The sequence below is a fragment of the Paenibacillus macquariensis genome, assembly GCF_900156375.1.
GTDB classification, from domain to species: domain Bacteria; phylum Bacillota; class Bacilli; order Paenibacillales; family Paenibacillaceae; genus Paenibacillus_AQ; species Paenibacillus_AQ macquariensis.
Map to the genome: position 1 here is coordinate 1 of NZ_FTNK01000009.1, position 115,343 is coordinate 115,343.

The following is a 115,343-nucleotide window of genomic DNA, read 5'->3' on the forward strand; positions in this document are numbered from 1 at the left end:
TGGCCAAGGTGTAGCTGACGGTAAACTGACAGCTCTAGGTGGTACATCCACGGGATATATCAATACGGTTGGATTATCACTTAACACGGTAGCCGTAACGCCGTCGTCCAATCTGAACAATGTGGATATGTTCCCTTACAGCCTTTCGGTTGTAAATGCAGTGGGTAAGATAAGCGAAGGTAAGGATGCATTGAATACAGTCATAACATACAACTTATCCAAAAATGGAGATTACGAAGCAGGTGCCTACGAGCACAAGCTTGTCTTGGAAATCATTGATCCGTATGGGCAAACGATGGAAAAGACTTTGACACTCGGGACTGATTTGCCAATGGGTAAATTAAAATCGTACTCAACTATGTTTAATAGTAACTTCGATACAAGATTAGGCGGAGGTAGCATTCGTATGAACCTGTACGATGAGTTCCAGAATCAAAGAGTATTGCTGGGTAGCCAATACTATCCACTTACTTACGAAAAAACTGTACCAAGCAATGAATAATCAACAAAGCCTTCGTGAACCGTTCACCCAGATGTCATTTTGCGTTTACCTTTCTTCCATGAAACAACAAACCCAGTACCGACATGGTACTGGGTCATATTCTATATAGATGCTGTATTCTTTTTGCGATGTCTTACATGATATTATAAAGTCTTATGGGCACACCAAGAAAGAGGGTGTCGAGACACCCTCTTCGCCTATATAAGAGAAGACCAAATCATCAAGTGAAGCTCATTCGTTAATATTGAACTCATTTACAATTTACTTGAGTAATGAAAGTGTCACTTTTATCGAATTATCAACAAAAGATCGATTTGGACGAGATTTCATGATTACGGTTAGTCCAATTAACGATACGATTAGCGCTTGTGATAGAGCCTTCGCGTCTATATGGGGCTCGAGTTCACCTGATTGGATACCTCGTTCAATGGTTTCTTGAAATATGACTGATAGGTACATTTGATGTTCCCTTGTAAGAATTTCAAATTTCTCATCATGAGGCGCAAGTTCGACCATCGTATTGATACAAAAGCAGCCTCGGCTGAGACCTTCTGTATATTCCTCAGCAACCACATCTTCAAAGAAAGTGGAAAATGCTTCTTTTACAGATGGATTGTTGTGAAGTTTGGTTCGGACATCAGAAGCACGAGACATCGTGTATTTGCGTAGCGCGGCTTCAAACAATCCTTTTTTATCTCCAAAGGCGGAGTATATACTGGGTCGTTGAATTCCCATTCTGGAAGTTAAGTCGCTTAATGAGGTAGCCTCATATCCCTTCTCCCAAAATAGTTGCATAGCTGCTTCTAACACTTTTTCTTCATCAAATTCGCGGATTCTTCCCATAATTAATACCTCTCGTTACTCTTCATTTTTTCTTAATTGCTCAATGATTCCGATCCTATATAACTGCGTTTATTTACGTACTAATCAGTACGATATAATTCTACAATTAGCCACTCGTATTGTCAAACGTAGGCTAGTGTATCCTTACCAAGAATTAGACATAACAATTTAAATCAAAATTATTTGTTGACAGCAATCGTTTCTGTGAGTTATGTTTACTGGGCCAAATAACATACTGATCAGTATGTAATAGACTCGGCATTTAAATTTAATATAGATAAGGTGTGTACAGAATGGAGAAGGTTAAAGAAAAAGTAGCAGTCAATGCCGATATTAAGGCGAATTCGTCACAAGGGATGCTAAATACATCTGATGCAGTTCATGCTTCTCCCATGTCTCACTATGTGACATTATTGTTTGCGGCTGTCTGTGGGATGTCTGTGGCCAACATCTACTTCGCACAACCGATACTTGATAATCTGTCGAGTGCGTTCGGTATTGATTATTCAACCATTGGCATTCTCATTACCATCACTCAGATTTGTTATGCAGTGGGACTGTTGCTGCTAGTGCCACTTGGAGATTTACTGAACCAGCGCCGTCTGATTATCGGTCAGATGCTATTATCCATAATAGCTCTGGTTATAGTTGGCACTGCCTCCTCCAGCATGGCACTATTCGCAGGTATGGGTTTGGTGGGATTGCTTGCCGTCGTGACGCAGACGCTTGTGGCGTTCGCGGCGACAATGGCTGTCCCTGCCGAACGAGGACGTGTCGTTGGCATGGTCACAAGTGGAATTGTGATTGGCATACTTCTTGCGCGAACCATTTCAGGGATATTAACAGATATTGCGGGTTGGCGTTCCGTATATTTGGTCTCTGCTGCGTTGATGCTTCTTATGGTGTGCGCATTATTTAGGGTGTTGCCAAATGTTGAGCGTGGGGTACAATCGCTGTCCTATCCCCAGTTGCTTAGGTCGGTGTTTATATTGTTCGCACAAGAAAGAATATTACGCATCCGTGCTATTCTGGCTCTGCTGATTTTTACTGCTTTCAGCATTTTGTGGACTTCACTAGTACTGCCTCTTAGCGCGCCGCCATTATCACTTTCGCACACTGCAATTGGGGCGTTTGGTCTAGTGGGAGTTGCCGGTGCGTTAGCTGCAACACGGGCGGGAAAACTAGCCGATCGAGGTTATGGACAGAGAACGACTGGCGTGGCTTTAATTCTATTATTGATATCATGGTTGTTCATCAGCTATACAGAACAGTCGCTGTTCGCATTGGTTATCGGTATTGTTCTTCTTGACTTGGCGGTGCAGGCCGTACATGTTACGAATCAAAGTATGATCTTTGCATTGCGTACGGAGGCTCGTAGTCGGCTTACTGCTGGGTACATGGTGTTCTATTCCATCGGCAGTGCTACGGGTTCAATTGCTTCGACCCATATATATGCAAGCTATGGCTGGGATGGCGTGTGCTTGCTCGGGGGTTCTGTTAGTGCTTTAGCTCTTCTGTTTTGGGCAATGACCAGACGCTATACGACTACCGCATTACAATAAAGCTCGTGTCCTACGATATACGAATATGTAGATTGAGCAGCTTAATCTGAGCTAGACATCAATCTACTTGTGAAGCACTGAATAATAGTTCTAAATTAAGAAATATAATATTAAGATTTTTGAATAGGAGAGATTGACCATGGAGATAGGGATTACTTCGTTTGTAGAAACAAAGCCGGATGTTAAGACAGGTGATGTGATAAGTCACGCACAGCGATTGCGTGAAGTGGTCGAGGAAATTGTACTCGCCGATCAAGTGGGACTTGATGTGTTTGGCGTAGGTGAGCATCATCGCAAGGATTATGCGGCATCTTCACCAGCAGTTGTATTGGCTGCGGCTGCAGCGCAGACGAAACGGATTCGGCTGACTAGCGCAGTGACGGTGCTTTCTTCCCTTGATCCGGTGCGTGTTTTTCAGGATTTTGCTACACTCGATGGCATTTCAAATGGACGTGCGGAGATCATGGCGGGCCGGGGTTCCTTTATCGAGTCTTTTCCACTGTTTGGTTATGACTTGAATGACTATGATGAGCTGTTTGAAGAACATTTGGAATTGCTTCTTAAAATACGGGAGTCCGAAAAAGTAACTTGGAAGGGTGGGCATCGGCCAGCGATTAACCATTTGGGCGTGTATCCACGGCCCGTTCAGAATTCCTTACCGATATGGGTTGGTAGCGGGGGCAGACAGGAGTCTGCTATCCGTGCAGGTCTGTTAGGACTGCCATTGATGCTGGCGATAATTGGTGGAAATCCAATGCAGTTTGAACCACTTGTGCAGCTGTATAAGAAAGCGGCAGCGCACGCTGGTCATGACGAATCACGGCTTAAGGTTGGGGCGCACTCGATAGGATTTGTTGGAGAGAATACTGAAACAGCTGCAGATACATTTTTTCCTTCTACCATGGCAGGGATGAATAGATTAGGCAAGGAGCGGGGGTGGGCTCATTATGACCGTTCTAGCTTCGATGCTGCGCGCAGCTTTGATGGCGCACTGTATGTCGGCGATCCCGAGACTGTTGCACAGAAGATCATTCACCTTCGCAAAAATGTCGGTGTTACACGCTTTATGCTGTATGTACCATTAAGCACGATGCCGCATGACCAAGTGATGAGAGCCATTGAGCTGCTAGGAACAGAGGTAGCACCCCGGGTTCGGGAGGAAATAAGTAAGTGGGAAGCTGAGATGGGAAATCGATCATAATTTAATTTTGATTAATAAATTTACAATGGTTTCGAGAGTACACTTAATAATAGGAGGAATTGAAATGGAGTTTGAAAGTAGAGTATTACCAGAATTAAGACCAGTATTAGCACTATTTCCTGGTTTTCAATTAGAGGAAAATCTAGAGTGGAGCAGGGGCTTGTTGTCGAGTCCTCCTATTGAGAAGTTGGAGCACGTAAGCACGACAAGCCGGATGATTCGGGGCGGAGCAGGCGAGATACTGGTCAAAATTTACGAACCCGCCGAACGAACTGGCGCTAAGCTTCCAGCCATTCTGTGGATTCACGGGGGAGGTTATGTAATGGGGCATCCTGATATGGACGACGCTTTGTGCGAACGCTTCGTGCAGACGGCTAAGTGCGTCGTCGTATCGGTCGATTATCGACTTGCTCCCGAGCATCCGTACCCAGCTGCCATCGATGATTGTTATGCCGGCTTGACGTGGATGACGGACGAAGCTGAGCTACTGGGCATCGACTTAGATCGGATCGCAATTGCCGGTGCAAGCGGGGGCGGTGGTCTGACCGCAGCACTTGCTTTAATGGCTCGAGACAAAGGTGGGCCAGCCCTCATCTTCCAAATGCCACTGTATCCGATGATCGATGACCGGAATATTACGGCGTCGAGTCATGAAATTACGGCCGACAACGCAACCTGGAACCGGACGAACAATTTGACAGCCTGGAACATGTACTTGGGCGATCGTACCGAAGACAGCGATGTATCCCCTCATGCAGTGCCGGCTAGAGCGGAAAGCTTGGTGGGATTACCGCCGACCTATACGTGCATAGGACAGCTCGATCTGTTCCGAGATGAGACGATCGAATATGTGGCGCGTCTTGCGCAAGCAGGCGTAGACGTAGAATTTCATCTGTATCCTGGCACCTTCCACAGCTTTGAAACGATTGTTCCGCAAGCGGAAGTGAGCAAGCGTGCCAGCCATAGTTATGTGGACGCGATTGCAAGAGCACTTAATCCTTAAACAATGAAAGGGGCTGTCTCCAAAGGTCAAAGATGACCTAAGAGACAGCTCTTTTGTATTAGATCATTAGCGACAATATAAAGGTCCAGATACAGACAAAAGCTAGTAATCCCACACTGTATTTTAAAGTCATCTTCGTGAGTTCCGATTCTTTACCTGTTTCACCAACAGCGGCTGTTGCAATGGCAATGGATTGTGGCGAAATAAGTTTGGCCATCACGCCCCCAACCGTGTTCGCAGAGACTAATAACGTTGGATTGGTTCCAATAATGTTAGCGGCTGTAGCTTGAATGGGTGCAAACAAGGTATTGTTATTTACGACGGATCCGGTCATGAATACGCCAACCCATCCTAATATGGGTGATAACAGTGGAAATATACTTCCTGTTGCAGCAACGGCTTCCCCTAATGCATTGGTTAATCCTGCGTAAGTCATTAATTTAGCTATACCTAGAATGGCACAGATCATCACAATGGGAATCCAGAATTCTTTAATGGTTTTTGCGAAGAGCTGAGAACCTTTTGTAACTCCTATAGATGGTGTTGTTAAGATGGTTGTTAAGCCTGCTAGCAATATAGCCGTACCTGTTGAGCTTATTAAATCAATGCTTGAACGTAAACTTGATCCAGGCAAACCAAACGTTAACTTGGTAAAAGCAAGAGCTCCACCTTGGATAAATAGATTCTTAAATACAGGCAAGCTCCAAATTAAAACAAATACACTCAATAAGTAAAACGGAGACCAAGCCTTGATCACGTCACGAACGGTATGTTTTTCAACTTTAACCTCTTGGTTGTTGAGTAAGAAGATATGTTTGGGTTTCCATTTTTTCAAGAATAAAGCCAAAGTGCCCATAGCTATTAAAGACGGAATGATATCAGCTAATTCGGGACCTAGAAATAGAGTGAAAACAACCTGAGTTGCTGTATAGGTTGTAGATACAACTAGAATAGCGGGAAATACTTCTTTGATCCCTTTGAATCCATTCATTATGAAAATAAGTAGGAATGGAATCGTGAAATTAATAAGAGGTAACGTGAGTGCAGTCATCATGGAGACATCCATGGAAGTTACATTACCTTTTAAATTCAATGTACCTAAGATGGCAACAGGGATACCAACGGCACCAAATGCTCCTGAAGCACCATTTGCAATGAGACAAAGCATAGCCGCTTGTAATGGTTTGAATCCTAATGACACTAATAGAACAGCACAGATTGCAATGGGAACACCGAAGCCGGCAGCACCTTCAAGAAACGCATTGAAACAAAAACCTATGAGTAAAAGTTGAATGCGCTGGTCTTGTGAAATACCTGTAATACTTGCACGTAATACGTCAAATTTCCCTGACTCAACAGATATTTTATACAACCAAACAGCCATAACGATAATATAACCAATGGGCCATATCGCTTGAAGGGTACCTTGGATGACACTTCCAACGGAATCGCCAAGAGGTAGATTAAATATAAACATTGCAATCACAAAGGTAATGACCAAGTTTAACAAGGCCGCATAAATACCTTTCATCTTAAATAGGGTCAGACATAACAGAAATAATATAATCGGAATAGCTGCAACCATGGAGGAGATCATTAGATTGTTAAATGGATTGAACGTGTCTACTAACATGGTTGGCTTACTCCTTTGTAAGTGGGAATCTTCTTACTCATAATCAACAATCAAATTATGTCCAAAATGAAGCTTGAATATCTTTTAGGACTTTCACGGATTTGGCGAACTTTTCTTGCTCATCCTCATTTAATGAAAGCTCTACGAGGTCTTTTCTACCGGCACGATGGATAACCGTAGGCACACCGATGTAAACATCGTTGTGACCATACTCTCCTTCTAACAGTGATCCCACAGGTAATACAACTTCTTCATTTTGTAAGATGGCTTTCGTTATTCTAGCTAGTCCCATAGCGATTCCATAATATGTAGCACCTTTGGACTCAATAATTTGATAAGCTGCATCACGAACTTGAACAAAAATTTCTTCTTTTCTGGCATCTGTTAAATCCGGTGCGATAAGTTTCCCTGAAATATTCGCTGTACTCCACACGGCGAGTTCTGAATCACCATGCTCACCGATGATATAAGCATGAACACTTGTGGGTGCTACATTATATTCTTCACTCAATAAATAACGGAACCTTGCAGTGTCTAGGATTGTACCTGAACCAATAACCCTCTCTTTAGGTAAACCAGAGAATTTCCAGGTTGCATAGGCTAAAATGTCTACTGGATTGGTAGCCACCAAAAATATGCCGTTAAATCCAGAATCCATAACACTTTTTATAATGGTTCGAAAGATGTTTAGGTTCTTGCTGACAAGGTCAAGTCGTGTTTCTCCAGGCTTTTGCGCTGCACCGGCACAAATCACAACGATTGCCGCATCTTTGCATGCTGCGTAAGTACCGCTTGTAATTTTTATTGGAGAAAGTGCATACACAAGTCCATGATTTAAATCCATAACTTCGCCTTCTGATTTCTCTTTATCTATATCCACAAGTACTAATTCATTACAGATCCCCTGATTTACCAACGCGTAGGCATAGCTAGACCCCACGTCACCTGTTCCAATTAGAACTACTTTATCTCCAGTTGTTATACTCATTATAAATACCTCCCGTTGAATGATTGATATGGATGAATTTCCGTATGTAATTGAATCCTATTTGACTCTGAACGTTATTATGTCATCCCTTAATTCGTAATATACTTGTGGCGGAAATTTATCACGGAAGATAGATTCACCCGCTAACACTAAGAATTTGGACTTTTGTTCTATTAGAATAACTCATGTCACAAAACGGCAGGTTCCGATTGTTATATAGGCAAAGAAACAAAGGAGGTGAGCATGTGAAGCCAACCATCCCCGGGGAAGTGGGAGAGAAAGGCCATGAGATAGAAGCGATCATTGATCGTGTCAAATTAGGAGACAAGCAGGCGTATGAAATGATTATTCATCAGTTTGAACGGCAAATGTACACCTACTGCTACTATATTTTGAAAAATCATGAAGAAACCGAAGATGCTGTCCAGGAGATTTTTATCCGAGCATACGAGAATCTTCATCGATACAGTAGGCAGGCGACCTTCTCAGCTTGGCTTTATAAGATGGCCTATCACCACATGATGAACATAAAGAAAAGGCAGGGTCGATGGTTCGAGCTGATTCATCAGTTCAAGGAGCAGCAACCCAAAATTGAAATTACACCTACACCCCAAGAGTCTGTTATTGAGGAACTGTTGACCTATCTGACTCCAGAAGAACGGCATATTTTGCTGCTCAAAGCAGTTGAACAGTACAGCTTTGACGAAATCGGAGACATTATGTGTATAAAACCGGCAACGATTCGCAAGAAATACGAACGGCTTCGCCGTAAGCTTTCGGATTACAGACGTAATAAAGGAGGGATCGTACATGGTACATTTGCCAAATCAAACTGAGTCGAAAGAAATGGACACGATCGAGCAATGGATTCGGAACTCGGAAATGCCAAGAGTAAGTATGAGCCATCAAATTATGAATAAGATAGGAGATCAAACTATGAGTAAAACGAAATCGAATTTTGTGAGAAAAACATTAGTTACCGTATCGGCTGCAGCAGTACTAGGCGTAGGTGTGATCGGCACGGGGTTCGTATCCCCTGCGATGGCGGATACTTTGAAACAAATTCCGGTGATTGGCAGTGTCTTCTCGGGAATCAGTGATGAGAGATTGCAGACAGCGATTGATCAAGGAATCGCTACCAGTCCTAACCTGAGCGTGACGCATGACGGTGTGACATTGAAAGTGACTGATCTATTGTATGACGGGACCGTTCTAAAATTTGAAGTGGAGCGTGAGGGTGTCGAATTGCCTTCGACATTTGGATCACATCAGGATCGGGATAAAGGCGAGGTCAAAGGATATATTCAGACGCCGACACTACTGGTTAATGGCAAGGAAATCAAATATACATCGGGAGGGTTTGGGGATATACCATACAAAGAGAATACCATTAAAGCTGAAATACGGGATGGAATGTCTCTTCCAGACCAATTCGAGTTGACCATTCAAGCCAAAGTGACACAAATTGAAGAGCCATTCGAATTCAAGATTCCGGTGAAAATTGAAAATAATATGCTTGTATTGAAGCCGAATGCAACCGAAACGGACGGGAAGTTTAGTTATACGGTGAAGCAATTGGAGATAACTCCGGCATCCACTAGACTGATTCTGGATAGCACGGGTGATGTTCCCAAGACACCTGAGCAGACCGGCGACTATAGTGCAACGATGGTTTACTATGATATCGTGGATGACCAAGGGAATGAAATTAATCAGGATAGAGTTGGATTCTTTAATAGCAAACCTGAGACCGAGTACCATGTAAATGAGCTGTATCAGGCTTTCGCGGCGACGCCTAAATCCATTACGATTAAACCTTATACCTTTACCGTGAACACCTCTGATTGGAAAATCGTTGGAGCAAGTAATGGGATTGCAGGTGACAAAACATATCTGGATGATCTGGAGCTAACCATTCCGGTTCAGCCTTAATATTAGCACCGCTTTATCTGTCAAATCCGTTGAGAATACAAAACAAGAGAAACCCTCTTCTTAGTGAAGGAGGGTTTCTCTTATTTGTACAACAATTGTAGTTAGTGTCCCAAGCCTAGGGTCAGTGTTCACTACATTAATTGATCAGGATCACTAAGGAATCAGGTTTGTGGGAAGTATTTATAGTGGCGTTATTTGATTGATAAGACAAAATTTCGATCAATTGTTCTGCCATATGTGTAGACGTATATTTGAACCCACTTTGTACCCATTCAATGATTAATCCAAAGAGGGCATAGGCATTATAGCTGGCAAATAAATCGGGATTTATGTTCTTATTATGATTAGATACTGCTTCTAAATGTTGTTGTACTAGTTGTTTTAATATGGCACAAATCTTATTCTGAAATCCAGGTAAAACATTAGAATTTACAATGATCGTATAAAACTTAGCGTAGGTAGCAACATGCTCAAAAATTCTTATGGTCGAAGTGGTAAGTTCACCAATAATAAATGTATCCGTATGAAGATAGGGTTCTTTAAAAGATGTAATCAAATCTTCCATAATGTCATCCATCAGTTCATTCAGAAGTTCTTCCTTCGTTTGATAGTGTTTATAGAATGTTCCACGGTTTAAATCAGCAAAAGTAACAATATCCGTGATCGTAATTTTTTTGAAATCTTTTGTCTCCATAAGATCAATTAATGCGTCTTTTAATTCTTTTTTTGATTTTCTAATTCTTCGATTGGTAGGTATCAACAGAACACCGCCTGAATGTCTATTTTACAATCCTATTTGAACAGATTCATAAGTTAATGTATATTCATCAACATTTAGCGTCCCAATTGCTTATTGATACTTAAATTATAGAGGATTAAACTGAGTTAGTACAAATTTTAAAAGGTTTCCAGAGAATAATATGGTATTGCTTACAACCAACTACAAGCACAAAGGAGACATTCACATGAAACTTCAAGAAAGAGTTGCCGTTGTTACGGGCGCAGCTTCAGGTATGGGGAAATCGATTGCAGAATTGTATGCTAAAGAGGGCGCAAAGGTCATTGTTGCTGATCTTAACTTTGAAGGTGCAGAACAAGTTGTAGCAGGGATTATTAGTAATGGTGGCGTAGCCAAAGCAATACAAGTAAATGTTGCGAAATTAGAAGATATCGAGAACATGATTGATACAGCAGTTAGTGAATATGGTACGTTAGATATTCTAGTGAATAATGCTGGTATTATGGATAGTTTTGAACCTGCAGGTGAAATTACAGATGAGAAATGGGATTTAATATTTGATATAAATACGAAAAGTGTGATGCGTTCTATACGTAAAGCGCTACCTATCTTCTTAGAAAAAGGAAAAGGCGTTATCGTTAATACGGCTTCTACCGGCGGATTGAACGGTGCTCATGCTGGTGCGGCGTATACTGCATCTAAACATGCTGTTGTAGGAATGACGAAGAATACTGGGTTTATGTATGCTAATAAAGGGATTCGTTGTAATGCAATCGCACCAGGTGCTACCGCAACTAATATTGGAGCTTCTATGAAAAATGTTAGCGAATTCGGTAGCAGTCGTCTTGGATTAGGACAAGCTGTGATTCCTCGCGTTGGTACACCAGAGGAAATTGCTCAAGTTGCCCTATTTCTAGCTTCTGATGATTCCAGTTTTATAAATGGAACAGTTATAACTGCAGATGCTGGTTGGACTTCTGCATTCTAATTGGTTATTAGGGATAATCAAGTGATTATTATAAAAAGGGTACCCACGTTGGGTGCCTTTTTTCGTATGTCCACACAAGACCAACGAGTACGAGCTAGCTGAAAGAGTTGGGATTACGATGGCTAACCTATCGATTCTCAAGAATGGTAGAGCCAAAGCGATAAGATTAAACACCTTAGAAGCCATATGCAAGGCGCTAGATTGCCAACCGGGAGATATATTAGAATACATGGAATTGGATAAAAGTTAAGATAAACAAGTAATGGATGATTCACTAATCATTAACTTGATATTTACATGGCGTCCCTTCAGAATAGAGAGAATACCTATTCATAAAGGGAGTTATATGAGATGAATGATATAATGGCACGTAATAATGTGAAAGTGATGGGTGAAGGAGATCGCACAATTATTTTTGCGCATGGCTTCGGGTGCGATCAGAGTATGTGGCAATATATCACACCATCTTTTGCAAACAATTATAGAATCGTTCTCTTTGATTATGTGGGTTCAGGTAGCTCAGATTTAAGCGCATATACGACAGAAAAGTATAGTCAATTTACTGGCTACGTACAGGATGTATTGGATATTATTGAGGTGCTCGAGCTTAGTAATGTTATATTTGTGGGTCATTCCGTTAGTTCTATGATAGGGATGCTGGCATCCATCGAGCGGCCTGATTATTTCGATAAATTGATTATGATTGGACCTTCTCCGCGTTATTTGAATGATGGTGATTATGTCGGTGGTTTCGAAGAGAGTGATATTACAGAACTACTAGACATGATGGAGATGAATTTCACAGGATGGGCTAGCTTTATGGCTCCCCTTGCCATGAATCATCCCGATCTTCCCAATCTAACGCAAGAGCTGGAACAAAGTTTTATTTCGACAGATCCTGTTATAGCTAGAGAATTTGCAGAAGTGACATTTCTATCAGATCATCGTAAAGCGTTATCGGAATCTACGGTTCCTACACTCATTATGCAATGCTCGGATGATAGTATCGTACCGATAGAGGTAGGCGAATATTTACATAGTCACTTGAAGAATAGTACGTTGCGATTAATGGAGGCCAAGGGTCATTATCCTCATATTAGCCATCCAGAGGAAACGATTGCTCTCATTAATGAATACCTGGAATAAAGTTATCTAGATCATGTGGCATTGAAAGGATATTAGAAAATGGATGAACGGTTGAAATATGCGCCATGTGGATATATCTCCATCACACACGAAGGAATCGTTACGGAAGTGAATCAAACATTCCTTGATATGATGGGGTATACTCCGGAAGATTTGGTGCATAAGCATATTGAATCTATCATGTCTACGGCAAATAAGCTTATTTTCCACTCATACTTTTACCCTTTTATCAATTTGGATGGGCATGTAGAAGAGTTGTATCTGAGATTGAAAGATCGTCAAGGAGAGTCGATTCCTTATATCCTAAATGGGCGACGGTATGAGATGGAAGGCGTAGAGATTATTGATTGTGTATTAGTGCAGATGGGTAAACGCATTGATTATGAACTCGAGCTTCGCTCTGCTAAGAAGCAAATGGAAGATGCCTATTGGGACAAGGATCAAGCTCTTGTGAAGTTGAAGCAAATTCATATGGAGATTGAACAGAAGCAACAAGAACTGATGGACATCAATGCTGTTTTAGTAGAACTGTCTTATACAGATAAGCTCACGGGATTAAAGAATCGAAGGTTTGTTCAAGAAAAGTTGGAGGAACAGCTTATCCAATATGGCAATACGCAAGAACCTTTTTCGATTTGTATCTTAGATATAGATTATTTCAAAAAGGTGAATGACACGTGGGGACATCAGACAGGCGATGAAGTATTAGAGAAACTAGCGGATGTTTTGATATCCCATTCTCGTCATAAGGACGTTGTTGCTAGGTATGGTGGGGAAGAGTTTGTGATGATCTTGCCTGATATGGATATACGTGAGTCGAAGATAAAAGCGGAGAATTTACGGCATGCCATAGAGAATATTGCGTGGGACAAGGGAAACATCACGGTGAGTATCGGTGTAGCTACGGTTACTCCACGGGATTCCGATACAACCATACTTAAACAGGCGGACCTAGCCCTTTATGCCTCCAAAGAAAATGGTAGAAATCGCGTGACACACATCATAGATTTGGATGAAGAGCCTCTTGGATAAGGGGGCTTTTTTTCAGTAGATACACAAGGGGGATTTGAACGGATGGATGAAATAAATCGAGCTTTTTCAGAAGGATGTGCAAGCACTCTAAATCGTTGGACTTCTTCTGACAGCATTCATAGTGACCTACTCGCCACAAAGGATCTTGTGTATAGCCCATGCAGATTTGATTGCTCTGAACCACTTCAAGAAGAACAAAATGCTGATTATGGGGCGTATGTATTTAACTTGAATGATCTCTCAATTAGATTTCGTGTTGCGAAGATTACGCCTACAAAGGTCGGGCAGTTCGTCACTTTGTGGGAGAGAATTGGGGATGGGCCGATACAACCCTATGATATATCAGATGCAGTTGATCTCTTTGTGATTAGTACACGTAAAGGCAGTCACTTTGGTCAGTTTGTATTTCCAAAAGCTGTTCTATGTAATCACGATATCGTATCTGATCAAGGTGAAGGTGGAAAAAGGGCTATACGCGTATACCCGCCCTGGGATAATCCCACCAGTCGGCAGGCGATGAGAACTCAGAAATGGCAGTTGGAATATTTCATGGAAATACCTGTGAATATCCCAATAGACGTTGTTCGTGTTCAAATGCTGTACGGTACTAAATCTGTTTCTCTCCTAGATTGAGCAAAATGAAATTCCGTGCCTATATCGTCTACTGCAGCATACGATTTGTAATTGTTGCTTCGAAAAAATAATGGTATGGTTAGTGATACTTTTTCAAAAGGGCGGTATAACCATTATGTCAGAAGAACATCAGTCATATAAGCAATCAGCGTACCCTTCTGGAGGGGATAAATCTAATCTTGGTATAAGAAACAAGAAACGGCATTCGGCAGGAACGATAGGTCCTTGGAAACAAATAATATACTTAATGATTCTTGCGGGAATCATAGCGCTAATATATGTGGTGACCAGAGAGTTATAAATTAGCGAAATCCGATGAAAAGTAGTTATACACATGTGTATAAAGATTTCGGTACAGCGTATCTCGGTCTAGAGGATGAGTTGAATTTCAGTACAGGGTCGGATTACAGGTGATCTCGTACGGTGTACTATCAAGATATATTAAAAAGGGGGACGGGATGGATATGAAATGGCATCGATACGTAACACGATTTGCAGTGTCAAGAGGATTAGGTGGGCGAGATATTGACTATCAATGGCCGTCTCCCTCATTTCCGGTTGTTAGTATTCGTAGTAATCTAGGAAGATACTCAGATAAAGGGTATGGGAACGGAAGTAGACCAGGGTTTAAGACAGCGGTAGGGTTAATTGCTATTGGAGATGTAGCTATTGGATTGATCTCCATAGGCGCTGTAAGTGTGGGATTACTATCTATAGGTGCGGTGTCGCTTGGTTTGTGGCTAGCTCTAGGAGCAATAGCGATGAGTTGGTATGGTTGGGCATTAGGTGCGGTTGCCATTGCAGGAGTAGCGGTCGGTGCAGTTGCTATCGGAGCTAAGGCACTTGGAGCGGTTGCCATAGGAGAGATTGCGGTGGGTGCAGTTGCTATTGGGCAATGGGCATATGGGGTCGTTGTGATCGGCGAGCATGGTATCGGATTAATCCCCATCACAGTTGACGTGATGAATTGGTTCCGGCGGTTGTTTGGTGCTGAAGGTTAAGGGTTTGAATGTAATAGTATTAATAATGAACTCATCTTCGTGCTATCTCAGCATGGGAGGAGTTTTTTTGTATTCATTATTGTGTAATCACGATAACGATAACAATAATAGTATAACGATTGATCCTCCTGTATAATTCGGTCTATCAAACGATAGAAAAGAGGCAGGAATATGTCAGCTGAAGCGGTTTTCCACGGTAATGTTAACCAAGCAATTTGCGCATTTACATTTGATGATGGTCCTACTCATCTTCCACTTGAATTATGGCTTGATGTTTTAGAGCAGGAAGACGCGGTAGGGACTTTTTTCTTCACTGGAGAGTGGATGAATCGGTACCCGGATAAAGCGAGAGATATCCTTTCCCGAGGTCATGTGCTTGCCCCTCATACCTATTATCATCGTCGGATGGCACAAGTGCCAAAATCCGTATTTATGGAGGAGTTACAATTAACTGAACTGGCTTACCAAGATGCAACGGGCCTTCCTTGTCCAAGCTTGATGCGCTTTCCTTATTTCTCGTTTGAACAGGAGAATTTGGAGTGGCTAGCAGAGTTGGGGTATCTTGATATTGAAGGATTCGATTCTGGCGATTGGGACGGTGGTTCTGCAGAAGGCATTATCGAAAAAGTAGCGCCGAAGCTTGATAACGGGGCTATCATTGTGATGCATAGCAATGATATTTCGAAGGGAACGCCTGAAGCATTAAAGGAACTTATTCGGATGGCTAAGGAAAAAGGGCTGAGAGCTGTAGGCATACCTGAGATACTAGATTCTGTTGGATTAGAAGTGGGTTACAGACCTTGGAAAATCACGGTGGACGTTCCAGCAGAGCTAGAGCATCCTATAGAGAATTGGGTTCCTGCGAAAGATGATCAAATGTTGTCCGAGCTTGCAAGTCAGACGGTAGAATGGAATATTCCACAGTATACGATGCAATTCACTTCTGAGAGCGAATGGCTTGAGCATTTGGAGACACCTCTTGAGGAATTCGGCATTACAGAAGATCGTGAGTTATTTGCGATTCAAGGTAATTACGGCTCGTATTGGGGTTATGTGCGCGCTGGGTACACAGAAGATACACTTGTATTGTTAGATTATGCCGCTAAGGAATCACAGGCAGATACATTAGTATACCTTCTTCGCTGGGCTGCGGAGACAGCAAATCGCCTTGGGTTAACTCGAATTGAGGCAAGACGGGATATTCGCCGAATGAGTGAGATGTGCAGACAACTAGGTTTGCAATCAGAGATTAAGGAAGATCAATAAATGCGATGAAATAATGAATTTTCAGCGAAATTCAGTTCCAAAGTATCAACGGCTCTAGTCATAGGATAAGAGGATATAATATCTTGTTTTTGTATATAGGTGCTAGGTAATAGAGATCATCCATCAGACAAATCAAAAACTAAGTTTGAGTACCTACATTAGATATGATCCCAATTATTCATGTAATGAAATGTAATGCATGATACTCTTTGTAATGTAATAAGGCAAACCTATAGAAATGTAGGGACGCAAAGCTAAAGGGACTAAGGTTCATGACTATGTCAGCCAGCTGCCAAAGAGTATTTCATGCTTTTTGTTTCTTAAGATTTAATAAAAATGGCGTCTGAATTTTTATACGAACTTATGAACAATCAAGCTACTCTTAGGGGTAGTTTTTTTTTGGCTTTTTAGATCATCGGTCATAATAATAATCCATCGGGGGTAGGCAGTATGAAAAAAATGATTGCAATCGCAACATCTGCAGCGATGTTGGTCAGTCTTTCAAGTGAGGCAGGTTATGCGCTAGCAAGTGAAATTCATAAGGTGAATGTAGTGAAAACCGTGCTAGAAAGCCGCGTAAGTACAGCAAGTAATGCATCCGTTGTTCCGTTTGATCTTTATGGTAAAGACGTTCTAAGTTCCTATAATGAAGTCTTTAAAATGAATAATACTAATATTACATCGATTACGAATAATGGCGGCAACTATTCCGGATCTCCGATTGGTAAGGCGATCGATGGAGATATGAATACGCATTGGGAAACAAATAAACCGAATACGTCAACATTCAGTAACGAGGTTGTAATTAATTTAAATGAAACGACAGAATTAAATAGAATCGTGTACGCAGCTAGACAATCCAGTGCGAAAGGTAAAGGATTTGCACAAGAGTTCGATATTTATAGCTCAACAACCGATGTAGGCGATAATTTCACGTTAGTATCTTCTGGCGAATATAAAGGCTCCACAGGAGATGTCGTTGAAATTCAATTTGCATCCACAGCATTCAAGCGCATCAAATTTGTATACAAAAAAGCAGATCAAGATTGGGCAAGCGCATCAGAGTTTGTTTTTTATAAAGAAGATACCGTATCGGATAAGATGAAGAACTTATTCACGGATAATACATATAGTCAAGTTAGTCCAGAGTTTAATACAGTAGAGAAATTAACAGCGTTAGAGAATGAAGTGAAGTCACATCCACTATACGCTCAATTCAAAGCAGATATAGAGAATGCAAGAATACTTCTGGATAATCACCAGATAGAGTCAGCTACAACAAAGGTCTCTAAATTAAAAGGGTATGGCACAGAATATGAAGCGGCCTATAGTGAAGTCTATCGTATGCCTAATTCAAATATATCAAAAGTAACGACAAACGGTGGAAGCTACCCAGGTACGAAACCAGAATATATGCTAGACGATAAAGCGAATACGCATTGGGAAACAAATAGAAACAATGATGCTAACTTCACGAATGAAGTTGTGTTCGAATTAACAAATCCTGAAGTGTTAGATAGAGTTGCCTTCCTAGCTAGAGATAATAGAAAAGGATTCCCAGAAGCCTTCGAAATCTATGCATCTGCAACGAGTAAAGGAGACACCTTCCAACTTGTATCTAGCGGAACTGCGACAAGTACGAACGATTTTCTGGAATTTAAGTTCGAACCTACTAATTTTAAAAGAGTAAAATTCAAGTTCACTCAAGCGAATATCAATCGACCGTTCGCAGCGGAATTTAGATTTTATAAAGAAGATCCAGTCAGTGACAAGGTGAATGGCATATTCACGGATGGAACGATGAGTGCAGTAGTTCCCGAGTATAACAGTGTAGCTTCAATCAATGCATTGGAGGCAGCAGCGAAAGTGCATCCGTTATATCCGATCCTCAAAGAGCAATTAGATTTAGCTAAGAGAATCGTGAATGGCGAAGTGCAAATCGAAGGTATGATCATCACAGCTGAGCAACGTGGAGATATGAAGAAGCATGCATCGCAGAATTTGAGAATTGGATTTGGTACGAATAACCAGGCTACGGGATTGGTTGCTATGCCAGGCGATCAAATCAACGTCTACGTGGATGTAAACGCTAATGGTAAAGTACCTTCGTTAATCTTTTCGCAACAAGAGGGTTCTTGGAACAGTTGGGCAAGAGGCGTTCAATTACGTCCAGGTAAAAACACGATCATCGTACCTGAATTCGAAAAAAATGGAAACTATGCGCATGATGTGACCAAAGGCGGAACTGTGTATATCGTCAATCCTTATACGGCTGAAGAGCAAGGAAAGGCACCTAGTATTCGATTTGAAGGGCTAGAGAAGATTCCTTTTATGACGAAGGACACGGACCCAGAACAATTCAAAGCTTTCTTAACCACATATAAGCAAAGATTAGATGAAGATAAAGCGGCACATCCTAATGTGTTAGATCGAGAATTGATCGACGTCGTAGAAATGGTTAGCGAGCACGTTATTTTTACAGGAACGGCTACTGAAGCGTACAACAAATTTATTACGCAAGGAAATAACCCTATGGATACCGTAACGGGTTATGATTCTTGGATGAAGACGATCTTTGACTTCTATGGTTTGGATGGCAGCAGTGAAATTCATGATGCTAAGCTAATCCGTGAGAATATTAGATTGATGCAGCCTTATGGCGCTATGTATGCGGCGGGTGACCATACAGGAATTCAAGGTGGAACCGTTGGAACGATGCTAGGTAATTTCAATGTGGCATATCCAGGCTGGGGATTGAATCATGAAATTGGGCATCGCTTGGCCATGGGAGAACGGGAATATGGCGAAGTAACCAATAACATGGTGTCCATGTTGATGTCTGTACATTCTGTTTCGATGGATACTCGTATACCATTCGAAGAAATTTATAAATATGTTATAGAAGAAAATAAAGTCGTGATGAATCAGCAGGGATTATTCGCACAACTTGGATCCTATTGGCAGTTGGAGTTAGCGCATCCGGGATATTGGACAGAATTGACTAGGATGTATCGAGATCGGAAGGTATCCCTAGTAAATGGCGATAATTCGAAGCAGCAGTATCTGGTTGAGTTTTCTTCTGAAGTGCTAGGTCTGGATTTAAGCAGCTTCTTTGCTAGACACGGCTTCACAGTCAATCCTGAGACAAAAGAGAAATTAGCGAAATATCCAGCTTCCGATAAACTATGGTATCTGAACAATACGTTAGTTAACTATGAAGGAACAGGTGTAGAAGATAAGAATGCTTCCATAAAGGTAAGTATAGCTTCGAATACCACAGCTAAGTCGAATACGTTAAGCTTCACTATGGATAAAGCTTATAAGAAAGATATGTTAGGTTATGAAATCTATCGAAACGATACGTTAGTAGGGTTTACAGGAACAGATCGATTCGTGGATCTAGCTGTAGATACAACTCAGAATTATACGTATAAGATTGTGGGTTACGATAAGAAATTGAATACATTGAAGCCAGTTGAGGTTAAGGCATTCAAGCCGACGTTATCGGTTGAAGACCATGTCACATTGAAGCTCAATCAAACATTCGATCCAATGGGTTATGTTAAAGCGACTAACTATCAAGGAAATGATATTTCGAGTGAAGTTGTGATTACAACGAATAACGTGGATGTAACACAAAAAGGAAGCTATAACATTGGTTATAAGATTACGAGTCAAGGGGTAACAGAATCTAAAACGGCTAACGTCACGGTAACAAGTGATTACGCGTATGTCTCGGATATGGAGGCTAAATCAGCAACAGTTGGCTCGGGGGTATTAAAGAAAGATAAAGCACCTGCGGGTGGAACGATAACACTCGTAAGACAAGGACTTACCGCAACCTATGCGAAAGGAATCGGCGCACATGCCAATTCTGAGGTTGTATATAATATTGAAGGTAAAGGGTATGACTTCTTTGAAAGTTATATCGGAATTGATCAAGCGGTGAAAGGAAATGCTGCTTCATCAGCAACTTTCGAAGTGTATGTGGACGGAGAGAAGATATTCGGAAGCGATGTGTTCGGATCGGGTACAGAACATGAATTTGTACAGATACCTGTTACAGGTGCACGGGAAATTAAGCTTGTTACAACAGATGCTAGCAATAATGGTAATAATGCAGACCACACGGTATGGGCAGATTCGAAGTTTACGAACAATTCAAGCAACCCAACCATCATTGTTCCTGAACAAACGGCATTCGTTATGCTAAACAGTGAGTTTGATGTTTTAAAAGATGTTACGGTGTTTGATACGGAAGATGGAAACTTAATCGACCAAGTTGAAGTGAAAACGAACGGTTTCACTACAAACAAGACCGGAACTTACCAAGTAGAACTTACGGTTAGCGATCGTGATGACAATACAACGTCGAAGACGAGAGAAATCGTTGTATACAGTGCAAGTAAATACTTGAGTGATGTGAACTGGGAATCTGCAAGAACGGATTATAATGTGGTCCGAAAGGATAAAGCGAGCTCCAACAATCCGATTAAGCTGCTAGTAAATGGTGAAACAAAAGAATTCGCCAAAGGAATCGGAACACATGCAAACTCTGAAATTGTATATAACCTTGCGAATACGAACTACGAATATTTCGAAACGGTTGTAGGTGTTGACCGAAATATACCAGAGCAAAACAACTCAAGTGTAATATTTAAACTTATCGCCGATGGGAAAGAAGTGTATAACAGCGGACTTATGAAATACGGTACGGAAGCGAAGATTGCTCGCATACCTCTTAAAGGTGTCAATGAATTAAAGCTCGTATTAGATAATGCGGGGAATGGAAATGCTTCCGATCATGGGGATTTCGGAGATGCGAAGTTCATCATCCTGAACAATACGCCAGAGCTTACGATCCCTAAATCTATCTCTACTAAAGTGGATCAAGAGATACCAGTCAATGGCGACTATTCAGCAACAGATGCAGAAGATGGGGGCGTAACTTCTAAAGTAGAAGTCACGGGAGAAGATCGCGTTAACTTCAACAGAGCCGGAGAATATCCGATTACGTATACCGTTACCAATAGCGATGGAAATACCATCACGAAGACGAGAACGATCGCGGTTGTGAACATGGAAGATTCCAAATATCTAACGGATTATGATTGGAATTCTACTCAGAACAGTTATACGGCTCCGGTGAAAGATATTTCAATTAGTGCTAAGGCTCTAAGATTAACGGGTGCCAACAATCAGGAAGTTGCCTATGCAAGAGGAATTGGTGCACATTCTAACTCCACAATTGTGTATGACCTGAGCGACAAGAACTATGATTACTTCACTTCATTTGTTGGTGTAGATCGACAAATGTACGGATCAGTCGGTTCTGTAAGCTTTGAGGTATTCGTGGATGGCGAGAAGAAGTTCGATAGTGGTGTCATGAATTCAAGAGATCCACAGAAATTCATTGAAGTGGATATTAACGGAGCGAAAGAACTGAAATTAGTCGTGACTGACGGTGGAAATGGGAACGGATCTGACCATGCAACATGGGGAGATACTAAATTACATTTCGCCAACGCGGATAGACTATTCACAGGAGATCTTACACAAGCGATTGAAAATGTTAAGGTAATAAATCTAGAAGGGTACACTTCTGAAAGTGTTGCGGCATTAAAAGCTAGAATAGCGAGAGCAGAGGTGGTTCTTGCTAACACGGAAGTTACTCAACAAGAAGTAGATGAAGCATTAACAGCACTGCAAACAGCAACTGAAGGTTTAGTAGACATAGACCTCACACAAGTCATTACTGTACAAGACAAGTATTTAAGTGCCTCCATTAAGCAAACTTTAGGAGTAACGGAGGATCTGACGCTTGGTGATATGTATCAACTTACAACGTTAACTAGTGAGACCGGGAGAGCTAGATCTCTTGAAGGTTTGCAGTATGCTAAGAACTTAGAGACACTAGATATCACTGGAAATGAAATTACGGATTTCTCTCCACTACAAGGTTTAACGAAACTGGATAACCTGATGGCGGATCCTCAAATGGTTGAAGTAGGAATTATACAAGGACCTATCGCTAAAGTGGAAAACCTTGTTAAAGGGTTAGACGGGAATAAAGTGATACCTAATTTAGTAGGGGTTAGAAATAATAAAACGATGAAAGAGATCGCGTTCGATGTTAATGCTTGGACGGAGAACCCTGATACGTTTACAATAGACCTTACGAATGAAGATAAGGGACTCTACACGTTAGCAATGACTTATCAAGTGGAAGGAAATACTGTTTACCTTATTTATATGATTGATAATAAGTAGTTCGTAGGATGATGGCACGGTTCGCACGTTAAACATTCTACCAAACCATTAAGGGCACCCGCAGGGGTGCCCTTAATTTTTATTTCCACGGAGGATTTGATATACATACTGACTTCTCACGGCTGTAAAGATAGGCCAAAGAAGAACAACATACTGACAACTGCGATGAAACAGAGGAGTAACCAAGATGCTAGTTTCATGTCCAGCTAACTCGAATTTTCCATGGTGATGCCTAAGTCGCGGATACTTGCTTTCCTGATTAAATCCATTACTTTGTCGGCTCCTCCGCCGTTCTCATTCTGTATCATTGTATCCCTGTAGTTATAACGGTTGTCATATAATTGCATAATCGCGTCAACAAAGCTTTGAGTTGTTATCTCTTCTTGAAGTAACATCTCAGCAAAGCCAGCTTGTTGAAAATACAGGGCCTGGGCAAGTTGACCGGATCGACTCCCGCCATTCGTATGCGGTATCAATAACATCGGTTTGTGCAAAGCAAGTAGCTCCATCATGGAGTTGGATCCGGCACGAGACACGACGACATCGGCCATTGCCAATAGATCCGGTAATTCGCTACTTTTGACGAATTCATAAGATTTGTAATCGTGCGTAGAGAGGGAATGATTTACTTTTCCTTCCCCACAGATATGAACGACTTGAAATGTATCAACTAACTCAGAGAGTACATTGTTCACAATTTGGTTTATGATGTGTGCACCTTGGCTCCCTCCCATAATAAGAAGAACAGGTTTAGCGTAAGTGAATCCGCAGTAGGTTAGTCCACCTTGTTTATCGGCTAATGTGAATCCATCTTTCAGGATGGGGCCCACATAAACAGCTTTTGAGGAAGGATATTTGTTTACCGTCTCCTGAAAAGTAGTACTCATATGGGTGGCAAAAGGAAGTGAGATCTTATTAGCTAGTCCGAGGTTCAGGTCTGGTTCATGAATAATAATGGGCACTTTATTGAGCTTTGCTCCAAGCACAACAGGTACAGAGACGAAACCACCCTTAGAGAAAATGACATCTGGTTTTATTGTTCGAATGAGTCTGTAGGATTGATAGATGCCCTTCATGACGTTGAACACGTCAGTCACATTCTTCCAAGCGAAGTATCGCCTTAGTTTACCTGTAGAAATGGCATGGTATGTCACTTCATTGTAGTCAGACACGAGCTTTCGCTCAATCCCTTTTTCGGAACCTATATAATGGACGTCCCAATTCTCTGCAATACACTTAGGGATCAATACAAGATTGCCTGATACGTGACCTGCGGAGCCCCCACCCGTGAACACGATTGTGGTCGTCATCCTAAGAACCCGCCTTTTTGTAACATTTCTCTTATGGCTGGTTTACTCATTAATTCATGATTAGAATCGTAACTATGGAAATCTACTGGAATCCGGGTGGCATAAGCTTCGTGTAACCCTTCAATTTAAAAAGGTGGGAGAATGACATAATAGTGCTCATCCAGATTGATGGAATGAACGCTTTCGAACTTGGAAATAAGTGCTTCATTTAGGCTTTCACCGGGGCGGATCCCTGTTTCGTTGATCTGAATTGCCCCCATTGATAGATCTTCAATTAATACTTCTGCCAGATCCTTAATGCTGCAGGCCGGCATCTTTGTCACATAAACTTCCCCGCCTATGCTCTCTTTTGTTGCTTTAAGGAGCAGTGTAATAGCATCATCTATGGTTAGGAAGAACCGAGTCATTCTGGAATCGGTTAGAGAAATGTCTAAACCATCCTCAATTCTTTGTTTGAAAATAGGAATTACACTACCAGTGGACCCGAGTACATTTCCACTTCTTACACATACGAACTGGGTCTTAGATTCTCTGAGATTGGCATGGACGACTAGTTTTTCTCCGAGTGCTTTGGTCATTCCGTAGGTGCTAGATGGATGCGTAGCTTTATCGGTTGATACATAAATCACTTTTTGAACGTCATGTTTAATAGCAGCTTGAATGACATGTTGTGTTCCCAACACGTTGGTTTTCATCGCGCTATCTGGCTGTTGTTCGCAGACGGGGACATGCTTTAAGGCAGCTAAGTGAAAGACATAATCAACCTGATGTGTTGCCTGCATAATCTCATATTTATCGCGAATATCACCAATGATAAACGTTAGTTTGGGGTTGTGATGAAACGCTTGGTTCATTTCTACTTGAAGGGACTCATTACGGGAAAATATGCGAATTTCCTTAGGATCTAGTTCTAGTAACCTTTGTACGAGTGCCTGTCCCCAAGAACCTGTTCCCCCGGTAATTAATATCGTTGTGTTCTGCAATCTTCGTTCCTCCCATGCAAATCTTCTACTCTTATCTCACACAATAATTGTAGTATTTGTATGTTACGCCAATATGGCAGAGTGAAAAATGGATACACAACATTAACAAATTTCCATTATATGGTGCACTCTCAGGAGCATCAATGCTATTATACTGAGGAGCTACATAAACAAGGGAGGTTAGGATAAGAATCATGATCAAGAAATCGTTAAAGTGGTTAGGTTGGATCGTAGTCACTATAGTTGCAATTGTCGCCATATTTCTTATCTATGTTACGGTTGTTGATTACAAGCCGACCGCGCAAATACAGCTCCAGACCGATAATAACAACGGTAGCGGGCTTAAGCAAGGTGAAGCATTCACAGTTACGACCTTCAATATTGGCTATGCAGGGCTTGATCAGGGACAGGATTTCTTTATGGATGGTGGAACGATGTCGCGTTCAAGTAGCAGACAGCAGACAGAAGAGAATCTATTGTCTATTGGTGCTATTTTAAAAGAAACCCAGTCAAATATGTATTTACTGCAGGAAGTCGACAAAAATGCCTCCCGTAGCAATCACATCAATGAAGTTGAAGAGCTAGGTAACTTACTACCAGAATACAGTCGTACATTTGCCCTCAATTATAAGGTGCCTTGGGTACCCGTTCCTGTGTTGCATCCGATGGGATCGGTAGTAAGTGGATTGCTCACGTTGTCTAAGTTCCAAAGTACATCTAATACACGATTCGGTCTGCCTGGGAAGGAAAGCTGGCCTGTGCAGCAGATGGAGCTAGACCGTGCATTTATTGCAAGTAGATTCCCAGTAGACAATGGTAAGGAGCTAGTGCTGATTAATCTGCACTTATCAGCGTTTGATAAGGGTGGTGTAATTCGCAAGCAACAACTGGACTTCCTATCGAATTATATTAGAAAGGAGATAGGGAAGGGGAGTTATCTCGTGATTGGCGGTGATTGGAATCATTCCCTCCCTGGAACAGAGCCGAAGAATTTCGCTTCACAGCAGGCGTGGCCGGAATGGCTACAATCTTTCCCCGAAACCTTCAGTGCGGATGGCTTCCAATGGGCCAATGATCCAACGACGCCGAGCGTGCGAACACTAGATATAGCCTATCAGAAAGGGGTTAATTTCCTCGCTGTTATTGATGGCTTTCTAGTATCACCGAATATCGAGATTGTAAGTGTGAAGGGCCACGATCTGAGCTTCAAGAACAGTGACCATAACCCGGTTACAGGGAGTTTTAGGTTGAAATAAGTATAAGGAATACACGAAAGGGCACCCAAATAGAGTGCCCTTTTTATTTATCATGTGGTTTGTGTCACCTTTTCGTCTAGAATATACTGATGTTGAACTACCGAATGAACGTAGGTGCCAAGAAATCAAACATCGGAATATTTCTGAGTAGTCCAAATCCAAAGGTCATGATTAACATGACAGCCATCATTCCATTGCTTAGATGCCGCATGTCGTTCTTTTTTGTAACGAAGTATATCACATACAATGGTAGTAGAATGAATACCAAGGAGTTATATCTAAATGCCTGAATATAATCTAGTCTTAACAATGAAATCACGGCCCTCGTTATTCCACATCCCGGACAATAAAGCCCTGTTAACGCATTAAAAACACAAGGAACGCCAATATGTGTTATCGGTAACCATACTTTTAGATAAAGTAGTCCACCTACGCCAAGAGAAACACCCCACAACAATCTGGGGTGTTTTTTTAGAAATAGGTTGAGCTTATGCAAGTTTATTGACTTCCAGTTGAGCCAAGGCATATACGATGATACCGAAACCGAAAATCGCAAGGACAAGGTAAAGGACCGAGTTATCCGTATCATATACGCCACGTTGTTTCTGTGCTTCTGCGAGCTGTTTACCTACTTGATAGGCCCAGACTAAACTCCATATTCCACATGTAATCAATGTTAGAAGGAAATGCTTCCCTCCTGTAAAAGAAGAGTCTCTGCTCAACCTTCCGATATCATCCGTTAAAACAATAAACCAATAGATGCCATAGATACCACATGTAAGTACAGATAAAATAATTGCTGTTGCGACACTCCTTTGGTTAACCATTACACACCGCCCCATTAATATATGTATGTCAGTTCGTAATCATAAATCACTTTCGAATGTATTCAGCGTAAATATTGTAAATTACAAAAAATGAAAGAATTCGACAATATCATCATAAATAAATAAACAAATATACACAAGGTAATATTTTACACAAATCAAGCTCCATTAACCTTCTAAGTTAATGGAGCTTGATAACAACCGCGAATATATTCTATAAAGGCAAGTCACGTTTGCGAAATAGGACAATGGCCAGGCTGAACGATGCCAATCCGATGAGGGAGAGACTGATGGAGGTTACAACCCAATTCCCATGACCGTTAACAATTTCGCCGGGCTTATACAAGGTGAAGATGGAGATGTATTTCATCCATTCGATTTTTTCGCTGATTTTGCCGAGCAGATCTAGACTGAAGAACCCGAATGTTATCATTCCAGAGATGCTTAGTGCTTTCTTCTCATCATTGGACAGGGCAGACACCAAGAAGCAGATCCCACCGAGAGCAAAGAAGAGTAAGAATGCTGCTGTATTCATCTGAATGAATCTGGATGTGTCGAATTCATATTGATCTCCCAGAAACCAAGCGTTACCAGCCAAACCGGCAATTGAAGTAACCGCCATGATTAGGAATAGTCCAGTCGTCAATACACTTGCTTGCGTGAAAGCAACTTTCCCACGTGTCGTTGGGGTGGATAATAGATAAGCCATGGAACCTTGATCGACCAATTTAGCCATTAACTGAGTGGATAGCTGGACGCACACGATAGAAAGGATGAGAACTAGAATTAATCCGTAATATTCCCCAGAGATGAATGCTTCTGCACTTCCAAAACCATTTAGACCAAAGGCTTTTCCCACACCTTCTGGCATGGAAGCCACCATCTCATCGATGGCTTTCGTATTGTTAGCGATGCTAGGATATAACCAGAACATAAGTATGATATAAAATGCAGACCCGAATGCATAGTTCATAAAGCTCTTCATGTACACTTTCATCATCTGTTTATATAAGGTGACATTCATGATATCGTCGCCTCCCGATCATAGTAATTCATGAAAATATCTTCGAGGTTTTGAGTGAAAATATTGATATTATGAATCTTGTACTTGGCCGTTTCTTCGACAAACTTGTCGTAATTTCCCTGAACGGCAACGCTCACTCGGTTCCCTTCATGGGATTCGATAAGTAGACCAGATTCTATGAATGATTTCGCATCGCTCTGGTTAGCGAAGGTTACTTCAAATAACTTCCGCTGCATGGACTGCAGTTCGTGGATATCCTTTACGGCAATGATGACACCGTCTTTGATGATCGCAGCTCGGTCACAAGTCCTCTCGATTTCTGGGAAGCTGTGTGATGACATCAGGAATGTCTTCCCACGAGATTTCTCCTCTAGCACAATTTCAATGAACACCTTTTGCATAAGCGGATCGAGACCTGATGTTGGTTCATCCAGAATAATCACAGCAGGGTCATGCATGAATGTGGCGACGATGCCAACCTTTTGCTTCATACCTTTAGACATTTTCCGAATGGGCGTATGAATGTCGAACTGCAGGCGATCGATTAAGCTCGTGCGCTTCCCTAGGTCTTTCATACCTTGCATATTTGCCATGAAGTCGAGGAACGTCTTACCCGTCATCCCGTCAAAAAAGGATATTTCTCCAGGCAGATACCCAACGTAGCTTTGAACCTTCCCTTGTTCTTTCCAAGTATCCAGTCCATTTATCTTCACATATCCTTTGTCAGGTTTCATGAAGCCCATGATATGTCGTATCGTCGTAGACTTACCTGCTCCGTTGGGTCCCAGAAATCCGAAGACTTCACCTTCCTTTACTGTAAATGAGACATCGAATATTCCTTTTCCATTTGAAAATGTCTTTGTTAAATGTTCAACGGTTAACATACGGGCACCTCCAACAATAAAGATATGTAATATTATTAATCATATATTTCAAATGTTATAATATACCTGACGGAAGAAGTCGTCAATGATTTTATGAAATATAATGATCTGAATATTTCATAAGTTATGCATAATCCAAGAAGTTAGGGTGAATGATGATGAATGGTTTTGAGAAAAGGGCGAACTTGATCAAAGAGAAAATCATGCAAACCACTTTGGACATGTTGCGGACATCGGACCCGAAGCGAATTCGAATCGCCGATATTTCCAAGATGGCTAAAGTTTCACAAGTGACGATCTATAATTATTTCGGAAGTAAGGAAGCATTGCTTCGTGAAGTGTTCAAGAACTACTTCGACAAGGCCATTCACGATTTCGAGGATTATATGAATGAGGGCCACTCGTTAAAAGAAAAGATTGAGCATATTATCTTTCTGGAGAAAGAATCGTATAAAGATTTCCCGCCTGCACTTATTAAAGAACTAATGATCGAGGATAATGAACTTTCCCGTTATATCGAAGAGCAGTACAAGGAAAGAACGATACCTTTGACCATTCGAATTATTCAAGAAGGTAAAGATAGCGGCGAAATCTCAGATGATGTGTCCATCGAGAACGTCTTGACCTTTATTCAGCTGTACATGAATCAGTATGAAACAATACTTGAAATGGCCAACAAAAGCGGAGATATGGACAACTTTCTCGAAGGAATGGTCCATATGTTCTTTTACGGTGTTTGCGGGAAAAGGTAATTTATAAGCAGTGATTTCGTAGGGCGTCCATAAGGGCGCCCTTTCATTTCGTTATATGAATAAAAAGAATTCTTCTATTAGAAAGTGAAGAATAGGATGTATGGAGGATGATATATACATAGAACGGAGGATGACCTATTCAACTCCCTCAATATGAGCAGTATAAAGAGATTTTCTCGCAGGTAGCTAAGCCCTTTGCTTATGTGAATCTTGATTTGTTGGATGATAATATTAGGGCCATTGCAATTGCAGCAGGGGACAAGAAGGTGCGCGTTGCAAGCAAATCAATAAGGTCTATAGAGATTCTTCGTCGTATTATCCAATCGGATGACGTGTTCCAAGGTGTGATGTGTTATACGGCAAGAGAGGCTGATTTTCTAATTCGGAATGGTTTTGATGATTTGCTATTAGGATATCCCGTGTGGGATAAGTGTGAAATTACAAATCTATTACGAGCGGCTGATCGTGGTCATTTGATTGTATTTATGGTTGATTCGATTCAACATGTGGAACATATAGAACAACTTGCAGCAACATTAGGGATACAAGCGGCGGTCTGTCTAGATATAGATATGTCCACCGATTATCCGGGATTACATTTCGGTATATGGAGATCACCAGTAACCTCTTGGGCGCGAGCTAAGCCGATTGTTGAACGGATTACGCAATCGAAGTGGGTAAGGTTGGAGGGTGTAATGGGCTACGAGGCACAGATCGCCGGTGTTGCGGATCATACCGCAGGGCAGTGGTTAAAGAATAGATTTATCCATCAGTTGAAGCTGCGGTCCATTCGAGAAGTCATGAAGAGACGTGAAGAAGTGTTGCATGGCATTCAAGCATTAGGCGTGGAGCTGCGATTTGTAAACGCTGGCGGTACAGGGAGTATGAGTAGTTCCCGCTTGGAACGGGGTGTTACGGAGATAACTGTGGGTTCTGGATTTTATTCTCCGACGTTGTTTGATCATTATGCTGGATTTCAATATTCGCCTGCCGCAGGTTATGCAGTAGAAATCGTCCGCAAGCCTCGAGCAGATATGGTGACTTGCATAGGTGGGGGATACACAGCATCAGGTGTTGCTGGAATTGATAAAGCTCCACAGCCGTATTTGCCCGCGGGATTGAAGCTAATTTCGACAGAAGGGGCAGGAGAAGTGCAGACGCCTCTTCGATGTCCGAAAGGTGTACAGCTTGAACTAGGGGACCCCATATTCTTCCGTCATGCTAAGGCAGGGGAATTGTGTGAGCGTTTTTCCAAGCTGTATGCGATATCTGGAGAAGTCATTGTTGACGAGTATTTAACCTATCGTGGAGAAGGGGAATGCTTCTTATGACAGAAAGCCGGAAGAAATGGACGAATTGGTCGGGATCCATCACTGCAACTCCTGAATTGATTAGGTATCCGACAACGATAGATGAGGTTGTAGCAATTGTTCGTAATGAGTGTATTATAGGCGGCAAGTATTTACGTGTGGTCGGGTCCTCACATTCATTCACGCCTGTTGCTGCATCAGATCAAGTACTCGTATCATTGGACGGATTGCAAGGCGTTGTGAGTATGGATATCGACCAAGCGACGGCTGTCGTCTGGGCAGGAACGAAATTAAAGCTGTTAGGTGAATTGCTGCATGAGAGTGGATTGGCTCAAGAAAATCTAGGGGACATTGATGTTCAGTCGATTGCAGGCGCGATAAGTACGGGAACCCATGGATCGGGACATCGCTTAGGGAGTATCGCTACACAAGTGATTGGAATTACCGTTGTGAATGGCTTGGGAGAAGTGATGGAGTGTACACAGCAATCACATCCTGAAGTATTTAAAGCACTGCAAGTTTCTCTTGGCACACTGGGGATTATCGTACAGGTAAAGCTTCGCTTAAGGAAGTCTTACATACTCTCCTATGAAAGTAAACGCATGGATTTGAGTGACTGTTTGACGCAATTACCGGGATTGATAGAGGGAAATCGACATTTTGAGTTCTTTTGGTTTCCTTATGCGGAGGCATGTCAGGTCAAGCTGATGAATGAAACAGGGAGTCCACTATCGACCAGTAAAGTGAGTGACTTTGTGAATGAGAGACTCATTGAAAATACGTTATTTGGTCTATTATCGGGGATGTGCAGGATGTTCCCCGGAGTAAGTTCTACCATAAGCCGAATAAGTGCATCAAGTGTACCGGTTATGACGAAAGCAAATTATAGCCATCGTATATTTGCAACGCAAAGAACGGTTCGTTTCAATGAAATGGAATATAGTCTCCCCGCTGATTGTATGACGGCGGTAATCCGCGAAATGCGAGAGGCGATGGAGCGAGAGAAGTTCCATGTTCATTTCCCTATAGAGTGCCGTTATGTGGCAGCTGATGATATTTGGTTGAGTCCGGCTTACGGTCGTGATTCTGCCTATATCGCAGTCCATATGTACCGCGGTATGCCATATAAACGTTATTTCCAAGTTATGGAGGAGATTTTCCTTCGCTATGAAGGCAGACCCCATTGGGGTAAAATGCATACACTTAAAGCGGATGATTTAAAGAAACGGTATCCCATGTGGCAGCACTTTGGAGAAATAAGGGCACAGATGGATCCTAATCATGTGTTCCTAAGCCCTTATATGAGTGAGCTGTTAGAAGATGATCGGGAACAATTTGAATTAACCTAACTTGAATCGGGATCATTTATTTCAGTTTCTTTACTTGTCGTTCCAGATCAAATAGGAGCGCACTGGCCATCCGTTTATTCACGCGATAGGACTGGGTATTGCCAAGTTGTGAAGAAAGTTCCTTGATCTTCGCAATTTGCGTGTCCGTTGGCTGCTGAAGTTCAATCATCCGTTCGTAGTTGAGATAAGCAACTTTCTGTACGGTATCTGGGGTAAGAAGATCTATGGTTTCGTATAGGGCGTCCACAGCTTGACCCGGGACTAAACCGTAGCCGGAGTCAGTCGATAACATAAATCGATCCGAATGCTGTTCTATAAGAGGGACGAAATCCTTTAATTGAAGAGGGCTATCCGCATTATAGGCAGTAAACCCTGCAAAGAAATCTATATATATATTGGGGTATTTGTCTAATAAGTACGTTATATTCTCAATCGTGTTATAAGCATTGGCATGTCCAAAAATAAATGTGGTATCTGGATGTTGTTCTAACGCCTTCTCTAATTGATCAATGGGCTGACCACTCGTGGGATCGATATGTAGCAGGACAGGTGTGTGATATTGGGCAGCCAAATCATAGATTTGTGGAAGATTGCCGTCGTTGGGATGTTGGGCTTTCCATTCTACTTGAGATACAACGGGGGAGTTGGTGGATGCGGCAACCACTTCTCCGATGTTGAGATAACCCTTCTCCAAATTCTCTTTCACAATGTCTAGACCTTCTTCTTCATAGATTGGGAACCCTGAGAAGGATGGATAGACTTGAGACGGGTCTCTGCGATAATGATCCCAAGCGAGTATATCTGAAATCTTGGCGCTTGGCTCAGACACACTCCCGAATAGTACGATTCGGTCGACCCCATTTTGCGTCCATTCATACACGGCACTCGGATTATCTGCGGCATGATTATGAATGTCAATGAGAGTCAAATCTTTATACAACTTAGATAATTTCTTACTGGAATCTCTAGTATTACGAATCGTCTGAATCAACTCTAGTTCTTGTTTCGGTTCATACACCGTAAGAGGTTCAACAGTTTCTTCGTTGTTAGATCCAGTGGAACATCCTGTGATAACCAGAACGAGAAGGTTAAGCGTACAAAATACAGACCACAGCTTGTTGGACGACATCGTTATTCCTCCATGTGTATAAGTATTTGATCAATATACAATTATGGGAACGCTATCAATTTAAAATAAATTATGGGATAAAACGGAAATAAACTCAACTATTTTTTTGATAGTTGAGCCCCCCATAAGTTTCTGGTTCAGGCGCACCGATTTGAAAAGTACCAGTGGTTGCGCCATCTGTAGTAATCGACCTTATAGTCTATTCAAACAATTTGGCGATTCTCTCTAATGCCTCCGCTAGAATCGATCTCGGACAGGCGAAATTAATTCGCATATAACCCTCGCCACCTAAACCGAACATAGCTCCATTATTCAACCAAACCTTCGCCTCTTCTAATATTTTTTTATCCAGATCTTCATAGATTGCTGTTTCTTTGAAGTCCAGCCAAGCCAAATAAGTAGCCTGAGGTTTGATAAACTTCACATTAGGCATTCTTTCTTTTACGAACTGATCAATAAAGTCCGCATTGGATTCCAAGTACGTCAATAATTGATCCAACCATTCAGCCCCTTTTTCCGAATACGCTGCGGTGGTTGCCACGATTCCGAATAAGTTCTGTTCCGTAAGGGAGGACTTCTCTATCTCTAGATCAATTTTTTCTTTTATATCAGGGTTCGGGATAATAATGTTTGAAGTCTGTAGTCCCGCTATATTAAATGTTTTGCTAGGTGCCGTGCAGATGACAGCGTTATTCGCAAATTCTTCTCCCAATAGAGCGTATGTCATATGTTTATGTCCTGACATTATCAAATCGTTATGAATTTCATCAGATATCACAATGACATCGTTCGCGTTGCAGATCTTGCCCAACCTACGGAGTTGTTCGCTACTCCATACCATTCCCATGGGGTTATGAGGGCTACACAGGATAAGCAACTTCGTTAACGGATTACTAGCCAATCGTTCCAACTGATCATAATTCATTTCGTAATTACCGTTAACTAATAGTAAAGGATTGTTTGCTACGACTCTATTGTTGTTCTCAACTGTACTTCTGAATGGAGAATATACGGGTTCTTGAATGATGACCTGATCACCTTCATTGGATAAGGCTCTAATTATGAAGTTTAATGCAGGGACAATCCCGGGTGTAATCGTGACCCACTCTTCTTTAATCTCCCAGTCATGCCTCGATTTCTGCCACCAAGAGAGAGCTGCATAGTAATCTTCAAGTGGAGAGCTGTATCCAAAGATCCCATGATCGACTCTTGTCTTTAAAGCATCTAGGATGACTTCAGGAGCTCGGAAATCCATATCTGCAATCCACATCGGCAGTATGCTATCACCGTCGAACCCTCGCATTTTTTTGAAAATAGCAGGATCCCATTTCGTGGAGTTGGTATTCTCTCTTGCAATCGTAGTGTCAAAATTATATTTCATGATCTATCCTCCGAATAAAGTAATGTATTTTAATTGTGTGTTATGGCGTTTATTTCTACGGATATTTCGACAATAAATATGGTATCAGTATAAACTTATTATGAAGATGAGACAAAAGAAATTAAATTCATTAAATTCTTCGATAACTTTATTTCTATGTAAATAAGGTTAAGAGACGAGTCTGATAAGGAGCTGAAGTAGCATGACGAAATCAATAGTAGAGAAGCTGAATTTACACAAGTACAATCAAGTAGCCGTATTGGAACAACCTGAAGGAATGGATTATTTCACGGAACTGACAGAGTACGATACAACCCTCACAGCGGGTGCGTATGATCTCATATTTGCTTTTGTGTTAGATATGGATTCATTAAAGGAACTAGTTGATCGTGTTATTTCACATCAGAAGCTCAATACCGATGGTTATCTCTTTGTGGCGTATCCCAAAAAAGGAAACAAAGTCTACCCTACATTCATCCATCGAGATGACCTGTTTGCAGGAATAGGTAGTGATGCAGATGGCTATATCGGGACAAGCGATATTAAATTTACTCGAATGGTAGGACTCGATGATGTCTTTACCGTTGTTGGGTTAAAAGAGGATGCGAGGAGCAAAGGTAAGGTTTCTTCGGAATCCAGCCAACGTGTAGATGACTATATTGCTTTGATACCAAATATAGAGAAGGATTTAGAGGACACGCCAGATCTACTTACCCTGTACCATGCACTTACTTCAGGATATCGTAAGGATTGGGCACGTTATGTCTATAGTGCGAAACAAGAGGAGACAAGGGTCAAGCGGCGCGAGGAAATGAAGATGATTCTTCAGGCAGGCTATAAGACTCGTGAGCTATATCGCAAAGATCAACCCTAGCCACAAGAACTGGATAAATATTGAATATTAACTATTCGAGATATATAATATAAATATTCTTTTAAATGAGGTGAAATGGATGTCTTTCCGTATCGTTCGAAGTAACTAGTTCCCGGGCTGGGTATTACGCGTGCCAGCTATCAAGGGGGTCGTATGTCCTTTTGATTGGAGTGAGACTAGAACTTTGAATGGTGTCGGGCAGTCATTTTGTAGAGCCAGGGCACTAAGCTATTTAACGTAAAGAACCATGCATGTATTTAATGTTGGTTATTTATTGTTGAAATGCGGGTGAACCCTGGTTTTTTTATACTCATTTGCGAGATAGGGGATTAAATATCATGTTGAAAAAGTGTCTGTTACATTTAAAATGGTGGATATGTTCATATGTTTTCTTAGGATTCACAATTCAATTGTTAAGTAGTCTAGGCATTGTAATCTTCCAACAAATATTAGATATGGCTGTGGTAGTGAAGAGTTTAGGTGAAATATCGAGTTTAATCATTATCTATGGAATCGTGCTAGGCGGGATGGTTGTCCTTAATTATGTGGATGAATACCCTAGCGTATATTTGTCCAATAGCATCACAGAAAGATTGAAAATAATTGCATTATCCAAAATATCAAGAATCGATTATCAAGCGTATCAAGATATAGGTACCGGACAAATGATAAAAGTGATTGAGAATGGTGCATCAGCTGGAAATAGTATTATTTATTCTTTTTTCCTGAGAACATTACATGAGTTACTACCTACCATTCTATTTAGCTTATTCTTTATTAGCTTCTATGACATAAGGATTATGCTAGTGATTGCGAGTGGATATGTAGTTATCTTTGTTGTAACCAATCTACTACTGAAATATCTGTATAGCATAAAGTCAACGATACTCAAGGAACAAGAGAATATGTCTAGATACTCCATACGTGGATTTATGGAATTGGTCGTGTTCAGAACAAACAAACGATATGACAAAGAGATCAATAAATTGAACGATACAGCACGTCATATTATCCGCAAAAGTGCACAACTAAAAATGATACATGAATCCTTCTTTGCTATCTTTGAAATATTTATCACGATCATAAAAGTCGTCCTATTGATTTATGGTATAAAAAGCATCGTAGCAGGGGAGATATCGCTTGGGGTTGTGGTCGCCTTATTTATGTTTATTGATAAAATTTATACGCCGATTGCCATTTTTAATATTCTATTTGTGGATTACAGACTGAATAGAATAACTTATAAAAGATTTGAGGACTTTATTAATGCCCCTGAAGATAAGAACTTAGAGTCTGGTCTAGCGATTGCTGAGATTCAAGGTGATATTGAGTTCAGAAATGTATCCTTTGAATATGGGCATACCAAGATATTGAATAACCTGTCATTTTCGATCGAGCGAGGAACGTCAGTTGCAGTTGTGGGACTAAGCGGAGGCGGCAAATCTACGATTATTAAGTTAATAGTAGGATTGTTGAAGAGGAACGAAGGTGATATCTTGATAGATGGCATGGATATGGATGATATTGAATTGAATAGTTATTACGATCACATCTCATATTTATCACAGGAAACGCCGATTTTTGATACTTCCATCCGGGGGAATATTGTATTTGATCATAAGATGTCAGACGAAGATATATATGCTATTTTGGACAAAGTTCATTTGAAGGAAAAAGTGTTAGCTTTACCGGATCAATTAGACACGTTGGTCGGTGAGAAAGGTGTGAAGCTATCAGGAGGGGAAAGACAACGGTTAGCATTTGCCAGAGTCATATCACAGAAAAGAAATGTATTAATCCTGGATGAACCTGTGTCGGCACTTGATAACATTACGGAGAAAAGCATCATGGATACGATTCTAAAAGAATTCAAGAATAAAACCATCATCATTATTGCACACAGGTTGAATTTCATACAAGAGGTCGACAAGATCCTTGTGATCGAGAATGGCTCTGTTGTTGGTGACGGTAATTTTGACTATTTAATAGATAGCTGCGATGCATTTAAGGAATTGTGGAATAACAAAAGTTCTGATGAATGTGTAAGTCATAATAAGGGTTTGTCAATATGAGAAGACTATGACAGTATATAAGCATATAAGGAACGCCTTAATAAATACACATAACGAATGGAGAACATACTATTATGTCTAGCTTACCAAATTGCCCACAATGTAATTCAGAATACACGTACGAAGATGGAAGTCTATTGATCTGCCCAGAGTGCGCTCATGAGTGGACGTTAGAATCAGAGACCGACAATATTGAAGATACTAAAGTTGTTAAAGATGCGAACGGCAATGTCTTGAATGATGGTGATGCTGTCACGATTATTAAAGACCTAAAAGTAAAAGGAAGTTCATCCGTCTTGAAAATAGGAACAAAAGTAAAAAGTATTCGTCTGGTTGATGGCGATCACGATATTGACTGCAAAATCGATGGTTTTGGAGCGATGAAATTAAAGTCCGAATTTGTTAAAAAGATATAATTACGGATGTAATACAATTCAAGAGGCTTTGAATCGATGCGGCACTCATATACATGAGTGCCGTTATTAATATTGGAACTCAACTGGGGTACCGATTCCGGTATTCTCCCATTGGAGTAGTAATTGTTCTACGTTCTTTGCTGATTGTGGTTTGCTATACAAATAGCCCTGAATTTTATCACAGCCTTGCTGCTGCAAGTACTCCAACTGTAAAGTTTGTTCCACGCCCTCCGCAACGACACACATGTTCATTCTTTTACCTATGATAATAATTTGCTCTATTAGCGCGGCCTGATGTGTTCCAGTATGAATGGAATCGATAAAGGACTTGTCTATCTTTAAAGTGGTGATTGGCAAGTGGGTTAGATAACTTAATGAAGAATAACCAGTCCCGAAATCGTCTAGTGCAATTTTGATGTTGAGTTCTCTTAGTTCATTTAGTTTATAGAGCACATGATCAAAAGTTTCAACCAGAACAGTTTCCGTTAGTTCGAGCTCCAGATATTTAGGTGAAAGATCACAGGTTTGTAGTGTAATTAGAACCATCTCATTAAAGTCGGTTTGTAATATTTGCAGCATCGAAATATTGACGGACATACTGAGATCCGTTAAACCCTTCTCATGAAGACTCTTCAGGAAAGCGCAGGCAGTGCGTAACACCCAATCTCCCAAAGGAATGATGAGATGCGAATCTTCGGCAACCTTGATGAATTTAAGAGGTGAGACAAATCCTAACTCCGGACTGTTCCAACGTAAAAGAGCTTCTAAACCGGTCACCTTGTTCAGTGTTAGATCTACCTGCGGCTGATAAAAGAGTTCAAACTCATTCTGCTCCATAGCCTTATATAAATGTTTCTCGATATTCATTCTCTCGATGAAACTATCATTCAAAGGATGATCAAATACGGCGCTCCGACCCTTTCCAGCCTCTTTTGCCGTATACATGGCAATGTCTGCACTTTTAACTAATTCCATAATATTGCTTCCGTGCTCAGGGTAAATGCTGATTCCTATACTGGTGCTGATACGTAGCAGACTTTTGTCTATCTCAATGGCACCCTTGAATCCAGCAAGGATAAGGGTTGCAATATGATGTATCTCATCTGTATCCTCCAAGGTATGTAAGACGATGATGAATTCATCGCCGCCAAACCGATAGATGTCTCCCTTCTTGTCTACAATGGAGAGAAGTCTTTCGCTTGCCTTTACAATCAGACGGTCGCCGAAATCATGGCCCATCGAATCGTTAATATATTTAAAGTTGTCGATGTCCAGAAACATCAGGGCCGTAAGTGCATTGGAATTCGCAAAGGCTGTATTGGATTCAATCTCGTATAGTGCTAACTTATTGGGCAAGCCAGTTAATACATCATGATAGGCTAAATGGTGCATTTCCTCTTCGCTTTCAGAAAGCATGTGCTGGTTCTCGAGCAGCAGAACGTATTGCTGCCTGAGTTCATCCTCAGTAGCGATAATGGCTTCATATGCAGATGTGAGACTTTCATTAGCAAATATCTTGTCCTGTTGGGCGATTCTCAACTTTTTCTCTATCATTCTGATACGTTTGAGCGTATCAAGAATTAGAATAAAGATAAGTCCAGCGGTTATTATTACAAAGAGCCAACCTTTGATTAAATTTATTTGTTTGATCATTTCTATATTTTGCGTAAACATAGGAACCATTCTATCGGTTAATAGAATCCATAAGCACCCTATAATACAATAAATTCCGGCAATTCTGAAAGAACTCCACTGCGGACTAAGAATTCTCTTTTTTATTGGGGCCGGTTGTAATCCTTCATTTAAGTGGGCTCCCGCATTCATGTCTTTAATTCTTCGCAGCATATTGTGCCCCCCACTATCTAGCCTTTAGAAACCTTCAACAAACGTTTACGAAATCCTCTATTTTTAAACATATTTTGACAAATGATCAAAATATATTTCTATAAGTAGGAACTGGTGTGAGGTGAATGATTCGCAAGTCGATCTATCTGGACAATTGCCCATACCTGCATATAACACGCAATGCTACATCCGTCCTCTTATTGTTAAAAATAGGGATCTATTCTATAATTAATCTGGTGTAATATGGAAATAATATGATTTTGAAGGGAGTGATCGGCATGGCACGCCGGACTATAACTACTACTGTTTCTTATAAGGTGATTATGAATTGAATATTGTAGGCAGACAGAAATAGTCTGCCACTTTAAAGGGATTTGCTGATTATTTTTCCTATTAAAGGAGAGGGTCTATTTGTTGTACACTCTTTCTCACACTCTAGGATTACGTAGACCGCAAGTATAGCCTTGCGGTCTTTTTGCGCGCACAAATAGATGAGGAGTTGTATGTCCATGTTGAAGTTGAAATATCTATTCAGTAATGAGAGCTTGGCAGAAATGATTCTGAGCAATTGGGAATATGATAAAGAATCGATTGAACTGTTTAAGTACTATAGAATATCTTCAAATGCGATTTATCCATTTGAATGTAAAGGGAACAACCAATTATTAAGATTTGCTCCCACAACAGAGAAGTGTAAAGAAAACATGTTAGCAGAACTGGATTTTATCTCATACTTGCGTACTAAAGGGTATGGAGTGCTAGAATCGGTGGAATCTCGAAATGGGGAAGAGCTTGTAGAAGCACACACGCCATGGGGTATGTATTATGCTTCTGTATTCAAACGTGTATCAGGTGTGCAGATAAACAACACAGATTTCAGTGATGCCATTGTGTTCAGCCATGGAAAAGCATTAGGAAAGCTTCATCAACTATCTAGTGAATATACACCTACAGTTCATAAGAGATGGTCTTATAGTGATGTTTTACAATGGATTCAGGAAATTCTAATCGATTTCCCAGAAGAGACGCAAGCTTTGCAGGAAGTGAGATTATTACAAGATTATTTCTCCTCAATTCCTGTTACACAGAATAATTTTGGACTTATTCACTATGATTTTGAATATGATAACGTCTTTTATGATGAAGTAACGAACTCCTGTAACGTGATTGATTTCGATGATGCGATGTATCACTGGTATGCAATGGATGTTGAGCAAGCCCTTGATAGCCTGCACGACTATATTCCAACGGAAGATTTTGATCGCAAGAAACAATGCTTTATGGACGGATATCTTACGGAGTATCACATCTCAGATGAATTCTCCTCGATTATGCTAGCATGCAGGCGGTTTGCTAATCTATATGGGTATGCTCGTATGCTAATCTCCATAGTTGAACAATGGGATCATGAGCCGGATTGGTTAATTAATCTGAGAGAGAGATTGAATCATTCTATGACGAATAGATCTTCTGGTTTTGGAATGAAAATTTAGAGAAACACAGAGGGAGATCCATCAAGAGGATAAAAGTATCTCTATTTGAACGGTAGGGCACCTGATTGAGGTGCCCCTTTTTTTATTTTACGATACTAACAATTCGATTACGTCCTTCTTTTTTGGCCTGATAGAGGGCTTTATCCACGGATTGAAACATATCATTTAGATGAATTGTGGGGCTGTTGGCATGTTTGGTCGTGAAATTATTAAGGGAGAGCAATCCGATACTTATCGTAATCGATATGGGATGGGCAACATTGTCGATGATCAATTGATTCGCTTCGACGGTGGACTTCATACGTTCAGCCAATTTTTTTCCTTGTGCTTGACTCGTATTGGGCAAATAAACGATAAATTCCTCCCCGCCATATCTGGCGAGAATGTCAGACTTTCGTAGCGACTGTGTGATGACTTCCACAGTTTTGCATATGACGATATCACCGATTAAATGACCGTAAGTATCATTGATGGATTTAAAAAAGTCGATATCGATTAGAAATATCGTGAAAGGTGTTTGATATTTCATATTTTCCATGACTTCGTGCTCTAACTGTTGCGTTAAGTAATGGCGGTTATAACAACCTGTTAAGCTGTCGGTTATGGCCATCTGTTTGAGCTTTCGATTGGTATGAAACAATTCATCTTGGATGCCAATGAGCTCTAGGTTACGTTCTTGTAGGAACCCATTCTGAAGGGTTGTCTCATCAACGAGCCGGTGAAGTTCAGTCATGTCTTGTATCGTGATAATTCGACCAACCCTAATATCGCTAACGATAATAGGCGCAGCATGAAGGTTGATATATCGATCGATATCAGGATAGAATAATTCAATTTCCATTTTGTCCAAAGGTTGTTCTCGATAAGTATGTAGGAATAGTTCTAAATGGTTAGCAGCATGTTCCTGTGGGAGGAAGGCCTCGATATCGAAGCGATCTCCAATATGTAAGTTGAAATGGGGAAGTAGGGCTTGATTGACCTCTACAACCATATCGCTATCGTCGAGCACTAGAATTCCCTGGCCGATGGTGTCGATAATATCCTGATGAGCGATAGTCACGATATCAAATATTTTATTGCGGTGAATGGCAATTACAAAGAAGATAGCAGATAGTAAGATTCCTAGTGACGTCAATCCTGGAATGACTCCCGGTAGAGACTTAGCTAAGACAACATTGAATAATATATCTAGCAATACAAATGCAATCAGCATCCACACACCTTGAAGCACATGGTAGACCTGTTTCTTGATACGAGTCGTTTTGTTTGATGCTAGAGCTAAATATATAATATAGATCGAAATAATAGCATAGGTGATCAGAATAATAACAATGAACCAAAATATCGGTCCATAGGTTCTTTCGATATAACGACCGTACATAGGACGAACAAACCATCCGTTTGGATTGATAATGACACCAATGGCTATAAATATTACAGGTACAAATATAAGTGATGATATTTTTTTGCGTAAAAAATGAGATTGGCCTGTGAGAAAAATAGTGAATAGAAGCCATCCAACCGTTAATAGAGACAAGTCTATAAATGCGAACTTCACATGAAATAATTGAATCTTGGGGTTGTTCGTTGTTTTGATGGCGAACTGGCAGAAAGGCCATAACATCATAGTAAAGTGAAATACTAAATAGGCTTTATGTAGGTTCGTGATGGTAACAGAAGCAAATACATATACGAATAGAACAAATAAAGCGATAAATAATATTAAGTCGATCCATACAGTAAGACCCAATTGGGTACACCTTCTTATTCAGAGTAGTCATTCATTGTAGATTTATTTAGTTGGTCCTGAGGCCTTCTTCTATCGGTATACCGATTCCGGAATTCTCCCATCGGGTCAGTAACTGTTCCATGGCCAGTGCTGATTGTGGTCGACTATATAGATAACCTTGAATCCGATCACAGCCCTGCCCCTGCAAGTACGCCAGTTGTACTGATTGTTCCACGCCCTCTGCAATGACACACATGTTCATTTTTTTGCCAATCATAATGATTTGCTCTACCAAAGCTGCTTGATTAGTTCCCGTAGAAATGGAATCAATAAAGGACTTGTCTATCTTCAAAGTCGAGATCGGCAAATGGGTTAAGTAACTTAAAGAAGAATAGCCCGTTCCGAAATCATCTAGTGCAATCTTGATATTCTGTTCTCTTAGTTCATTCAGCTTAAGGATCACATGATCGTAAGATTCAACGAGAACGCTCTCCGTTATTTCAAGCTCTAGATATTCTGGTTCTAGGCCACAATCGTTCAGTGTATTCATAATCATTTCATTAAAGTCAGTTTGTAGAAGCTGTAACATCGAAATATTGACAGACATCATTAAATGTTGAAATCCTTGATCATGAAGACTCTTTAGATAGGCACAGGCTGTGCGTACAACCCAGGCTCCTAAAGGAATAATGAGATGTGAGTCCTCGGCTACCTTGATGAATTTAAGTGGAGAGACAACGCCAAGTTCTGGGCTATTCCAACGTAATAGTGCCTCTAGACCGATCACTTTGTTCTGTGTCAGATCCACCTGCGGCTGATAAAAAAGTTCAAATTCATTGTGTTCCATAGCTGTATATAACTGCTTCCCAATGTTCATTCTTTCCACGAAGACATCATTTAAGGGATGATCGAATATTACAAATTTATCCTTGCCAGCTTCTTTCGCCTTATACATAGCAATGTCTGCACGTTTTACCAATTCCATAATATCATTGCCATGTTCCGGGTAAATGCTTATTCCGATACTGATGCTGATGTGTAGCATACTGCTTTCCATCTCAATAGCTTTCTTGAATCCGGCAAGGATGCGGGCTGCAATTTCGTGGATATGCTCTGTATTCTCCATGCGATGTAAAAGAATAATGAACTCATCGCCGCCAAACCGATAGATTTCACCGCTATGTTCTACAATGGAGATTAGTCTCTCGCTTGTCTTAACGATCAGACTATCACCGAATTCATGACCCATCGTATCATTAATGTATTTGAAATTATCGATATCCACAAACATCAGGGCTGCAGTGATATTTGAATCAGAACGTAATGTAGCGTCACCATTCTCGAATAAGGCTAATTTGTTGGGCAAGCCAGTCAATAGATCATGATAGGCTAGATGATGCATCTTCTCTTCACTTTCGGTAAGCTTGCGCTGATTCTCAACCAGTTGATCATATTGCTCTCTGAGTTCCTCCTCAGTACCTGTGATTTGCTCGTACATAGACGCGAGATTATCATGGGAGGATACCCTTTCCTTATAGGCGATCTTCAGCTTCCTTTCTATCTTTTTGATACGTTTGAGCGTCCCAAGAATTAGGCCGAAGATGAGTAAAGCCGTCATAAAGACAAAGAACCAACTTATGATAATCTTAATGAGCTTGATCAATTCAGTATTTTGCGTTATGGCTGACACCACGGTATCCGTTAACAGAATCCATATACACCCTATGATAAAATAGATTCCGGCAATTTTTGCAGAAGCCAACAAAGGACTGAATGTACGTTTATTTATCGGCGCAAGCTCATGGACGCCTTTTCCCGTAACAGGGGTTTTCCTGACTTTATTACTTCGTAGCATACTGTGCCTCCCATTATGAGCCTGATCAACTTTCTTCCACTAAGGGGTTTCAACATATTCCTTTAAAATCCTCTATTTGTAAGTCATATATGGAGAATATTATCGATATTTTTCTGAAAATGAAATTTTCAATGACAGGGGTGCCATTTGTCGCAATGTGATCTAAGGTTTGTGTCAATTTGGCGTAAGGTAAAGGATTAAGGTACATTGTATAGAAGATTTATAATATAGCCGTCGAATAAACGCATCCTATATATTTACTCAAAGGAGAACATACCGTGAATACGTTGAAGGAAATCAGCAAGATAGAAGATCGAAACGTCATTAGCTTCCTTGAAACAGTGGATGTACATACAGGTAAACGTATTATTGTGGCCCAATTCGATTCCCTAATTGAAGCTCCGAATTGGACAAGGGATGGTAAGAGGCTTATTTACAACAGTCTGGGTCGTATCTATTCCTTCGATATAGCAACGAAAGAAGTCGTTGTTATTGATTCCGACTATGCGCATCACTGTAATAATGACCATGTATTGTCTCCAGATAATTCGCATATTGCGGTAAGCCATCACACGCAAGAGGACGGGCAGTCCCGGATATATATCTTTCCTATGGAAGGTGGTAATCCTAGACTAATTACGCCTATGGCACCAAGTTATCTTCACGGTTGGTCACCTGACGGCAAGACCCTTGCCTATTGTGCTGAACGTAATGGCCAGTATGATATCTACACCATTCCAGTAGACGGTGGGGTAGAAGTTCGATTGACAGATTCCCCGGGATTAGATGACGGTCCAGAATACTCACCTGACGGAAAATATATTTGGTTCAATTCTGTTCGTACAGGGCTTATGCAGGTGTGGCGTATGAACGCCGACGGTAGTGGACCGTTGCAGATGACCTGTGATGATAGCAATAACTGGTTCCCGTATGTGTCTCCTGATGGTGAGACGGTTGCGTATATTTCATACCAAGCGGGCGATGTTGATCCCGGAGATCATCCTCCTAACAAAAACGTTGAAATTCGAGTCATGTCTAGTGCAGGCGGCGAATTCCGTACACTTGTACAACTGTTTGGTGGTCAGGGAACGCTTAATGTGAATTCATGGTCGCCTGATGGTAAGCAGTTGGCATTTGTGAGTTACCAACTGAAGGAGAGGAATACATGAGTTATATATTTGAGAAGGTCTATACAAAAGGTGTAAATAAAGACAATGAAGATGCATATCTAGCTGATGGGGATCAAGGGATATTTGCTGTGATGGACGGAGCGACGGGACTGGGGGGACTTTCAGGCAAGATTGCTGCGAATACCGTTCAGGAGACGATTCAAAGTATCCGATCGGGGCAAACGTTATGGGAGTGTGTTGCGGAGGCCAATGCACAGCTTGGTAGAATTGTATCAGCAGAAGCCAGCGTTACAAGCGTTGAGGCAATCGAGATACATAATCGAAGTACCTGCGGTATTGCTGCTATTGCCATTAACCCAACCCACATGGCGTATGTGCATGCAGGTGATTGTATGATTTTTATACGGTATTCTAATGAAGAAGTTCGTTGTGTTACGTATGATTCCGTATCTGTCGTGGATGCCGTTCCCATTCATTTAGTGCATGACAGTATGAAGCAAAAACTAGAGGGTGTTGATTATTCTGCTTGGGATGGGGATCAAATTCGAGAGTTCTTGGCGGACAGGATTACCGACGTTAAACCGATTCTGGTTCACAATCGCCACAAGTTAAATACGAAGGGTGGATATTCCATCATTGATGGCAGCGACCATGCGATGCAACATTTGGATTACGGTACAATTGCGCTGCATAACGCTACACACATCTTGCTACTATCTGATGGATTGCAGCTACCTTCGGAGAAATCGACAGGGCAGATGGGATGGATGGAGACGGCTGAATTCGCCTTTAAGCATGGGCTTATGAAGTTGGAGCAGGAGGTTGCGGAGATGGAACATAGCGATCCGTTATGCTTCAAGTACCCGCGATTAAAGGCGGCGGATGATAAAACCGGCATATTAATCAGTCTAATGTGAGACATTCGTAGTACAAATGGCGAACATTTTAACATTACCCAGTCAGGTCAGTTCATGATGGGTATCATTTAAAGAAACAGGCACCCTTTAGTAAAGGGTGTCTGTTTCTAATTACGGTGAAAGGGTGCATACGCTCCCTATATACGAATACAATTTTGAACATAAGAATAGACTAATCAATGGTTGCGTTGCGTATCTGCAATACAAGATTCATAGGATGCATAAGGAGGAATGGTTGATGAGGAAAGCTTTTATTAGTCCAACGAAATATGTTCAAGGTGAAGACGAACTTTTAAACTTAGGGTATTTCGTCAAGACATTCGGGGATTCAGCGCTACTTATTGCTCATCCAGATGATGTGAATCGCGTGAAAGGCAAACTTGAATCTACTACTAATAAATTTAATATCACACTGATTGAAAGTAACTTCCAGGGGGAGTGCACACGTGAAGAAGTGAAGAGATTGCAAGCATTGGCTAAGGAACATGGCTGTTCTTGTACGATTGGATTAGGCGGAGGCAAGGCCATCGATACAGCGAAGTGCGTAGCAAAAGGTGCCGCATTAATTATTGTACCAACGATCGCAGCCACCGATGCACCAACTAGTCACTCAGCGGTAATGTATACATCGGATGGGCAGTTTGACGACTATGCCTATTTCAAACAAAGCCCTAGTGTGGTCATGATCGATACGACGATCATTGCTAATGCACCTACAAGATTTCTTGTATCGGGTATGGGAGATGCACTCTCTACTTATTTCGAAGCCAGAGCAACCTCAAGATCTTACGCTAACGTAAATGCAGGACTTCCATGTGGGGTTCGCGAAGGAAAATGTGGTGATGCTAAAGGAACCAATACGGCGCTAGCACTTGCTAAGTTCTGCTACGAAACATTATTGAAAGACGGTGTTCAGGCCAAGGTAGCTTGTGATTGCAATATGGTCACGCCTGCACTAGAGAATATTGTTGAAGCTAACATCCTCTTATCGGGCCTTGGGTTTGAAAGTGGAGGTCTAGCTGCTGCTCACGCTATTCATAATGGCTTAACTTCATTAGAAGGGACGCATCACTATTATCATGGGGAAAAGGTAGCCTTCAGTACGATAGCACAATTGGTTCTGGAGAATGCAGATCAAGATGAGTTACATGAAGTACTAGCGTTCTGTACAGCGGTTGGCCTACCTATCTGTCTCGCAGACATAGGTGTAGATAGCTTTTCATATGAAGAGGTGTTAAGTGTAGCTCGCAAAGCTTGTCTTCCACAAGAATCGATTCATTCAATGCCATTTCCAATTACAGAAGAAGCGGTGGCAGCAGCGATTACAGTAGCCGATCAACTCGGTCGACAATATAAATTACGTTAGGATGAATCACATGAAAAAAATAATAAATAAGCCAGAAACGCTAGTCAGAGAGATGTGTAATGGCTTAGTTCTAGCACATCCCAATTTAGCTTTTAATAGTAAATATAAGATCATTCAGAAGAAGGAAATCAATAAAGAAAAAGTAACGTTGATCAGTGGTGGGGGGAGCGGGCATGAACCTGCACATGCTGGGTTTATTGGGAAAGGGATGCTTGACGTAGCAGTCTGTGGGGATGTATTTGCCTCTCCTTCACAGATCCAAGTGTACCAAGCGATTCGATCCACGGCTTCAAATAAAGGGACATTATTAATTATTAAAAATTATAGCGGCGATATCATGAATTTCAAGAATGCGGCTCACCTTGCAAGTGAAGATGGTATTCATGTCGATTTCGTTAAAGTGGATGATGATATTGCAGTGGAAGATAGTCTTTATACCGTTGGTAAAAGAGGCGTTGCAGGTACGGTTCTGGTTCACAAAATAGCCGGTGCAGCTGCGGAACAAGGGAAGACTTTAAGTGAAGTGAAGGCAGTAGCTCAAAAAGCGATAGACCATACCAAAAGTATAGGATTTGCGTTCACTTCTTGTACGGTTCCTGCCAAGGGAACCCCAACCTTTACCCTTGAAGATAATGAAATGGAGTACGGTGTTGGCATTCATGGGGAACCAGGGATTCGCAGAGAAGCCATAGCTTCCGCCGATGAATTGGCACAGAGAATGGTGAGCGCATTATTGGAACATTTGAAGATAGATCGTGATGCTGAGCAGGAAGTTGCCGTATTGATTAATGGATTTGGGGGCACTCCACTACAGGAATTGTATGTGTTGAATAACGTAGTTATCCGTGAATTAGCTTCTAGAAATATAATGGTCTACAAAGTGTTTGTAGGAAATTACATGACGAGTATAGATATGGCTGGGGCGTCGGTCTCAATTATGAAGCTAGACGATCAGTTGAAGCAATTATTGGCTGAAGAGTGTGATACGCCAGCACTTGTTGTTCGTGAAGCCTTCGAACAAGTGAATTACACCGAGGTTGTCTTAGAAGAAGATGTGAAAGCGTCTGTATCCTTCAAATCTGAGACGAGTGAAGACTTTGCAACAATTGTGGATGGCAAATTCTCATTGAATAATGTCATATATCTCATCGATACCATGAGTGAAATCATCATTGAGAATGAAATTCCATTCTGTGAGTTAGATGCTCATGCGGGTGACGGGGATTTCGGCATGAGTGTTGCGAAAGGATTCAAGCAATTAAAGACAGAGTGGCATGATATGATTACGAATCATACAGCGGATATTGGAAGTTTCCTAGATGCTTGTTCCTTGATTATTATGGAGCATTGTGGCGGCGCTTCGGGCCCAATCTGGGGATCTGCATTTCGAGCAGCCAGTAAGAATGTTGGGCATAAACAAGAGTTATCCGTTGACGAAGTAGCCCAAATGATGGCTGCAGTTGTTAAAGGGATACAAGACACAGGGGAGAGAGCCTTTGGTAGGGGCGCTGTTGTGGGCGACAAAACCTTAATTGATGCGCTTGTACCTTATGCCGAGTCTTGGGCACAGAGTGCACTTGATGGTGATGATATCAAGAAAGCATCCACGAAGGCAGCGGATGCGGCCGTTCAAGGGGCGAAACAAACAGAGGCGATTGTGGCTCGAATGGGCAGAGCTGGCACCGCTGGTGAGAGAAGTATTGGTTATCCTGATGCAGGAGCGTATGCGTTGGGGGTTATTTTTACAGAGCTTTCAAAAGTATTAAAGTGAAGTTTAGGCACCCAATAATGAATATTTCTAAATGAAGGGTACCCAACTGGGTGCCCTTTTTACACGTTAATAATGAATTAAGAAATGCGCTAACGAGCTAACGTGCAATCCAACACCCAAGGTAATAACATTATAAGTGATCGATGTTTCAGTCGAAGTGCATCAGATGTAAAAGGTAATATTTAACTATAATCGCACTGTTTTGTATGGTAAAGTGAGTTGTCGACTACCATTTTCACACAGAAATGGGCTGCAGATAATAGACCCACCATGCCTTACTTAAATGGAGTGAGAGAAGAATATGAAGCGTAGAAAAATGATCCTTTTGTTCATGATTTTCATCATGCTTGCCGGGAGCTTGGAGTTGTGGGCAGGAAATGCAAGTGCTAATGGCTTGCATGAATTTAGAGAAGGCGAGTACCTTGTGAATCTCCTTGATGATGGGGATGGACAAGCACGTGTTTTTAAATTCACGACTGACAATAAAATTACATCTAGTAATACCAATCTTCGTTTGTTTATCAATCAAATAGAAATCGACGCTAAGAAGTATACGGTTGATTATGAAAGCAACACCATAACAATGAATAAAGCTCCCGACAGTGGGGCAGAGATTTCTATTAAATATTTAATTATCCCAACTTTTGAATGGGGAGAAGGAATTTCAGGCACATCCCAAATTGGAAATGCCCTTCCTGAGGGGGATGGCTCGACACGCGTTTATAAATTAACTACCAATTATCTTTTGAGTTCGAGCAAGAATGTCAGCTTATACATAGACGGAACGAAAGTTCGTACCTCTGAGTTCACTTTTAATTATGCGAACCATTCCATCACGATATCAGAAAAGCGCTCGGCACCCGGTGCTAATTCAAAAATGTACTTTTATTTTCCAGTCACTTCTATTTCTGGTACCCAATCATCCGCTGGTGAAACAACAGAAAGTCCTTCATCAGGTGGAGCTGTAACGCCAAGTAAAGAGGTTGAATCGGAATTTCAAGTGCCTGGTGGAGAAAGCTACCCTGGCCATATTACGTTGAATATCAATCAAACGTTCATTGTTAATATTACATCTGCGGCCGTACAGCCGACCTATACTTCCTATGTCATGGTCAAAAACGCAAATGGGGAAGTCGTTAGACGAATCCGCATTAACCCGGGCGAATCTTCAACCTATTCTCTAAGCAAGCTCGGGCTGCCTTCAGGAGGATATTATTTTTATTTGAAAACAGTGAATCAATCAGGTGGCTTGGCAGCTTCAATCCCTCAGTTTGTTCCGATTAACAATGAACCTCAACGTATTCAAGTGTATATTGAAGGACACAAGCAGGCTTATGCGCAGGCACCTGTAAATATAAGTGGAAATGTACTCGTTCCGTTCCGGGCGATTTTCCAATCGCTAGGGGCAACCGTAAAATGGAACAACTCCACCCAAATGGTGACTGCAACAAGAGAAGGAAAAACCATTATATTAACGATGGGCTCCAAGATCGCTTACGTGAACGGTGCTCCTATTACCTTGAGTGCAGCTCCGCAATTAATAAATGGAAGTACGATGGTTCCGATTCGATTTGTTAGCGAGGCTCTTGGTGGAATAGTAGAGTGGAACATTGCTTCTAATTCAGTTGTTATTTTTCAAAAAAAGCCGACTATCCCTACAACTGCTGAAGGCGAGAAAGAGGCGAAATCCGAACCGTCCAGCTCTTCGCCTATTTTAGAAAAAATATCGCATGGTATTACCACGCCCACTGACATTGTATTTGTAATTGATGTCACTGCTAGTATGGGTGAGATCATCGGATATACTAAAGAAACGGTTAAAAAATTCGTGGATTCTGTCCCGGCGGGCTCAAAATTTGCTATTGTGGCTTATCGAGATATTAATTATGTGGATCCATATCATAAGGATTTAGAATTTTTCTCGTTCACGAATAATAAAAATGTGTTAAAGGCTAATTTAGATAAGTTGGTGGCTAGTGGCGGAGGGGACTTGGAAGAATCCGGACTAGAAGCCATTCATATGGCAGTTAATAAGTTGTTGGGGAGCACGAATTCCAAAAGAATCATCTTTATAACGGATGCCCCTGTTCACGATAAAGGCACTTCACAAGGAAAAGCTGGATTTTTTCTTGAACAAATGATTACTGAGCTGACAACGAATAAGGTTGTTCTTGACGCAATCGCACCAACAGGCGGATTAGCCTACAAGCAAATTATTCAGCTTGTTAATAGCAATAAGGGCAAGCTATACGATATTAATGATGCCTCTATAATGCTGCTAAATAAATAAACTTCATTCAACCCGCTGGTTTGGTGATTTCCCTTTTATTGATGCATCTGGTGCAAATGCTCGTAAAACTTACCGATCCATCGATCAATTAACTTTAGAGTTTTTTTGATGAATATTTGAAATAATGCGATATAGAGCGGGTACCGTTGATGAGAGAAGTATTGGTTATCCCGACGCAGGAAAACCATAAAGTGAAAGTTAGGCACTCAATAATGAATATTTCTAAATGATGGGCACCCAAAAGGGTGCCCTTTTTACACGTTTGATACAAATATCCAATTCTCCAGATAAACTCCTCTATATCTCCATATAGACTCCAGATTAATCGTATAGATTAGAGATATTAAGGAGGTTATAATAATGAATTTTATCAAACGCGCATTTTTAAGTGTACAAGCAAGAAAGGGAAAATCCCTTATCTTATTTGTTGTATTTTTAGTTGTTAGTAATTTAGTGTTAGCAGGATTCGCGATGCAAAATGTCACGGAAACAGCGAGTGATCTCGCTAGAAAAAAGTTGGGAGTTGACGTAACGTTAGGATTAGATGGGGAAAAGTTTCAAAAATATGTGCAAAAACAGAGAAATGAAAATCCAAATGAAAGAATACACCGCCCAGAACTTTCTACAGAGGAAGCAGATAAGTTAGCTGAATCACCATATGTAAAAGATTTTAACTATCTAAAAGATAGTCAAGGTGTAGCGGATGGCTATACTCCCATTAATGATGATAAAGAGGGAGACATGGCAGGTGGATCCGTAGGTGGAAGCCAAGGTAATATGAAAATGCCAAATACATTCATTCACGGTGTGAGAAGTTCTGATTTATTAAAAGAATTTACAGATGAAACGAATAAAATGATAGAGGGACGTCCAATAACATCAGAAGACAAAGATAAGAAAGTAGCCCTAGTTGAAAAACAGTTAGCTGAAGATAACAATCTACAAGTTGGTGATGAGTTAAAGATCAAAACAACAGATGAATCATCAACATTAGAGATCGAGATTATAGGAATTTACGAAACGTCCACGATGGATAGCAACATGGAAACGGCACCACCACTGTTTCATCCATCGAACAAAGTATATGTCTCGTACGGATCGTTAAAAGATCTTTCGGAAAATAAGGATATGAAGGATACATCCATTGATCAAGCCATTTATTACTTAAATGATCCCCATCATATCGATGATTTTAAAGTAGAGGGAAAGAAAATAGGCATTGATTTTGACCTATTTAAACTAGATGCTCATGATGCCTTATACAAAAAAATGATAGGCCCTATTGAGAACATGGCATTAACTTCAAAATGGATTATATACCTGGTCTCAATTACAGGATCTATTATCTTAGGTCTTATCATTATGTTGACCATAAAAGAACGACGGAAGGAATTGGGAATTCTACTTGCGATTGGTGAGAAAAAAGGGAAATTAATAGGACAACTCTTAGTAGAAGTATTATGTATAGCTGCTTTAGCATTTAGCCTTTCTATATTTACAGGTGGGACAGTATCTCAAACAATGGGAGACAGTTTATTGCAGAAAGAAGTTACTGCTTATGAAGAGCAAGAAAATAATGTAGAGGTACCCACATTTATGTTTGGGATGAATGGCGACCAAGGTAAAGATGTGGATCCTATTGATCATATTGATGTAGGTGTAACATCCCAAGATGTGCTGAAATTAGGTGGATTAGGCCTAATAATCGCAATCCTATCAACCATTCTTCCCGCATTATCGATTCTTCGATTGAATCCAAAAGATATTTTATTAAAAGATGAGTAGGGAGGATATACATGGACACTATTTTACAGTTCAAAAATCTGAATTATCATTATCAAAACAATAATAAAAAAATCACTATATTAGATAATGTAAATTTTGAGTTTCAAGCCGGACACTTTTATACCATTTTAGGACCATCGGGATCCGGAAAAACAACGACCCTTAGTTTAGCAAGTGGATTAGATATCCCAAGTAGTGGGAATGTATTATACAAAGGAACAGATTTACGGAAGATAGGTTTGGTTACCTATCGAAATCAACATGTCTCGATTATCTTTCAATCCTATAATCTCATTACGTATATGACTGCTCTTCAAAATGTAGTCACGGCAATGGAGATTACAGGCGTCGATGTGAAAGACAAAAAAGGAAGAGCTCTTGAGTTGTTAGAAAAGGTAGGGCTGACAAAAGGAGAAGCAAAAAGAAAGGTATTACAGCTTAGCGGTGGTCAGCAACAACGTGTAGCGATTGCTCGTGCATTATCTTGTAATGTAGATTTATTAATTGCTGATGAACCAACTGGGAATCTAGATCAAGAAACTTCCATGGAAATTATCGAGTTATTTAAAGAACTTGCTCATAAAGAAAATAAATGTATCATTGTAGTCACTCACTCCCAAGAGGTGGCTAAACAATCAGATAAAGCGGTGTATCTCGAAAAAAGAAATTTAGTAATCAAAGAGTAAAAGTAAATAAAAGTCTCAATCTCATTTCATCCTACAGAAATGAGATTGAGACTCTTTTGTTGTTTACTTTATGGATAAAGGAATGGTAACTAAAAATTGTACTCCTTGTTCTGTATTCTTCATAGAATACGTAATAGAAAGGGCTTCAAAAATTTGCTTTACAATATATAACCCTAAGCCACTCCCTCCCGTATTTCGATTTCTTGATTTTTCGATTCGATAAAATGGTTCGAAAATATGTTGTATATCCTCTTCTTTAATTTTCACACCTGTATTGATGACTTTAATTTGGATATGGTGTTGTTTTGAATCCTGAGTTAGCTCTATATATACTTTCTCTCCATGAGGTGAATACATAATCGCATTATGAATAATATTTTTACAGGCTTTTTCTAAAAGAACACGATCTGTATAAACAGAAAGGTGAGAACCTATCTGTTTTATCATTTGAATGTCTTTTTGAGAAGCAAAAAATTCGAGATTTTTTGTGATTGTATCCATTAATTCTGAGAGATTTACTACTTCGAATTGTAGTTTGAAGGTATGTTGCTCTAATTTTGACATGCTTAAAATTTCGCGAACCAGTTGTTCCATGCTTTCAATAATTTGGTGGTTTTTCTTTAAGTATTGGTCACGATTTTGATACGGACCAATATTATATATCATCCCTTCTAAGTATCCTTTCATAACAGTGAGAGGTGTCTTTAATTCATGTGCGACAATAGCAAAAAATTCCCTGCGTGTTTTTTCTGTTTCTCTTTCTTTTTCAATATCACTTTTTAATTGCTGATTCGCTTTCTGTAAATCAAGCATCGTTTGTTGTAAATTAATTGACATATTATTTAAACTATTCGATAATTCACCCAATTCATCAATGGAACGAACCTCAATTTTTTCGGAAAAATCCAAGTTGGCCATCTTTTGTGCCCCTTCATTAATATATAGGAGTGGTTTTGTAATGAACCTCGAATATAAATAAGCACTTCCTACACCAATAACAACGACAATGATACTGATATAGGGAAGGAAACGTACCAAGACCTGTGAAGCTTCATTAATAGGTTGAAATGTTGCGGACACTACGAGCGTTAAGTTAACATCTTGAAATTGAATTGGCATGGTAACGTCATATGAGTTGGAAAGGCTATTTGGATTCCTTAATGGCTCTGTTTTATCGAATTGTACATTTGGGGATGCTTGGGTACGTCCTTGAAAAAAAGATAATAACGGAGAATAAATAATGGCTCCTTCTTTATTTTGAAGGTAGATCATGGCGTTGTTTTTTTGTGAGTATTCTTCAAGAAGTGGTATGGCATTTTGAAAAGTAAGATCCTTAGATTTATCAATTATTTCTTCTATTCCTGTTTGAAGCTGTTCTGTTTTATACTGCTCATAAAATGAAGGGAGAAAGAAGTATAAAGTTAAATAAATCAGGACTGCAAAGGCTAACAAAATAAGAGATGTACTCAGAAAAAGTTTATAGGTAATCCGTTTCATCTTCATCATTTTTAATACCTCATTCATCAATTTTATAACCAATTCCTTTCACTGTTTTAATGTAGGGTATATCTAATTTTTTTCGTATGTTTTTAATATGTGTATCAATAATTCGTGTTTCTCCGTAATAATCATATCCCCAAACTTTTTCGACAATGTTTTCTCTTGGGAGTACTTTTTTCTCATTTTGAAGTAGTAGTTGCAGAATTTCGAATTCCTTTGTCGTTAATGGTATTTCAACCTCATTTACATATACTTTATATGCATCACAATCGACTTCTATTTCTTTGAAAACTAAATGATTATCCGTACTTTGATCATTGCTTCTTCTCAGTACAGCCTTGACCCGTCTAATTAATACATGAAAAGAAAAGGGTTTAGTAATATAATCATCGATTCCAATATCGAAGCCTTTCATTTGTTCTTGTTCTTCTTCTAATGCGGTTAGCATAATAATGGGTACATTTGACTCATTTCGAATCATTTTGGCAACTTCAAATCCGTCAAGATTTGGCATCATCACATCCAAAAGAATTAAATCAAAGGGTTGCTTATTAAATAGTTTCATTCCCTCTAATCCATCTGATGCAACTTCAACACTATACTGTTGTGTCATTAAAAATTGTTTAATTAATTCCTGAATCTCTTGATCATCCTCTACCACAAGAATATGATAGTTCATCATTATATCACCTCTCGTAATATTATAACCGTGTTATCTGGAGTTTATGTGGAGAAGCATTCGGTATAAATACATAGATAGATAGAGGTTAGTGCCGAGCACAATGGGTTATCTATGCCGTTTCTTATAAAAAAAATGAGAAAAATCCCCACAAAAACTCTACGTAATCTCCATAGTAACTCCAGATCATGACAGTACAATGAAGACGTTAAGAAAAATACATTTACGAAGGAGATTGATAACTATGAAAAAGAAATTGGCTACTACTGCTTTAGGTGCTGTCTTTGCTCTCACATCTTTTGGGTCTGTATTCGCGGCTGATGCACCAGCACAAACTATTGGAAATGGACAACAGGTAGAACAAGGAAAAGTGAGTAAACCAGATAACTTCAATGACGCAAACAAAGAAAAGGTAAAAGCGATTTTGGACCAAACACAAGCAGGTACACTAACGAAAGAGCAAGTGAAAACACAACTTCAAGCTCTTGGTATCGATTGGGAGTTTGATTTCAGTACGGCTCGTGGTACCAAGGTAGAAATAAACAAAGTTAGTAAACCAGATAACCTCGATGACGCAACCCAAGAAAAGGTAAAAGCGATTTTGAAGCAATCACAAGCAGGTACACTCACTAAAGAGCAAGTGAAAACACAGCTTCAAGCTCTTGGTATCGATTGGGAGTTTGATTTCAGTGGAGCTAAGGACATCAAAATAGAAACAAACAAAGTGAGTAAACCAGATAATCTCGATGACGCAACCAAAGAAAAGGTAAAAGTGATTTTGAACCAATCACAAGCGGGTACACTCACTAAAGAGCAAGTGAAAACACAACTTCAAGCTCTTGGTATCGATTGGGAGTTTGATTTCAGTGGAGCTAAGGACATCAAAGGTGAAACAAACAAAGTAACTAAACCAGATAACCTCGATGATGCTACCCAAGAAAAGGTAAAAGCGATTTTGAACCAATCACAAGCGGGTACACTCACTAAAGAGCAAGTGAAAACACAACTTCGTGCTCTTGGTATCGATTGGGAGTTTGATTTCAGTGGAGCTAAGAACATCAAAGGTGAAACAAATAAAGCGAGTAAAGCAGAATAAGAGTTAAGAAAGAATTCACTAAATAAAACCCGTGAGATTGCTATATTCAGCGACCTCACGGGTTTTATATTGTAGTCCGAAAACTTAGTCTACTCCCTAATAACAACACAGTGGTAGCCCTGAACACGAAAACAATGTTTAGATAGATTGAACTAAAGACGAACCCTCATATTCATGATTTTTTTTAAAATGATCGAACTTGGGAGCGCAGACTTTAGTTCAATCTATATAGACTGCCACGTTTTATTGGACTATCGATTCCAGTTAGTTTAACGTACGTATACTTTCTCTGCGTTCGATTTAGAAATTTTTTTTTTATCATAATCAATAAGAAAGCAAGAAGTGTAAACATAACTCCGCTCCAGAAGCCTATGTATATATTGATATGTGGGATCAAGGAATAAATTATTTCAGGGAAGCGGACGGGGTCTCACGATAACGAAAAGATTGGTAGAACAATTAGGTGGGGAAATCCATCTTCATAGTAAACCTTTTGAAAAACACAATCTTTACTGTACAACTTCCACGAGCTACATATTGATTACTGAAGAAGTCCGAGGGCAACAGCGATCGTAAGATTTTCTTAAGAATTTAGAAATGAAAAAGAAATGGTTATGCTCTAATCTATAGATACTAACAGTTGAAGAAGCCAAATAAGGGAGCACGTAATCTTCTACATCCTTCCCAGAGTATATGATAGGGTGTTTTTTAACGTGGAATAACCCTTATAGGACAAGGCTGTAGCGCGGAATCATGTCGTCATATGACATTATGACACTAGCCGATTTGACATCATACGCACTAACATTGGGTTTGTACAGATCACGGAGGAATTCGCAAACGTAGATACCGATAGTTGCAACTAACCAAATATGAAAGTGGGAAGCGATCATGGAAGCATCACTTATGAAAACATCCTTACAGTCCTTATGGATGATGTGGGAGAACGTGTTTAGCTATATAACCAAATTTAGAAGTGAGTCGGTGTGGCAATATGGCATATGTAAATTGGTAGTTAGACAGCATCACGGGAAGAGCATTATCTGTCAAGGCGGATATAGAATTGCTAACGGAGATTGGGTAGGCGAACTTCATTTGGATAATCAGCAGGTACTAGAACTTGTACGTGAGTTCGGTTCAGATCGGGCTGGGTTGAAGACAGCACGGATGCTTCGTAGTGCGCTGAAACAAATCAGTCGGGAGCTGGATAGTAACCCAGAACTGCTGAAAGTGCAGGCCTTAGTTGGGATTACGTTACTTCACCGGGGGATCATTCATGGCATAGGGTTTGAACAACATCCAATCGAGTCCACAGGACTAAGACGATTCTATAAGATGTATCTTTGTTTACTGCTCCGTGTGTTGCACCCAGAGGGGAAAGAACGAGTCCAACAGAGTGCCGAGAAGTTATCTCCCATGATGCTGGTTATAAGCAAGCAATCTTTGGAGGAACGTTTTGCGAGGCGGAAGCATGTTGTCGAAATTAAGATCTCATAATAGATTTTCTGAATTTGTAGGAATAAAGAAAGTGGTGGTTACATGATACCCATGTCCGTTCGTTTAATTATTGTTGTAATGATTCTCTATATGATAGTTCCCTTTCTACTTACCCGAATATGTGGTTGGGGCGTGTTCTCCAAAGGAAAAGTAGCTAAGGGAATTGCCTTTACTTTCGACGACGGGCCTGACCCTCGTTATACGCCTGAAGTACTGGACCTGCTACAAGAATATGGCGTTAAGGCCACCTTCTTTGTATTGGGGAGTAAGGCCGAACAACACCCAGAGTTGATTCAACGAATGTATCGGGAAGGGCACCAGATCGGCATTCATAACTATAATCACACGTCCAACTGGCTCTTGTCTCCATGGAAGAATAGACGAGATCAAGTCGAACGTACAGCGGATATTATCGAGCGAATCACAGGTGAGTGGCCGCTATTCTACCGACCGCCATGGGGACTTCTTAACATAGGGGATCTCTTCTTGATGAGAAAGTCGTATCGGATCGTATTGTGGTCGGTCATGGTGGGAGATTGGAAACCGTCGGTTAACCCGGAACATTTGAAGAGAACTTTGTTGAAAAAGATTAAGAAGGGTTCCATTATCGTTCTGCATGATAGTGGAGATACACTTGGGGCAGATGAAGAAGCACCTCGGCACATGATAACAGGACTGAAGGAAGTTTTGAAAGAAATTCAGTTGAAGGGATATGTTTGTCTGCGAACGGATGAGCTATTGGATAAGGAAGCTGGGGGTATTGGAGAAGTCGTACCTAGAGCTAAACATCCAGGTCAGGTCCATTCGTAGGCTCGCGTAGTGGAAAAGATGGGGTTCAAGGTACTGTTGGTTCTATTCTACTTGAATGCCATAAAATAATAGATGACATTATGCCACTAGGCGATATGACAGCTGGAATATTAGTATAAAACGATAGAGCAGAACTACTAGAGCATATCTTGTGAACAGATTGGAAGGGAATTCAACATGAAAAAGAAAAAGACAGTTCGAACTATCGTTATGGCCATTGCTGTAGTATACATGGTGTTTATTTTTACAGGTCTATGCCAATATACATTTTCTAACTTTAACGAAATTATCAGTAATGAAGTTGAACAAAAACTCAGCTATAAGGTGGAACTTACTTCCACAAAGCTAAACAGTCTATTATTGAATAGCAGTAATAGGAAAGAAGTACTGAAGAGCGAAGGGTTCCATGAGGTATTGGCAAAAATGAAAGAAAGCGGTGGTGAATATTACTTTATCATAGATAAAGAAGGTCGATACGCTGCAAGTGAGAACCCTAAGTTCATCTTAGGTAAAGCCATGATTGAGGATTCGGACACTCAGCTGCAAAAAGTGGGTCAAGTTATAGCGCAAACTACGGGTACGAGCGGTACGGGAGACTCGGACAATATTTACGCTTTCACTATGATTGGTGATACAGGTTATAAGTTAGTTTTGGCTATGCCTTTAAATCAGATTACTGACCCCATGATGAAAAACCTTTATTTGATTATAGCCGGTTTTATCATCGCGATGGTTATATTTATTGTCCTACTCTTTATCATATTAACCCGGAGTATTGTTCGACCACTGCGCATGATAAACAAGCATGTTGCGGGGCTCGTTGAACAAGGCGGTGATTTGACGTTAAAGTTGGATATGAAGCGAAATGATGAAATTGGGATGTTAGCATATTCCATTAATCAGTTTCTGGACAACTTACGGGCCATTGTAGGTAATGTCAATATTAAAGCTAACCATTTGAATGAGAATGCCGGTATGCTGCAAGTTGCAGCAGAGCAGACGAATGAATCATCGAAGCAGATAACAATGATTATCGCTGATATGGCTGATCGTTCGACACAGCAAGCGGAACATGTACGGCAAGTACTCACGATGATGGAACGGACGGGGGAGATCTCCGAAGAAATCAAGATGGAAACAGTAAATACAGTTCACGATTCTCATCATTTAATAGAAGCTGTGCAAACTGGCCAGAGTGCGAATAGAGCATCTGTTGATAATTTAGAAGAGATGGTTAACTCAATTCAACGCTCAACAGAAACCATTGTAAAGCTGAACAGTCGATCCAAAGAAATTGGTGAGATTATTACCGTGATTTCCGAATTATCCAGTCAGACCAATTTACTCGCTCTTAATGCTGCCATTGAAGCGGCTCGCGCTGGAGAACAAGGGAAAGGTTTTGCAGTAGTTGCAGGAGAGATCCGTAAGCTTGCTGAAGGTTCTGGAAGAGCGGCAGAGCAGATTACTGATCTTATTCGCAGGATTCAAGGGGAAACGAATGCAGCTGTTAAGACAATGGAAGCGAGTCAGCGGGTTGTCATCGTACAGAACGATTTAGTGATACAGGGCCAAGAATCGCTTGAAGTGATCGCTCAGAAGGTTGATCTAACGGCCGAAAGCACGCTGCGAATTCAAAACATATTCGGCGAGCTGTCGACAATGTCACATCAATCATTGGAAGCTCTGATGCAATCTTCGAAGCTCATTGATGAGTCGGCATCAGCATCACAGGAAGTGGTAGCTTCCACAGAGGAACAACTCGCTACGGTCGATGAAATGACAACCAAACTGAGAGAGTTGAGTGAATTATCTGTAGTATTGAAGCGTGAAGTTGGGATATTTACGATTTAAAGAAGCTTAGGCAGATTGACTCATTCTATGATGAATAGATCTTCTGGGTTTGGATTGGAAATCTAAGATACACGGGTAGAAAAAAAGCTCGTCCAGTGCAATCAGTGCATTGGGCGAGCTTTTTGCTTTATCCAATAAATTGGATGCGCTGCGTTATATCATTGATGTCAATCTATAGAACTTGCAGTAATTTATCATTCATAATTTCTAGTTATTTAATTAATAAGGACACTGTACAAATTAAATAATACCTGATACAATGATCCCAATACAATAAATGACAATACATAAAGTAGAAATAGGGAGTGGTTTACATGCAGATACATTTGATAGGTGACCTGAGTGAAAGCCTTATTCAGGGGACTCATATTTTGCAAGAATCGTTGAATTTTCAGCTTAGCGACAACGGAATTCACGTACAAGTAAACAAAAGGGTAGGTACGCTAGAAGCAGGATGTGATGGGGAGCAGGGATTCATTCATTACGAACATCCTATCCACTTCTATAGAGCGTTAGGATTGTTTATAGAAAATTCACAAAATTGCAAGCGTTTCCATGTGGCTGAGCAACCGCAATTTATCAATTCTGGTGCAGTGTTTGATGTTTCGCGTAACGGGGTTCTTACGGTAGATAGTATTAAGGAATTTATTCGAATCATGGCGGTCATGGGCCTCAATACGTTCATGTTGTACACCGAAGATACGTTTACGGTAAGTAATCAACCTTATTTCGGATACATGCGGGGAAAATATACAGTTGCTGAGTTAAAAGAATGTGACGATTACGCAGACATGTTCGGTATCGAAATCATTCCATGTATTCAGACCCTAGCGCATTTAACCCAAGCTTTGAAATGGGATTATGCTAAGCAAATTAAGGATACAGACGATATCCTGCTGGTCGGAGAACAAGCCACTTATCAATTTATTGAAGAGATGATAGCATCCATCACGGAACCATTTCGAAGCAAACGAATTCATATCGGGATGGATGAAGCGCATCAACTTGGTTTAGGTAAATATCTAGACAATTATGGCTATAAGAAACGATTTGATCTCATGAACGAACATTTAAAACAGGTTCTTGCGATTACTTCGAAATATGATCTTCATCCGATGATCTGGAGCGATATGTACTTCCGGCTCGGTTCCAAAAGTGGACAGTATTATGATCCGAATGTGTTCATTCCTCAAGATGTCATTGATGATATGCCGAGCAACGTGCAATTTGTATATTGGGATTACTACCATGAAGAAGAGTCATTTTATAAAGATTATATCCGTCGGCATAAGGAATTTGGTTCAGATCCGGTATTTGCGGGTGGGATATGGACTTGGACGGGAATTGTTCCGAATTACGGGAAAACGTTTAGAACCACAAATGCCGGACTGATGGCTTGTAAGCAAGAAGGAATTAAAGAAGCATTCGTTACGATGTGGGGGGATAACGGGTCGGAGGGTAATCCATTCTCAGGACTCCTAGGTTTACAGTTGTATGCCGAGCATACATATGCTGCGGAAGTGAATGAGGAGAAGTTGAAGTCGAGATTTCGGATGTGTACTGGCGGGGATCACGAGAGTTTCATGAATGTGAAATATTTAGATGAAACACCTGGAACGACAATCGATAATTTGAACGAGGCCAATCCCTCGCGCTACTTATTATGGCAGGACGTCTTGCTAGGTCTGTTTGATAGCCATGTTGTGCAACACGATTTGGTGAACCATTACGCACACTGGGAGAAAGAAATTCAGCGATATTCACAAAATAGCGGTAAATGGTCATTTTTATTCGATGTATACGAGAAACTTAGCAAAGTACTTCGGATGAAATGCGACTTAGGCGTGAGGATCAAATCAAGCTACGACCGCAAGGATAAGGATCAATTGAGATTCATTGCAGATCAAGAAATGGAAGAGCTAATCAATGTCATTTCAGAACTCCGAGATGCGCACCGTGAACAATGGTTCATAACGAATAAAGCTTTCGGATGGGAAGTCATCGACATTCGATATGGCGGGTTATTAGCTCGAATGGATACGGCTACCAAAAGAATAAAGGATTACGTTGATGGAAGAATTGATGAACTTGAAGAAATGCAAGAAACGAGACTGGCCTTTGAAGCTTTCTATGGTTGGGAAGACGGATCGCTAGGACATTGTAACTTGTATCACCGCATGGTATCTCCGAGTGCATTTTCATAAGAACAATAGGTATTAAATATACGTGATGGAGCGTGAGGGATAATATGCTAGAGCGGGCCATGAGTACTTCAAGTCAGAAGAAGGTCAGAGTATCGAGAATGAAAGGCATTACACGGGAACTCGTAAAAAACAAATGGTTATACATCATGTTCTTACCTGTCTTGGTCTGGTTTGTTCTCTTTGCCTATTGGCCAATGTACGGGTTAGTTATTGCATTCCAGAAGTACAACGTGGTCAAAGGGATATCGGGCAGTGAATGGGTCGGCTTCAGATATTTCAAACAGTTTTTCGAGGACCCTTTCTTCTATCGATTAATGCGAAATACGCTAGTTGTGAATATTTACAGCTTGATATTCGGATTTCCAATCCCGATTATCCTGGCCCTTTGTTTCAATGAAATTAAAAACATGATGTTCAAAAAAATATCGCAAACGATAAGCTATTTACCTCACTTTATTTCAACCGTTGTTGTCTGTGGGATGGCCTTAAGCTTCCTTTCTCCAAGTGTTGGGATTGTAAATATTCTATTGAGTAAATTCGGCATCGATAGCATCTACTTTTTTCAAAATCCAGATTATTTCCGTTCCATTTATGTATTTCTAGGCGTGTGGCAAGGAGCCGGGTTTGCAGCCATTATCTATATCTCAGCATTAGCGGGAATTAGCCCGGAATTATACGAGGCCGCTAAGATTGACGGGGCTAATCGCTGGAAACAACTTTGCTACATCACACTTCCAAGCCTAATGCCTACCGTTATCATCATGTTGTTGTTAAATCTAGGTGGCATGTTGAATACCGACTTCACCAAAATCATTCTACTATATAATCCGACGATCTATGAAACAGCAGATGTTCTTAATACTTATGTGTATCGAAAAGGACTAATAGACACCAATTATAGTTATGCAACAGCCGTTGGTTTGTTCCAAGGGGTCATCGGATTCATTCTAGTATACGGCGCGAACTTCTTGAGTCGAAAAGTAAGTAAAACATCGCTGTGGTAAGGAGGGGGAATATGATGGTGTTAGGTAAAAAGAAGATAGAAAAGGGAGATATTTTCTTCGGGATATTCATTTATGCATTTGTCATTGGTGTGTGTGTTCTAACGCTATACCCATTTCTGTATATCTTGAGTATTTCATTAAGTAATACAGGAAGTGTGACGCGTAATGAGGTATTTCTTCTACCAAAAGGATTCAATTTGGCGGCCTTTCAGACGGTCCTAAGCTATAAAGGCATTATGGTTGCGTATGGAAATACGATTTTCTATACCGTTGTGGGTACGATATTAAGCCTACTGTTAACAACACTCGCGGCCTATCCATTATCACGACAAGATTGGAAATTCCGAAATATTGCTACTGTATTTCTTGTGATTACACTCTGGTTCGGCGGTGGAATCATACCATTTTATTTAGTCATGAAGAATTTACACCTTTTGGATACTAGGCTTTCCATTCTTCTGTATGCAGCTATTTCTACCTTTTATATTATTATTGTTCGTTCTTATTTCGAAAGTCTTCCCAAGGAGTTGGAGGAATCCGCCAAAATTGATGGGGCTAATGATTTGCGAATCTTTATTCAAATTATTCTACCTTTATCGAAGCCGGTGCTTGCGGCCATTGGACTTTATTACGCAATCGGGAAATGGAACTCATTCTTCTGGGAGATGATTCTCATCAATAATGAGAAATTACTACCCGTGCAGGCCGTACTTGTCCGAATCATTCGGGATAGCTCTTTCGATAGAGAGATGGAAAAGGCACTCGTACAAAACGCTGCGGTATTGCCGATCACGATCCAATATGCAGCGATTATTGTTACGTCGTTACCCATCATTGCAATCTATCCATTTCTACAAAAGTACTTCGTTAAGGGGGTGATGATTGGAGCGGTGAAGAGCTAGTGCAATGAGCTGAATAATATAAATCTTATTGGGGGTTTTGGAAATGATAAAAAAATTAAAATGGAATGTAATGGTTGTCTTTGTACTAATCTTATCATTGATGATTTCAGCATGTAGTAGTAATACTGCAAGTAAAGCATCAACAAAAGAAGATGCCAGCTCATCTAAACCTGCCAAGCTTTCTGTATTCATAGCAAGCCGAGCAACAGATGCAATGTATTCTAGTGAAACGCTAATATGGAAAGAATTGGGCAAAAGACTTAATGTTGAATTTGAGTTCATTACAGGTGACACGAAGACTATGACTGAGAAGTTCCCTGTTATGGTATCGTCAGGTGAATACCCAGATATCGTGTCCGGTAAAATTCGTGACTTTAATAAGTTCGGAATGCAAGGAGCTTTCATACCTCTTAATGAACATATGGAGAATGCTCCAAATATTCAAAAGTATTTGATGGATAATAAAGATGCCAAGGCACAAACGATGGCTATTGACGGTAATATTTATTCCGTTCCTATGTTATCTGCTGTCCGTACATCTGAAGGTCCGCTCGTTCGTAAGGACTGGCTTGATCGTCTAGGACTTCAAATGCCAGAGACAATTGACGACTGGTACACGGTATTAAAAGCAATTAAGGATAAAGATGCAAATGGTAATGGAGATGTAAACGATGAGATTCCATTTTCAACAGTTGGAACGCCAGATACATTTTATTTAGACTTTGCTGATGCATGGGGCATTGACCTGAATGTAGATGGACGTTGGTTCGAAGAAAATGGTAAAATGGTATATTCCCCAATAGATCCAAGAGCAAAAGAATATTTGACTACAATGAACAAATGGTATAGTGAAGGCCTCATAGATAAAGAGATGTTATCCAGACAGGATAAAGATTACACTGCTATGATCTTTAATGATAAAGTTGGTTCGACTACGCATTGGATTGGTTATGTCGCAGGTTTCAATGCAAGACCTGAAGCTCAAAAAATAGCAGGATTTAACTATCAAGTTACCGCTCCACCGGTATTGAAAAAAGGAGATAAAGCACTTACTAGCAGACAACAGCTCATTACGGTACCTTGGGCATGGGCAATTAGCGCTAAGAATAAAAATTTAGAAGCTACAATGAAACTATTTGATTATGCTTATAGTGATGAAGGTCAGATTCTCTTGAACTTCGGTGTAGAGGGCGATACGTATGCTAAAAATGCTGATGGCGTCATTCAATATACAGATAAGATTGCTAAGAACGCCGATGGAATTGCGAAAGCGTTATATCGTATTGGTGCGGAGCCTCTACTTGGATTCCGTCAAGATCCTCTATATGAAAAAGCATCATGTGCAAGTGAAGATGCTTGTAAACAGTTGTTCAACTACGTAGATAATAACTCTTTCAGGGATCCAGCTCCTTCATTGAAATATTCAGATGAAGATGGAGAAAAATTCAATGAACTCTCTACTCAAATCAACACGTATGTGGATGAAATGATGAGTAAGTTTATTATTGGGCAAGAACCATTAAGCAAATTTGATGCTTATGTTTCTACAGTTAAGTCTATGCAATTCGATGAGTTAGCGAAAATTCAGAATACAGCGCTTGAAAAATATAAAGAATTATTGAAATAGACAGGATTGAAGTAACGGAGGGGATCGTTCTTCGTACACAAAAAATCCCCTCGAAAGGTTGTTTTGTTCCATGAAGCATGTAAGAGGTAATTTGTATTTAATGAAAGAAATAAATCGTTCAACAATACTAAGTTTACTACATCGGGAGAAGAGCCTTTCTCGAGCGGAAATTGCGCAAAGAACCAAATTGAGCGCAACGACGATATCATCATTGGTCGATGAGTTGATTAAGGAAGGTTTTATCGTTGAATCCGGTGAAAAGTCATCTCCAGGAGCGGGTCGCAGAGCAATCTCACTTGAAATAAATAGATTGAACGGATTCGTTATTTCTGTAGGACTCGGAAATCGAATGTTTTATTTCAGGATGTCTAATTTCCATGGTGAGGTCATTACGGAGTTAAAGAAACCAGCAACGACAGGAAATACGGGCGTTCTTGAATCTGTTAAAGCAGGTATTGAAGAACTGGTTAAAAAGTCAGAATTACAGGACTTTTCAATGATCAAAGGAATGGCTATTGCATCTCCAGGTATCATTGATGAGGACAATGGGATGATTGAGTACTCGAGATATCTAAACTTGAAAGATTTCAATATTGTAGATGAACTACAAGCATCTTATCCTATACCGATTTACGTCATTAATGATACAAATGCTGCTGCATTTGCAGAATATTATTTACTCTCTAGTCCAGAGATTAGAAATGTACTATATGTATGGGTTTATGATGGCGTTGGAGCAGGGATCATCATTAATGATCAGATTATTTCAGGTTACAAAGGTAGCGCCGGAGAAGTAACCTATATGAGTGATTACTTGTTTAGTGATACGTATGTGCTGCAGCAAGCACAAAAAAGAGCGCTTAAGCATGATGCCAATGTCGTATTTCATGACATAGCAGATGTCCTAGAGGCATACGCAATCGGAGTCCCTTGGCTTGAGACGCTGATGGACAGATCACTTCTATTGATGGGTAAGGCCATTGCGGTCATGATTAATTTAATTGGCCCGGAGCAAGTGATTTTAGATGGTTGGTTCATTGATTCACCTAAATGCATGCAGAAAATGCATACCTACTTAAGAAGATTAACGTTACACGGACGTTATGAACCAGAGCGAGTGACAACTGCAAAATTAGGTGACAAAAATTATCTGATCGGGGCTACAACTTTAATTCTGCATGACCTATTCAAAGAAAAAGTGCTATTAACTTAATAGAATCTGAGAGGATTGATAAGGATGGGGCGTAAGCTTTTATTGAAAAGAGTTTGTTTAGTGTTAGCTATGACTGTTCTTGTGCAAGGTTTACCAGGATTTACGAAGCAATCTGGGGCAGCAACTGTTGTAAATACACATGCAACGAGTGCTTTAACTTGGTTGAATAAGCAACTGGATCCAGCAGGAGTGCAAGTGAGTCTAAATACTTATCCAAGCAATTACACAGGGCTCGTTGAGGGAACCGTTCAGATTGCCTCGTTACCAGTGAATCCAGCTCTTCAGTACAATCCTAATATTAAATCATCCGTATACGATAATAAGTATTCCGGCATTGTAAGTGGAACCTTTACTGGAATAACGGATCGCAATGCTTATAGTGTTTATGTATTTGACCAAACCGATATCGGCTATAAAAAAACGACGGCAACGCTGAATGCTAATGGTACTTGGTCAGCGGGAAGCGTAGTGTTTAACGGGAAGCCCGTGATTGCCCTTGTTAAGGGTGGGAATGAGATTGTTGGATTTGCGAATGATGCGCAAACGCTAAGTGAGTATGAGGTCTTGATCTCTGTTAAATCAGATACGTTGTATCCGAAGGCAACGGTGCAGATTAAGGAAGATGGGAAATTTGCAACAAAGGGTAATCCTATCTTTACGGGTGGCGATTTACTAGGCTATACGGCGATACCAGAAGTTGTGGGGTCAAGAGTAGCTCAGGTTATTCATAAATCAGACGCTAAGGTTGTTGGTACAACTGTGGAGCCTACATTAAAGCTCATTCGATCTTATTATGTTCCGCAAAATGATCCAGCTAGTTCACTCGGCATTGGCGACAGAAGCTGGATATATGATGATGCACTTGGTGTTATTTCATTCGGTTTAGCGGGTGACAAGACGCGTGCAGCAACGATTCTAGCATCATTGGCAGGCTTACAAAATGCAGATGGATCCTTATATTTTTCATATAATACAGTCACAGGTGAAGTGGACGATAAAAAACGTAGTGGATCAATCGCATGGGTGGGCTATGCTGCTACGCAATTCGAGAAGAAATTTAATGATACGACGTATCGGAATTTTGCAGTCCGCATCGCAGATTATTTAATAACGCTTCAAGATCCGACTACAGGAAGTATCAAAGGCGGACCAGATGCTAATTGGTATTCTACGGAACATAACGTCGACAGTTATTTCTTCTTAAGAGATTTAGGGAAACTGACCAATGACACGAAGTATGTGAATGCTGCAAATCTTGTGAAGAATGCTTTGTTACAGTCTCATTGGAATGTAACACAACAAAGATTTAATCAAGGTATTAACGATACAGCAGGATCTTTGGATGCAAATTCTTGGGGATCCATCTTCCTAGAGGCAATCGGAAGACATGACCTAGCCGTATCAGCAACAGCTTACCTGAACAATTTCAAAGTGAATAATGCAACTATGGCATTGAATACGGATCCTAATGCGTATAATAATACGTATCAATCGACTAAATTGGTCTCAGGATACAAACCGTATATGGTGGATAGTGGCGATTTCGTAAATGCACCAAGTGTTGTGTGGACGGAAGGAACTTGGGGAGTGATTAATTTATTCCTTCGCCAAGGGACGAATGCCCAAGCTCTGACACAATCGATGTACGATTTACAAGATGCTGACGTAGCGGGAGGACTTGTCTATTCCAATGTGGGTGCGAATTCTTACGATTTCCATGTATGGCCATCCGTCGCTGCAACAGCTTGGCAATACCTGACTTTAACAAGTCCAACAAGTATTTGGGAACCTTGATAACGGTTTAATTGGTTTAAAGTAATAGCGAAGTGCCAAGGATAAGTAACATATCCTTGGCACTTTTTCCTGTGCCTAATAAAGGGGATTTTATGAAAAAAAGCTGGTTTTTAACTTATTTTAATCGTTTTCTCATCTTGTTAAATTATAATGAATCCAATTCCCTTATGAAAGGTACATGCCATGAAAACGAAAAGAACCGTGTGGATTCCAGCAATCATAGCAACTGCCGTTGCCCTACTGCTCTTAGCTTACTATTACTATATGGTTTTGTCCCACGGTAGTGGAGAAGTTCGTTTGCATGCGCCAGGCGGTGCTGGGCGAATGCTTCCTCCCGAAGGAGAAGGACCTCGGGGCGGCGGAGAGATCTTTAAGACCTTGGGTACGATTGCTGTGTTCCTCGGGGCGGTCAGTTTCTCTTGGTTCTGGTTCAAGAAGAAGCTGAGGTCGCCGTCGATGTTGGTTCGAAAAATAGGGAAGCTTCTGCATGCTGTACATAAGCTGTTGGGTTGGGCGACCCTGGCTATCACTGCCACTCACGGTATCTATTTTTTGATTACCAAACTAGGTGATAAGAATATGTATACGGGGCTCGCAGCATTGGTTGTTTTGTTGATGATTGCTGGGTACGGTCTCTTCATTCATAAGATTCGCAACAAGTGGATGCGTACTGTGCACCGCTCGCTCGGGTTACTCTGGGTTCCCATACTGTTGTTGCATGCCGGCGGATCGGCGATAGTAGCGGTCATCGGAAGCCTTGCGGTGGGGGTTCTTGTCTGGTTACTGGAAAAGATAGCGAGGAGCCCTATTCCGGTAGAACGTTGAGATACATTGAATACGAAGAGTTCACCTTTTGAAAAAACCTCGTCCATTGCTTGATTGGCATCGGACGAGGTTTTTTACATTCTACCTAATTACATTTGCAGTGTAAATGAACAATTAACGATTTACAACCTCATCATTAAATACGTTAAGATTCATAGGTGCACCCATGAAAGCTTAAGCCTTTTATTTTACGATACTAACAATTCGATTACGGCCTTCCTTTTTTGCCTGATATAAGGCTTTATCCACGGTTTCAAACATATCATTTAAATGGATTTTAGGATTGTTTACATGTTTTACCGTGAAATTATTAAGGGAAAGTAATCCGATACTTATCGTAATCGATAGGGCATGCGCAACATTGTCGATACGTACTTTATTCGCTTCAATGGCTGATTTCACACGTTCAGCCAACAATTTGGCATGAGCTTGACTTGTATTTGGTAAATAAATGATAAATTCTTCTCCGCCATAGCGAGCCAAAATGTCCGTCTGTCTCAGCGTTTGCTTGATTATTTCTACCGTATTGCATATCACTACGTCACCGACTAGATGGCCGTAATTATCATTGATTGATTTGAAAAAGTCGATATCTATAATAAGGATCGTAAACGGTGTTTGGTATTTCATGTTTTTTATGACTTCATGCTCTAACTGTTGCGTTAAGTAATGACGATTATAACAACCTGTTAGGCTATCGGTTACGGCCATCTGTTTGAGTTTTTGATTGGTTTGAAATAGTTCATTCTGTATCCTAATTAACTCTAGGTTACGTTCTTGCAGGCTCTCATATTGAAGGTTTGTCGCATCGATGAGGTGGTGAATCTCTGTCATATCCTGAAACGTGATAATTCGCCCAACCATGATATCGCTAACCAGGATAGGCGCAGCATGAATGGTGATATATCTATTAATGTTAGGATAGAACAATTCAATTTCGGTTTTCTCAAGAGGCTGTTTTCGGTAAGTATAAAGGAGCACATCAAATTTGCCGTCAAGCTCATCTGGTGGGAGGATCAGCGTCATATCGAAGCGATCACCTATATGTATGTTAACATGGGGAAGCAATGACTGATTGATCTCTACAACCGTTTGGTTATCGTCGAGTACTAGAATCCCTTGCCCTATCGTGTCGATAATATCCTGATGAGCGATAGTCACAATATCAAATATTTTATCACGATGAATAGCAATAACAAAAAAGATAGCAGATAGTAGAATGCCCAGAGAAGTCAATCCAGGGATGACCACCGGTAGAGAGTGAGATAAGACAACATTGAGGAATATATCTAACAATACAAATGCAGTCAGCACGCAAACCCCTCTGATCACCTGGGAGACTTGTTTTTTGATGCGCGCTGTTTTGTTCGATGATAGAGCTAAATATATGATATAAAGTGAAATGACAACATAGGTGGTCGCGATAGTAACAATCACCCAAAAAATTGGACCATATATTCTTTCCATATAACCGCCGTGTATCGGCTGGACAAACATACCGCTAGGATTGACGATGATAACAAGAGCTATGAATATCATGGGTACAAATAGGAGTAATGATATTTTTTTACGTAATATATGCAATTGGCCCGTAAGGAGGATTGTGAATAGAAGCCATCCAATAGATAACAGAGTCGCATCAATGAATGCAAATTTCACATAAAACAATTGAATTTTAGGGTTGTCTGTTGTTTTGATGGCGAACTGACAGAACGGCCATAACATCATGGAGAAGTGAAATACTAAATATACTTTATGTAGGTTAGTGATTGTAACAGAAGCAAATACATATACGAATAGAGCAAACAAAACTATGAATAAAATTAAGTCAATCCATACCATAAGCCCCAATGGGGTACACCTTCTTAATTTAGAATATTAGTCATTCAGTAATCCAATGTAGGTCTAAGGTCTTACATCTAAGTTCTAATATATAATTCAAGGGGAAAAAATACAATGTAATTCGGTGTAATTAAGTTGTTATAAGAAAAAAGAAGAATGAGGATATAACCTCATTCGATTTGTTTTGACAGCCTATTCGCCTATTTTGTGATGAATTCATCTTCAATCTGGTAAGGATACGGGCTGCAACCTTGTTTATATTCTATGTATTCTCTATTGTATGCAAAAGAATGATGAATTCATCGCCGTCAAACCGATACACTTCCCCGCTCTTTTCCACAATGGAGATCAGCCTCTCGCTCGCCTTAAGTCCACAAACATCATGGCTGTAGTGCTATTGGAGTGCGAAAGTATTGTAGCGTTTCCATTCTCGAATAAGGCCAACTTGTTGGGTAACCAGTTAATAAATCATGATACGCCAGATGATGTATCTTCTTTTCTCTTCGCTTTAAGTAAGCTTGCGCTGATTGTCAATGAGTTGATCATATTGCTCTCTGAGTTCCTCTTCAGTAGCGGTGATTTCCTCGTACATAGATTCGAGATTTTCATGGGCGTATCCCCGTTCCCTGTAAGCGATTTTCAGCTTCGGCTCTATTCTTTTGATACGCTTGAGCGTCTCCAGAATGAGACCAAAGATTAATGCAGCTGTCATAAAGACAAAGATCCAACTTATGATCATATGAATCAGCCTAATCAACTATTTTACTTTCAGGAGTTTTTAACAGAGTTCTTTGAAATCTTTATTTGTATGTATGATTCCAACAATATTTATAATATATCTCTCAAAATAATGCTAGTGTTAGGTTAATGATGACCCATCCGTGTACTTGTCGCCTTCGTGAAGAAATCAATATTTTTAAATGATTGACAATCTTCAACATGTGGAATATATTGGATTGGGTAGTTCCTTTATACTATGTTCGGAGCAAAAAATATGACGAATATCACTGAAATGTATCTGCACTAACGAAAATTACATATATTTGGCACACTAATTGAAAGATTAGCTCGCAAAGCCTTGGAATCTAAGAGTCCTTTGACTTATGATCGTCCGGCTGCTATTAACATCGTTATCGTTAATGCAGTCGGACTTTTTTGTGTTCCAGGGACTATATCCATAAATACTTTTAGGAGGAAAATATGAAACGAGGATTAAGACTTGTAGTGTCGTGGTTGATCATAATATCAGTGTTTACAGGATTTATACCAGGTACCTTGCTAACAAGCTCTGCGGATGCAACGAATCAGCCAGAATGGCCCAATCCGGGAGCAGTTAATCTAACAAAGGTGGCTGTGCCTACAGGGACACCGGGTCAATGGAAGGTAACATTGACAGTTGAGGGTAAGAATATTCAGAGTAACAGCAGCACAGACGTTGTATTGGTCATCGATCGGTCTGGAAGTATGACTGCTAATAAATCACCTCGGCTGGACAAAGCTAAGGAAGCCGCGAAGAAATTCGCCGACAATTTGCTAATTAAAGATTCGACAACAAGAATAGCGGTTGTATCCTTTGCTGAGGGTGAAACAACTGTATCCGATTTTAAGGGGACATCTGGTAAGGAAGATCTAAAGAAAAGCATTGGCAACATTACAGCTAATGGGGGCACCAACATTCAAGCAGGCCTCCATCGTGCTGATACGTTATTGGCGGGAAGCCAAGCGAAGAACAAGGTCATTGTCCTCTTAAGTGATGGAGCACCAACGAACAGCTATAAGGCAGGTAAGGCGACAACTTATACATGGCCAGGAGACACAAAGGCAGGGTTCGCGCTTTCAGATTTTAATTACGGAACTGTTCTCGGGTCAGGTGATAACTATAATTTATCTGAAGGAGGAATTTTCGGGTGGGGTCGCGAAATTTATACAGTAAACGGCCACGAGGTAAAGAATAATGGTATTGCAACCATATCAGAGGCCAAACTAGTTAGGGATAAGGGTATTGGTATTTATTCCATAGGACTTGATGTGGGGAATGATAATAATGCCAAAGATGTATTGAATAAGAGTCAAAACAAGGGATATTTTGCTTCAACCAGTAATGAGTTGAACAACGTCTTTACTGAATTGTCCAGCAAGATTTCCTTTGCAGCGGAGAACGCAAAAGTTATCGATCCAATGGGTGCCAAGTTTGATAAGATCGGTGAGATCACGGTTTCTCAAGGAACGACAAAATGGAACAATGGGACAGAAACGATCGACTGGGATATCGGTAATATTGCCGAGGGATCTCCAGCAACGATGAGCTATACCGTTAAGATGGATGCGAACGCAGATCCGGACGTGTTACATCCAACTAACAAACAGACAACGTTGACCTATACTGATGCCAATGGCAAGCCCGCATCGAAGGACTTTAAGGTTCCAGAAGTGAGCTTCGGTAAAGGTTCCATTACCGTTATAGGGTATTATGTTAATGCGCAAGGCGACCCAATCAATAGAGCTGGGGTTGTTGTAGATAGACCTGATCTAGCAGAACAGCTATACAGCGAACCATTTATTGAAGGTGGGAAGTCAGCGTTTGATATCAATAAGACCTATTCGGTACCAGCAAAAGTTGTTGATGGTTATTCGCTCAAAAAGGGTGATAATCCTACAAGTATGAGATTGACTACTACTGCCCCTAATCCAACCATCTGGTTCGGGTATGTGAAAGCACCTTATAATCTCAATGTAGAATACAAGTCTGGGGATATCGTGCTAAGTCCAGCTGAAGTAGTCAAGAAAATTCAAGGTGAATCAGTAGATTACGATTACAGTAGCAAGGTAATTCCCGGATATACTTTCAAGAACGTGACCCTTAGTACAGGTAGTGGGTTAATCGTTAATAGCGGAAGAGTAACTGGAACGATGCCTAATAAAGAAGTAACGATTACAGTTAACTACACAGCAGACGCACAATCGGTTACTGTGAAGTATTTAGAAGAAGGAACGAACAAAGTATTGAAGGTTGCAACCACGACAGCGGGTGTAACAGGAAAGACCATTACGCTTACAGCGGCAACAATTCCTGGTTACACAGCCAAAGTGGCAAGCCACAGCTATACTTTTAAAGCAACGACGGGTCAAGAGCATATTTTCTATTACACAGCAGGCGCACAAACGGTCACTGTGAAATATTTGGAAGAAGGAACGAACAAGGTATTGGAGGCTGCAATCGCTAAAGCGGGTGTAACCGGAGAAACCGTTACGCTTACAGCGGCAACAATTGCTGGGTACACAGCGAAGGCATTAAGTCACAGCTATACCTTCACAGCAACGACGGGTCAAGATCATATCTTCTACTACACAGCAAACGCACAATCGGTTACTGTGAAGTATTTGGAGAAAGGTACGAATAAGGAACTAGCTACTGCAATTACTAAGAGTGGTGTAACAGGCAAAGAACTTCTGCTTACAGCGGCAACCATCGCGGGGTACACAGCAGAAAAGGCAAGCGACAGCTACACTTTTACAGCAACTCCAGGTCAAGAGTATATCTTCTACTACACAGCAGGCGCACAAACGGTCACTGTGAAGTACTTGGAAGAGGGTACGAATAAGGTATTGGATGATGCAACTACTATAGCGGGTGAAACAGGAAAAGCCGTTACGCTTACAGCTGCGATAATTGCTGGCTACACAGCCAAAGTGGCAAGTCACAGCTATACCTTTAACACAACGACGGGTCAAGAGCATATCTTCTACTACACAGCAGACTCACAAACGGTTACTGTGAAGTACTTGGAAGAAGGAACGAACAAGGTGTTAGAAGTAGCAACCGCTGAAGCGGGTGTAACCGGAGAAACCGTTACGCTTACAGCGGCAACAATTCCTGGCTATACAGCTGAAGCTGCAAGTCACAGCTATACCTTTACGGCAACTCTAGGCCAAGAGCATATCTTCTACTACACAGCAGACCAACAAACGGTTACTGTGAAGTACTTGGAAAGAGGAACGGACAAGGAACTAGCTACTGAGATTACTGAAAGTGGCGTGATAGGCACAGTACTTCCGCTTACAGCAGCGACAGTCACTGGCTACACAGCTGAAGCTGCAAGTCATAGCTATACCTTTACGGCAACTCCAGGCCAAGAGCATATCTTCTACTACACAGCAGACCAACAAACGGTTACTGTGAAGTACTTGGAAAGAGGAACGGACAAGGAACTAGCTACTGAGATTACTGAAAGTGGCGTGATAGGCACAGTACTTCCGCTTACAGCAGCGCCAGTCACTGGCTACACAGCCGAAGCTGCAAGTCACAGTTACACCTTCACAGCAAATGAAGTTCAAGAGCATATCTTCTACTACACAAAGGATGCTCCAATTATTAAAGAAGGCTATGTAACTGTGAATTATGTATACAAAGATTCAGAAGGAACTGAAATCAGTCTGCAAGACTCTACTACGCATACTGGTGAGGTTGGACGTATGCTTCAGCTACATGCAGAACCGATTACATTGTCTGATGGTGGTGTATATACACCAGATAATCCTGAATTTGGCTATCTAATTAAGGATATACAAGGACAGCAGCATACATTCTACTACACTAAGAATGCTCCAAATATCGAAAAACGCGATGTGACTATAAATTATGTAGATAAATTAACTCAACTACCGTTGGCGGACTCTATTGTGCTTAGCGGAAATGTAGGGGGTACACTTCAGCTAGTGGCAGAGCCAATTACAGTATCTGAAGCGGTATATATACCAACTATTTCTAACTTTGATTTTGAAATCACGGATGCACTTGAACAACACTATGACTTTGAGTACATCACGGAGGGTGCTGAAGATACACAACAGTTGGTCGTGAAATACCTAGATAAAGAAACAAATGTGGAGCTTGGCCAACAAACATTAATGGGGAGATTGGGTGAAACGATCTCATTAATGGCAAAATTCATCTTGGGGTATACTTCTGAGAAATCTACAGATATCTACCAATTTGTGGATGGGGTAGGACAGGAATACATTTTTTATTACACGAAAAATGCACCTGTAACTCCTCCTGTCGATCCGACGCCGGATAGACCAAATCCAACACCGGATACGTCTAATCCAACACCGTTGCCTCCGGCACCTCCAGTAGTTGCGCCGTTGCCACCGCCACCACCAAAGCTGGAGGCAGAGAATCATTATAATTACATTAATGGTTATCCAGACGGAACAATTAAACCGGAGAACCGGATCAGCCGTGAAGAAGTTGCAGCAATCTTCTACAGATTGATGGATGATGAGACACGCACTGATTACATGAAGAACATCAGCTCATACCGGGATGTCGAAGGTAGTCGCTGGTCGAACAAACACATCGCTACGATGGAGAACGCAGGCATTATCACTGGCTATCAAGATGGGACATTTAAACCTGGTCAACAAATTACAAGAGCAGAATTTGCTGCAATCGCATCTAGATTTGATAATTTGAATGAGCAAGAGAACACGTTGTTCTCGGATATTAAAGATCATTGGGCAGCGAAGTACATTGTATCTGCAGCAAATAAAGGCTGGATTAAGGGTTACCCAGATGGACAATTTAAGCCGAATCAGTACATTACGCGTGCGGAAGCAATGGCTTTCATCAATAGCGTATTGAATCGTAAAGTCAAGGCTGAAGGTATTCATGAAGATGCTAAGAAATGGCCAGACAATACGACTGACAAGTGGTATTATACGGATGTGCTCGAAGCGACGAATTACCATGACTACAGCGGAATCGAAACTGGAAACGAGACTTGGGATCAAGTGAATCCCGATCGCGTGTATCCATAAGTATGTATAATAAAAGCTCCTCTCTGTTTAATCAGAGAGGAGCTTTTATTTATTATTAAAGTATCCATAAGATTATTTATTGAAAAGCTTGTCCATAAAATCATAAGTCAATGGTGTGCTATTCTTTAGTTCTTCTCGTGTTGTATTATTGTAAAGGTATAAACTCGCTGTTTCAGCAAAATATTCAGCTGGATAGACTGAGATATAGCCGTCTTTGTTATAGTTAACACTTGCTTCTTTATTGAATACATCTTTGAAATCCCCTGAATCACTCACGTTGTTAAATACGAAACGATCTACAGCATGCATTGTTTCATGGATCTCCAGATTGTACGAGCTGTGACCTTTGCCTTTCTTGCTATAACCAATTCGAACGACGATATTTTTCTCGCTGACACCAGGTACATCATCCCAAGTTAGTCCTGTACCTTCCCAGCCTCTTGGGGTCACACCTTTTAAGTAGCTTAACTCTGGATCGTTAGTAATGATGTCATTGGTTAATTTGATTTTCACACCTTTGTCAGATAAAGTCTTCAAAATAGGAGCTGGGATTTTTTCTATCCGCCCGATCATTGCGCTTGCCTCTTTCGTGTTATAACTACCTGTTGGCAATACAACTAACTGATCGAGTAACGAACTTTGGGCTAGAACTGTATGTGTGGGAAATACACCGATTAATGTAACAGTTATAAGTACCGATAATATACGTTTTGTCCATTTCATAATAAATATTCCTCCAAGAGCCAACGTCTTTACAATAGAAGACGTTAAACTTCAATATGGTAACTGGCTAGCATAGCGAGAATATCGCGGTAGCTCCTGTAGCTTTGCGCCGCCATTTTTCAATGGGTTTGCCTTTGTCAATACGGAGTTGACATATGAAATTGTTATACTGCTAATTAAGAACGCGAAAAACCCTTCTCACCGAAGTAAGAAGGGTTAAATAACAACAAATAACGTTGCACCTCTATATCGGTAACTGGCTGGCGTAGCGAATTATCGCGGTAGCCCCTGTAGTTTTGCGTCCCCATTTTTCAATGGGTTTGCCTTTATCAATATATTTAATTGGTAAATAAATCTAGAATCTATCATAATATTAATTCTGATAGATTAAATAGTCAAGAGAAAAAGTTACTTCACCTAAATTACCCGCTCTGCTAAGTATACCTGCATATTAGATAGATAGAATTGTGTATCTAATCTATGATTTTTTCGTCAAACTCTCTAACGTAGCAGATATTAAATTTAGATGGCCGATGCTGACTACGGTCTGACTTTAACAAGTCCAACAAGCATTTGGGAACCTTAAATGACGTGTTCATAGGTTAGAAGAAATAGCGAAGCGCCAAGGATAAGTAACCTATCCTTAGCGCTTTGCTATTTCTTTATTAATAGATACATGAAATACGGTCCACCGATGATTGCGACCATAATACCTGCCGGGATACCTGCAGGTTCAACGATATTACGGCCTATGGTATCTGCAAATAATAGTAACCAGCCACCAACCAGAATAGCAACCGGAATAAATAATTGATTTCTAGGTCCTACTAAAGATTTGGCGATATGTGGAGCCATAAGTCCGATGAATGCAATTCCTCCTGTGACAGAAACGGCAGAAGCGGCAAGTGCAACAGCGGTTAATAACAGTATGATACGTTCTTTTTCAATGGACACACCTACACCAATGGCCACCGGTTCACTTATGCCTAACAGATTCAATCGATTTGCTTTGTACAAGGAGAATGGAATAAGAATAACTAACCAAGGCAAGAGTGCCCAGATAAAGGGCCAATCAGAACCCCATATATTTCCTGCTAACCATTTGGCGATGAAATCGACCTTTGCACGTTCTGCTGACGAGATCAGTACAATCATTACGCCGGATAACGCCATGGAGAATCCGATCCCAACGAGTACTAATTTTACGGGTTGAAGACCTACATTTCTTTTGTAAGACAACACATAAATAAGACCCGCCGTGACAAGAGCACCGACGAAAGCGACGAGTGGAAGCATATAAACAAATGAACCTGCTTGAATGGGAAAGAACAAGAAGAAACCTGCGATGGCAACGCCTGCTCCAGAGTTAATACCGATAATACCAGGATCAGCTAGATCATTTCGCGTAATTCCCTGCAAAATAGCACCCGATAATGCAAGTGCCATCCCAGCTAACAAGGTTATAATAATGCGGGGTAATCGTACTGAAAATAGCACAAAGTCCTCTTTAAATGTACCTTGGCCAAAAAGTGTTGGAATCAGTCGGTCATAAGATAGTGAAGAGTATCCTAGTCCAAGTGAAACAATGATGGTCATGATTATGAGTGCTAGTAAAATACATAGGATGATTCGTTGCTTTCTGATGATATCAGGATGAATCATGAGAATACCTTGCCCCCTTTATGTATGATGAATAGGAAGAAAGGCAAGCCTATCATCGCAACAATGGCGGCTACAGGTGTTTCATAAGGAGCATTTATTGTACGACCTAGTGTATCTGCGAACATCATAAAGCTAGCTCCGAAGATGACAGACATCGGTATAATAAATCGATAATCGGTTCCCACAATAGCACGAACAATATGAGGTACCATTAAGCCAATGAAGGCCATATTTCCGACAAGCGCAACGGATGCTCCCGCGAGTAGGATGATAACGATATACAGAATGATTTTAATTTGTGTTGTTCTTTGACCCAATCCAACGGCAACGTCCTCGTTCAGACTCAAGATGCTTAGTTGTCTGGAGAGGATTAGAGAAACAAGGATACCTACACAGATAAATGGAACAATGATTTGAAGTTGACTCCATGAAGTTCCAATAATCCCTCCAGCAGTCCACATCGATACATCCTTGGAAATTTTGAAGTAGATGCCAACGCCTTCGGCGATAGCGTAAAGAAATGCGGAAACAGCTGAGCCAGCTAACACAATGCGAAGAGGGGAGAAGCCCCCTTTTTTCATGGCACCAATGCCGAACACCATGAGTGTTCCAAGAGCTGCACCAATGAAACAAGCCAACATTATGCCCAAGTAATTCACAGACGGAAGGAATGCCATCGTGATTGCAAGTGCGGCATTAGCCCCGGCAGATAGTCCAAGCAAACCGGGATCAGCAAGGGGGTTCCTTGTCATGCCTTGCATAATTGCACCAGAAACAGCTAGCGCAGCCCCAACGAAAATCGCTGCGATTTCACGTGGTAAGCGAATTTCACGAATGATCGATATATTTTCCCCTGCAGCATGAGAAGTGAGCGCTAGCCATACATCAGTGATCGTCGTATCAGCTGCTCCAAATACCATGGCAACAACGAAAATACCAACAAACGCTATAATTGCCGCAATGAATTTATACGTAAATGGGATGATACGTTGTTGTTCTGTATTCATAAATCACTCATCTTTTCTGTTATAGTATCTTTGCGTTATTTTCCAAGAAAGCTCTTCGTGAAGAATTCTAGTTGGTAATCTAGTGTTACTGGATCATTAAAGTAGAACTCTTTCGCATTAGCTTCGAATATGCGGTTATTCTTAACAGCTGGGATGTTCTTGTAGGTATCTGTTTCTTGGAATGAGTTATCGGTATCTGAGCTTTTACTAAAGATGACATAGTCTCCTGCGTATTGCGGTAGAACTTCCAATGATAATGCATAGTATCCATCTTTTAAGGCCATTTCTGTAACTTTGTCAGGCATTTTCAATTTCATTTCTTGGTACAATATTTCTGTTCCACGTCCCCAGTTATTCCCGAATACGTAAATTTGCTTGTCGAAATTCTCGATGACAGAAACAGTTGCGTCGGGACCAATTTTAGCTTTAATTTCTTCTCCAGCTGCGTGAGCACGTTTCTTGAAATCATCAATCCACGTTTGAGCTTCTTTTTCCTTATTCAACAGCTTACCAATCTCTAAATGTTGTGTTAAATAATCTAATTTGCCGTAAGTAAATGTTACTGTAGGGGCAATTTTGCTTAATTTATCGATATTCTTAATCGTGGATAGACCAATGATCAGATCCGGGTCTAACTCAATGATTTTCTCTAAGTTTTCATCGGAGACCTCAGCAGCATCCTTCATTCCTGCTTCAAAGCGGGGGTTACTCTTTGACCACGAGTCAACACCCACAAGATTAACGTTCAAAGCCATGACGTCACCTGCATAAGAAGAAAGGACGATCACGCGCTGTGGGTCTGCAGGAACTTCAATGGGACCATTCTCAGATTGATAGGTGATGGTTCCTGATTTCTTCTCTGGTGTAGCTGTAGTGTCCTCTTGTTTTGCAGGCTCACTGTTAACCTTGCTGTTGGTGTTATTACACGCACTTACGACTAGCACCATCAGTAGCATGATTGGTAGGAATAGCTTTTTCACTTGTGTAGTCTCCTTTTAGTAGATTATATGTAACACACATCGGTTTGTTTGTTCGAGGGTCTCGACCGATTTCGGCATCAATATGGAATACCTCTTTAAGCACGTCATGATGGATAACTTCTTCACAATCGCCAGCTTTCACAATTTCACCGTCTTTTAGAGCGATGATATAATCAGCGAAGCGTGCCGCTTGGTTCAAATCATGAAGGACCATAACAATCGTACGTTCTTGCTCGACATTGAGTTTTTGCAAAAGTTCTAGTACTTCTAGCTGGTGTGCTAAATCTAAATAGGTCGTAGGTTCATCAAGGAATATAATCTCTGTTTCTTGAGCTAGAGCCATAGCAATCCATACCCGCTGACGTTGCCCACCGGATAGTGAATCTACGTGGCGGTACTTAAAGTCCTTTGTTCCTGTAACTTCAAGCGCCCAGTCAATGACTTCATAATCCCTCTGTGTTAAGCGCCCAAATCCCTTTTGATAGGGAAAACGTCCATACGATACGAGTTCACCAACGGTTAATCCGCTTGCACTTTCTGGCGTTTGTGGAAGAATGGCCATTTTCCGGGCAAGGATCTTGGTACTTCCTTTCGAAATATCTTCTCCATCTAACACAACGGTTCCGGATTGATGTGGAATAATGCGAGTGATAGCCTTCAATAATGTAGATTTACCGCAGCCATTGGAACCGATGATGGTTGTGATTTTTTTATCTGGAATAGTAACGCTTAGTTTATTTACAATTAAGCGATCACCATAGCCAATGCTTAATTGATCTGTATAAAGGCGAACCATGGGGTAACCTCCAACTATAAAAGTAGTTAAAAATTTAATGATAATGATTATCAATATCGATAAATATACCGAAGTTCTTGGGAGGTGTCAACTGCTTTTTACCTTGTAATAAAGAAATAATGCGTGTATATTCTAATGATAATGATAATCAATTACATTTGGCTGCTGAGGAGAGTGACTTGAATTGGAACAGAATGAATTGTTTGATGTAACTGTTATTGGAGGAGGTCCTGCGGGGCTGTACTCTACTTTTTATAGTGGTTTAAGAGAAATGAAAACAAAGGTTATTGAGTTCCAACCTCAACTAGGCGGCAAAATTCATGTATATCCTGAGAAGATGATATGGGATGTTGGTGGGCAGACGCCGATAACCGGAGCCAAGTTAATTGAGAAACTTGTAGAGCAGGGATTAACGTTTAACCCAGAGGTCGTATTAAATGAACAAGTGGAGTCGATAACCCGTAATGAAGAGGGGTTATTTGTGTTGATAGCTGCCTCAGGTCAAGTACATTATTCCAAGACAGTCATTGTGGCAGTTGGAAGTGGAATATTAAATCCTGAGAAGTTGAAGATCGAGGGTGCAGAGAGATTTGAAGTGACGAATCTAAATTACACAGTAAAGTCATTCAATCATTTCAGGGATAAAACAGTGATCATTTCAGGTGGAGGAAACTCTGCGATAGATTGGGCTAATGAATTAGAGCCTATCGCCAAAAAAGTGTATTTAACATATAGAAAAGATGTCTTATCGGGTCATGAATCACAAGTAACACAACTCATGGATAGTTCAGCAGAGTGTTTCTTGAACACTTCAATTACCAAACTAATGGCTTCTGAGACGCATGAATTCATAGAACGCATTGAGCTAACCAATAGTGAGACGGGAGAAGTTACGTATCTAACCATTGATGAAGTAATTATTAATCATGGGTACGAGCGTGATACGACATTACTGGAGAAGAGTGAAGTGAAGATTGACATAGCGGATAACTACTATATTGCGGGTAATGCCAACAGCGAGTCATCAATAGAAGGGATTTATGCTGCGGGAGATATTCTAATGCATGATGGGAAATTAAATTTAATAGCGGGTGCCTTCCAAGATGCAGCTAATGCTGTAAATAAGGCCAAACAATATAACCAGCCGACTGCTGATAAAATAGGCATGGTCTCATCACATAACGAGCTCTTTAAAAAGCGTAATAAGGAATTAGTGAGAGAAATGCTATCCTCATGGGAAACAGAGACAAGGCCTTCGTCCTAGTGACTAGGAGTCTGCCTCTGTATCCTATCAAAAAAGAAACTACTCTATTGTTGGAGTGTAATTATACTTAGTTAATTTATGATCACGTGCTTAGTATAAGCGCTGTGGTCATTTTTGCGTATGGAAAAACATATCAGGATGATAAGGAAATATTTGTATATGGAGTGTGATAGTATAGTGTAAGAGTAGATCAATTGATAAGAGGAGTTTGTTCATGACATCAAATAAACAATATCGTAAATTGAAGATAGTGTCGGTTGTAATCACACTGTTGCTATTAATTACGATAGGGGTTACGTATTATCTTAAATTCTACAAAGAGGATTTAAATAGAATCTTAGCCATGACGAATACGATGAAGTCTGATGAAGAGAATAATCGTTATCAGATTTACAGCAAAAAGCTGAGAGTAACTTATGATGATGGATATCATTGGAAGGTTGTGCCTGCATCTCTAGAAGAATTGTTTGCGGGAGATTACAATGGTTCTAGACAGAAATTGATAGATGGAAGTTATGTGATTACAAGAGATAGGATGGCATTTGTCATTGGTGAAGAGATTGTCATAGATAATGAGTACAGGGGGACTTATTTCAGTGTTCTACAATCCATAGACAAAGGAAAAACATGGATAAAGAGGCATATTATCGATTCACCTGATGTCAGAGTACGATTTCTTGGTTTTACATCCGAACAAAATGGTTATTTGATCATAAGTTCTGAGGGTACGATGGGTTTTGAAGCTAATGCTATCTATAAAACCAACAATGGCGGGAATAGATGGATCATGACAGGAACCGTCAAAGACACCAATAGACATATAACTAGCGGTAGTTTTATTAATGAGAATATTGGATTTATCTCTTTCGGTTCTATTGCAGTGAATTCTGAACCGGAAGGTCCATCCGTATATCGCACCTTCGATGGGGGGAAGAATTGGGATGAGATTGAGGTACCGATTCCTTCGGAATTTAAAGGGATCTTTACAGTAGCAGAAGTACCTACCTTTGATGGAATCCAAGGTGTTTTGCATGTGAATCAGGGACCTAACGGAGACTATCAAGGTGGTAAAGTACTTGCAAGATTTATTTCGATAGATGAGGGAGCTACTTGGTCTTTTGTCGATCTGGTTGATCCAGTACAATAAACCGAAAAGAGTTATATATAGAAGAATATATGCATCATAATTGGAATGAAATGTTCATGAAGAAAAGCCCCATTGTCACGGGGCTGCTTCAATAATTTCAACTTTACGATCACGTGCAGTTTTATATGCTCTGTGGTCTTTTTCCGGTATGACCTTGCGCTGGTAAGCATTGTTTCGTATGAGTGCAAAGATGATGAGTAGCGTTCCGACAATCTCATAGCTACTGATATGGTAGCCTTGGAAAGCCATAATCACAAATGTCGTAATAGGGACAAAATTGATAAATAATAGACCATTAGGCGGAGACAACAATTTGAGTCCCAAATTCCAGCTTAGTAAGGCTGCTAGCCCAGGTAATAAGACCATAAAGGCCATTTCGTATTTAATAGAAAGTATCGTATCTAAGCTAGGCACAGGAACCAACTGAAAACTGGAGGCAAGGGTAACGATTAGGAGATTCACTACGCTACCTAATATACAGGTTAATGTAGAATAGCGAAGGATTGACCAATCCCTAAACCGACTTCCACCCATGGAATACACTACCCATCCTACAACACCTGCAAAGATCAGTAGCAACGGGACAGCATGTTGTCCAGCCATCATGAAAAATTCCATATTTCCGTTAGTGATGACAAGTAAAGCACCAGCAAGCGCGATCGCTACACTTGTGATCATAAATTTCTTTGGGGCTTTTCTTGTCGTAATCCACAAGACCATGATGGATATCATCGGCATGAGCACTTCCATAATGGAGGCTGCAACGGTACCTGATTCACCCATGAGGTGTTGCCCTAAGAAGACGCACATGTTATAGACCGAAAAGGCCATCGTTCCGAAAAATAATAATGATTTCCCTCTTCCCTCGAGGCGAAATGCTGATCTTCCCTCTTTGATCCAAAGCATGACACTGAGGATGACAGCAACGAGTGCATAACGGATAAAGGAGAAATAAAATGAATCTATTTTCTGTAATGCCATATGTGCAACGGGAAACATAGCTCCCCAGGACATACTAGCAATGAGGCATAGAATGGAACCTATAATAATTTGCTTTTTTAACATGTATTTGTCTCTCCCTAGCATAAATCTGTCGATGTATTGCGCATAACCAATAATAGGGAGATAGAAGGCTATAGTAAAATGATTGATAATAAAGTTTATCATCATTTATAATGATATTAGAAAGAAGTTATGTACATAGCGAAGAATACAGAGGAGTTATCACATTGGAATTTAATGATTTGAAAATATTTCAGAGCGTGGCTACACACGGAAGTATCAGCAAGGCAGCACTGGAGCTGAACTACGTTCAATCCAATGTGACAGCAAGAATTAAGCTACTTGAGAAAGAGCTTCAGACAACCTTATTTTATCGTCATAAGCGGGGGATGATCCTAAACACAGAAGGAAAACGATTGTTGGAGCATACGAGAGAGATCTTATCGAGAATGGATGAAATGAAGCTTGCCTTTCAAGATAAATTGAACCCGTCTGGTGTCCTTAAGATCGGTATCGTGGAGACTGTGGTTGCTCTTCCAGATATTTTATCCTCATACCATAGCAAGTATCCGAATGTTGAATTATCACTAAATGCTGGCGTAACGGATCTCTTGCTGCAAAAGGTCATTGATATGAAGCTGGATGGAGCATTTGTTACAGGGCCTATTAGGCATCCATTACTCGAGCAGGTTGAAGTTATTCAAGAGAAGCTAGTTCTAGTAACCAAAGGGGATACCTTTTCAATGGAGGATATCACGACAAGACCACTGTTGTTATACAACAAAGGATGCGGATATCGTGGGAGACTTGAAAGTTGGATGAAGGTGGAGGGTATTGTCCCGAAACAGATTATGGAGTTCGGAACGTTTGGGACGATCATAGGCAGCGTAGCCGCAGGCATAGGAATTACGATTATTCCAGAATCATCGGTGACGGATCTGGTTGCTAGCGGCACTGTGTTTTGTCATGAATTACCTGAACCTTATCGTGAAATCACGACGATCTTTATACGACGGAAAGATTCGTATGTAACGAGTACTCTACAGTGCTTTATTGATGAAATTGTTGCTCGAACGAGTCTAGCAGAGGTGCAGTTGCCAGAGTGATACATGCCGGTATTCATGTTAAAAAATGATCGTACCACGTTCGAATATGATCACTGACGGTTACGTCCAGGTCTTGCTCTAATCTTGAAGTAAGCAGCGCATATTGTTCCTTTACACCAAGGACATCTCCCATAGTTGAATAAAGCTTCATCAGAGAAAAGTAACTTTCCTCGTCATATGGAAACCATTGCTGCACTCGTATATGTAGCTTTATGAAATATTGGGGGATATTGTGCTCTAGGTAAAAGGCACTTATCAACTTCGCATAACGAAGCCATAGCCAACGAAGTCGTTCTCGTTCAGGCTCAGCCCAAAGATAGGGATAGTCTCCAAGATAATCACCTTTGTACATTTCCAGAGCCTGTTCATAATCCTCAACCGTTTGAAGACTCAGAGGAAGGAGCTCTAAGATCTTAGCTTCCCATTCTTCCGTGTCGATTCGTGCACTACCTATGGTCAGCTTGTACGCATTCTCCAAACCCCTACTCGTAATCAATAGCGTACCCAAACCACTGCTCTTCAGTGTCTGACGAATATGATAAATGGTGGTGTAGAGATACTGAATCGCTCGAGGCGTATCGTATTCAAACCACAATAGCTCGATGAGTGTCTCCTTATCTATGACTCGATCATGGTGAAGTAACAAATAGGCAAATAGCTCTTGGGCTTTGCCTGTACGCCATTTAAAATCTTGAGATATTTCATCGTGTAATTGGTACTGCATTTGGTTAAAGCATCGTATGAATGGACGTTCTGTCATGCAGTCATTGTCAGCTTTCATCTCGGGGTGATCACCAAAACGTTCCACGGTTTTCTTCAACCGCTCTAGCTGAAGCGGCTTCATAATATAATCCATTGCGTTAAGTGTAAATGCCTCAATGGCGTACTGGTCAAATCCAGTGACAAAGACAATCTTCGTAGTAGGAACAGATTCTTGGAGCATTTCTCCTAATTTCAGACCACTGATTCCAGGCATATGAATATCTAGAAATACAACATCAGGTTGAAGCTGTATGGCGTGTTCAATAACCTGTAAGGGATCGGTATACATTCCAATCACTTCCACGCCCCCTATATCAGACTCTAACATTTTCTTAAGTAGTCTCAAGGCCAATCGTTCATCATCCACAAGTATTACTCTCATTATCCCACCTACATTTTTCTTTCAAGTTAGTATCCTTATTATATCATTACGGATAACAACTCAGAAAAGATAAATATTTATGAAATAGATAGTCAACTTCCATATGTGAAATGTAAGATAGACAAGATTAAATGAATTCCAAAGGAGGACGTTGTCCATGCACATGGAGTCTACGCCTAAACAAGTAATACGGGTCGAAATATGACTAGAAAAAGAAAAACATTACTCATTTCCATTGTGTTTTTCCTTATGATTACAGGCGTTCGAATAGTATGGATACATATGTATGCAACATTAGATAATCCTAGAGCAGTTCAAGGAAGGCTAGATCTGACGGATTGGAATATGACGAACCGTTCTGTCACTCTAAATGGGGAGTGGGAGTTCTACCCGAATACATTTCTGCGAGGAGATGCCAGTACTTCTAAATTTGAGGATACGACTAAGGAATTTATTACGGTTCCTGGTAATTGGTATTCCGAGGGTTCCCCTTACCAGCACCTGACCTATGGGTCCTATCGTTTACGCATTGCTGTTCAGCCTAATAGCATACCTATATGGGGTATTAGATTATCTAGTATTCCAGTATCTTCTGATTTATATATAGACGGACACTTGCTTGCACAGTCAGGTCAACCTGCAAAGAGCAAAGAACAATATACAGCCCGTATTATTCCCTATTCAGCTATCTTCAGCTCACAGAGTCATGAGCTTGAGCTTGTCATTCAAGTTGCCAACTATGATTCTCTTAGAAAAGGGGGGATTACAAGTTCTATTCAGTTCGGGAGTGCCGACGCTGTAGGTGAGAACGTACGCTTCTCGACAACAATGCAACTCATTCTTATTACGGTCTTGTTAATACATGCTCTGTATTCAGGGATACTATATGTGATGGGGAACCGACAAAAATTACTGCTTTATTTCTCATTGTTAATGGTCTCGGCCCTTGTTATGGTGCTGCTAGATGATGACAAATTAATGCTGTCATGGGTGCCTATGAGTTATGAATGGAATGTTAAGTTGATTGAATTGTCATACATCGGAATATCTATATTTCTGATTCAAACGCTTAAGTTTATGCTACTTGAATATAAAGACTATAAGATCTTTCGCTGGTTCACTCGATGTTGTGTGATGGCTGCCTTGTTTACAGTATTCACTCCGATTCAGTACACACAGTCTGCAAGCTTTTTGTATATCACGATTATACTGTTCTCTTTCTTCGCAACTTCAGTACTTTGCCTTCGTGCTGTAATCCAAGGGGGTGAGGATACACTATTTTTGCTTCTGAGTGCCATTGCTATTACAACGAATATCGTATGGGGAATTATCAAAAATATGGGATCGTATGAATTTAATTTCTATCCTGTCGATTTCATCTTAACTGTTATTATCTTTGCTTGCTATTGCTTTAGACGTTATTTCCGGGTTGTATCCGAAACAGAAATGTTAGCGGAGAAACTTCAGCTAGCAAATAAACGAAAAGATGACTTTCTCGCTAACACGTCTCATGAACTACGAAATCCACTTCATGGCATGTTGAATATTGCTCAGACTGTCCTTGAAAGTGATCGCCAGTCCCTAAGTAAGAAGGATACTAATCATATGCAACTGCTAGTCTCTTTAGGGAGGCGAATGTCCTTTATGCTCAACGACTTGTTGGATCTGTCGATACTTAAGGAGAAGGGCATAGCTATAGAGCTGACCTACGTGCGAGTTCAAGCTATTGCCGCAGGGGTGTTGGATATGCTTCGTTTTATGATTGAAGACAAGCCGGTCCGATTTATTATGTATATCCCGGATTCCTTTCCTCCAGTATTGGCCGACGAGAAGCGGCTTGTGCAGGTTCTATTCAACCTACTTCATAATGCGGTGAAGTTCACGAGCGAAGGGAGCATTACCATCGAGGCCGAGAATAAGGATGGCAAGGCTCATATTAGGATCACGGATACAGGAATCGGGATGGATGAAGAAGTACAGAAGAGAATATTTCAGCCCTACGAGCAAGCGGACTCCGGCATGACGGGAGTAGGGGGAGGCATTGGACTTGGATTAAGCATATGCAGGGAACTGGTGGAGCTCCATAAGGGTACACTGTCGGTACAATCCACGCCCGGCCAGGGATCTGTATTTATCTTGACCTTAGATATGGGTGACGAATATATTGAGGAACCAGAGCTTCAGCCTATATGGATAGATACCGTGAAGGAAGAGGCGCACTCGATATCGATAGCCTACGACTTGTCGGGCCCAGCAGGGGGTCTATCTAATATGTTAGATGTTACCCGGATACTGCTTGTAGATGATGACACCGTCAATCTAAATATATTGAAAGAGATCCTTCATGCTGAAGCATATTCTGTTGTTACAGCTACAAGCGGTAAAGAGGCATTATCTTTATTGGATCTGATAGATTGGGACTTGATTATTACTGACGTTATGATGCCGGAGATGTCCGGGTATGAACTATCTCGTATGATACGTGATCGCTTTTCAATTTCGGAATTACCTATTCTCTTTCTTACCGCACGAGGTCGGACAGAAGATATTGAAGCTGGATTCTTAGCTGGAGCTAACGATTATGTAATGAAACCGGTGGATGCTATGGAATTGAAAGCCAGAGTAAGAGCTCTAACATTATTGAAAAAATCGATTCGCGAACGGTTATCGATGGAGGCTGCATGCCTTCAGGCACAAATACAACCGCATTTTCTATTCAACACACTGAATTCTATTGCTTCACTTAGTGAATTTGATACGACCCGGATGCGCGCACTTTTGGAAGTGTTTGGTAACTATTTGCATGCAAGTTTTGACTTTCAGAACATAAATCGGCTTGTACCGCTTGCGCATGAACTCAGCTTAGTTCAATCGTATCTATTTATTGAAAAGGAACGCTTTGAAGAAAGACTACAAGTCATTTGGGAAGTAGATGATAGTCTGCCGCTATTTCTTCCCCCCCTTTCAATACAGCCATTAGTAGAAAATGCAGTGAAACATGGGTTGTTGGCTCGTGTCGAAGGTGGCGTTCTACATATTCGATTATCAGATCACGAGGACTACGCAGAGATATCTATTATGGATAATGGTGTAGGGATGGACGAGGTCGTACATAACCGAATGATCGAGCATGGTGTTGAAGTTGATGCGGGAATTGGTCTTCGTAATACGCACAGGCGGCTCAAGCAAATCTATGGCAAGGGTTTACGTATCGAGAGCAAGCCTGGTATGGGCACAACAGTCAGCTTTGAGATAGCGAAGAAGGTATCCGCACGGATGAAGAGTTAATTTACATGAAGTACTGTCAGAGGGCATGAGTGCCTTAAGCTGAGGGTGCTTTTTTCTTTGTACAATGGGATACTAGGCGGTGCGACAGACGAGAAGACGCGTAGAAGAGTGAATTAAATAATAAATATTGGCGAAAAAGCGTATATTTTCTGTGTATATTCAAGTGATACCATTAAGGGTAAATGAAAGTATAACGTTGTATATAAAGGAGTAGAGGTATGGACGTAGGTCGAGAGGAAATAGCCAGACGATATTTCGCCCCTATGCTCATTGTGCTTGCACTGATATTTATTGCAGGCTGCGGGACATCTGGAAGTCGCGAAGATTCTGCTAAGAATCTGAATAATAAGAGCGAAGTGAATCAACAGATTACACGATATACAGGTGAGAAGAGTAGGGAGATTTCAATGGTGTATACCGCTAAGCGGGAGCTGGCGCTTTCCTTTAACGGGATGGGTGATGCTGAGACCATGAAGAAACTATTAGATGAGCTAGATACCTATCATATTAAAGCAACCTTCTTTTTGCCAGGAATGAGAGTGGCGGAAGAACCAGACATCGCGAAAGACATCTTGGAGCGGGGCCATGAGATTGAGAATAACACGTTGAATGGGCTTGATATGAGCAAGCTTAGTTATGAACAAATTTATAGGGAAATTAAACTGAGTAATCAGGTTATTGCCAAAGAAACAGGCGTGACACCCAAGTATGTGCGGACCAAATCCGGTAATTTCTCCGATGATATACGCCTAGCGGCGGCGCATAATGGGATGGAAGCTGTAGTCAGCTACAATATCAATCCCAAGGACCGAGATATGAAGGACGCAAAGACCATAGGTGATTACGTGAAGAGGTATATCTCCAGAGGGGGGATTATCTCGTTAAACACCGATATTAACCCTGAAGTTATCTCTTCTATTAAGTATATTGCCGAGGCGGCAGATGAGATCGGGTACAAGCTAATCCCATTAGAACAATTGGTGGAGAATGGTGGTGTGAAAAAGCCATTGGAGCAAATTCCCGGTTACGATGCGGCTAGAATGAATCTTGACTATAAAGACGAGAAATACGAGCTTATTTATAAAGTGGACACGAATAAGAAGCAGGTTGCACTTACCTTTGATGATTGGGGAAGCGATAAAACGATAACAAAGATTCTGGATATATTGGCAGAACATGATGTGCTTGCGACCTTCTTTTTACGGGCGAAAGGTGTAGAGGCTAACCCAAATCTTGCGAGAGCTATGGTCGAGGGTGGGCATGATGTTGCAAATCATTCCTACAATCATCCGGTGGTCACTTCCATAACACCAAAGGAACTGCAGGAAGATCTCGTGAAAGCTCACCAAGTGATCACAGATGCGATTCAGGAACAGCCGGTGATGTTATTTCGTCCGCCGACTGGCGTTGTGGATGATGAAAGGGCAAAGGCCATCGCTGCTGCGGGATATCCCAACATTGCGATGTATGAAGTAACCGCATTGGATTGGGATTCCTCTAATAGTGCAGATGATATTGTCAACGATATTATGACGAAGTCGGAAAGAGGAAGTATCATTTTACTACACATGCTTGATGACATTCATACCATTGAGGCATTGCCAAGAATACTGGAAGGCATGAAGAGCAAAGGATTTACGTTCGTAAAAATGGCTGATTTGATCGAAGAGCAGTAGTCTATAAAAACGGGGAATGAATGATATGGAACTTTATGAAAGCATTGTTGAACGTCAAGAGAATATGGCTGTTATCGGACTTGGTTATGTGGGTCTCCCTATAGCTGTCGCTTTTTCAAAAAGGGTTAACGTGATTGGATTTGATATAAATGAGCAGAAGGTAAATGGATATCGTAATGGCATCGATGCTACGGGTGAGATGACGGATGTAGACATCAGAGACTGCTCCGTGGACTTCACTTCGGATGTAGAACAACTGAGTGGCGTGAAATTCTTCATTATAGCGGTTCCTACTCCTGTCCAAAGCGGAAATGTGCCGGACCTGAAATATGTCCAAAATGCCAGTCGAATTGTCGCCAAGAAACTGACAAAGGGCGCCTTCGTTGTGTTCGAATCAACAGTCTATCCAGGAGTGACAGAGGAGGTATGCATTCCTATTCTGGAAGAGGAATCGGGCCTACGGTGTGGCGAGGACTTTAAGGTTGGATATTCTCCAGAACGGATTAATCCGGGGGATACGGTTCATCGACTAGAGAACATCGTGAAGATTGTTTCTGGGATCGATAAGGAAGCACTGGAAACCATTGCGAAAGTGTACGAGCTAGTCATCGAAGCAGGAGTATATAGAGCGGAAAGTATTAAAGTCGCTGAGGCAGCGAAAGTCATCGAGAATGCGCAGCGGGATATTAACATCGCCTTCATGAATGAGCTTTCGATGTTGTTCAATCGAATGGGAATCGATACGAAAGAGGTTCTTGAGGCTGCCAGCACGAAGTGGAATTTTCTTGATTTCTCTCCGGGCCTTGTGGGAGGGCACTGTATCGGTATTGATCCATACTATCTAACGTACAAAGCGGAGGATATCGGTTATCATTCACAGATTATTCTTGCTGGCCGTCATATTAATGATGGAATGGGTAAATTTATTGCCCAGCATATTATTAAAATATTAGTCCGTCTGAAGCTTAATTTGAATCAAGCTAGAATCGGTTTACTAGGTCTGTCCTATAAAGAGGATTCCTCAGATATTCGTAATACGAAGGTTACCGATATTATTGAAGAGCTTCAGGAGTACGGAATCTACCCTATCCTCGTAGACCCGCTAGTAGATAAAGGACAGGTCTATTCGGAGTATGGACTTGAGATGTCTGAGCATTCGGATTTGAGCGGATTGAATGTTCTGATCGTTGCTGTTGCACATGAATCATTCACACAAATGAGCTTCGAAGATATTGACCGCATGTATAGCAAATATCAATCGAAGGTGTTGATAGATATCAAAGGCGTATATAACAAAGCTGAATTTGAGAGTCAGGGGTACTATTACTGGAGGCTATAATGAATAGATTGGGGAATCACAACCGTGATAAGAAGACAAAGGAAAAGGATTGAAGAGGTACTAACTTCTCCAAGGTCAGATAGACGAACATTATCCAATGTACCCGATCCTGAGAATATCAGGGTAACGCTTGATCGTAGGGGAATGCAGGAGCAGGATGCAACAACGGTTGACGCGGAGATGGACTCTGAGTATCTCAGCAAGTTGCGTATGCTTAGCTTAAGATATACGGCAGACTTTGAAGTCCTGATTGTTGCCAAAGGACAGAAGAAAAAGTCTGGCATAAAGGCGCGAGCCGTGGATATCTCTTCAACGGGGATATTGGTTGAGCTACAGAGGCCCATTGACGAATTAAAGGTTGAGGATACCGTGTCGATTCGATTCGATATTCCACCAGGTACGATGCCTGAAGGTTTTGAGTCGAAGGTAAAGACGGAGGCGGTGATCATCCGCAGATTTGACCACACGTTGGGGAATCAAGTGAAGCAGATGATTGCATTTGAATTTGTGAAACCTCTAACAGAATATTTTCAGAAGAAGCGATGGGGATACTCCGTGTATACAGCCAGTGGGTTGTTGTTTGTAGCTGTTGTATTAATCATGCTCATGCGCGCGGAGAGTATTATATATTTCAAATATAATTTGGTCCTGTACTTATACAGTCTTACAGCTGCGGCATTTCTACTAACACGTTATTTATTTGGTGCTTTATATCGGGATGTGCCGATTAATCCTGACTACATGCCAGGGGTATCGATTATTATTCCTTGTTTCAATGAAGAGGAATGGATTCACCGTACAATATTAAGTTGTATGAATCAGGATTATCCGATTGATAAGTTGGAGGTTATCGTTGTTGATGATCGTTCTACAGATAAATCGGTGGAGCAGATAGAGAAGACTATCGAGATGATTCATAGAGAAGCAGATCGGTACTTGACGAAGGAACGCTTGAGAATGCACGTGTTGACGGAAAATGGAGGCAAACGGGTAGCCCTTGTTAAGGGCGTAGAAATGGCGAAGCATGATCTAGTTGTATTTGTTGATTCGGATAGCTTTCTGGACCCGATGGCAATTAAGCATCTAGTTCAGCCCTTTCAGGACCCCCGCATGGGTGGTGTTGCCGGTCGAACAGATGTAGAGAATAAATACACTAACTCGGTAACTAAGTTGCAGACCGTCAGATATTATATTGCTTTTCGGATTATGAAGGCGGCTGAATCGTGGTTCGATAGTGTAACCTGCTTGTCCGGTCCATTATCATGTTATCGCAAAGAGCTGATTGAGAAGCATACCCATGCTTGGCTTAATCAGAAATTTCTGGGACAACCGGCCACCTTTGGTGATGACCGAAGTATGACGAACTTTATTTTGAGAACGCATCGTACGGGGTATCAGGACCGGGCAATCTGTTCGACTATTGTTCCCTCAGATATGGGGATTTTCTTGAAACAACAAATGAGATGGAAACGCTCTTGGCTTCGTGAATCGCTCATTGCTGGAAGTTTTATCTGGCGCAAGGAACCCTTCATGACACTATTCTTTTATATTGGACTTATCGTACCTATCGCTGCGCCTGTTATCGTGCTGTACAACTTGGTGTATGTACCGCTTATGTACCATGTGTTTCCGGGTACATTCCTGATGGGATTATTGCTCATGGCGATGCTGATGAGTCTCGCACATCTATTATTACGTAAGAGTAAACTATGGATTTTTGGATTGGTATTCTGTATCTTCTATGAATTCATACTGTTATGGCAAATGCCTGTCGCGTGGGTTACCTTCTGGAAATCGACTTGGGGAACGCGAGAAACACCTCAGGATATTGAAGCCAGAAATAAAAAAGAAGCAAGAAAGAACAAAAACAAGAAACGCGGACTGCCTCTTTAAGTCCATTATTGATGAATTTATATAAGTGAGGATGGCAGAAATGACCAAAGAAAAGCGAAGTTCTGCCCTGAATTATCGCCGCAAAGATCGAAAAAAAGTCATGAAGACCATCATACAAGCTGCGATGTTGCTAACTGTGGGCATATTGTTATTTCAAGTTATATTTAATGTAAAAGATTACGCTGAGCCCGTGAAGTCGACGTGGACGAATCATGAGGGCTTTATCGCTTTATCTTATTTTGGCGTAGATCGCACGGGAACTCCAAAATTGGTGGCAAAGAAGCAACTAGATCAACAGTTAAAGGCGTTGTATGATCAAGGGTATTCGACGATATCACAACAAGATGTGATGGATTACTATCAGTTGGGGAAGGCACTGCCTGATAAGGCTTTGTTTCTATCCTTTGAGGATGGACGCAACGACTCAAGTTTATTTGCTCAGCCACTACTGGAGAAGTATAACTTCAAGGCAACGTTCCTCTCTTATGCTAACAAGGTGGGAAATAGTGATCGTAAATTTCTGCAGCCCAAAGATATGCTGAAGATGATGAGGACGGGCTATTGGGAACTCGGTTCCAACGGTTATCGTCTTACGTATATCAATGTGTTTGATAAAGAGGGTCGCTATATTGGTGTTAAGGATGAGAATCAATTACGTAATAAGGAGAACGTGGAGTATTATAATCATTATTTGATGGACTTCATTAGGGATGAGAACATGATTCCGCTGGAAAATCGAGATGAAATGACATCGCGAATCAACATGGACTACCAACAAATGAATGATATTTATATGGATACATTGGGTTTTGTGCCGAATGTATATATGATTATGCATGCAAATACGCTGTATGAAGGAATGAATCGGTTAGTCTCTGATGTGAATGATGTAAATATTCAGCGTATCTTTAATATGCATTTCAACCGTGAAGGAAATATGTATAATGATAATCAACAGAACCTTTTTGATCTAACTCGAGTGCAGCCAGAGCCTTACTGGTATACGAACCATCTATTAATGAAGGTTGAGAAGGACACTCAGCAGCGTGTTCAGTATATCCACGGTGATGATAAGCGCGCAGAACAATGGAAGCAAATCAGCGGTGCAGCTGAATATATAGATAGTCGAATTGCACTGACGTCACAAGAAGCAGGAGAAGGGAAGATCTACTTAAACGAAAGCGAGCAGTTACAGGATATTAAACTTACAACTAAGCTTACTGGAAATTTAGTAGGGAAGCAGCATATCTATGTTCGCTACGATAGGAAGAAGGATTCTTACATCCGTGTTTCTCTGGACAATAACGTGATCTATGTGGATCAGAAGAAGCTGGGACATGCAGTTGAGCAAATCTTCACCCGTGAATTGGATGCTGTAGAATGGCGTTCGGAAGACCTTGCCTTCGATAAGGCTACCGTGTATACACAAGAGCAGACATCAAGTGGCGAACTATCCTCGAAGGATGCATATCCAGTCAATGTTCAGCAGACAAGAAATCTTGAAATTACAGTTCAAGGGGATAAGCTTGATGTCAGTGTGGATAAGGAACCGATGCTAAATCAACAGATTATCGATAACACGATAGGAACAGGTGGCGTGGCACTTGGTTCAGAATATAACGAGCAGAATAAGAAAGATGATATCTACGATGGTGTATTCGATGACTTGAAGGTTGAGTCATTGCATGGAAATGACCATACGTCAGTCGTGTTCAACAGTAAGGTAACGGGTCTCAAGGCGATAGTAACCCAAATTCAAAAGGCAATTAGCACTTCGATAGACTGGGCGATTGATACCTTCTAATTGGAAGGGAGGGGCAAAGCGGAAGGTGTATAAGTTGATTGCTAGGAATAAATGGTTAGTTATTGCTTCTATTTTGATCATCGTATTCATAATGGCAATGTTTAAGGGGCTCTCGGGTAATACGTCTCATGTGGAAGTGAAGCCGACGAAGGTGGAACCTAATCCAGCGTTATCGACATGGGTTGTAGATTGGCAGTGGAAGTCAGGTATGGATGATCTTCGGAGTATTTCGAGTGGGCTGACCAACGTTCAAGTATTCGCAGCTTATTTCGATGAGATGGATCATCTATATTTCACAGATCAAATAAATGAAGCAATGCCAGCCATATTCGATACTTTGAAGGAAAGTGGGCTGGCTGATGTAGATCTGACATTGGTGAATGACCGCTTGAATCAAGATGGTACGGGGGTTCAGAAAGATCCGGACTTGATCACAAGACTTATGGCGACAGACAAGAGTCGAAGCAAACATATCGATGAAATTGTAGATACGCTCACGAAGTATGATTTCGGTGGTGTGGAAATTGACTACGAGAAGATCAAGGACAGTGACTGGCGTAACGTCTGCGACTTTTACACTGAATTGTATCAAAGGTTACATGCGATGGACAAAACGCTTAGAATCGTGTTGGAATCCAGAATGCCTATTGAGAAATTAGCACTTCCTAAAGGGCAAACTTACGTTATGATGGCGTACAATTTATACGGAACTCACAGCGGACCTGGGCCGAAGGCAGATCTAGCATTTATAACCCAACTCGCGGCTAGAATGGATCAATTGCCTGGGGAGAACATTATCGCTATATCTGCCGGGGGATTTGACTGGGCAGATCAGGGAAAGGTGACCGCACTGACGGAGAAGCGGGCATCGCAATTATCCCTAAAGAGTGTAAATCCTCCAAAGCGTGATGAGGCTAGCGGGAGTATGTATTTTGACTATATCGATGACGACCTAGCCAAGCATACCGTGTGGTATGCCGATGAGGTGACATTATCTCAGTGGATGAGCACGTTACGGCAAAGTGGATACCCCAAAATTGCAATATGGAGACTAGGCGAACTTGGAGAGGAAACACTGCAACAGTTGAACCGTTGGGTGCAATAGATCCTTCTGTTATTACAATAACGGAAATAGGAAAAAGAAAAAGCTCCAGTACCTATAGGTCTGGGGCTATTGGCTGTTCAGATAAGATGGATCGTTAAGCTAGGTGCACCAGGGCGTGAGGATCCATCTTATTAAAGGTAATCACTCTTCTAGGCTTTGACTGTCTTGACCGCAAGATCCACCTGATTATTATTAATTGTTAGTGTTGCATCATAATAACCCCGACCACAACCGGCAGAATTGCATTTACATTTGTAAGCCCCTGAGCATCCACATACGTAAAATTTGGTCTTTGTGAAGCCAGGATAGATATTATTTAGGTTCTCATAAAAAGTATGGGCGTGGTGAGTGAAAATACCCAAGACTTTGTCTCTCACATTGGAAGGAATGGCCCTAAAGAAATTATCCGTCTCCTGCTGACTTAGAACATGGGTGGGATCTACGGTAATGCCTTTAACCTTCAGAGGCCAATGACAATCGATAATATAGTAATAATTAGGGCTCAACGATTTGAGCAGGCTTATACTTGCATAGCTGAACTTTCCAGGTGCATTATCTAGCCAGACATATTTCACTTTACCATTCGTTCCTGGGAAATTCATTTGTCCATGAACCGGGCCTAAATATTTAGTGAACAAGGCCCTAGTGTTATCTTCCCAATTCCCTATAGATGCCTTATAGGGTATCTTTTTCGGTCCTAAATTTCGTGTGACGGTATCTTTGAATGCTTTATAATCGGCTTCAGCAGCTGTACCAACAGACCCGTGCTTATTATCGCCCCCAAAGATAACAAACTTCTTGTTTCCGGATGCGACTGCTTTAGGTAGCAAGCCTTTGAATATGCTCAGACTATTCGCGTAGCCGACATGACTATCGCCGACAACTGCAAAGTTGACTCTTTGAGTAGTGGATTTACGTATTATTGAGGTAGTCTTTCTTTGTGGTATCAATTTCAATAGGGGTCACCCTTTCGTTACTTCTAAATGGTATACAAATATATATATTCAGAATGAAACGGCTGTTCTTGGGTGTAATAATACGTTAAATAAAACTTAATCCCGACAATATCTATAGGAAAAATAAATATTGATTGACAAGGCATCATTTTATGAATAATATGATAACTAATCACAAACCTATTGGAATCGACTGGACAGCCAGAGATTCAACGAAAGCGCGGAGTATGCGTTTCGTTGAGTCTCTTTTTTTTTCTAATTTTGGCGGAGGAGGCACCGTGATTCTCAACAACATTATTGTCGAGAATCATGAATCCCTGGTAGGTCCTTATTGATTTCGAGAAAGTTTGGTCACACAAAAAAACCAGCTCAAGGCAAAGTGAAATTAGAAATTTCCTTGCCACGAGCAAAGAGAAAAGGATGGTATACATATGAAAAAGATTACTATATCTTTGGTTACAGCTGCATTGGTCTTCTCGGGTCTGACTTACGTCTTGGTATCCGCAAATAAAAAGCCAGCAGACGCAGCAACAATTCAAAAGAGTAGCAATGCAGAAGTATTTACAACAACGGCAGTAGCAACGAAAGAAGTAGCACCGGTTGCTGTTCAGACGGAGACTGCACAAGCTGCGACAGTTGAAAAGGTTCAACCAGATGTTTCAACATCAAGTGTTGAAATATCCTCGCCAGTGGCGCCAACAACTGAAGTTTCCACAGCGGTGGAAACAACCCCAACTGCGCCAGTAGCAGCTCAGTCGAAAGTAGCTGTAGTAGATTTAGCAGGAGGCACGCAGGTGAAAGCAACTGCGACTGAAGTATCTTCGTCGGTAAAACCACGATCCCAACCTGTAACATCGGTGCCTGCAACAACACCTAATGCAAGCGTAACAGCTAAGGTTGCTCAGCCAACACCAGCCCCTGTCGTAGCGTCCCAACCGAAAGAAAAGGTGGCGCAAGCAGCACCTTCTAAATCGATAACGTTCTCCACAACTGAGGTGGTTAAAGCTTCCGCACCGGCACCTAAGACTTCTCAACCGGAGATAACAACATCCTCATCATCATCATCATCGTCATCGTCAAACGATAAATCCCCTGCTGCAGCGCCCGAAGAAACAGTTAAAGAACCAGCACCAGCACCAGCGGCTGACGAAGAAGTTTGTCCTTAATGATATAAATTCAACTAAAGTCGAGCCCCCATACTCATGATTTTCTTTAGAAATGATTGAACTCATGAGCGCAGACTTTAGTTCAATATGTATAGCACAAAATTCGTTCTACAGGTTCGAAGTTTGACCCATCACATAAGACAATTTAAGTCGAGGTGCACATAATGATAAATGTATTTAAATCCAAGAAAATTCTAACGCTGCTTCTGGCAGCTTCGCTAACTGTCCTTCCAACCCAAGCGGGCAGAGCCAATGCAGATGCCAATTCTGATGTCGCAGAGGCTTTAACGAACATTTCCGCTTCAGGGGGAGTAAGCCACTTTGATTATTTCAAACATGTATACAAGCAATTGAAAAATACTAACCATGTGTTTAAAACAGCAACTTATGAGGATATCGTTAATCTGTTTGAGAGCGAAGGAACATATGCTGTTCTGGTTGGTGGCGCGTGGAGTGAGAATACTCAAGCTGATATTGGATATATCAATGAGGTTGCGAAGGAAAATGGGATATCTACTATTTATAACTTTGATACGAAGTTAGATGGGGAGACACTCCAAATTACAGATAGCAGTAATAAATTTGCTTACAAGTACGTTGATTTAGTCAATAAGTATTTGAAAAATTTAAATTACTCTCCTAAAGCTATTTCGGAGAACGTCAGCTATGTCAACAAGAGCGGGGTTACAGTAACGGCTCCGAAAATTGAATCTCCGTTTCTATTGGTGTACAACAAGGATCATAAGGATGCGCAGGGAAATCTTACGCCTGTCGTTAGCTATCTCGATAAGAGCTATTCCCAGGATGATTTCTTAACCAATGGCAAACTTGATTCTGAGAAAGTGTCAGATTACAAAGCATCGGTAAAACAGGTGCTTGGCTCGGCTCCGAGATACGATACTATTAATGAGTCTTCCTATATTAAAGCGGCATTTAATAAGAATTATGAGGGAGAGAACGCAGGTAAACCAACGATTTTCAATGAATCGGATGGCGACCTTGTCTACGAACATGTGACCTATCACCAGCTGAAGCAAATTGTGGTCAGTGAAGGCAATTATGCTATCTTGTTCGGAGGTTCTTGGTGCCCGAATACACAAGCGGTTATTAAATATATTGACGCTTATGCGAAGAAACACAATGTTGATAAAGTCTACTTCTTCGATACGAAGCTTGACTCAGGTGTGACTGTTGCCGAGCCGAACAATAACAGTGGCACAAGTGGCAGTGCTAACCCGCATAATAACAATGAGCTTCAGATCCGAACTACAAACCATCCCTATGCTAAGTTGTATGTGGATCTGGTCAAAACTTATTTAACGAATATCAAGACAGAGAACAATACAGCTGCCAAACCTTCATTCATCAGTTATGTGGATGAGTTAGGTAACACAATTACAGGAGATAGACTTCAGGTTCCATATCTGTTTACGTATAACAAAGACAATAAGGATGCGGATGGAAATAATGCTCCTATCCTAGGACACGTGGAATTGATGTATTCATGGACGAACATTCAACCAGAATATCCACAAAGCGGTTACTCGAATGGTGCGAGATACAATTTCGCCACCATTGCTCTGGATAAGATCTTTGCCAGACTAGAGGCTATACCGACTGGGCTTACAAGCCTAGCCCCAACTTCAGCTGTAAATAATGACGGCCAAATTACAGGCACGAGTCCAGCTTTGGAATACAAGCTTGTGGGAAGTGAACTGTATACATCGGTAACAGGGTCATCGATTACAGGACTTGCACCAGGTACTTATAGTGTGAGATATGCCGCTACAGCGGGATATCAAGGCCCTACTACACCAGTAGGACCTGCTGCTATTCCTTATAATCCGGGCGCAGCAGTGAATATCGTAGTACCTTCGTATGTAGGACAACAACCTGCACCAACTGGACTTGTTGGTGTAGCCCCAACTTCAGAGGCGAACGATGATGGTCAAATCACGGGGGCTAATGAAAGGTTAGAATATAGACTTATTGGAGAAGCGACATATAAGTCTGTAACAGGTACATCTATTCAAGGCTTGGTACCAGGTTTTTATAATGTGAGATATGCTGCTACAGAAGGAAATATTGCAGGGGCAGATACAAATGTTGAGGTCCCAGCCTATGGAGAACAAGCAGTTCCAACCGGATTAGTAGGTGTAGCACCAACCACCGCAGCTAATAATGATGGGAAAATTACAGGAACTACTCCAAGCTTACAATACAAGCTTTCCACCGTTACTGATTATGTGTATGCAACAGAGCAAGAAACTACCGGACTGATTCCTGGCATTTATAATGTGAGATTTGCGGCTAAAGAAGGACACAATGCGAGTGAAGCGGTAGACGTAGTTGTTCCAGCATATACCGCAGAACTGGCTGAGCAAGCAGCACCGACAGGTCTAAGAGGGGTTGCACCTACCTCATCAGCCAACAATGATGGAAGAATTACAGGTACAACGGCAGCATTGGAATATAGGCTGACCACAGTTACGAAATATGTGTATGCAACAGAGCAAGAAACCCTAGGGTTAGTACCGGGCACTTATCTTGTAAGGTTCGCAGCCAAAGAGGGTTACAAGCCAAGCCCAGTAACCAACGTTATTGTTCCAGTATTTGTTCCTACTTCTAACAATAACAATCCATCAGGGGGCGGAACTGTATCAAGCGGTTCTTCATCGAATGGATCTACAACGGCAAGCACGAAGTCGGTTACGACAACGATAGGAAATATTACAACTACGGTAGCAGCGGCAACGACTACCATTGATAAGACTACAGGGGTAAGCACAGCATCCATTGCCAAAGATGTCGTGGCAAGTTTTGTTGCTCTTGCCACAACAGCTGAAGTAGCTGGGAACAAAGCTGTCTTAGAAATTAAAGTTGAAGCCACGACACTAACCAAAACGGCTGAGCTTAGCATACCGAGAAGCATATTTAACGAATTAGCCTCCGGTACGAATGCTGAAATTATCATCAATTATGGGAATGTCGGTACGATTACGCTCGATGCCAAATCCATTGCGAGTATAAGTGCAGCTGCTGATACGGGAGATATTACCATCAGAATTGCCAAGGTATCGTTAACCGAGGAAGGCAAGGCGGTACTCGGTGACAGACCGGTATATGACTTGTCGGTTATAGCTGGTAAGAGTAATATTACTACCTTTGGCGGAGGTAGTGTTCACATCAGTGTACCGTATACACTACAAGCAGGCGAACAACAGAACGCTGTTATTATCTATCATATTAATAGCGCTGGAACTTTAGAGAACGTACGCGGTCGATATGACGCAGCCAAGGGAACCGTTGATTTCGTAACAACACACTTTTCCCAATATATCATTGGATATAATAAAGTAACTTTTGCAGATGTTCTGGATGCTTCATGGTATAGTCGTGCAGTCGATTTCCTCGCAGCACGCAGTATCACTTCTGGTACGGATGCCAATCATTACAATCCGAATGCAACGGTAACAAGAGGACAGTTCATCGTCTTATTATTGAAGGCTTATGGCATAGTCCCTGACGACAACGTCACGGATAACTTTACGGATGCAGGTAATACGTATTACACGAATTATTTGGCGACTGCGAAGCGTCTGAAGATAGCAACGGGTTCTGGTGTTAATGAGTTCAATCCAGATGATCAAATCACACGTCAGGAGTTATTTACACTCTTGTACCGTGCCCTTGACGTACTGGGTGAATTGCCAACAGAGAAGACGGCAGTAACGATCTCGAGCTTCAGCGATACAGGAAAGATTGCTGGTTATGCTAAAGAAGCACTTCAAGTACTAGTAGAAAGAGGCATAGTGACAGGAACGAGCAATAAGCTCAATCCGCAAGAAGTGACTACAAGAGCCGAAGCTGCACAAGTGATTTACAATCTGCTATCAAGATAAACTTGCGGTAGCGTAGCTATAATGGGTGGCCCACGGGCCACCCATTTTCTATTTGCGAATTCTAAAGTAATAGATGGCTATACTTCCATACTTAGGTATGTGTTCAAAAAGGAAAATAAGCACAAGCCCCAGTATCTTTAGGTCTGCGACTGGTGCTTTCTTACTTGTGATAGTGCTTCTTTAATGACTTTCTTGTAATAAAAGACGGATAGGATTCCGAAGACCCAATACCATATGATCACTCCATCTTGTAATTTATTCACGATTTGTTAAGTTCAAGATATTGATAGGGTGTTGTCTATCATTGAATAAAGTAGCGATATTTACGATGAAATGACCTCATTGTAGAGCATTGAACGATGGGTTTATTGGAATAGCAACAAGATGCAAATGAATAGATTATGTGTGCATCTTGAGAAGTATCCGTTATTATAAGAGGGATATAAATGACATGTGATAGATGCGCAGCACACAAGAGTAAGAATGGTATTGCACAAAGAGGGGGTAGCATATGAATATACTCATTATTGAAGACGATCCCAGCATCCAAGTGTTGCTTAAATTAAGTTTGGAAGTTGAAGGATACCAACCGAAGGCTGTAGGATCTGTAGCTGCAGGATTGACAGAGCTTGAGTCCGGGCATACGGATATCATATTACTTGATCTCATGTTACCTGATCGTTCCGGATTCGAACTTCTTCAGATACTTCAACGACAGTATAAGACGGTTCCAGTCATTGTCCTCACCGCTAAGAATGAAATGAATGACAAAATATTAGGATTTCAGCTTGGAGCAGATGATTACCTAACGAAGCCTTTTGAGACACGCGAACTCATTGAACGTATTAAGGCAGTTATGCGGCGCATGAAAGTGGTCGTGTCTACCGAAGTCATTCAGATTGGACCTATTGAGATTGACAAGCGCGAGCGTTCCTGTAAGATTGCCGGTCAACTCCTTAAAACGACGAGTAAAGAGTTTGATTTCATGTGGCTGTTATGTGCGAATCCGAAGAAGGTGTATACCCGTGAGGATCTGCTAGATCAGGTCTGGGGATACGATTATTATGGTCATACACGCTCCGTGGACATGATGGTGAATCGTCTTCGGGAGAAGATGAGACCCAATGAGCATTTGGTCGCCACCGTACATGGTTCAGGCTATAAGCTGGAGGTATAGCGTATGGGGCTACGTAATAAAATGTTTATCCAACATGCCGTTACAATCGTTATGTTGCTCACGGCGATGTATTATATTGTGAATTATACACTTGATAAGAGCATGATCGAACGTGATACCCAGACGTTAAGTCAGTATTCTGCCCTGCACCGGATTGAGGCTTTGAAGATTGTGAGTGATAAGAAAATCAACATTGAAGAATTATTCTCCGGTACGTATGCTCCTTTTATTGCCTCACATCTAGCTTCGAACAGCAACTTCCAAGTACAGTTGTTCGCATTAGATGAGACGATTGTCGGTAGTAGCAGTGATAAGGAGAATTTGCTCAAACGTAACGACATTAAGATAGCACTTTCTGGGAACACAACGACGGTCATCACCGCTGGAGAAGGCACGCAATATCTCATCTATTCTGTACCCTTCTGGTATGAAGGGAAGATGGTGGGGGGATTTCGTTATTTGTTGGACCTTCAGGAGAATATAGATACACTTCACCAGATGCGTAGATGGTTTATAGGAGCGGCTATAGGCTGTTTGATCTTCTCACTTTTGGCCAGCTATTCCTTTTCATCATTTTTGGTGAAACCTTTGCATGTGTTACAGCAGGCACTTAAGTCAGTATCGATCGGTGATTTCAGCAGAAAGATAGAGGTGAGCAGTCGGGACGAAGTAGGGGATTTGGCTAAGGACTTCAACCATATGTCGGATGCGCTGCAACATCACATTGAAATGCTGCATTATGAACAAGGGAAACAGAAGGCCTTTTATGATAATATCACCCATGAGTTAAAGACACCGCTCACTTCCATTATTGGGTTCTCTGATTTAATGGCAAGAATGAACCGGACAGAAGATATACAAGAGTGTAATAGTTACATCCGTAAAGAGAGTACACGCTTATTAACGATGGTTGAGGAACTCCTACATACATCACTTAAAGGTGATGAAGCCTGGCGCATCATACTTGAACAGGCTGATTTGGGATCCATTATTACGGACAGCTTACGTATCCTTCAGCCGACACTTAAGAAATCAACGATATCTACCATGGTGAAGATCTCACCTTGTACCGTATATTTGGATCCAGAACGAACCCAGCAGGTGCTATTTAACGTGATTGATAATGCCATTAAGCATAGCGAATGTACACAGCTTCATATTGAGCTTACGGATCATGAACACTATGGTCTGGTTTGTATTGTAGATAATGGGAAGGGAATATCACAACAGGATCAGCAGATCGTATTTCTGCCCTCGGCTGAGAAACAGGACCGCGTCATCACGAACGAATCACACGGATTAGGATTGCCTATCTGCAAGCAGTTTATGGAACTGCAGGGCGGAAGTATCGTCATCAACAGTTCGGAGGGTCAAGGGACGGAAGTTCAGCTACGATTCCCTAAGAATTTAAAAAATGTAAGCGCTGTTACAAAAGTGATACAAATCTAAAATTTTTCTGATATATGTGGAGGTTAAAGTAAATGCCAGAGGATATGAAAGGGCTTTCATGGTTTCGCCTGATCCTGTTACAAGTCATTGTGGGTAGTCTGTTAATCGGTATTTGCTCCTACGTCTTTCGTACGCCTGTTGACGTTGTACATATTGTACCTCCTCAACAGGATAGTCTCGACCGTGTTGCAGGAGTTCCTATGCGCGTGGATATTACATATCCAGGCCTAGGGACCCTCTCCATTGAGGATCCGAAGGAACTGCTGAAATTGAAATCTTCTTTCTCCGGCCTATTATCCGCAGGTACTCAGCGTAAACAGAACCAGGTTCCGCGGTTGCTGTTGACAGGAACGATGGCCTATTTGGATCAAGAAGATATTCCGTTTCAGGTGGAGACCAATGCATTTCGCTTCGGTGAGAGCTTGGTCAATTCACTCAATGTGAGCGCTAATATCCGTAAGCTGCAAAGTACACTCATCGATAAGATCCTAACTACGGGGACCATTGGATCCGCAGTGGAGAACAAGAAGAACGAAGTGTTCTCGCTTCAGCAGGGTGTACTTACGGCTCTCTCTCAACAAGAGAGACAGGAATTAACGTCACAGATCGCGGCAGCGGCGCGCATTATCGATTTCAGCCATTTTGATGACTTGCAACAACCGCCAGACACACACTTTGTCATTCAACTTACGAGTGACTATCGAGCGAAGAAGCACTGGATTCACTTGGATCGATATGACAGTGCCTACATTGTGGTGTATGACCTTCTGGATGAGACGAACCAAAGAGCCTATTTCAAGTTAAACGATACCTCATATTGAAATTGAAGGGATGGTTTAATCTATGGCAAGAAGTAAAAAGAGTAGTAGCTCGGCCATCATATTGTCGGTCATAGTGATTGTATTGGTAGCGGGGTTCTTTATGTTCAAATCCGGCATATTTGGTGGTAAAGAGAAACAGAAAATCACCGTATATTCCATCTTCCAAGAGGAAGAAGCACGTAAATTGCTAGATAAATTTAAAGCTGAAACCGGTATTGATTATGATATTCTTCGCTTGCCAAGTGGTGAAGCGGTGTCTCGTGTACAGAACGAAATGTCGAATCCACAAGCAGACTTTCTGATGGGTGGACCAGCAGATTCTCACCAAGTGTTGAAGGAAGCAGGTTCACTAGAAGCTTATGTTTCTCCGAATGCTTCCGATATTCCTGACAATATGAAGGACAAAGAGGGGTTCTGGACAGGATTCTATCTTAACCCCATTGCGATTGGTATTAATGAGGAACGTTGGAAGGATAAATATGGTACATATCCATATCCTGAGTCCTTTAAGGACTTACTCGATCCTAAATTCAAAGGCGAGATCGGTATGTCTGATCCAGCAACATCAGGTACAGCTTATACAGCAGTAGCCTCATTAGCCCAAGTATGGGGTGATGATGAGATGTTGAACTACATGCAGCAGTTGCTACCGAACTTGAAGGAAAGACCGAAGTCTGGTATTGAACCGATTCAGAAAGCTGCCAAAGGCGAATATACCATTGGTGTGACTTTCCTAGGTGACCAGTTGAAGATCAAAAACCAAGGCAATCCGATTGTGAGTGTCGTACCAGAAGCTGCAGGTTATGAAGTTGGCGCATTATCCATTGTAAAGGGTGGCCCTAATACAGAAGCGGCAAAGAAACTGATGGATTATATGCTTACAAATGAACCAGGTGAGTTGTATACGCAATCAGCATACGCTGTATCCGTTAAAGCATCTGTACCGATTCCAGAAGGTGGTATCGATATTAAAACTACGAAATACAACGATGCCTATGATTTGTTGAAAGCTGCTTCCCAACGTAAAGAATTGCAAAGTGCATTGAAAGATTTGAAATAAAAGAGCCACTGGGGTATTACGCATGGCTATGAATGGTCAGGCTAATGCCCTTTAATTGGATAGCAGAAAGGTGGGAGTCGCCCCCTATGAAAGAAAAAAAAGGCATTGGGGAGTCGATCAAGAGGCTCTTCAAAGATCCATCGTCACTCGTACTTGTACTGACCAGTTTTGCATTTCTTATTCTGTTTGTCATTTATCCGCTCATAGTTGTTGTGTTTACATCAGGCTTTGATAATTGGGCAACATTCTTTAGTAAACCACGTTATGCCAGAGCGTTATTAAATACGATAGTCAGCTCGTCGTTATCTGCACTTACAGCAACCGTGTTCGGATTCATATACGCGTATGCGATTCATTACAGTAACATCAGGGGGAAGAAATTCTTCCGATTTATTGCCTTTATTCCGTTATTAGCTCCTTCGGTCATGAGTGGATTAGCATTCCTGTTACTTTTCGGGCGCGGCGGTATGATCTCTCAATGGTTAAATACCAATTTCAATTTCGAACTTGATCTGTATGGACTTCCAGGTCTATGGATTGTTCAGACCATTTCCTACTTCCCGCTGGCCTATATGACCATAACGGGTGTGTTGCGAGCCATATCACCGAATCTGGAGATTGCAGCGCAGAATCTTGGAGCAAGAGGCTTTAAATTGTTTCGTACCATTACGCTCAAACTTGCACTTCCAGGAGTTATTAATGCTTTCTTGCTTGTTGCGATTAACTGTTTCGCTGACTTCGGGAATCCGAAGCTGATTGGTGGTAACTATTCACTTCTAGCTGTTGAAATTTACGGGGAGATCATTAATAACGAAGCAGGACTTGCTTCTGTTATGGGGATTATCCTAGTGATTCCTGCACTGATTGTATTTTGGGTTCAAAATAAGGTTTTATCCAAAGGTTCCTATTCTACGATTACCGGTAAGCCGGTATCCGGTTTGAAACGGATCACAACATCGAAGAAGACAGATGCTTTACTCTTTACATTTAACAGCTTGATTTCACTGTTCATTATTTCGATGTTTGCGATTACGATTCTATTTGCCTTTACGAAAAACTTCGGCCGAGATAATACGTTCACACTGGATCACATTATGAAGGTAGTATTTAGTTCATCCAGTCCAGCTGTATTGAACAGCTTAGTATTATCGTTAATCAGTGCCGTGCTGGCAGTTGCATTTGCTCTAGTTCTCGCCTATATCGTTGTTCGCAAACCTTTCCCAGGTAAAAGAATACTCGATTTCAGCGCGGTTCTACCGATAGCACTTCCAGGAACATTCGTGGGTCTTGCTCTGATTGTTGCTTTTAGTAATGGTCCGATCGTCTTACAAGGATCTGCGGCGCTCATAGTCATTGCGATGTTACTCAAACAGATGCCTGTTGGGTATCGCGGATTGACCGCATCCTTTAAACAAGTGGATAAATCGATCGAAGAAGCAGCCAACAATCTGGGTGCGAATAGCCGTAAGACGCTGACAACGATTGTATTTCCAATGCTGCAAAAAACCGTCGTAGCGAACTTTGTCTATGCGTTTATGAAAAATATGAATACATTAAGTACAATTATTTTCTTAATCACCCCGAAATGGGTTGTTGCCGCCGTGGCGATCTTTAACTACGCCGAAACAGGAACCTACTATTGGGCAGCAGCTGTAGCTGTCGGGTTGATGGGTACAACACTAGCTACACTTGGCGTGATCAAGTTGATCTTCCGATCTAAAGTGAAAATATTTGATTTCTAATGATAGAAAAAGGAGTGGGCACGATGGAATCCAACATACTACTAGATCTAAAAAATGTGAATAAAGTGTTCGGTAATAACCACGTCCTGAAAAATATAAACTTACAGATTGAACGAGGGAAGTTCATCACCTTCCTAGGTCCGAGCGGCTGCGGCAAGACAACATTACTTCGGTCTATCGCAGGTTTCTACACGGTCGACGAGGGTGAGGTATGGATTGATGGGAAGCTAGTGAACGACTTGCCGCCTTACAAACGGGGTACGCCGATGGTGTTTCAGGAATATGCACTCTTCCCGCATATGACGGTATTTGATAATATTGCCTATGGGCTAGATATTAAGAAACGACCTGAAGCGGAAGTGCAACAACGAGTTAAGGATGTTATGGCTCAGGTTAAATTAACTGGACTTGAAGAGCGTTATCCCCATGAAATGTCAGGGGGTCAACAGCAACGTGTAGCGATGGCCCGTGCCCTAGTCATGAACTCACCGATTATTCTTCTGGATGAGCCGCTCAGTAACCTTGATGCTAAATTACGTGAAGAGGTACGGGTTGAACTACGTGCTATTCAGCAGGAGCTTGGACTCACCGTAATCTATGTAACACATGATCAGTTGGAAGCTTTATCGATGTCAGATCAGATCGTGGTCTTTAATAAAGGGGCGATAGATCAATACGGTACACCGCATGAAATTTACTATGAACCACGTACGCAATATGTAGCTGACTTTATTGGGACTACTAATTTCATAGAGGCAGTAGTTATGCAAAATAAAGGTGGTAAGGCGATAGTTCGCTATGGTCAAGCGGGAGATAACGTTACGATTGCTACGGACGAGAAGTTGACGGAGGGTGAGGAAGTTCTTCTGAGTGTTCGCCCAGAGTCATTACGTCTAAATCAGCCTGAAGTGGGAGAGTTTCACGTCTTCGGAGTCGTCAAATCGTCGATGTTCCTAGGGGAGAAGGAGCGATACTTCTTAGCTGATCAGTCCGGGAAGGAATGGATTGTGGATGCCTATGATATTGGTCAGAAGACTTTTGAAGGTCAAGTCCAAATGAGTGCAGCGGCTGATAAAATCCATATTATAAAAAAGAATAAAGAATAAAGAATAAAGAATAAAGAATAAACTGAAATAGTAGCTCGAAAAAGGAGAACAATCGTTTTCCTTTTTTGGCGTATATGAAGGAAGAAAAAAAGGGCGGCTATAGGCTTAGTAAACGGGAGGGGACATGTGATTTGAGAAGTAGAAGCATAATTATTACGATGGTAGTAGCAGCCGTTCTTGTTCTTATATTG

Annotated in this window: 84 protein-coding genes, 3 pseudogenes and 4 riboswitches (1 of these 91 running past the window's edge); of the genes and pseudogenes, 61 read left to right on the forward strand and 26 right to left on the reverse strand. The window is 41.1% G+C overall.

Going from position 1 to position 115,343, the window contains the following annotated elements; translation table 11 throughout:
• A pseudogene (locus BW961_RS30620) lies at positions 1–502 on the forward strand (hypothetical protein); the annotation flags it as partial.
• Between the two features lie 261 nt (positions 503–763).
• Here the strand turns inward: BW961_RS30620 and BW961_RS16410 are convergent.
• On the reverse strand, positions 764–1,345 hold the full coding sequence (locus tag BW961_RS16410) for a TetR/AcrR family transcriptional regulator (protein ID WP_068589000.1): 582 nt from the start codon (positions 1,343–1,345) through the stop codon (positions 764–766).
• 356 nt (positions 1,346–1,701) lie between these two features.
• Between BW961_RS16410 and BW961_RS16415 the strand changes: the two genes are divergently transcribed.
• From BW961_RS16415 to BW961_RS16425, 3 genes are all read left to right on the forward strand, one after another.
• The gene (locus BW961_RS16415; RefSeq protein WP_068589087.1) at positions 1,702–2,907 is read left to right on the forward strand and encodes an MFS transporter; all 1,206 of its coding nucleotides are present in this window, start codon (positions 1,702–1,704) and stop codon (positions 2,905–2,907) included.
• A 139-nt stretch (positions 2,908–3,046) separates the two neighbouring features.
• On the forward strand, positions 3,047–4,108 hold the full coding sequence (locus tag BW961_RS16420) for an LLM class flavin-dependent oxidoreductase (protein WP_068588998.1): 1,062 nt from the start codon (positions 3,047–3,049) through the stop codon (positions 4,106–4,108).
• Between the two features lie 64 nt (positions 4,109–4,172).
• Entirely contained in the window at positions 4,173–5,111 is a 939-nt protein-coding gene (locus BW961_RS16425; RefSeq protein WP_068588995.1) for an alpha/beta hydrolase, read from the forward strand.
• 58 nt (positions 5,112–5,169) lie between these two features.
• On the opposite strand, the gene BW961_RS16430 is transcribed toward BW961_RS16425, so the two are convergent.
• Both BW961_RS16430 and BW961_RS16435 read right to left on the reverse strand, forming a co-directional pair.
• Positions 5,170–6,744, reverse strand: coding sequence for an L-lactate permease (locus BW961_RS16430; RefSeq protein ID WP_068588992.1), 1,575 nt, complete (start codon positions 6,742–6,744; stop codon positions 5,170–5,172).
• 55 nt (positions 6,745–6,799) lie between these two features.
• Complete coding sequence (locus BW961_RS16435) at positions 6,800–7,732, reverse strand: L-lactate dehydrogenase (protein ID WP_068588990.1); 933 nt, start codon at positions 7,730–7,732, stop codon at positions 6,800–6,802.
• Positions 7,733–7,977: 245 nt separating this feature from the next.
• Between BW961_RS16435 and BW961_RS16440 the strand changes: the two genes are divergently transcribed.
• Positions 7,978–8,568 carry an RNA polymerase sigma factor gene (locus BW961_RS16440; protein WP_068588989.1) on the forward strand — a complete coding sequence of 197 codons (591 nt, stop codon included), beginning with the start codon at positions 7,978–7,980 and terminating at the stop codon, positions 8,566–8,568.
• Positions 8,543–9,664, forward strand: a complete 1,122-nt coding sequence (locus BW961_RS16445) for a DUF4179 domain-containing protein (RefSeq protein WP_068588987.1) — start codon at positions 8,543–8,545, stop codon at positions 9,662–9,664. The genes BW961_RS16440 and BW961_RS16445 overlap by 26 nt, the downstream gene beginning before the upstream one ends.
• A 136-nt stretch (positions 9,665–9,800) precedes the next feature.
• Here the strand turns inward: BW961_RS16445 and BW961_RS16450 are convergent, their stop codons facing one another.
• Positions 9,801–10,424: a TetR/AcrR family transcriptional regulator gene (locus BW961_RS16450; RefSeq protein WP_139331667.1), complete on the reverse strand. Its 624-nt coding sequence runs from the start codon at positions 10,422–10,424 to the stop codon at positions 9,801–9,803.
• A 205-nt stretch (positions 10,425–10,629) separates the two neighbouring features.
• On the opposite strand from BW961_RS16450, the gene BW961_RS16455 reads away from it, so the two are divergent.
• The 8 genes from BW961_RS16455 to BW961_RS16495 all read left to right on the forward strand — a co-directional run bounded on the left by BW961_RS16455 (position 10,630) and on the right by BW961_RS16495 (position 22,739).
• A complete protein-coding gene (locus BW961_RS16455; protein WP_068588984.1) occupies positions 10,630–11,391 on the forward strand; it encodes an SDR family oxidoreductase in 762 nt (253 codons plus the stop codon).
• A gap of 52 nt (positions 11,392–11,443) precedes the next feature.
• Positions 11,444–11,641 (forward strand): helix-turn-helix domain-containing protein, encoded by a 198-nt coding sequence (locus BW961_RS16460; RefSeq protein ID WP_068588980.1) that lies wholly within the window; start codon positions 11,444–11,446, stop codon positions 11,639–11,641.
• Between the two features lie 101 nt (positions 11,642–11,742).
• The gene (locus tag BW961_RS16465) at positions 11,743–12,537 is read left to right on the forward strand and encodes an alpha/beta fold hydrolase (RefSeq protein WP_068588977.1); all 795 of its coding nucleotides are present in this window, start codon (positions 11,743–11,745) and stop codon (positions 12,535–12,537) included.
• Positions 12,538–12,576: 39 nt separating this feature from the next.
• Positions 12,577–13,569 carry a sensor domain-containing diguanylate cyclase gene (locus BW961_RS16470; RefSeq protein WP_068588974.1) on the forward strand — a complete coding sequence of 331 codons (993 nt, stop codon included), beginning with the start codon at positions 12,577–12,579 and terminating at the stop codon, positions 13,567–13,569.
• A 42-nt stretch (positions 13,570–13,611) separates the two neighbouring features.
• Positions 13,612–14,202 (forward strand): MepB family protein, encoded by a 591-nt coding sequence (locus BW961_RS16475; protein WP_068588970.1) that lies wholly within the window; start codon positions 13,612–13,614, stop codon positions 14,200–14,202.
• A gap of 464 nt (positions 14,203–14,666) precedes the next feature.
• Positions 14,667–15,203 (forward strand): hypothetical protein, encoded by a 537-nt coding sequence (locus BW961_RS16485; RefSeq protein ID WP_068589082.1) that lies wholly within the window; start codon positions 14,667–14,669, stop codon positions 15,201–15,203.
• A gap of 171 nt (positions 15,204–15,374) precedes the next feature.
• Positions 15,375–16,469 (forward strand): polysaccharide deacetylase family protein, encoded by a 1,095-nt coding sequence (locus tag BW961_RS16490; protein ID WP_068588964.1) that lies wholly within the window; start codon positions 15,375–15,377, stop codon positions 16,467–16,469.
• Between the two features lie 213 nt (positions 16,470–16,682).
• Positions 16,683–16,766: riboswitch (cyclic di-GMP riboswitch) on the forward strand.
• A 153-nt stretch (positions 16,767–16,919) separates the two neighbouring features.
• Entirely contained in the window at positions 16,920–22,739 is a 5,820-nt protein-coding gene (locus BW961_RS16495; protein ID WP_068588961.1) for an NPCBM/NEW2 domain-containing protein, read from the forward strand.
• 206 nt (positions 22,740–22,945) lie between these two features.
• On the opposite strand, the gene BW961_RS16500 is transcribed toward BW961_RS16495, so the two are convergent.
• Entirely contained in the window at positions 22,946–24,049 is a 1,104-nt protein-coding gene (locus BW961_RS16500) for an undecaprenyldiphospho-muramoylpentapeptide beta-N-acetylglucosaminyltransferase (protein ID WP_068588958.1), read from the reverse strand.
• Positions 24,046–25,032 (reverse strand): annotated as a pseudogene (locus BW961_RS16505) (SDR family NAD(P)-dependent oxidoreductase). The gene BW961_RS16500 and the pseudogene BW961_RS16505 overlap by 4 nt, the downstream one beginning before the upstream one ends.
• 194 nt (positions 25,033–25,226) lie before the next feature.
• On the opposite strand from BW961_RS16505, the gene BW961_RS16510 reads away from it, so the two are divergent.
• Positions 25,227–26,288 carry an endonuclease/exonuclease/phosphatase family protein gene (locus BW961_RS16510; RefSeq protein WP_068588955.1) on the forward strand — a complete coding sequence of 354 codons (1,062 nt, stop codon included), beginning with the start codon at positions 25,227–25,229 and terminating at the stop codon, positions 26,286–26,288.
• A 97-nt stretch (positions 26,289–26,385) separates the two neighbouring features.
• Here the strand turns inward: BW961_RS16510 and BW961_RS16515 are convergent, their stop codons facing one another.
• The 4 genes from BW961_RS16515 to BW961_RS16530 all read right to left on the reverse strand — a co-directional run bounded on the left by BW961_RS16515 (position 26,386) and on the right by BW961_RS16530 (position 29,023).
• A complete protein-coding gene (locus tag BW961_RS16515) occupies positions 26,386–26,784 on the reverse strand; it encodes a DUF2752 domain-containing protein (RefSeq protein ID WP_244555980.1) in 399 nt (132 codons plus the stop codon).
• Positions 26,777–27,115 (reverse strand): DUF4234 domain-containing protein, encoded by a 339-nt coding sequence (locus tag BW961_RS16520; protein WP_068588950.1) that lies wholly within the window; start codon positions 27,113–27,115, stop codon positions 26,777–26,779. The genes BW961_RS16515 and BW961_RS16520 overlap by 8 nt, the downstream gene beginning before the upstream one ends.
• 214 nt (positions 27,116–27,329) lie before the next feature.
• Positions 27,330–28,139, reverse strand: a complete 810-nt coding sequence (locus BW961_RS16525) for an ABC transporter permease subunit (protein WP_068588947.1) — start codon at positions 28,137–28,139, stop codon at positions 27,330–27,332.
• On the reverse strand, positions 28,136–29,023 hold the full coding sequence (locus BW961_RS16530) for an ABC transporter ATP-binding protein (protein WP_068588944.1): 888 nt from the start codon (positions 29,021–29,023) through the stop codon (positions 28,136–28,138). The genes BW961_RS16525 and BW961_RS16530 overlap by 4 nt, the downstream gene beginning before the upstream one ends.
• A gap of 152 nt (positions 29,024–29,175) precedes the next feature.
• Here BW961_RS16530 and BW961_RS16535 point away from each other — a divergent pair, with 152 nt between their 5' ends.
• The 3 genes from BW961_RS16535 to BW961_RS16545 all read left to right on the forward strand — a co-directional run bounded on the left by BW961_RS16535 (position 29,176) and on the right by BW961_RS16545 (position 32,434).
• Positions 29,176–29,775: a TetR/AcrR family transcriptional regulator gene (locus BW961_RS16535; RefSeq protein ID WP_244555981.1), complete on the forward strand. Its 600-nt coding sequence runs from the start codon at positions 29,176–29,178 to the stop codon at positions 29,773–29,775.
• A 137-nt stretch (positions 29,776–29,912) separates the two neighbouring features.
• Positions 29,913–31,106, forward strand: coding sequence for an amino acid deaminase/aldolase (locus tag BW961_RS16540; protein WP_068588941.1), 1,194 nt, complete (start codon positions 29,913–29,915; stop codon positions 31,104–31,106).
• Positions 31,094–32,434, forward strand: a complete 1,341-nt coding sequence (locus BW961_RS16545; RefSeq protein ID WP_068588937.1) for a D-arabinono-1,4-lactone oxidase — start codon at positions 31,094–31,096, stop codon at positions 32,432–32,434. The genes BW961_RS16540 and BW961_RS16545 overlap by 13 nt, the downstream gene beginning before the upstream one ends.
• Positions 32,435–32,450: 16 nt before the next feature.
• On the opposite strand, the gene BW961_RS16550 is transcribed toward BW961_RS16545, so the two are convergent.
• Complete coding sequence (locus BW961_RS16550) at positions 32,451–33,563, reverse strand: amidohydrolase family protein (protein ID WP_068588934.1); 1,113 nt, start codon at positions 33,561–33,563, stop codon at positions 32,451–32,453.
• Between the two features lie 199 nt (positions 33,564–33,762).
• Complete coding sequence (locus BW961_RS16555) at positions 33,763–34,944, reverse strand: MalY/PatB family protein (protein WP_068588932.1); 1,182 nt, start codon at positions 34,942–34,944, stop codon at positions 33,763–33,765.
• Positions 34,945–35,146: 202 nt separating this feature from the next.
• On the opposite strand from BW961_RS16555, the gene BW961_RS16560 reads away from it, so the two are divergent.
• The 3 genes from BW961_RS16560 (at position 35,147) to BW961_RS16570 (ending at position 38,306) form a co-directional block, all read left to right on the forward strand.
• Positions 35,147–35,818: a YdeI/OmpD-associated family protein gene (locus tag BW961_RS16560; protein ID WP_068588929.1), complete on the forward strand. Its 672-nt coding sequence runs from the start codon at positions 35,147–35,149 to the stop codon at positions 35,816–35,818.
• 338 nt (positions 35,819–36,156) lie between these two features.
• The gene (locus tag BW961_RS16565) at positions 36,157–37,890 is read left to right on the forward strand and encodes an ABC transporter ATP-binding protein (protein WP_068588926.1); all 1,734 of its coding nucleotides are present in this window, start codon (positions 36,157–36,159) and stop codon (positions 37,888–37,890) included.
• 74 nt (positions 37,891–37,964) lie between these two features.
• Positions 37,965–38,306: a zinc ribbon domain-containing protein YjdM gene (locus BW961_RS16570; RefSeq protein ID WP_068588923.1), complete on the forward strand. Its 342-nt coding sequence runs from the start codon at positions 37,965–37,967 to the stop codon at positions 38,304–38,306.
• A 66-nt stretch (positions 38,307–38,372) separates the two neighbouring features.
• On the opposite strand, the gene BW961_RS16575 is transcribed toward BW961_RS16570, so the two are convergent.
• Positions 38,373–40,151 (reverse strand): putative bifunctional diguanylate cyclase/phosphodiesterase, encoded by a 1,779-nt coding sequence (locus BW961_RS16575; protein WP_068588919.1) that lies wholly within the window; start codon positions 40,149–40,151, stop codon positions 38,373–38,375.
• Positions 40,152–40,660: 509 nt separating this feature from the next.
• On the opposite strand from BW961_RS16575, the gene BW961_RS16580 reads away from it, so the two are divergent.
• Positions 40,661–41,644 carry a phosphotransferase enzyme family protein gene (locus tag BW961_RS16580; RefSeq protein ID WP_068588916.1) on the forward strand — a complete coding sequence of 328 codons (984 nt, stop codon included), beginning with the start codon at positions 40,661–40,663 and terminating at the stop codon, positions 41,642–41,644.
• 82 nt (positions 41,645–41,726) lie between these two features.
• On the opposite strand, the gene BW961_RS16585 is transcribed toward BW961_RS16580, so the two are convergent.
• Together BW961_RS16585 and BW961_RS16590 are read right to left on the reverse strand one after the other, a co-directional pair.
• Complete coding sequence (locus BW961_RS16585; RefSeq protein ID WP_068588913.1) at positions 41,727–43,394, reverse strand: histidine kinase N-terminal 7TM domain-containing diguanylate cyclase; 1,668 nt, start codon at positions 43,392–43,394, stop codon at positions 41,727–41,729.
• A 46-nt stretch (positions 43,395–43,440) separates the two neighbouring features.
• Entirely contained in the window at positions 43,441–45,228 is a 1,788-nt protein-coding gene (locus tag BW961_RS16590) for a putative bifunctional diguanylate cyclase/phosphodiesterase (RefSeq protein WP_068588911.1), read from the reverse strand.
• 278 nt (positions 45,229–45,506) lie between these two features.
• Here BW961_RS16590 and BW961_RS16595 point away from each other — a divergent pair, with 278 nt between their 5' ends.
• The 7 genes from BW961_RS16595 (at position 45,507) to BW961_RS16625 (ending at position 55,173) form a co-directional block, all read left to right on the forward strand.
• On the forward strand, positions 45,507–46,397 hold the full coding sequence (locus BW961_RS16595; protein WP_244555982.1) for a TolB family protein: 891 nt from the start codon (positions 45,507–45,509) through the stop codon (positions 46,395–46,397).
• A complete protein-coding gene (locus BW961_RS16600) occupies positions 46,394–47,275 on the forward strand; it encodes a protein phosphatase 2C domain-containing protein (protein WP_068588905.1) in 882 nt (293 codons plus the stop codon). The genes BW961_RS16595 and BW961_RS16600 overlap by 4 nt, the downstream gene beginning before the upstream one ends.
• Positions 47,276–47,513: 238 nt before the next feature.
• Entirely contained in the window at positions 47,514–48,641 is a 1,128-nt protein-coding gene (locus tag BW961_RS16605; protein WP_068588902.1) for a glycerol dehydrogenase, read from the forward strand.
• A gap of 10 nt (positions 48,642–48,651) precedes the next feature.
• A complete protein-coding gene (dhaK, locus tag BW961_RS16610; RefSeq protein ID WP_068588900.1) occupies positions 48,652–50,412 on the forward strand; it encodes a dihydroxyacetone kinase subunit DhaK in 1,761 nt (586 codons plus the stop codon).
• 301 nt (positions 50,413–50,713) lie between these two features.
• On the forward strand, positions 50,714–52,702 hold the full coding sequence (locus BW961_RS16615) for a stalk domain-containing protein (protein WP_068588897.1): 1,989 nt from the start codon (positions 50,714–50,716) through the stop codon (positions 52,700–52,702).
• Between the two features lie 360 nt (positions 52,703–53,062).
• Positions 53,063–54,487, forward strand: a complete 1,425-nt coding sequence (locus tag BW961_RS16620; RefSeq protein ID WP_068588896.1) for an ABC transporter permease — start codon at positions 53,063–53,065, stop codon at positions 54,485–54,487.
• Positions 54,488–54,498: 11 nt separating this feature from the next.
• On the forward strand, positions 54,499–55,173 hold the full coding sequence (locus tag BW961_RS16625; RefSeq protein WP_068588893.1) for an ABC transporter ATP-binding protein: 675 nt from the start codon (positions 54,499–54,501) through the stop codon (positions 55,171–55,173).
• A 63-nt stretch (positions 55,174–55,236) separates the two neighbouring features.
• On the opposite strand, the gene BW961_RS16630 is transcribed toward BW961_RS16625, so the two are convergent.
• A complete protein-coding gene (locus BW961_RS16630; protein WP_068589077.1) occupies positions 55,237–56,676 on the reverse strand; it encodes a sensor histidine kinase in 1,440 nt (479 codons plus the stop codon).
• A gap of 13 nt (positions 56,677–56,689) precedes the next feature.
• A complete protein-coding gene (locus BW961_RS16635; RefSeq protein WP_076576916.1) occupies positions 56,690–57,355 on the reverse strand; it encodes a response regulator transcription factor in 666 nt (221 codons plus the stop codon).
• A gap of 241 nt (positions 57,356–57,596) precedes the next feature.
• On the opposite strand from BW961_RS16635, the gene BW961_RS16640 reads away from it, so the two are divergent.
• From BW961_RS16640 to BW961_RS16690, 12 genes and pseudogenes are all read left to right on the forward strand, one after another.
• Positions 57,597–58,448 carry a hypothetical protein gene (locus BW961_RS16640; RefSeq protein ID WP_068588891.1) on the forward strand — a complete coding sequence of 284 codons (852 nt, stop codon included), beginning with the start codon at positions 57,597–57,599 and terminating at the stop codon, positions 58,446–58,448.
• A gap of 393 nt (positions 58,449–58,841) precedes the next feature.
• Positions 58,842–58,989, forward strand: a pseudogene (locus BW961_RS31260) (ATP-binding protein); the annotation flags it as partial.
• 365 nt (positions 58,990–59,354) lie between these two features.
• Complete coding sequence (locus BW961_RS16645; RefSeq protein WP_139331668.1) at positions 59,355–59,945, forward strand: YkoP family protein; 591 nt, start codon at positions 59,355–59,357, stop codon at positions 59,943–59,945.
• A gap of 51 nt (positions 59,946–59,996) precedes the next feature.
• On the forward strand, positions 59,997–60,755 hold the full coding sequence (locus tag BW961_RS16650; RefSeq protein ID WP_082867600.1) for a polysaccharide deacetylase family protein: 759 nt from the start codon (positions 59,997–59,999) through the stop codon (positions 60,753–60,755).
• Between the two features lie 177 nt (positions 60,756–60,932).
• Positions 60,933–62,606 (forward strand): methyl-accepting chemotaxis protein, encoded by a 1,674-nt coding sequence (locus BW961_RS16655; RefSeq protein WP_068588882.1) that lies wholly within the window; start codon positions 60,933–60,935, stop codon positions 62,604–62,606.
• Positions 62,607–62,920: 314 nt separating this feature from the next.
• Positions 62,921–64,810 (forward strand): beta-N-acetylhexosaminidase, encoded by a 1,890-nt coding sequence (locus BW961_RS16660; protein WP_068588880.1) that lies wholly within the window; start codon positions 62,921–62,923, stop codon positions 64,808–64,810.
• Positions 64,811–64,854: 44 nt separating this feature from the next.
• Positions 64,855–65,814 carry an ABC transporter permease gene (locus tag BW961_RS16665; protein ID WP_068588877.1) on the forward strand — a complete coding sequence of 320 codons (960 nt, stop codon included), beginning with the start codon at positions 64,855–64,857 and terminating at the stop codon, positions 65,812–65,814.
• Between the two features lie 11 nt (positions 65,815–65,825).
• Entirely contained in the window at positions 65,826–66,716 is an 891-nt protein-coding gene (locus BW961_RS16670; RefSeq protein WP_082867595.1) for a carbohydrate ABC transporter permease, read from the forward strand.
• Positions 66,717–66,759: 43 nt separating this feature from the next.
• Positions 66,760–68,343, forward strand: coding sequence for an extracellular solute-binding protein (locus BW961_RS16675; RefSeq protein ID WP_068588874.1), 1,584 nt, complete (start codon positions 66,760–66,762; stop codon positions 68,341–68,343).
• Between the two features lie 70 nt (positions 68,344–68,413).
• Positions 68,414–69,556: an ROK family transcriptional regulator gene (locus BW961_RS16680; RefSeq protein ID WP_082867594.1), complete on the forward strand. Its 1,143-nt coding sequence runs from the start codon at positions 68,414–68,416 to the stop codon at positions 69,554–69,556.
• A 24-nt stretch (positions 69,557–69,580) separates the two neighbouring features.
• Complete coding sequence (locus BW961_RS16685; RefSeq protein WP_068588867.1) at positions 69,581–71,350, forward strand: hypothetical protein; 1,770 nt, start codon at positions 69,581–69,583, stop codon at positions 71,348–71,350.
• Positions 71,351–71,533: 183 nt separating this feature from the next.
• On the forward strand, positions 71,534–72,175 hold the full coding sequence (locus tag BW961_RS16690; protein WP_068588863.1) for a hypothetical protein: 642 nt from the start codon (positions 71,534–71,536) through the stop codon (positions 72,173–72,175).
• Between the two features lie 183 nt (positions 72,176–72,358).
• On the opposite strand, the gene BW961_RS16695 is transcribed toward BW961_RS16690, so the two are convergent.
• Positions 72,359–74,017 carry a histidine kinase N-terminal 7TM domain-containing diguanylate cyclase gene (locus tag BW961_RS16695; RefSeq protein WP_068589068.1) on the reverse strand — a complete coding sequence of 553 codons (1,659 nt, stop codon included), beginning with the start codon at positions 74,015–74,017 and terminating at the stop codon, positions 72,359–72,361.
• 280 nt (positions 74,018–74,297) lie between these two features.
• Between BW961_RS16695 and BW961_RS30630 the strand changes: the two genes are divergently transcribed.
• Together BW961_RS30630 and BW961_RS16705 are read left to right on the forward strand one after the other, a co-directional pair.
• Complete coding sequence (locus BW961_RS30630; protein ID WP_169810330.1) at positions 74,298–74,717, forward strand: hypothetical protein; 420 nt, start codon at positions 74,298–74,300, stop codon at positions 74,715–74,717.
• Between the two features lie 335 nt (positions 74,718–75,052).
• Positions 75,053–75,140, forward strand: a riboswitch (cyclic di-GMP riboswitch).
• A gap of 77 nt (positions 75,141–75,217) precedes the next feature.
• Positions 75,218–79,837, forward strand: a complete 4,620-nt coding sequence (locus BW961_RS16705) for a MucBP domain-containing protein (protein WP_076576919.1) — start codon at positions 75,218–75,220, stop codon at positions 79,835–79,837.
• Between the two features lie 72 nt (positions 79,838–79,909).
• Here BW961_RS16705 and BW961_RS16710 read toward each other — a convergent pair whose 3' ends face one another.
• The 5 genes from BW961_RS16710 to BW961_RS16730 all read right to left on the reverse strand — a co-directional run bounded on the left by BW961_RS16710 (position 79,910) and on the right by BW961_RS16730 (position 85,005).
• Entirely contained in the window at positions 79,910–80,560 is a 651-nt protein-coding gene (locus BW961_RS16710; protein ID WP_068588856.1) for an anthrax toxin lethal factor-related metalloendopeptidase, read from the reverse strand.
• A 55-nt stretch (positions 80,561–80,615) separates the two neighbouring features.
• A riboswitch (cyclic di-GMP riboswitch) is annotated at positions 80,616–80,703 on the reverse strand.
• 105 nt (positions 80,704–80,808) lie between these two features.
• A riboswitch (cyclic di-GMP riboswitch) is annotated at positions 80,809–80,895 on the reverse strand.
• 319 nt (positions 80,896–81,214) lie between these two features.
• Positions 81,215–82,222: a FecCD family ABC transporter permease gene (locus BW961_RS16715; protein ID WP_068588853.1), complete on the reverse strand. Its 1,008-nt coding sequence runs from the start codon at positions 82,220–82,222 to the stop codon at positions 81,215–81,217.
• Positions 82,219–83,229 carry a FecCD family ABC transporter permease gene (locus BW961_RS16720; RefSeq protein ID WP_068588852.1) on the reverse strand — a complete coding sequence of 337 codons (1,011 nt, stop codon included), beginning with the start codon at positions 83,227–83,229 and terminating at the stop codon, positions 82,219–82,221. Before BW961_RS16720 ends, BW961_RS16715 begins: the two co-directional genes overlap by 4 nt.
• Before the next feature lie 35 nt (positions 83,230–83,264).
• The gene (locus tag BW961_RS16725; RefSeq protein WP_068588849.1) at positions 83,265–84,209 is read right to left on the reverse strand and encodes an iron-hydroxamate ABC transporter substrate-binding protein; all 945 of its coding nucleotides are present in this window, start codon (positions 84,207–84,209) and stop codon (positions 83,265–83,267) included.
• Positions 84,151–85,005: an ABC transporter ATP-binding protein gene (locus tag BW961_RS16730; RefSeq protein WP_068588846.1), complete on the reverse strand. Its 855-nt coding sequence runs from the start codon at positions 85,003–85,005 to the stop codon at positions 84,151–84,153. The genes BW961_RS16725 and BW961_RS16730 overlap by 59 nt, the downstream gene beginning before the upstream one ends.
• Before the next feature lie 184 nt (positions 85,006–85,189).
• Between BW961_RS16730 and BW961_RS16735 the strand changes: the two genes are divergently transcribed.
• Positions 85,190–86,269: an NAD(P)/FAD-dependent oxidoreductase gene (locus BW961_RS16735; RefSeq protein WP_068588844.1), complete on the forward strand. Its 1,080-nt coding sequence runs from the start codon at positions 85,190–85,192 to the stop codon at positions 86,267–86,269.
• A 214-nt stretch (positions 86,270–86,483) separates the two neighbouring features.
• Complete coding sequence (locus tag BW961_RS16740; RefSeq protein ID WP_068588841.1) at positions 86,484–87,416, forward strand: WD40/YVTN/BNR-like repeat-containing protein; 933 nt, start codon at positions 86,484–86,486, stop codon at positions 87,414–87,416.
• 75 nt (positions 87,417–87,491) lie between these two features.
• Here the strand turns inward: BW961_RS16740 and BW961_RS16745 are convergent, their stop codons facing one another.
• Positions 87,492–88,481 carry a DMT family transporter gene (locus BW961_RS16745; RefSeq protein WP_068588837.1) on the reverse strand — a complete coding sequence of 330 codons (990 nt, stop codon included), beginning with the start codon at positions 88,479–88,481 and terminating at the stop codon, positions 87,492–87,494.
• 164 nt (positions 88,482–88,645) lie between these two features.
• On the opposite strand from BW961_RS16745, the gene BW961_RS16750 reads away from it, so the two are divergent.
• Positions 88,646–89,524, forward strand: coding sequence for a LysR family transcriptional regulator (locus BW961_RS16750; RefSeq protein ID WP_068588833.1), 879 nt, complete (start codon positions 88,646–88,648; stop codon positions 89,522–89,524).
• Positions 89,525–89,537: 13 nt separating this feature from the next.
• On the opposite strand, the gene BW961_RS16755 is transcribed toward BW961_RS16750, so the two are convergent.
• Entirely contained in the window at positions 89,538–90,668 is a 1,131-nt protein-coding gene (locus BW961_RS16755) for a response regulator (protein ID WP_068588829.1), read from the reverse strand.
• Positions 90,669–90,869: 201 nt separating this feature from the next.
• Between BW961_RS16755 and BW961_RS16760 the strand changes: the two genes are divergently transcribed.
• From BW961_RS16760 to BW961_RS16785, 6 genes are all read left to right on the forward strand, one after another.
• The gene (locus BW961_RS16760) at positions 90,870–93,956 is read left to right on the forward strand and encodes an ATP-binding protein (RefSeq protein WP_068588826.1); all 3,087 of its coding nucleotides are present in this window, start codon (positions 90,870–90,872) and stop codon (positions 93,954–93,956) included.
• 218 nt (positions 93,957–94,174) lie between these two features.
• Positions 94,175–95,632: a polysaccharide deacetylase family protein gene (locus BW961_RS16765; RefSeq protein WP_068588823.1), complete on the forward strand. Its 1,458-nt coding sequence runs from the start codon at positions 94,175–94,177 to the stop codon at positions 95,630–95,632.
• Positions 95,633–95,657: 25 nt separating this feature from the next.
• Positions 95,658–96,971 carry a nucleotide sugar dehydrogenase gene (locus tag BW961_RS16770; protein ID WP_068588821.1) on the forward strand — a complete coding sequence of 438 codons (1,314 nt, stop codon included), beginning with the start codon at positions 95,658–95,660 and terminating at the stop codon, positions 96,969–96,971.
• A gap of 24 nt (positions 96,972–96,995) precedes the next feature.
• Positions 96,996–98,864, forward strand: a complete 1,869-nt coding sequence (locus BW961_RS16775) for a glycosyltransferase family 2 protein (protein WP_082867593.1) — start codon at positions 96,996–96,998, stop codon at positions 98,862–98,864.
• Positions 98,865–98,904: 40 nt separating this feature from the next.
• A complete protein-coding gene (locus BW961_RS16780) occupies positions 98,905–100,668 on the forward strand; it encodes a polysaccharide deacetylase family protein (RefSeq protein ID WP_068588814.1) in 1,764 nt (587 codons plus the stop codon).
• 25 nt (positions 100,669–100,693) lie between these two features.
• Complete coding sequence (locus BW961_RS16785; RefSeq protein ID WP_244555983.1) at positions 100,694–101,773, forward strand: glycosyl hydrolase family 18 protein; 1,080 nt, start codon at positions 100,694–100,696, stop codon at positions 101,771–101,773.
• Between the two features lie 149 nt (positions 101,774–101,922).
• On the opposite strand, the gene BW961_RS16790 is transcribed toward BW961_RS16785, so the two are convergent.
• Positions 101,923–102,729 carry a metallophosphoesterase gene (locus tag BW961_RS16790; RefSeq protein WP_068588811.1) on the reverse strand — a complete coding sequence of 269 codons (807 nt, stop codon included), beginning with the start codon at positions 102,727–102,729 and terminating at the stop codon, positions 101,923–101,925.
• 431 nt (positions 102,730–103,160) lie between these two features.
• On the opposite strand from BW961_RS16790, the gene BW961_RS16795 reads away from it, so the two are divergent.
• From BW961_RS16795 to BW961_RS16835, 9 genes are all read left to right on the forward strand, one after another.
• Complete coding sequence (locus tag BW961_RS16795; RefSeq protein WP_068588808.1) at positions 103,161–103,895, forward strand: hypothetical protein; 735 nt, start codon at positions 103,161–103,163, stop codon at positions 103,893–103,895.
• A gap of 164 nt (positions 103,896–104,059) precedes the next feature.
• The gene (locus BW961_RS16800) at positions 104,060–107,797 is read left to right on the forward strand and encodes an S-layer homology domain-containing protein (RefSeq protein ID WP_068588805.1); all 3,738 of its coding nucleotides are present in this window, start codon (positions 104,060–104,062) and stop codon (positions 107,795–107,797) included.
• A gap of 511 nt (positions 107,798–108,308) precedes the next feature.
• Positions 108,309–108,974, forward strand: a complete 666-nt coding sequence (locus BW961_RS16805; RefSeq protein ID WP_068588802.1) for a response regulator transcription factor — start codon at positions 108,309–108,311, stop codon at positions 108,972–108,974.
• 3 nt (positions 108,975–108,977) lie between these two features.
• Entirely contained in the window at positions 108,978–110,423 is a 1,446-nt protein-coding gene (locus tag BW961_RS16810; RefSeq protein WP_068588799.1) for a sensor histidine kinase, read from the forward strand.
• Between the two features lie 32 nt (positions 110,424–110,455).
• Positions 110,456–111,244: a DUF3919 family protein gene (locus BW961_RS16815; RefSeq protein ID WP_068588796.1), complete on the forward strand. Its 789-nt coding sequence runs from the start codon at positions 110,456–110,458 to the stop codon at positions 111,242–111,244.
• Positions 111,245–111,266: 22 nt separating this feature from the next.
• The gene (locus tag BW961_RS16820) at positions 111,267–112,304 is read left to right on the forward strand and encodes an ABC transporter substrate-binding protein (protein WP_068588791.1); all 1,038 of its coding nucleotides are present in this window, start codon (positions 111,267–111,269) and stop codon (positions 112,302–112,304) included.
• 86 nt (positions 112,305–112,390) lie between these two features.
• Positions 112,391–114,046, forward strand: coding sequence for an ABC transporter permease (locus BW961_RS16825; protein WP_068588786.1), 1,656 nt, complete (start codon positions 112,391–112,393; stop codon positions 114,044–114,046).
• Between the two features lie 23 nt (positions 114,047–114,069).
• Complete coding sequence (locus tag BW961_RS16830; protein WP_068588783.1) at positions 114,070–115,152, forward strand: ABC transporter ATP-binding protein; 1,083 nt, start codon at positions 114,070–114,072, stop codon at positions 115,150–115,152.
• Between the two features lie 131 nt (positions 115,153–115,283).
• Positions 115,284–115,343: the beginning of an extracellular solute-binding protein gene (locus BW961_RS16835; RefSeq protein WP_068588780.1), read on the forward strand. 957 nt of this gene lie beyond the right edge of the window; the window shows 60 of its 1,017 coding nt (coding positions 1–60); it begins with the start codon at positions 115,284–115,286; the stop codon falls past the right edge of the window.

Bases quoted from the DNA above. Each gene is read 5' to 3' on its own strand.
- BW961_RS16620 (WP_068588896.1), top strand. From the start codon at position 53,063: ATGAATTTTATCAAACGCGCATTTTTAAGTGTACAAGCAAGAAAGGGA.
- BW961_RS16755 (WP_068588829.1), bottom strand. From the start codon at position 90,668: ATGAGAGTAATACTTGTGGATGATGAACGATTGGCCTTGAGACTACTT.
- BW961_RS16685 (WP_068588867.1), top strand. From the start codon at position 69,581: ATGGGGCGTAAGCTTTTATTGAAAAGAGTTTGTTTAGTGTTAGCTATG.
- BW961_RS16680 (WP_082867594.1), top strand. From the start codon at position 68,414: ATGAAGCATGTAAGAGGTAATTTGTATTTAATGAAAGAAATAAATCGT.
- BW961_RS16600 (WP_068588905.1), top strand. From the start codon at position 46,394: ATGAGTTATATATTTGAGAAGGTCTATACAAAAGGTGTAAATAAAGAC.
- dhaK (WP_068588900.1), top strand. From the start codon at position 48,652: ATGAAAAAAATAATAAATAAGCCAGAAACGCTAGTCAGAGAGATGTGT.
- BW961_RS16820 (WP_068588791.1), top strand. From the start codon at position 111,267: ATGGCAAGAAGTAAAAAGAGTAGTAGCTCGGCCATCATATTGTCGGTC.
- BW961_RS16510 (WP_068588955.1), top strand. From the start codon at position 25,227: ATGATCAAGAAATCGTTAAAGTGGTTAGGTTGGATCGTAGTCACTATA.
- BW961_RS16625 (WP_068588893.1), top strand. From the start codon at position 54,499: ATGGACACTATTTTACAGTTCAAAAATCTGAATTATCATTATCAAAAC.
- BW961_RS16590 (WP_068588911.1), bottom strand. From the start codon at position 45,228: ATGCTACGAAGTAATAAAGTCAGGAAAACCCCTGTTACGGGAAAAGGC.
- BW961_RS16830 (WP_068588783.1), top strand. From the start codon at position 114,070: ATGGAATCCAACATACTACTAGATCTAAAAAATGTGAATAAAGTGTTC.
- BW961_RS16745 (WP_068588837.1), bottom strand. From the start codon at position 88,481: ATGTTAAAAAAGCAAATTATTATAGGTTCCATTCTATGCCTCATTGCT.
- BW961_RS16485 (WP_068589082.1), top strand. From the start codon at position 14,667: ATGAAATGGCATCGATACGTAACACGATTTGCAGTGTCAAGAGGATTA.
- BW961_RS30630 (WP_169810330.1), top strand. From the start codon at position 74,298: ATGCAAAAGAATGATGAATTCATCGCCGTCAAACCGATACACTTCCCC.
- BW961_RS16795 (WP_068588808.1), top strand. From the start codon at position 103,161: ATGAAAAAGATTACTATATCTTTGGTTACAGCTGCATTGGTCTTCTCG.
- BW961_RS16805 (WP_068588802.1), top strand. From the start codon at position 108,309: ATGAATATACTCATTATTGAAGACGATCCCAGCATCCAAGTGTTGCTT.
- BW961_RS16615 (WP_068588897.1), top strand. From the start codon at position 50,714: ATGAAGCGTAGAAAAATGATCCTTTTGTTCATGATTTTCATCATGCTT.
- BW961_RS16630 (WP_068589077.1), bottom strand. From the start codon at position 56,676: ATGAAGATGAAACGGATTACCTATAAACTTTTTCTGAGTACATCTCTT.
- BW961_RS16825 (WP_068588786.1), top strand. From the start codon at position 112,391: ATGAAAGAAAAAAAAGGCATTGGGGAGTCGATCAAGAGGCTCTTCAAA.
- BW961_RS16530 (WP_068588944.1), bottom strand. From the start codon at position 29,023: ATGTTAACCGTTGAACATTTAACAAAGACATTTTCAAATGGAAAAGGA.
- BW961_RS16500 (WP_068588958.1), bottom strand. From the start codon at position 24,049: ATGACGACCACAATCGTGTTCACGGGTGGGGGCTCCGCAGGTCACGTA.
- BW961_RS16605 (WP_068588902.1), top strand. From the start codon at position 47,514: ATGAGGAAAGCTTTTATTAGTCCAACGAAATATGTTCAAGGTGAAGAC.
- BW961_RS16765 (WP_068588823.1), top strand. From the start codon at position 94,175: ATGGACGTAGGTCGAGAGGAAATAGCCAGACGATATTTCGCCCCTATG.
- BW961_RS16495 (WP_068588961.1), top strand. From the start codon at position 16,920: ATGAAAAAAATGATTGCAATCGCAACATCTGCAGCGATGTTGGTCAGT.
- BW961_RS16525 (WP_068588947.1), bottom strand. From the start codon at position 28,139: ATGAATGTCACCTTATATAAACAGATGATGAAAGTGTACATGAAGAGC.
- BW961_RS16815 (WP_068588796.1), top strand. From the start codon at position 110,456: ATGCCAGAGGATATGAAAGGGCTTTCATGGTTTCGCCTGATCCTGTTA.
- BW961_RS16565 (WP_068588926.1), top strand. From the start codon at position 36,157: ATGTTGAAAAAGTGTCTGTTACATTTAAAATGGTGGATATGTTCATAT.
- BW961_RS16435 (WP_068588990.1), bottom strand. From the start codon at position 7,732: ATGAGTATAACAACTGGAGATAAAGTAGTTCTAATTGGAACAGGTGAC.
- BW961_RS16695 (WP_068589068.1), bottom strand. From the start codon at position 74,017: ATGGTATGGATTGACTTAATTTTATTCATAGTTTTGTTTGCTCTATTC.
- BW961_RS16650 (WP_082867600.1), top strand. From the start codon at position 59,997: ATGTCCGTTCGTTTAATTATTGTTGTAATGATTCTCTATATGATAGTT.
- BW961_RS16550 (WP_068588934.1), bottom strand. From the start codon at position 33,563: ATGTCGTCCAACAAGCTGTGGTCTGTATTTTGTACGCTTAACCTTCTC.
- BW961_RS16455 (WP_068588984.1), top strand. From the start codon at position 10,630: ATGAAACTTCAAGAAAGAGTTGCCGTTGTTACGGGCGCAGCTTCAGGT.
- BW961_RS16560 (WP_068588929.1), top strand. From the start codon at position 35,147: ATGACGAAATCAATAGTAGAGAAGCTGAATTTACACAAGTACAATCAA.
- BW961_RS16555 (WP_068588932.1), bottom strand. From the start codon at position 34,944: ATGAAATATAATTTTGACACTACGATTGCAAGAGAGAATACCAACTCC.
- BW961_RS16430 (WP_068588992.1), bottom strand. From the start codon at position 6,744: ATGTTAGTAGACACGTTCAATCCATTTAACAATCTAATGATCTCCTCC.
- BW961_RS16740 (WP_068588841.1), top strand. From the start codon at position 86,484: ATGACATCAAATAAACAATATCGTAAATTGAAGATAGTGTCGGTTGTA.
- BW961_RS16535 (WP_244555981.1), top strand. From the start codon at position 29,176: ATGATGATGAATGGTTTTGAGAAAAGGGCGAACTTGATCAAAGAGAAA.
- BW961_RS16665 (WP_068588877.1), top strand. From the start codon at position 64,855: ATGCTAGAGCGGGCCATGAGTACTTCAAGTCAGAAGAAGGTCAGAGTA.
- BW961_RS16520 (WP_068588950.1), bottom strand. From the start codon at position 27,115: ATGGTTAACCAAAGGAGTGTCGCAACAGCAATTATTTTATCTGTACTT.
- BW961_RS16410 (WP_068589000.1), bottom strand. From the start codon at position 1,345: ATGGGAAGAATCCGCGAATTTGATGAAGAAAAAGTGTTAGAAGCAGCT.
- BW961_RS16810 (WP_068588799.1), top strand. From the start codon at position 108,978: ATGGGGCTACGTAATAAAATGTTTATCCAACATGCCGTTACAATCGTT.
- BW961_RS16570 (WP_068588923.1), top strand. From the start codon at position 37,965: ATGTCTAGCTTACCAAATTGCCCACAATGTAATTCAGAATACACGTAC.
- BW961_RS16715 (WP_068588853.1), bottom strand. From the start codon at position 82,222: ATGATTCATCCTGATATCATCAGAAAGCAACGAATCATCCTATGTATT.
- BW961_RS16655 (WP_068588882.1), top strand. From the start codon at position 60,933: ATGAAAAAGAAAAAGACAGTTCGAACTATCGTTATGGCCATTGCTGTA.
- BW961_RS16690 (WP_068588863.1), top strand. From the start codon at position 71,534: ATGAAAACGAAAAGAACCGTGTGGATTCCAGCAATCATAGCAACTGCC.
- BW961_RS16470 (WP_068588974.1), top strand. From the start codon at position 12,577: ATGGATGAACGGTTGAAATATGCGCCATGTGGATATATCTCCATCACA.
- BW961_RS16415 (WP_068589087.1), top strand. From the start codon at position 1,702: ATGCTAAATACATCTGATGCAGTTCATGCTTCTCCCATGTCTCACTAT.
- BW961_RS16675 (WP_068588874.1), top strand. From the start codon at position 66,760: ATGATAAAAAAATTAAAATGGAATGTAATGGTTGTCTTTGTACTAATC.
- BW961_RS16800 (WP_068588805.1), top strand. From the start codon at position 104,060: ATGATAAATGTATTTAAATCCAAGAAAATTCTAACGCTGCTTCTGGCA.
- BW961_RS16780 (WP_068588814.1), top strand. From the start codon at position 98,905: ATGACCAAAGAAAAGCGAAGTTCTGCCCTGAATTATCGCCGCAAAGAT.
- BW961_RS16635 (WP_076576916.1), bottom strand. From the start codon at position 57,355: ATGATGAACTATCATATTCTTGTGGTAGAGGATGATCAAGAGATTCAG.
- BW961_RS16720 (WP_068588852.1), bottom strand. From the start codon at position 83,229: ATGAATACAGAACAACAACGTATCATCCCATTTACGTATAAATTCATT.
- BW961_RS16425 (WP_068588995.1), top strand. From the start codon at position 4,173: ATGGAGTTTGAAAGTAGAGTATTACCAGAATTAAGACCAGTATTAGCA.
- BW961_RS16760 (WP_068588826.1), top strand. From the start codon at position 90,870: ATGACTAGAAAAAGAAAAACATTACTCATTTCCATTGTGTTTTTCCTT.
- BW961_RS16490 (WP_068588964.1), top strand. From the start codon at position 15,375: ATGTCAGCTGAAGCGGTTTTCCACGGTAATGTTAACCAAGCAATTTGC.
- BW961_RS16640 (WP_068588891.1), top strand. From the start codon at position 57,597: ATGAAAAAGAAATTGGCTACTACTGCTTTAGGTGCTGTCTTTGCTCTC.
- BW961_RS16545 (WP_068588937.1), top strand. From the start codon at position 31,094: ATGCTTCTTATGACAGAAAGCCGGAAGAAATGGACGAATTGGTCGGGA.
- BW961_RS16580 (WP_068588916.1), top strand. From the start codon at position 40,661: ATGTTGAAGTTGAAATATCTATTCAGTAATGAGAGCTTGGCAGAAATG.
- BW961_RS16730 (WP_068588846.1), bottom strand. From the start codon at position 85,005: ATGGTTCGCCTTTATACAGATCAATTAAGCATTGGCTATGGTGATCGC.
- BW961_RS16770 (WP_068588821.1), top strand. From the start codon at position 95,658: ATGGAACTTTATGAAAGCATTGTTGAACGTCAAGAGAATATGGCTGTT.
- BW961_RS16445 (WP_068588987.1), top strand. From the start codon at position 8,543: ATGGTACATTTGCCAAATCAAACTGAGTCGAAAGAAATGGACACGATC.
- BW961_RS16475 (WP_068588970.1), top strand. From the start codon at position 13,612: ATGGATGAAATAAATCGAGCTTTTTCAGAAGGATGTGCAAGCACTCTA.
- BW961_RS16420 (WP_068588998.1), top strand. From the start codon at position 3,047: ATGGAGATAGGGATTACTTCGTTTGTAGAAACAAAGCCGGATGTTAAG.
- BW961_RS16705 (WP_076576919.1), top strand. From the start codon at position 75,218: ATGAAACGAGGATTAAGACTTGTAGTGTCGTGGTTGATCATAATATCA.
- BW961_RS16710 (WP_068588856.1), bottom strand. From the start codon at position 80,560: ATGAAATGGACAAAACGTATATTATCGGTACTTATAACTGTTACATTA.
- BW961_RS16575 (WP_068588919.1), bottom strand. From the start codon at position 40,151: ATGCTGCGAAGAATTAAAGACATGAATGCGGGAGCCCACTTAAATGAA.
- BW961_RS16645 (WP_139331668.1), top strand. From the start codon at position 59,355: ATGAAAACATCCTTACAGTCCTTATGGATGATGTGGGAGAACGTGTTT.
- BW961_RS16465 (WP_068588977.1), top strand. From the start codon at position 11,743: ATGAATGATATAATGGCACGTAATAATGTGAAAGTGATGGGTGAAGGA.
- BW961_RS16660 (WP_068588880.1), top strand. From the start codon at position 62,921: ATGCAGATACATTTGATAGGTGACCTGAGTGAAAGCCTTATTCAGGGG.
- BW961_RS16670 (WP_082867595.1), top strand. From the start codon at position 65,826: ATGATGGTGTTAGGTAAAAAGAAGATAGAAAAGGGAGATATTTTCTTC.